The sequence below is a fragment of the Rhodopseudomonas sp. RCAM05734 genome (assembly GCF_052658035.1).
The window spans coordinates 4,189,524-4,302,329 of the sequence record NZ_CP199742.1; the positions used below are offsets into that span (position 1 = coordinate 4,189,524).

General features: G+C 64.9%; 103 protein-coding genes, 1 tRNA gene and 6 pseudogenes (2 of these 110 running past the window's edge). 66 read left to right on the plus strand and 44 right to left on the minus strand.

The genetic code is table 11. From position 1 onward, the window contains the following. A protein-coding gene (locus ACUXVA_RS19760) for a DEAD/DEAH box helicase (RefSeq protein ID WP_265078787.1) crosses the window boundary here: on the plus strand, positions 1-794 show its 3' end. Its footprint begins 1,234 nt before the window's first position; the window shows 794 of its 2,028 coding nt (coding positions 1,235-2,028); its start codon lies beyond the left edge, outside the window; it ends in the stop codon at positions 792-794. A 137-nt stretch (positions 795-931) separates the two neighbouring features. Here the strand turns inward: ACUXVA_RS19760 and fabG are convergent, their stop codons facing one another. Then, a complete protein-coding gene (gene fabG / locus ACUXVA_RS19765; RefSeq protein ID WP_265078786.1) occupies positions 932-1,615 on the minus strand; it encodes a 3-oxoacyl-ACP reductase FabG in 684 nt (227 codons plus the stop codon). A 106-nt stretch (positions 1,616-1,721) separates the two neighbouring features. On the opposite strand from fabG, the gene ACUXVA_RS19770 reads away from it, so the two are divergent. After that, positions 1,722-2,408 (plus strand): SGNH/GDSL hydrolase family protein, encoded by a 687-nt coding sequence (locus ACUXVA_RS19770; RefSeq protein WP_445487649.1) that lies wholly within the window; start codon positions 1,722-1,724, stop codon positions 2,406-2,408. 8 nt (positions 2,409-2,416) lie between these two features. Here ACUXVA_RS19770 and ACUXVA_RS19775 read toward each other — a convergent pair whose 3' ends face one another. The 5 genes from ACUXVA_RS19775 to ACUXVA_RS19795 form a co-directional block, all read right to left on the minus strand. Continuing rightward, positions 2,417-3,589, minus strand: a complete 1,173-nt coding sequence (locus tag ACUXVA_RS19775) for an MFS transporter (protein ID WP_265078784.1) — start codon at positions 3,587-3,589, stop codon at positions 2,417-2,419. Between the two features lie 165 nt (positions 3,590-3,754). Next, entirely contained in the window at positions 3,755-3,973 is a 219-nt protein-coding gene (locus ACUXVA_RS19780) for a hypothetical protein (protein WP_445487651.1), read from the minus strand. Continuing rightward, positions 3,918-4,637 carry an FkbM family methyltransferase gene (locus ACUXVA_RS19785; protein WP_445487653.1) on the minus strand — a complete coding sequence of 240 codons (720 nt, stop codon included), beginning with the start codon at positions 4,635-4,637 and terminating at the stop codon, positions 3,918-3,920. The genes ACUXVA_RS19780 and ACUXVA_RS19785 overlap by 56 nt, the downstream gene beginning before the upstream one ends. A 129-nt stretch (positions 4,638-4,766) precedes the next feature. Next, positions 4,767-6,023 carry a peptidase T gene (gene pepT, locus ACUXVA_RS19790; protein ID WP_265078782.1) on the minus strand — a complete coding sequence of 419 codons (1,257 nt, stop codon included), beginning with the start codon at positions 6,021-6,023 and terminating at the stop codon, positions 4,767-4,769. A gap of 73 nt (positions 6,024-6,096) precedes the next feature. Beyond that, positions 6,097-6,447 (minus strand): HU family DNA-binding protein, encoded by a 351-nt coding sequence (locus ACUXVA_RS19795; RefSeq protein WP_265078781.1) that lies wholly within the window; start codon positions 6,445-6,447, stop codon positions 6,097-6,099. 220 nt (positions 6,448-6,667) lie between these two features. Between ACUXVA_RS19795 and ACUXVA_RS19800 the strand changes: the two genes are divergently transcribed. Beyond that, a tRNA-Asp gene (locus tag ACUXVA_RS19800) sits at positions 6,668-6,744 on the plus strand. Between the two features lie 809 nt (positions 6,745-7,553). On the opposite strand, the gene ACUXVA_RS19805 is transcribed toward ACUXVA_RS19800, so the two are convergent. Beyond that, a complete protein-coding gene (locus tag ACUXVA_RS19805; RefSeq protein WP_445487656.1) occupies positions 7,554-7,682 on the minus strand; it encodes a hypothetical protein in 129 nt (42 codons plus the stop codon). A 289-nt stretch (positions 7,683-7,971) separates the two neighbouring features. Between ACUXVA_RS19805 and ACUXVA_RS19810 the strand changes: the two genes are divergently transcribed. Next, positions 7,972-8,163: a hypothetical protein gene (locus tag ACUXVA_RS19810; RefSeq protein ID WP_445487658.1), complete on the plus strand. Its 192-nt coding sequence runs from the start codon at positions 7,972-7,974 to the stop codon at positions 8,161-8,163. Positions 8,164-8,515: 352 nt separating this feature from the next. Here ACUXVA_RS19810 and ACUXVA_RS19815 read toward each other — a convergent pair whose 3' ends face one another. Continuing rightward, positions 8,516-9,046: a hypothetical protein gene (locus ACUXVA_RS19815; RefSeq protein ID WP_445487659.1), complete on the minus strand. Its 531-nt coding sequence runs from the start codon at positions 9,044-9,046 to the stop codon at positions 8,516-8,518. Positions 9,047-9,339: 293 nt separating this feature from the next. Between ACUXVA_RS19815 and ACUXVA_RS19820 the strand changes: the two genes are divergently transcribed. From ACUXVA_RS19820 to ACUXVA_RS19920, 21 genes and pseudogenes are all read left to right on the plus strand, one after another. Further along, positions 9,340-9,705: an NADH-quinone oxidoreductase subunit A gene (locus ACUXVA_RS19820; RefSeq protein WP_265078778.1), complete on the plus strand. Its 366-nt coding sequence runs from the start codon at positions 9,340-9,342 to the stop codon at positions 9,703-9,705. Positions 9,706-9,725: 20 nt separating this feature from the next. Beyond that, a complete protein-coding gene (locus ACUXVA_RS19825; protein WP_265083740.1) occupies positions 9,726-10,322 on the plus strand; it encodes a NuoB/complex I 20 kDa subunit family protein in 597 nt (198 codons plus the stop codon). A 10-nt stretch (positions 10,323-10,332) separates the two neighbouring features. After that, positions 10,333-10,950, plus strand: a complete 618-nt coding sequence (locus ACUXVA_RS19830; protein WP_445487661.1) for an NADH-quinone oxidoreductase subunit C — start codon at positions 10,333-10,335, stop codon at positions 10,948-10,950. A 2-nt stretch (positions 10,951-10,952) separates the two neighbouring features. After that, positions 10,953-12,143 carry an NADH-quinone oxidoreductase subunit D gene (locus ACUXVA_RS19835; protein ID WP_445487663.1) on the plus strand — a complete coding sequence of 397 codons (1,191 nt, stop codon included), beginning with the start codon at positions 10,953-10,955 and terminating at the stop codon, positions 12,141-12,143. After that, positions 12,143-13,108: an FkbM family methyltransferase gene (locus tag ACUXVA_RS19840; RefSeq protein WP_265083739.1), complete on the plus strand. Its 966-nt coding sequence runs from the start codon at positions 12,143-12,145 to the stop codon at positions 13,106-13,108. Before ACUXVA_RS19835 ends, ACUXVA_RS19840 begins: the two co-directional genes overlap by 1 nt. Positions 13,109-13,119: 11 nt before the next feature. Beyond that, on the plus strand, positions 13,120-13,914 hold the full coding sequence (gene nuoE / locus ACUXVA_RS19845) for an NADH-quinone oxidoreductase subunit NuoE (protein ID WP_265078775.1): 795 nt from the start codon (positions 13,120-13,122) through the stop codon (positions 13,912-13,914). 26 nt (positions 13,915-13,940) lie between these two features. Next, positions 13,941-14,126, plus strand: coding sequence for a hypothetical protein (locus ACUXVA_RS19850; RefSeq protein WP_265083738.1), 186 nt, complete (start codon positions 13,941-13,943; stop codon positions 14,124-14,126). 11 nt (positions 14,127-14,137) lie between these two features. Further along, positions 14,138-15,463 carry an NADH-quinone oxidoreductase subunit NuoF gene (nuoF, locus tag ACUXVA_RS19855; RefSeq protein ID WP_265078774.1) on the plus strand — a complete coding sequence of 442 codons (1,326 nt, stop codon included), beginning with the start codon at positions 14,138-14,140 and terminating at the stop codon, positions 15,461-15,463. Positions 15,464-15,482: 19 nt separating this feature from the next. Further along, complete coding sequence (locus ACUXVA_RS19860; protein WP_265078773.1) at positions 15,483-15,689, plus strand: hypothetical protein; 207 nt, start codon at positions 15,483-15,485, stop codon at positions 15,687-15,689. Positions 15,690-15,702: 13 nt separating this feature from the next. After that, the gene (gene nuoG, locus ACUXVA_RS19865; RefSeq protein ID WP_445487666.1) at positions 15,703-17,778 is read left to right on the plus strand and encodes an NADH-quinone oxidoreductase subunit NuoG; all 2,076 of its coding nucleotides are present in this window, start codon (positions 15,703-15,705) and stop codon (positions 17,776-17,778) included. 4 nt (positions 17,779-17,782) lie between these two features. Further along, positions 17,783-18,838, plus strand: a complete 1,056-nt coding sequence (nuoH, locus tag ACUXVA_RS19870) for an NADH-quinone oxidoreductase subunit NuoH (RefSeq protein ID WP_445487668.1) — start codon at positions 17,783-17,785, stop codon at positions 18,836-18,838. Between the two features lie 7 nt (positions 18,839-18,845). Beyond that, positions 18,846-19,334 (plus strand): NADH-quinone oxidoreductase subunit NuoI, encoded by a 489-nt coding sequence (gene nuoI / locus ACUXVA_RS19875; protein ID WP_092142263.1) that lies wholly within the window; start codon positions 18,846-18,848, stop codon positions 19,332-19,334. A 9-nt stretch (positions 19,335-19,343) separates the two neighbouring features. Continuing rightward, complete coding sequence (locus ACUXVA_RS19880) at positions 19,344-19,982, plus strand: NADH-quinone oxidoreductase subunit J (protein ID WP_265078772.1); 639 nt, start codon at positions 19,344-19,346, stop codon at positions 19,980-19,982. Further along, positions 19,979-20,287 (plus strand): NADH-quinone oxidoreductase subunit NuoK, encoded by a 309-nt coding sequence (gene nuoK, locus ACUXVA_RS19885; protein WP_265078771.1) that lies wholly within the window; start codon positions 19,979-19,981, stop codon positions 20,285-20,287. The genes ACUXVA_RS19880 and nuoK overlap by 4 nt, the downstream gene beginning before the upstream one ends. A 66-nt stretch (positions 20,288-20,353) precedes the next feature. Continuing rightward, entirely contained in the window at positions 20,354-22,432 is a 2,079-nt protein-coding gene (gene nuoL / locus ACUXVA_RS19890) for an NADH-quinone oxidoreductase subunit L (protein WP_445487671.1), read from the plus strand. Between the two features lie 17 nt (positions 22,433-22,449). After that, complete coding sequence (locus tag ACUXVA_RS19895) at positions 22,450-23,955, plus strand: NADH-quinone oxidoreductase subunit M (protein WP_413776371.1); 1,506 nt, start codon at positions 22,450-22,452, stop codon at positions 23,953-23,955. Between the two features lie 25 nt (positions 23,956-23,980). Beyond that, positions 23,981-25,417 carry an NADH-quinone oxidoreductase subunit NuoN gene (gene nuoN, locus ACUXVA_RS19900; protein WP_265078769.1) on the plus strand — a complete coding sequence of 479 codons (1,437 nt, stop codon included), beginning with the start codon at positions 23,981-23,983 and terminating at the stop codon, positions 25,415-25,417. Then, positions 25,418-26,228: pseudogene (locus ACUXVA_RS19905) on the plus strand (biotin--[acetyl-CoA-carboxylase] ligase). A 1-nt stretch (position 26,229) separates the two neighbouring features. After that, positions 26,230-27,900, plus strand: a complete 1,671-nt coding sequence (locus ACUXVA_RS19910; RefSeq protein ID WP_445487673.1) for a ribonuclease J — start codon at positions 26,230-26,232, stop codon at positions 27,898-27,900. An 18-nt stretch (positions 27,901-27,918) separates the two neighbouring features. After that, complete coding sequence (gene mce, locus ACUXVA_RS19915) at positions 27,919-28,323, plus strand: methylmalonyl-CoA epimerase (RefSeq protein WP_265078768.1); 405 nt, start codon at positions 27,919-27,921, stop codon at positions 28,321-28,323. Then, positions 28,323-28,598: a DUF1467 family protein gene (locus ACUXVA_RS19920; protein ID WP_265078767.1), complete on the plus strand. Its 276-nt coding sequence runs from the start codon at positions 28,323-28,325 to the stop codon at positions 28,596-28,598. Before mce ends, ACUXVA_RS19920 begins: the two co-directional genes overlap by 1 nt. 4 nt (positions 28,599-28,602) lie before the next feature. Here the strand turns inward: ACUXVA_RS19920 and ACUXVA_RS19925 are convergent, their stop codons facing one another. Further along, on the minus strand, positions 28,603-29,262 hold the full coding sequence (locus ACUXVA_RS19925; protein WP_445487677.1) for a peptidoglycan recognition protein family protein: 660 nt from the start codon (positions 29,260-29,262) through the stop codon (positions 28,603-28,605). Positions 29,263-29,877: 615 nt separating this feature from the next. Here ACUXVA_RS19925 and proS point away from each other — a divergent pair. The 3 genes from proS (at position 29,878) to ACUXVA_RS19940 (ending at position 33,261) form a co-directional block, all read left to right on the plus strand. Beyond that, the gene (gene proS, locus ACUXVA_RS19930) at positions 29,878-31,194 is read left to right on the plus strand and encodes a proline--tRNA ligase (protein WP_445487679.1); all 1,317 of its coding nucleotides are present in this window, start codon (positions 29,878-29,880) and stop codon (positions 31,192-31,194) included. Positions 31,195-31,282: 88 nt separating this feature from the next. Further along, positions 31,283-32,551 (plus strand): lipoprotein-releasing ABC transporter permease subunit, encoded by a 1,269-nt coding sequence (locus tag ACUXVA_RS19935; RefSeq protein WP_445487681.1) that lies wholly within the window; start codon positions 31,283-31,285, stop codon positions 32,549-32,551. Positions 32,552-32,562: 11 nt separating this feature from the next. Continuing rightward, positions 32,563-33,261, plus strand: coding sequence for an ABC transporter ATP-binding protein (locus tag ACUXVA_RS19940; protein ID WP_265083736.1), 699 nt, complete (start codon positions 32,563-32,565; stop codon positions 33,259-33,261). Between the two features lie 23 nt (positions 33,262-33,284). On the opposite strand, the gene ACUXVA_RS19945 is transcribed toward ACUXVA_RS19940, so the two are convergent. Further along, positions 33,285-33,551 (minus strand): DUF3551 domain-containing protein, encoded by a 267-nt coding sequence (locus tag ACUXVA_RS19945; RefSeq protein ID WP_265078763.1) that lies wholly within the window; start codon positions 33,549-33,551, stop codon positions 33,285-33,287. 483 nt (positions 33,552-34,034) lie between these two features. Between ACUXVA_RS19945 and dnaE the strand changes: the two genes are divergently transcribed. After that, positions 34,035-37,562, plus strand: coding sequence for a DNA polymerase III subunit alpha (gene dnaE, locus ACUXVA_RS19950; RefSeq protein ID WP_445487683.1), 3,528 nt, complete (start codon positions 34,035-34,037; stop codon positions 37,560-37,562). Between the two features lie 165 nt (positions 37,563-37,727). Continuing rightward, complete coding sequence (locus tag ACUXVA_RS19955) at positions 37,728-38,342, plus strand: GNAT family N-acetyltransferase (RefSeq protein WP_445487685.1); 615 nt, start codon at positions 37,728-37,730, stop codon at positions 38,340-38,342. A 47-nt stretch (positions 38,343-38,389) separates the two neighbouring features. Here the strand turns inward: ACUXVA_RS19955 and ACUXVA_RS19960 are convergent, their stop codons facing one another. Further along, positions 38,390-38,593 (minus strand): hypothetical protein, encoded by a 204-nt coding sequence (locus tag ACUXVA_RS19960; RefSeq protein WP_265078761.1) that lies wholly within the window; start codon positions 38,591-38,593, stop codon positions 38,390-38,392. A 316-nt stretch (positions 38,594-38,909) separates the two neighbouring features. Between ACUXVA_RS19960 and ACUXVA_RS19965 the strand changes: the two genes are divergently transcribed. The 11 genes from ACUXVA_RS19965 to fabZ all read left to right on the plus strand — a co-directional run bounded on the left by ACUXVA_RS19965 (position 38,910) and on the right by fabZ (position 50,817). After that, on the plus strand, positions 38,910-39,905 hold the full coding sequence (locus ACUXVA_RS19965) for a 30S ribosomal protein S2 (protein ID WP_265078760.1): 996 nt from the start codon (positions 38,910-38,912) through the stop codon (positions 39,903-39,905). Positions 39,906-40,042: 137 nt separating this feature from the next. Then, a complete protein-coding gene (tsf, locus tag ACUXVA_RS19970) occupies positions 40,043-40,966 on the plus strand; it encodes a translation elongation factor Ts (RefSeq protein ID WP_445487688.1) in 924 nt (307 codons plus the stop codon). Positions 40,967-41,034: 68 nt separating this feature from the next. Beyond that, positions 41,035-41,751, plus strand: coding sequence for a UMP kinase (gene pyrH, locus ACUXVA_RS19975; RefSeq protein ID WP_445487690.1), 717 nt, complete (start codon positions 41,035-41,037; stop codon positions 41,749-41,751). A gap of 66 nt (positions 41,752-41,817) precedes the next feature. After that, entirely contained in the window at positions 41,818-42,384 is a 567-nt protein-coding gene (gene frr, locus ACUXVA_RS19980; protein WP_413776369.1) for a ribosome recycling factor, read from the plus strand. A gap of 208 nt (positions 42,385-42,592) precedes the next feature. Further along, complete coding sequence (locus ACUXVA_RS19985; protein WP_265078757.1) at positions 42,593-43,348, plus strand: isoprenyl transferase; 756 nt, start codon at positions 42,593-42,595, stop codon at positions 43,346-43,348. A 65-nt stretch (positions 43,349-43,413) separates the two neighbouring features. Beyond that, the gene (locus ACUXVA_RS19990; RefSeq protein ID WP_445493316.1) at positions 43,414-44,064 is read left to right on the plus strand and encodes a phosphatidate cytidylyltransferase; all 651 of its coding nucleotides are present in this window, start codon (positions 43,414-43,416) and stop codon (positions 44,062-44,064) included. A 4-nt stretch (positions 44,065-44,068) separates the two neighbouring features. After that, a complete protein-coding gene (gene dxr / locus ACUXVA_RS19995; protein WP_265078756.1) occupies positions 44,069-45,292 on the plus strand; it encodes a 1-deoxy-D-xylulose-5-phosphate reductoisomerase in 1,224 nt (407 codons plus the stop codon). A 44-nt stretch (positions 45,293-45,336) separates the two neighbouring features. Next, on the plus strand, positions 45,337-46,488 hold the full coding sequence (gene rseP, locus ACUXVA_RS20000) for an RIP metalloprotease RseP (protein WP_445487693.1): 1,152 nt from the start codon (positions 45,337-45,339) through the stop codon (positions 46,486-46,488). A gap of 173 nt (positions 46,489-46,661) precedes the next feature. Further along, positions 46,662-49,223, plus strand: a complete 2,562-nt coding sequence (bamA, locus tag ACUXVA_RS20005) for an outer membrane protein assembly factor BamA (protein ID WP_265078755.1) — start codon at positions 46,662-46,664, stop codon at positions 49,221-49,223. Between the two features lie 32 nt (positions 49,224-49,255). Further along, positions 49,256-50,341: a UDP-3-O-(3-hydroxymyristoyl)glucosamine N-acyltransferase gene (lpxD, locus tag ACUXVA_RS20010; protein WP_445487696.1), complete on the plus strand. Its 1,086-nt coding sequence runs from the start codon at positions 49,256-49,258 to the stop codon at positions 50,339-50,341. Continuing rightward, on the plus strand, positions 50,338-50,817 hold the full coding sequence (fabZ, locus tag ACUXVA_RS20015) for a 3-hydroxyacyl-ACP dehydratase FabZ (RefSeq protein WP_265078753.1): 480 nt from the start codon (positions 50,338-50,340) through the stop codon (positions 50,815-50,817). Before lpxD ends, fabZ begins: the two co-directional genes overlap by 4 nt. A gap of 67 nt (positions 50,818-50,884) precedes the next feature. On the opposite strand, the gene ACUXVA_RS20020 is transcribed toward fabZ, so the two are convergent. Further along, the gene (locus tag ACUXVA_RS20020) at positions 50,885-51,133 is read right to left on the minus strand and encodes a hypothetical protein (RefSeq protein ID WP_265078752.1); all 249 of its coding nucleotides are present in this window, start codon (positions 51,131-51,133) and stop codon (positions 50,885-50,887) included. 217 nt (positions 51,134-51,350) lie between these two features. Here ACUXVA_RS20020 and lpxA point away from each other — a divergent pair, with 217 nt between their 5' ends. The 3 genes from lpxA to lpxB are packed head-to-tail and all read left to right on the plus strand — an operon-like array spanning position 51,351 to position 54,183. Further along, positions 51,351-52,154 carry an acyl-ACP--UDP-N-acetylglucosamine O-acyltransferase gene (gene lpxA / locus ACUXVA_RS20025; RefSeq protein WP_265078751.1) on the plus strand — a complete coding sequence of 268 codons (804 nt, stop codon included), beginning with the start codon at positions 51,351-51,353 and terminating at the stop codon, positions 52,152-52,154. A 20-nt stretch (positions 52,155-52,174) separates the two neighbouring features. Then, positions 52,175-53,032, plus strand: a complete 858-nt coding sequence (locus tag ACUXVA_RS20030) for an LpxI family protein (RefSeq protein WP_265078750.1) — start codon at positions 52,175-52,177, stop codon at positions 53,030-53,032. After that, the gene (lpxB, locus tag ACUXVA_RS20035; protein WP_445487699.1) at positions 53,029-54,183 is read left to right on the plus strand and encodes a lipid-A-disaccharide synthase; all 1,155 of its coding nucleotides are present in this window, start codon (positions 53,029-53,031) and stop codon (positions 54,181-54,183) included. Before ACUXVA_RS20030 ends, lpxB begins: the two co-directional genes overlap by 4 nt. Positions 54,184-54,186: 3 nt before the next feature. Here lpxB and ACUXVA_RS20040 read toward each other — a convergent pair whose 3' ends face one another. From ACUXVA_RS20040 to ACUXVA_RS20055, 4 genes are all read right to left on the minus strand, one after another. Further along, positions 54,187-55,161, minus strand: a complete 975-nt coding sequence (locus ACUXVA_RS20040) for a Bug family tripartite tricarboxylate transporter substrate binding protein (protein WP_445487701.1) — start codon at positions 55,159-55,161, stop codon at positions 54,187-54,189. Positions 55,162-55,184: 23 nt separating this feature from the next. Continuing rightward, positions 55,185-55,964 carry an SDR family oxidoreductase gene (locus tag ACUXVA_RS20045; protein ID WP_445487703.1) on the minus strand — a complete coding sequence of 260 codons (780 nt, stop codon included), beginning with the start codon at positions 55,962-55,964 and terminating at the stop codon, positions 55,185-55,187. 3 nt (positions 55,965-55,967) lie between these two features. Beyond that, positions 55,968-56,909 carry a 4-hydroxy-tetrahydrodipicolinate synthase family protein gene (locus ACUXVA_RS20050; RefSeq protein WP_265078747.1) on the minus strand — a complete coding sequence of 314 codons (942 nt, stop codon included), beginning with the start codon at positions 56,907-56,909 and terminating at the stop codon, positions 55,968-55,970. Between the two features lie 96 nt (positions 56,910-57,005). Next, positions 57,006-57,728 (minus strand): aspartate/glutamate racemase family protein, encoded by a 723-nt coding sequence (locus ACUXVA_RS20055; RefSeq protein WP_265078746.1) that lies wholly within the window; start codon positions 57,726-57,728, stop codon positions 57,006-57,008. Between the two features lie 193 nt (positions 57,729-57,921). Between ACUXVA_RS20055 and ACUXVA_RS20060 the strand changes: the two genes are divergently transcribed. Then, complete coding sequence (locus ACUXVA_RS20060; RefSeq protein ID WP_265078745.1) at positions 57,922-58,398, plus strand: Lrp/AsnC family transcriptional regulator; 477 nt, start codon at positions 57,922-57,924, stop codon at positions 58,396-58,398. A gap of 70 nt (positions 58,399-58,468) precedes the next feature. On the opposite strand, the gene gltA is transcribed toward ACUXVA_RS20060, so the two are convergent. Further along, complete coding sequence (gene gltA, locus ACUXVA_RS20065) at positions 58,469-59,770, minus strand: citrate synthase (protein ID WP_445487706.1); 1,302 nt, start codon at positions 59,768-59,770, stop codon at positions 58,469-58,471. Between the two features lie 149 nt (positions 59,771-59,919). Then, positions 59,920-61,344 carry a glutamate--tRNA ligase gene (gene gltX, locus ACUXVA_RS20070; RefSeq protein ID WP_445487708.1) on the minus strand — a complete coding sequence of 475 codons (1,425 nt, stop codon included), beginning with the start codon at positions 61,342-61,344 and terminating at the stop codon, positions 59,920-59,922. Between the two features lie 170 nt (positions 61,345-61,514). Here gltX and ACUXVA_RS20075 point away from each other — a divergent pair, with 170 nt between their 5' ends. Both ACUXVA_RS20075 and ACUXVA_RS20080 read left to right on the plus strand, forming a co-directional pair. Continuing rightward, the gene (locus ACUXVA_RS20075) at positions 61,515-63,182 is read left to right on the plus strand and encodes a glutamine--tRNA ligase/YqeY domain fusion protein (RefSeq protein ID WP_445487710.1); all 1,668 of its coding nucleotides are present in this window, start codon (positions 61,515-61,517) and stop codon (positions 63,180-63,182) included. Between the two features lie 251 nt (positions 63,183-63,433). Next, positions 63,434-65,711, plus strand: a pseudogene (locus tag ACUXVA_RS20080) (ComEC/Rec2 family competence protein). 52 nt (positions 65,712-65,763) lie between these two features. Here the strand turns inward: ACUXVA_RS20080 and lexA are convergent. The 12 genes from lexA to ACUXVA_RS20140 all read right to left on the minus strand — a co-directional run bounded on the left by lexA (position 65,764) and on the right by ACUXVA_RS20140 (position 78,983). Continuing rightward, positions 65,764-66,477 carry a transcriptional repressor LexA gene (gene lexA / locus ACUXVA_RS20085; RefSeq protein WP_265078740.1) on the minus strand — a complete coding sequence of 238 codons (714 nt, stop codon included), beginning with the start codon at positions 66,475-66,477 and terminating at the stop codon, positions 65,764-65,766. A 180-nt stretch (positions 66,478-66,657) separates the two neighbouring features. Next, positions 66,658-67,866 carry a molybdopterin molybdotransferase MoeA gene (locus ACUXVA_RS20090; RefSeq protein ID WP_445487712.1) on the minus strand — a complete coding sequence of 403 codons (1,209 nt, stop codon included), beginning with the start codon at positions 67,864-67,866 and terminating at the stop codon, positions 66,658-66,660. 106 nt (positions 67,867-67,972) lie between these two features. Beyond that, on the minus strand, positions 67,973-68,614 hold the full coding sequence (locus tag ACUXVA_RS20095; protein ID WP_445487714.1) for an HAD-IA family hydrolase: 642 nt from the start codon (positions 68,612-68,614) through the stop codon (positions 67,973-67,975). Positions 68,615-68,769: 155 nt separating this feature from the next. Further along, entirely contained in the window at positions 68,770-69,945 is a 1,176-nt protein-coding gene (locus ACUXVA_RS20100) for a M20 family metallopeptidase (protein ID WP_265078737.1), read from the minus strand. A 126-nt stretch (positions 69,946-70,071) separates the two neighbouring features. Further along, complete coding sequence (locus ACUXVA_RS20105) at positions 70,072-71,091, minus strand: GlxA family transcriptional regulator (protein WP_265078736.1); 1,020 nt, start codon at positions 71,089-71,091, stop codon at positions 70,072-70,074. Further along, a complete protein-coding gene (locus tag ACUXVA_RS20110; protein ID WP_445487717.1) occupies positions 71,088-71,648 on the minus strand; it encodes an isochorismatase family protein in 561 nt (186 codons plus the stop codon). The genes ACUXVA_RS20105 and ACUXVA_RS20110 overlap by 4 nt, the downstream gene beginning before the upstream one ends. A gap of 484 nt (positions 71,649-72,132) precedes the next feature. Next, positions 72,133-73,539 carry a M20 family metallopeptidase gene (locus ACUXVA_RS20115; protein ID WP_265078734.1) on the minus strand — a complete coding sequence of 469 codons (1,407 nt, stop codon included), beginning with the start codon at positions 73,537-73,539 and terminating at the stop codon, positions 72,133-72,135. Beyond that, positions 73,536-74,510, minus strand: a complete 975-nt coding sequence (locus tag ACUXVA_RS20120) for an ABC transporter ATP-binding protein (protein WP_265078733.1) — start codon at positions 74,508-74,510, stop codon at positions 73,536-73,538. The genes ACUXVA_RS20115 and ACUXVA_RS20120 overlap by 4 nt, the downstream gene beginning before the upstream one ends. After that, positions 74,507-75,487, minus strand: coding sequence for an ABC transporter ATP-binding protein (locus ACUXVA_RS20125; protein WP_265078732.1), 981 nt, complete (start codon positions 75,485-75,487; stop codon positions 74,507-74,509). Before ACUXVA_RS20125 ends, ACUXVA_RS20120 begins: the two co-directional genes overlap by 4 nt. Before the next feature lie 3 nt (positions 75,488-75,490). Continuing rightward, a complete protein-coding gene (locus tag ACUXVA_RS20130; RefSeq protein ID WP_413776368.1) occupies positions 75,491-76,402 on the minus strand; it encodes an ABC transporter permease in 912 nt (303 codons plus the stop codon). Further along, the gene (locus ACUXVA_RS20135; protein WP_445487721.1) at positions 76,399-77,316 is read right to left on the minus strand and encodes an ABC transporter permease; all 918 of its coding nucleotides are present in this window, start codon (positions 77,314-77,316) and stop codon (positions 76,399-76,401) included. Before ACUXVA_RS20135 ends, ACUXVA_RS20130 begins: the two co-directional genes overlap by 4 nt. A 137-nt stretch (positions 77,317-77,453) precedes the next feature. Continuing rightward, positions 77,454-78,983, minus strand: coding sequence for an ABC transporter substrate-binding protein (locus ACUXVA_RS20140; RefSeq protein WP_445487723.1), 1,530 nt, complete (start codon positions 78,981-78,983; stop codon positions 77,454-77,456). Positions 78,984-79,259: 276 nt separating this feature from the next. On the opposite strand from ACUXVA_RS20140, the gene ACUXVA_RS20145 reads away from it, so the two are divergent. The 4 genes from ACUXVA_RS20145 to ACUXVA_RS20160 all read left to right on the plus strand — a co-directional run bounded on the left by ACUXVA_RS20145 (position 79,260) and on the right by ACUXVA_RS20160 (position 81,364). Then, positions 79,260-79,532, plus strand: coding sequence for a hypothetical protein (locus ACUXVA_RS20145; protein ID WP_265078730.1), 273 nt, complete (start codon positions 79,260-79,262; stop codon positions 79,530-79,532). A 55-nt stretch (positions 79,533-79,587) separates the two neighbouring features. Next, complete coding sequence (locus ACUXVA_RS20150) at positions 79,588-79,770, plus strand: CbtB-domain containing protein (RefSeq protein WP_265078729.1); 183 nt, start codon at positions 79,588-79,590, stop codon at positions 79,768-79,770. Between the two features lie 5 nt (positions 79,771-79,775). Next, complete coding sequence (locus tag ACUXVA_RS20155) at positions 79,776-80,486, plus strand: CbtA family protein (RefSeq protein ID WP_265078728.1); 711 nt, start codon at positions 79,776-79,778, stop codon at positions 80,484-80,486. Positions 80,487-80,611: 125 nt separating this feature from the next. Next, a complete protein-coding gene (locus ACUXVA_RS20160; protein WP_445487726.1) occupies positions 80,612-81,364 on the plus strand; it encodes a hypothetical protein in 753 nt (250 codons plus the stop codon). A gap of 25 nt (positions 81,365-81,389) precedes the next feature. Here the strand turns inward: ACUXVA_RS20160 and ACUXVA_RS20165 are convergent. After that, positions 81,390-81,521, minus strand: a pseudogene (locus tag ACUXVA_RS20165) (cyclic pyranopterin monophosphate synthase MoaC); the annotation flags it as partial. Between the two features lie 89 nt (positions 81,522-81,610). Here ACUXVA_RS20165 and ACUXVA_RS20170 point away from each other — a divergent pair. Then, on the plus strand, positions 81,611-82,360 hold the full coding sequence (locus ACUXVA_RS20170) for a hypothetical protein (RefSeq protein WP_265078726.1): 750 nt from the start codon (positions 81,611-81,613) through the stop codon (positions 82,358-82,360). A gap of 74 nt (positions 82,361-82,434) precedes the next feature. Here the strand turns inward: ACUXVA_RS20170 and moaC are convergent, their stop codons facing one another. The 4 genes from moaC to ACUXVA_RS20190 form a co-directional block, all read right to left on the minus strand. Further along, positions 82,435-82,965 carry a cyclic pyranopterin monophosphate synthase MoaC gene (gene moaC / locus ACUXVA_RS20175; RefSeq protein WP_265078725.1) on the minus strand — a complete coding sequence of 177 codons (531 nt, stop codon included), beginning with the start codon at positions 82,963-82,965 and terminating at the stop codon, positions 82,435-82,437. A gap of 243 nt (positions 82,966-83,208) precedes the next feature. Next, positions 83,209-84,006, minus strand: coding sequence for an indole-3-glycerol phosphate synthase TrpC (gene trpC, locus ACUXVA_RS20180; RefSeq protein ID WP_445487728.1), 798 nt, complete (start codon positions 84,004-84,006; stop codon positions 83,209-83,211). Between the two features lie 16 nt (positions 84,007-84,022). Further along, complete coding sequence (gene trpD / locus ACUXVA_RS20185) at positions 84,023-85,036, minus strand: anthranilate phosphoribosyltransferase (RefSeq protein WP_265078723.1); 1,014 nt, start codon at positions 85,034-85,036, stop codon at positions 84,023-84,025. A gap of 183 nt (positions 85,037-85,219) precedes the next feature. Continuing rightward, positions 85,220-87,130 carry a SurA N-terminal domain-containing protein gene (locus ACUXVA_RS20190; RefSeq protein WP_445487731.1) on the minus strand — a complete coding sequence of 637 codons (1,911 nt, stop codon included), beginning with the start codon at positions 87,128-87,130 and terminating at the stop codon, positions 85,220-85,222. Between the two features lie 225 nt (positions 87,131-87,355). Between ACUXVA_RS20190 and ACUXVA_RS20195 the strand changes: the two genes are divergently transcribed. The 5 genes and pseudogenes from ACUXVA_RS20195 (at position 87,356) to ACUXVA_RS20215 (ending at position 91,417) form a co-directional block, all read left to right on the plus strand. Next, complete coding sequence (locus tag ACUXVA_RS20195) at positions 87,356-87,643, plus strand: hypothetical protein (protein ID WP_265078722.1); 288 nt, start codon at positions 87,356-87,358, stop codon at positions 87,641-87,643. A 28-nt stretch (positions 87,644-87,671) separates the two neighbouring features. Next, positions 87,672-88,253, plus strand: a complete 582-nt coding sequence (locus ACUXVA_RS20200) for a hypothetical protein (RefSeq protein ID WP_265078721.1) — start codon at positions 87,672-87,674, stop codon at positions 88,251-88,253. Between the two features lie 66 nt (positions 88,254-88,319). Continuing rightward, on the plus strand, positions 88,320-89,075 hold the full coding sequence (gene tpiA / locus ACUXVA_RS20205) for a triose-phosphate isomerase (RefSeq protein ID WP_445487734.1): 756 nt from the start codon (positions 88,320-88,322) through the stop codon (positions 89,073-89,075). A 151-nt stretch (positions 89,076-89,226) separates the two neighbouring features. Beyond that, a pseudogene (gene secG / locus ACUXVA_RS20210) lies at positions 89,227-89,617 on the plus strand (preprotein translocase subunit SecG). A 168-nt stretch (positions 89,618-89,785) separates the two neighbouring features. Beyond that, positions 89,786-91,417, plus strand: coding sequence for a CTP synthase (locus ACUXVA_RS20215; protein ID WP_265078718.1), 1,632 nt, complete (start codon positions 89,786-89,788; stop codon positions 91,415-91,417). Between the two features lie 8 nt (positions 91,418-91,425). Here the strand turns inward: ACUXVA_RS20215 and ACUXVA_RS20220 are convergent, their stop codons facing one another. Both ACUXVA_RS20220 and ACUXVA_RS20225 read right to left on the minus strand, forming a co-directional pair. Further along, positions 91,426-94,119, minus strand: coding sequence for a CHAT domain-containing protein (locus ACUXVA_RS20220; RefSeq protein WP_445487736.1), 2,694 nt, complete (start codon positions 94,117-94,119; stop codon positions 91,426-91,428). A 12-nt stretch (positions 94,120-94,131) separates the two neighbouring features. Beyond that, on the minus strand, positions 94,132-94,452 hold the full coding sequence (locus tag ACUXVA_RS20225; protein WP_265078716.1) for a PAAR domain-containing protein: 321 nt from the start codon (positions 94,450-94,452) through the stop codon (positions 94,132-94,134). Positions 94,453-94,583: 131 nt separating this feature from the next. Here ACUXVA_RS20225 and ACUXVA_RS20230 point away from each other — a divergent pair. The 3 genes and pseudogenes from ACUXVA_RS20230 (at position 94,584) to ACUXVA_RS20240 (ending at position 97,143) form a co-directional block, all read left to right on the plus strand. Further along, positions 94,584-94,911, plus strand: a pseudogene (locus ACUXVA_RS20230) (NIPSNAP family protein). A gap of 122 nt (positions 94,912-95,033) precedes the next feature. After that, positions 95,034-95,924 carry a 3-deoxy-8-phosphooctulonate synthase gene (gene kdsA / locus ACUXVA_RS20235; RefSeq protein ID WP_445487739.1) on the plus strand — a complete coding sequence of 297 codons (891 nt, stop codon included), beginning with the start codon at positions 95,034-95,036 and terminating at the stop codon, positions 95,922-95,924. A gap of 34 nt (positions 95,925-95,958) precedes the next feature. Then, positions 95,959-97,143, plus strand: a complete 1,185-nt coding sequence (locus ACUXVA_RS20240; protein WP_445487741.1) for an MFS transporter — start codon at positions 95,959-95,961, stop codon at positions 97,141-97,143. Between the two features lie 30 nt (positions 97,144-97,173). Here the strand turns inward: ACUXVA_RS20240 and ACUXVA_RS20245 are convergent, their stop codons facing one another. Together ACUXVA_RS20245 and queF are read right to left on the minus strand one after the other, a co-directional pair. Continuing rightward, on the minus strand, positions 97,174-97,632 hold the full coding sequence (locus tag ACUXVA_RS20245; protein ID WP_265078712.1) for an NUDIX hydrolase: 459 nt from the start codon (positions 97,630-97,632) through the stop codon (positions 97,174-97,176). A gap of 131 nt (positions 97,633-97,763) precedes the next feature. Then, positions 97,764-98,261 (minus strand): preQ(1) synthase, encoded by a 498-nt coding sequence (queF, locus tag ACUXVA_RS20250; RefSeq protein WP_265078711.1) that lies wholly within the window; start codon positions 98,259-98,261, stop codon positions 97,764-97,766. Positions 98,262-98,391: 130 nt separating this feature from the next. Between queF and eno the strand changes: the two are divergent. Next, positions 98,392-99,676: pseudogene (gene eno, locus ACUXVA_RS20255) on the plus strand (phosphopyruvate hydratase). A 27-nt stretch (positions 99,677-99,703) separates the two neighbouring features. Here eno and ACUXVA_RS20260 read toward each other — a convergent pair. Beyond that, positions 99,704-99,934: a hypothetical protein gene (locus ACUXVA_RS20260; RefSeq protein WP_265078709.1), complete on the minus strand. Its 231-nt coding sequence runs from the start codon at positions 99,932-99,934 to the stop codon at positions 99,704-99,706. Between ACUXVA_RS20260 and ACUXVA_RS20265 the strand changes: the two genes are divergently transcribed. Next, on the plus strand, positions 99,933-102,767 hold the full coding sequence (locus ACUXVA_RS20265) for a glycoside hydrolase family 113 (RefSeq protein WP_445487744.1): 2,835 nt from the start codon (positions 99,933-99,935) through the stop codon (positions 102,765-102,767). The genes ACUXVA_RS20260 and ACUXVA_RS20265 overlap by 2 nt on opposite strands. 42 nt (positions 102,768-102,809) lie before the next feature. On the opposite strand, the gene ACUXVA_RS20270 is transcribed toward ACUXVA_RS20265, so the two are convergent. After that, entirely contained in the window at positions 102,810-103,487 is a 678-nt protein-coding gene (locus tag ACUXVA_RS20270) for a thioesterase domain-containing protein (protein ID WP_445487746.1), read from the minus strand. Between the two features lie 404 nt (positions 103,488-103,891). Here ACUXVA_RS20270 and ACUXVA_RS20275 point away from each other — a divergent pair, with 404 nt between their 5' ends. From ACUXVA_RS20275 to ACUXVA_RS20290, 4 genes are read left to right on the plus strand one after another with little or no spacing between them, the layout of a single operon-like run. Next, a complete protein-coding gene (locus ACUXVA_RS20275; protein WP_445487748.1) occupies positions 103,892-104,989 on the plus strand; it encodes a hypothetical protein in 1,098 nt (365 codons plus the stop codon). Between the two features lie 18 nt (positions 104,990-105,007). Continuing rightward, positions 105,008-105,595, plus strand: a complete 588-nt coding sequence (locus tag ACUXVA_RS20280; protein ID WP_445487750.1) for a protein-S-isoprenylcysteine O-methyltransferase — start codon at positions 105,008-105,010, stop codon at positions 105,593-105,595. A 54-nt stretch (positions 105,596-105,649) separates the two neighbouring features. Continuing rightward, on the plus strand, positions 105,650-106,792 hold the full coding sequence (locus tag ACUXVA_RS20285; RefSeq protein ID WP_445487752.1) for a zinc-binding dehydrogenase: 1,143 nt from the start codon (positions 105,650-105,652) through the stop codon (positions 106,790-106,792). Beyond that, positions 106,789-108,033 carry an MFS transporter gene (locus ACUXVA_RS20290; protein WP_445487754.1) on the plus strand — a complete coding sequence of 415 codons (1,245 nt, stop codon included), beginning with the start codon at positions 106,789-106,791 and terminating at the stop codon, positions 108,031-108,033. Before ACUXVA_RS20285 ends, ACUXVA_RS20290 begins: the two co-directional genes overlap by 4 nt. Before the next feature lie 51 nt (positions 108,034-108,084). On the opposite strand, the gene ACUXVA_RS20295 is transcribed toward ACUXVA_RS20290, so the two are convergent. The 3 genes from ACUXVA_RS20295 to ACUXVA_RS20305 all read right to left on the minus strand — a co-directional run. After that, on the minus strand, positions 108,085-109,494 hold the full coding sequence (locus ACUXVA_RS20295) for a PepSY-associated TM helix domain-containing protein (protein WP_445487756.1): 1,410 nt from the start codon (positions 109,492-109,494) through the stop codon (positions 108,085-108,087). Then, positions 109,424-111,475 (minus strand): TonB-dependent receptor, encoded by a 2,052-nt coding sequence (locus tag ACUXVA_RS20300; protein WP_445487758.1) that lies wholly within the window; start codon positions 111,473-111,475, stop codon positions 109,424-109,426. The genes ACUXVA_RS20295 and ACUXVA_RS20300 overlap by 71 nt, the downstream gene beginning before the upstream one ends. 746 nt (positions 111,476-112,221) lie before the next feature. Next, positions 112,222-112,806: the 3' portion of an aromatic ring-hydroxylating dioxygenase subunit alpha gene (locus ACUXVA_RS20305; RefSeq protein ID WP_265078701.1), read on the minus strand. The gene runs 441 nt beyond the window's last position; only the last 585 of its 1,026 coding nucleotides appear in the window; the start codon falls outside the window, past its right edge; it ends in the stop codon at positions 112,222-112,224.

Here is a 112,806-nt window from a genome sequence, read left to right on the forward strand (position 1 = left end):
CCGAGGACATCGCCGCGGCGCTGGCGCGTCTCTATCGCGCGCGTCTGCCGGCGCCGGAAGAGGTGCAGGATCCCGGCACGTTCCGCGGCCGCGACGATCGCGCGCCGGTGCGTGGCCGCGATGCGCGCAACACCGACGGTCATGACGGTCCGCGCCAGGTGCGGCCGAAGTCGAAGCCGCGCGAGAGCATGGGCGAAGGCTCCATGTGGTTCCGCGCCGCCATCGGCCGGCAGAAGAACGCCGAAGCCCGCTGGCTGCTGCCGATGATCTGCCGTCGCGGCGGCATCGAGAAGAACGACATCGGCGCCATTAAGATCTACGACGCCAACTCGGAATTCGAGATCGCCGCGGGCGCGGTCGAAAAATTCCTGGTCATGGTCAAGCGTCCGGACAAGGAAGACAACATCCGCATCGAGCCGCTGCCGAACGGCCCGGAAGGCGCCATCGCCTCGTCGCGTCCGAAGCCGGAAGATCGCGACTACTCCAATGCCAAGCGCAAGCCGAGCTACAGCAAGAGCTCCGACGGCGACCGGCCGGACTTCAAGGACAAGTCGTCCTACAAGGAGAAGTCCTGGAACGACAAGGGCGACCGCAAGCCCTATGCCGGTGACAAGCCGCGCTACGAGGGCAAGCCTACTTACGAAGGCAAGCCGAGCTACGACAAGCCGCAGGGCGAGCGTGTGCCCTATGTGAAGAAGCCGCGCGCCGACAAGCCGCCTTATGTCGCCAAGGCCAAGCGCGAAGGCGCCGCCGGATTCGAGAAGCCGGCCTTCGGCAAGAAGAACAAGGGCTAAGAGCCAAGGCGCAGACTGTCGTCGTACGGCTTGACCGGGCGACCCAGTATTCGGCGACGTTGATGACACGACGCATCGACAACGTTTACTGGGTCACCCGCCTTCGCGGGTGACGACAGCGATAGCGAACTGCAAATTTACACCCGACCGCTGACCGGCAGCAGCGCGCCGGTGACGGCGCTGGCGGCGTCGCTGGCGAGAAACAGAATGACCTCGGCGAGTTCGTCGGCGCGCACCCACTTCGAGAAATCGGCACTGGGCATGTCGCGGCGGTTGGCCGCCGTGTCGATGGTCGAGGGCAATACGGCGTTGACCGTAACCTTGCCCTTCAACTCGGCGGCCAGAGTCTCGGTGAGGCGATGCACGCCGGACTTCGATGCTGCGTAGGGGCCCATGCCGGCGCCGGCCTGCAGCGCGCCGATGGCGCCGATATTGACGATGCGTCCGGCTTTCGATGCCACCAGATGCGGGATCGCGGTGCGCGAGGCGTTCAGCGCGGTGAGCAGGTTGAGCCGGTGCATCTTCTCCCAGGTCGCGGTGTCGCCGTCGCCGACGGTCTGGTAGGAAAAGGCGCCAGCGATGTTGATCAGCACGTCGATGCCGCCGAAATGCGCGACCGTGGCGGCGATGGCCTGGCCCGCCTGCGCCGCATCCGCGAGATCGACGCCGCCGACCTGCAGGCGATCCGCGGTCTTGCCGTCTGCGGCCTGGATGGCGTGATCGATCTCGGCCACGCGCGCGCCGCGACCGCGCGCCATTTTCACCACGACCTGGCCGAGTGCGCCGGAGGCGCCGGTGACGACGACGATTTTTCCGTTCATGCGGGTTTCTCTCTAGCCGGTACACGATATTTCATGAGAAAAAGAACAGCTTGCACGCGGCGACGCAAGGGCTGCCGCGCGCGGACCTTGATGAACGGATGTGCGCATGGCGAGTCCGAAGACCCCGGCCGACGTCGTGCGTTTTCCGCACGCATTTCCAAATCTGAAGAACGCCATCAAGCATGATGACGTGGTCAGGATCATTGCCGTGGGGTCGTCATCGACCGCGGGCAGGGGCGACATCCTTCCATATCCTTACTCGCTCGAGCGCGCGCTGCGCGAAAAATTCAAGCCCTGCATGATCGATGTGGTCAAGCGCGGCGTCGGCGGCGAAGACGCGCCGGAGGAACTGGACCGCTTACGCAAGGCTGCCGGCGAGAAGCCCGCCATGATTATCTGGCAGGTGGGGACCAATGCGATTTTTCACGAGGAGAACTATGCCGGCGGTCAGGTCGTGGCGGCGATCGAACAAGGGCTCGATGCGATCTGCAAGGCGAGCATCGACGTACTGGTGATGGACCTGCAATACGCGCCGGCGCTGCTACGGCCCGAACGGCGCAAACAGACGCTGGAGATGGTGCAGCGGATAGACGAGATCGTAGCGGCCCGGCCCGGCAGGGATCTGCAACTGTTTCGACGTTTTGCCCTGATGCGGCACTGGCACGAAATCGACGGCATTTCGTTCGACTGGATGACCGATCCGACCGACGGTGAACGGTTGCACCAGAGCGAGTGGAGCACGCGCATGGTGTCCCAGGCGCTCTGCAATGCGCTGGCAGAGTCGGCCAGCTAGCGTCGCAACTACTCCGCCGGCCGCATCTGCACCGGCCGCGTCCGCGGATGCACGAAGGCCGTGAGCGTCAGTCCGAGCGCCGCGGCGGCGACCAGCGCGGCCAGCAGCGGCAACTGCCCATAGTGGGCGCCCGCGGTCAGGGCCACGCCGCCGAGCCAGGCGCCGACGGCATTGCCGAGATTGAAGGCGCCCTGGTTCAGGGTCGATGCGAGGTTCGGCGCGTCGGTGGCGGCATCGACCACCCAGATCTGCAGCGGCGACACCAGCGCGAAGGCAAGCCCGCCCCACAGCACCAGCAGTGCCAGCGTCGGGACCATGGCGTGGCTGACGAAGGCCAGCGCGGTCAGGACGGCCATCAACCCGCAGAAGCCGCCGACCACCGTGCGCAGCAGGTTGCGGTCGGCGAAGCGGCCGCCGAAGAAATTGCCGACGGTGAGGCCGACGCCGATCGCCAGCAGCGCGCCGGTGACGCCGTGCGGCGTGAGGCCGGTGACGTCTTCCAAGAGCGGCGTGATGTAGGTGAACAGGCTGAACATACTCACCGAGGCCAGCGTCGAGATCAGCATCGGCAGCAGCACCGGCCAGCGGCCCAGGGTGCGGAACTCGCGGGCGAGGCCGCCGCGCGTGCCGGGCAGGCCGGAGGGCACGTAGCGGGTGATCGCCAGCCCGGCCACGAGCCCGATCGCGACCACCGCCCAGAACGCCGCGCGCCAGCCGGCGAACTGGCCGAGCGCGGTGCCGAACGGCACGCCGAGCACATTGGCGAGCGTCAGGCCGGCGAACATCAGCGAGACCGCCTGCGCGCGCTGCTCGCTGGCGACGAGGTTGCTGGCGACCACCGCGCCGATACCGAAGAACGCGCCGTGGGCGAAAGCGGTGACCACGCGCGCGGTCATCAGCAGGCCGTAGGTCGGCGCCAGCGCGCAGCCGAGATTGCCGATGATGAACACCGCCATCAGCGCCAGCAATGCGGTCTTGCGCGGCAGGCCGGCAGTGGCAATGGCCACGATGGGGGCGCCGACCACCACGCCCATGGCATAGCCGGACACCAGATAGCCCGCCTGCGGAATGCTGACGCCGAAGTCGCCGGCAACATCGGGCAGCAGCCCCATGATGACGAATTCGGTGGTGCCGATGCCGAACGAGGCGGCGGCCAGCGCGAGAATGGGACGGGATATCATCGAATCGTGGCTCCGGGGCTGTCCATGGTGCGGCGCAGCATCCGAGTCAGAAATGGCATGGGCGGGGTGCTTTGGCGAGGCGCGTGAGGGGGATGCAGCCCTGCATCATGCGGCCATCAAAATCGCGGGAGCGGCGATGCCAGCGTTGCCGCCGCGTCGTGGGCGTCAGGCGGTGGCGCGCACGGGCGCCGGGCGGGCCGCCGCCAGCCGCTGGACGTAGCGATTGCCGGCGTCGGCGGGCACCGCCTTGCGGCGAACCAGGTGATGCAGGCAGTTAGCCGCGAGGTCGAACGAGCCGTAGCAATGGTGCGCGACGAGCGCGAGATGCTTAAGCTGCTCGGCGTCCATCGCCTCGGCCTCGATGAAATTGCGCACATAGACCACGTCGGCCTCGACCAGACTGGTTGAGGGCTGCGGCCGGATTGGGCCCCATCATCGGCGCGATCATCTTCTTGTTGATGGCCGCGAACATGTGCGGGATGAAGCCGAGGCTGCGCAGTTCCAGATCGACGTCGCCGAACACCGGCTGATCCTTGTACAGCGGCACGAAGGAAACCTCGGTGTGAACGGCGACGGCCCGGGTCAGCCGTGCGCGGCCGTGGCGGAACACCGACAGTTCCGATCCCTGAATGTCGATCTTCAGCAGGTCGAAGGGCGTCAGTTCGGCGATGTCGTCCAGCCGCTGTGTGGCGAGCGTCGATTCGCCGATCACGCGGCCGAGTTCCGTGAAGCGCGGGAAATGCATCAGCGTCTTGTCGTCGGGCTGCAGCAGGCTGGCGAAGCCGATGCCACGGCAGATTTTCAGCGTATGAGTCTCACCATCGCCGATCGCATAGGGCAGATAGGTTTCGAGATCGCCCTTGGCGGCGTTGAGCCGGGCCAGCGCCTGGGGATGCGGATCGAATCCGGTGACGCGGCAGAGGCGGCGTTCCAGCATCGCCTTGTAGGGCGCGTCGCCGTCGATCGGATTGGCGCCGATGTCGACAATATGAGTCAGGCGCGCGGGCGCGAGCAGGGCCACCAGGGAGTCGTCAGTTGAATCGATCACTGGCTGTTTCCGTTCGTCATGAACGGACCAGTGCATCAAACCGCGAGGGATTCAGCCGGGCGAGATCGTCGCGTGCCGCCATTCTGGCAGCGCAGATTGTCGCAGGTATTCGGCTGGGCGCTGGCAGCCTTAGGCGCGTTCTTCCCAGATCATCGCCAGATGCACGATGGTCTGCACGGCCTTTTCCATGTCCTGGCGGCTGACCCATTCGGTGCGGCCGTGGAAGGCATGTTCGCCCGCAAAAATGTTGGGGCAGGGCAGGCCCATGAACGACAGCCGCGAGCCGTCGGTGCCGCCGCGGATGCTGGTGCGCTTCGGCTCAAGGCCAGCGCGGCGGATCGCCTCCATTGCGTAGTCGACGATATGAGGATGCAGGTCGATCACCTGCTTCATGTTGCGGTACTGGTGCTTGATCTCCAGCGACGCGGTGGAATGCGGATAGTCGCGCATCACATCGTCGACGATGGCATGCAGCAGCGCTTCCTTTTCGGCGAGCCCGGCATCGGTGAAATCGCGCACGATGAAACTCACCGTGGCTTTTTCCAGCGCGCCGGAAATGCTGATCGGATGCAGGAAACCTTCCTTGCCCTCGGTGGTCTCGGGCGAGCAGGAGTCCTTGGGCAGCCGGTCGACGATCGCCGCCGCGATCTTGATGGCGTGCTCCATCTTGCCCTTGGCGAAGCCGGGATGGGTGCTGACCCCCTCGATGGTGATCACCGTGCCATCAGCCGAAAAGGTCTCGTCCTCGATGTGGCCGGCGGTCTCGCCGTCCATGGTGTAGGCGAAATCGGCGCCGAGTTTTTGCAGGTCGACCTTGTCGACGCCGCGGCCGATCTCCTCGTCCGGCGTGAACAGGATTTTGATGACGCCGTGCTTGATGGCGGGGTTGGCGACCAGGAAGCGCGCCGCGTCCATGATCTCGGCGAGGCCGGCCTTGTTGTCGGCGCCGAGCAGCGTGGTGCCGTCGGAGGTGATGATGTCGTGGCCGATCTGGTCGGCCAAAGCCGGGTTGTCGGCGGCGCGGATCACCTGCGTTGGGTCGCCGGGCAGCACGATGTCGCCGCCCTGATAATTGCTGACGATCTGCGGCTTGACGTCCTTTCCGGTGCAATCCGGCGAGGTGTCCATGTGCGAGCAGAAGCAGATCACCGGCACTTTTTTGTCGGATGTCGCGGGGATCGTTGCGTAGACGTAGCCGTGCTCGTCCAGATGCGCGTCGGCGAGCCCGATCTCGCGCAGCTCGGCGGCGAGCAGGCGGCCGAGATCCTTCTGCTTTTCGGTGGACGGGCAGGTGGGGGAGGAGGGATCGGACTGGGTGTCGATCACCACATAGCGCAGGAAGCGCTCGGTGACGGTGTGCGTGAACGCGATGGAGGTCACTGGCATCACCGTATGGCTGGAGGGCGCACCGTCCCGGACCGCCGCGCGGCGGCCCGGAGTGTCGAATCGCTGATAAAGCCTAGACGGCTTCCTTCAGTTCCTTGGCGGCGCGGAACGCGACCTTCTTGCTGGCCTTGATCTGGATCGCTTCGCCGGTGGCGGGGTTGCGGCCCATGCGGGCGGCGCGCTTGCGCACCTGCAGGATGCCGAGACCGACGATGCGAATCCGCTCGCCCTTCTTGAGGTGCTTGGTGATGCGGCCGACCATGTCGCCGAGAATCTCTTCTGCCTTCTTCTTCGACAACTCATGCTCTTCCGCCAGGGCGGCGGCGAGGTGCTTGAGGGTGACGGTGGCGGGGGCGGCGGCCTTTTTGGCTGCAGCGGCGGTCTTCGCTGCGGCCGGGGTCGCGGTAACTGCTTTTTTCGCCATGAATTCTGGCCCTCCTCGTTGGTGTGATCCTGGAAACCTAAGGCCCGCAGGGCTTAAACGATTCGGGGGCCGGCTGACTACGCTGTTTGCCCTGCAAATAGCCGGTTATTCGCATCGGCGATCATCGAAGGCCGAATGAAAAAGGGCTTTCGCAACGTCCTTGACTTCAATTGGTCACCCCTTTATGTCCACCCTCACTGCGGGATTGCAAACGATCCACGCGGGAGTAGCTCAGTTGGTTAGAGCGCTGCCCTGTCACGGCAGAGGTCGCGGGTTCGAGTCCCGTCTCTCGCGCCAGTTTTATAAACTGGTTCAGCACCTTAGCAGATCCCCCGAATTCCAGTTTCGACTCCATCCCAAGGCACTTTCGACTCCGTGCGCCTGTTTCGTTCTCGTTCGCCATCACGCGGCGCCTTCCTTGGTGCCTGCAGAGCGCAGCAGAGACCGCCACGCGCCCGCGCTTCGGCTGCGAGCCGAACCAGCGCCGCGCTGTGAGGCCGGTAGGTGGCCTGCAGATCGCGATTGGTGTCGATCGAATTGGCCATCTTGCCGGCGAGCGCCGCGGGATCGACTCTGCCAGTCGTGGCTTCGACGGCACCTGAGCGGCGCATGTCTGAAAACTTGCGATATGGCGTTGCTGGATCTCGCCGGCACCATTGGCCACGGCAGGTTCATTCGCCACCCTGAGATCAATCAGGCGAGCATCGCCCCTTAAGCTACCCATCGGACAGACAAACTCCAAGCCTTCCATCTAAGATTGCACGAATCATTCGCTGGAGTTTCTGTTGCCCCACTTCGGATCTCACCATCGTCTTGAGTGCGTATGCGGAGCGTACATGGGCTTGACGCGGCGGAGCCCTCACCCGGTCCTCGGCGTGCACTTTGAGATTCAGACGTTTCAATGCAGGAAGTGCTGCGCCGAAGTTGAGCGAAGCGCTGGCGGCAATGGGGAACGGCCGCCAGAGGACGCAAAAACTGATATCGTCCCTCACTAGTGCAGGGGTGAAGCAGTCGGTTTCAAAATTGCATCATCCAGGTCGTTGCTATGAGGCGGGCGGCTGCTGGACCGCCTAGTCAGCAAGCTCGGTCAAACCTGGAGCCGCGACCTATTTTGGCGGGCGAAGCTCGCCCCTGATCCAGTTTACCGCTTCGCTCTTGATCGGATCGGGGCCGTCGCACTCGAAGCAGCGCAGCATGCGCGGGCCGCGCCCGCCCGGCGGCAGCGCCAGCGCCATTTGCGATCCGCAGTGAGGGCACCGCTTTGCCTGGTCGATCTGTCCCATGGTGCTTTAGAGAACTGCGCCACCGGCCGCTGTCAATCCGGAAGTCGTGCAAGGAAGCGAAGCCGTCCAGCTGAGCATCTACCGACGAATGTACCGACGCGTCTTGCCCGTTGGGCGCATCGGGAGGACCTGTTCGCACGGGCTTTCGCCGGCTGCTCGTGATGGAGGCCATCGGGGCGCTGGATGGAACGTAGTGCGATTCCTCCTGTTGGGTCCGGTATGTGACACAGGAGCGACGCAGATGATCGACGATCTCAAGCGCCTCGATCCAATCCGAAAGGCCCGCCTCATCATCGCTGCCCACCGCCTCCGGCGAAGATCCCTTGAAAGCTGGAATGTTGAGGGCTGGCGGATCTCGCGGCTGTTGAACGATGCCGATACCACGGAACTCGCCGACGACGCTGAGCAGCAGTACCGTCTCCATGAGAATTAGATCGGCCTTATAGTCGTGCCGGGCCGGGCCGAGATGATCCGCCGCCTGAATGAGAACATGCATCGCGTTCTGCCAAGCCGGCTTGTTCTGCTCGGCCTTCGGCAGGCCGACGATGTGGAGGCCGGCATCCCGCAGAGTGAAGACCGGCATCCCGCAGAGTGAAGAGAAGCTTGCCCGACGGCAATTCGATCGGGTTGGCGAAGTGGATATCCCAGGACATCATGCAGACCGTAGCCTAGACGGCCGCTAAGTGCGGCTGCGGCGTTGTGCGGGCTTTGTTGTTTAGCTGATCGCGTGATGGTGCTGGCTTCGGCGGGAGGCCGCCGCATGTGTTTCGGCGGTGCAGATACCACTACCTGACCTCAAGCTCGTCGCCGGATGCATGACGACATGACCAGTGTTCGCCCAGAGGAGCCGGCCGACCAGAATAACGTGAAAGCGCGGGGCCGTTGTCGCAGGTGCAATAGCCGTTCGATAAAACGAATATCTCGGCACCGCCGACGAGACTGCCGCTCGCGATTTCCCGAAAGCCGTTCGGGAGCTTTTTAAAGACAGCGTAGTGCGCGCAGCTAAGCTCGGCGGCGACGACAGCGGGGGATCCGATCAGACCTTTTATGGCCAAACCGAGAAGTATCGACCTGAGGGTGCGGCGGCAAAAGGCCATCTGTGAGGACGTCCGCCCTATCGAGCGGCTCGGTGGGTGACGAGTTAAAACGAGCTCGGGAGCGCGCCTCGCAACGACGTTTGGCCATATGGCCATATGCCCGTCGTCGAGGCCGAGTTGCGGCCGTTCGGCCTGGAGGTCGCGCTTGTCGTAATAGAACTTTGCCGAGGCGACGGCTGCCTGGATGGCTTCGTCGGAAAAGGATGGGGCTTCTGCCATGACGTTTCTCCCAAACGTGCACAAACAATTTCATGCACTCTTAGATTTATGGCAAGATATATACAACCTTTGGAAGTGGACAGAGGCGAACTGCACGCGATGCTGCAGCGAGCCGTGTGGCGGCGTTCCGGAGCGTCGCTGTTCCCAGGTCATCGCCGGGCGCAGTCCAGCCGTGCAGGGGAGTGCGTAGCTGGCGTTGCGCGTCTTGCGCCCCTTGTTGCGCTGCGCTAAGCCTCGAACAATTCCAATGTCTTCGAATCTGCGGGCGGGCGCCGCGGGGTAAGGGATCGCCGATGAACGGCATCTTGCAGAACTATCTTCCACTCGTGGTCTTTATCGGCATTGCGACGGTGATCGGCGCGGCGCTGCTGATCGCCCCCTTCCTGGTCGCTTATCAGAGCCCGGATCCGGAAAAGCTGTCCGCCTATGAATGCGGATTCAACGCTTTTGATGACGCCCGCATGAAGTTCGACGTGCGGTTCTATCTGGTGGCGATCCTGTTCATCATCTTCGATCTCGAAGTGGCGTTCCTGTTTCCCTGGGCGGTGGCCTTCGGGAAGCTCGGCGCCACCGGCTTCTGGTCGATGATTGTATTCCTCGGCGTGCTCACCGTCGGCTTCGCCTACGAATGGAAGAAAGGCGCGCTCGAATGGGATTGAGCCCCGTGTCCTCGTCCTCAATGCAGCCGACGCCGTCGGCCCGGCCGGTCGGCGCGCAGCCGCTGGTGGCGCGTGCGCCCTCCGGCATCATCGATCCCAACACCGGCAAGCCGGTGGGGGCGAACGATCCGTATTTCCTCGAGGTCAATGCCGAGCTGTCCGACAAGGGCTTCTTCATCGCCGCCGCCGACGACCTGATCACCTGGGCCCGCACCGGCTCGCTGATGTGGATGACCTTCGGTCTGGCCTGCTGCGCCGTCGAGATGATGCAGGTGTCGATGCCGCGCTACGACGTCGAGCGTTTCGGCTTCGCGCCGCGCGCCTCGCCGCGGCAGTCCGACGTGATGATCGTGGCCGGCACGCTGACCAACAAGATGGCCCCGGCGCTGCGCAAGGTCTACGACCAGATGCCGGAGCCGCGCTACGTCATCTCGATGGGCTCCTGCGCCAATGGCGGCGGCTACTACCACTATTCCTATTCGGTGGTGCGCGGCTGCGATCGCATCGTGCCCGTCGACATCTACGTGCCCGGCTGCCCGCCGACCGCCGAGGCGTTGCTCTACGGCGTGCTGCTGCTGCAGAAGAAGATCCGACGCACCGGAACCATCGAACGTTAAGGCTGAAGTTATGGACGACGGCACACTCAACACGCTGGGCCAGACGATCGTCAGCGCGCTGCCCGGCGCTGTCACCGGCGCCTCGGTCGCTTTCGGCGATCTGACCCTTGCGGTCGAGGCCGCCAGGATCGTCGATGTCGTGCGCTTCCTGCGTGACGACCCCGGCTGCCGCTTCGTCAACTTCATCGACGTCACCGCGGTGGACTATCCCGGCCGCGAGCAGCGCTTCGAGGTGGTCTACCACCTGATGTCGCCGACGCTGAACGCCCGCATCCGGCTCAAGGCCGCGGCCTCCGAGACCACCCAGGTGCCATCGATCATCACGGTGTTTCCCGGTGCCGACTGGTTCGAGCGCGAGACCTACGATCTCTATGGCGTGATCTTCACCGGCCATCCCGACATGCGCCGGCTGTTGACCGATTATGGTTTTGATGGCCACCCGCTGCGCAAGGACTTCCCGCTCTCCGGCTTCGTCGAAGTGCGCTACGACGATCAGGAAAAGCGCGTGGTTTATGAGCCGGTCCGGCTCAATCAGGAATTCCGCAAGTTCGATTTCCTCTCGCCATGGGAAGGTGCCGACTACACCATCCCGGGCGATGAGAAGGCCACCGACAAGGCTGGGAGCTAGCCATGGGTGAACCCGCCCTCCGTAATTTCACCATCAACTTCGGCCCGCAGCATCCGGCGGCGCACGGCGTGCTGCGCCTGGTGCTGGAGCTCGACGGCGAAGTGGTCGAGCGCGTCGATCCGCATATCGGCCTGCTGCATCGCGGCACCGAAAAGCTGATCGAGCAGAAGACCTATCTGCAGGCGATTCCCTATTTCGACCGCCTCGATTACGTCGCGCCGATGAACCAGGAGCACGCCTTCTGCCTCGCTGCGGAAAAGCTGCTGGGGATCACCGTGCCGCGCCGCGGCCAGTTGATCCGCGTGCTGTATTGCGAGATCGGCCGCATCCTGTCGCATCTGCTGAACGTCACCACCCAGGCCATGGACGTCGGCGCGCTGACCCCGCCGCTGTGGGGCTTCGAGCAGCGCGAGAAGCTGATGGTGTTTTACGAGCGCGCCTCCGGCTCGCGCATGCATGCGGCGTATTTCCGCATCGGCGGCGTGCATCAGGATCTGCCGCCCAAGCTGGTCGACGATATCGAGGCGTGGTGCGATCCGTTCCTCGAAGTGGTGCAGGATCTCGAGACGCTGCTCACCGGCAACCGCATCTTCAAGCAGCGCAACGTCGACATCGGCGTGGTCTCGCTCGCGCAGGCCTGGGAATGGGGCTTCTCCGGCGTGATGGTGCGCGGCTCGGGCGCAGCCTGGGATCTTCGCAAGGCCCAGCCCTACGAATGCTACGACGAGATGGAATTCGACATTCCGATCGGCAAGAACGGCGACTGCTACGATCGTTACTGCATCCGCATGGAAGAGATGCGCCAGTCGGTGCGCATCATGAAGCAGTGCATCGCCAAGCTGCGCGCGCCGGACGGGCAGGGCCCGGTGGTCGTCGACGATCACAAGGTGTCGCCGCCGCGCCGTGGCGAGATGAAGCGCTCGATGGAAGCGCTGATCCACCACTTCAAGCTCTACACCGAAGGTTTCCGGGTGCCGGAAGGCGAGGTCTATGCCGCCGTCGAAGCGCCGAAGGGCGAGTTCGGCGTCTATCTGGTCTCCGACGGCACCAACAAGCCCTACAAGTGCAAGATCCGCGCGCCGGGTTTCGCGCATCTGCAGGCGATGGACTTCATCTGCAAGGGCCATCTGCTGGCCGACGTCTCCGCCATCCTCGGCTCCCTCGACATCGTGTTTGGAGAGGTCGATCGGTGATCTCCTCCGCGCAGCCTCCCATCCAGTTTGACCGGGCGTCAGGCGCTCTCGTGGGTGCAAGCCCATGGGAACGCACGGCTGCGCTGGCGCTGGTGGCGGGCTCCAAGGTGTCATCGCTGTTCTACCATCGCGGCTACAACATGTGCGCCAACCTGCTGCGCAGGACGCTGCCGGCGCGCGACATCGTTGTGAAGCTCAATCCCGACGCCCAGTTCGCCTTTCCCTATGGCGACGGCTACTGGAGCAAGCTGCTCAACCGCACGTTCTCTTATGAAGACGAGCTGGAGCTGCTGTTCCGCGACTCCGTGGACGTCGATTACACATTGCTCGATTGCGGCGCCAACTACGGCTACTGGTCGGTGCTGGTGTCGAGCAAGCCGTTTGGCGCGCACCGGGCGCTCGCCATCGAGCCGTCGTCGCAGAATTTCGCGATTCTTGCCGGCAACGCCGTGCTTAATGACGGCCGGTTCGAGCCGCTGAAGTGCGCGGTCGGCGACCGCCGCGGCACCGCACGGCTGTCGGGCACCAAGCATGAGGCGCTGAGCATCGTCGGCGACGCTGCCGGCGGCGAGGACGTGCCCGTGCTGGCACTCGACAACCTGCTCGACGACGGCAAGGTATCGGCGACCGACAAGTTCGTGATCAAGCTCGACGTCGAAGGCGTCGAGATCGACGCGATCAAGGGTGCCACGCGATTGCTGCAATGCGACTCGGTGATCATATGCGAAGAGCATGGCAACGATCCCCAGCACACGGTATCGCGCTTTATCCTGGATCAATCGCCGTTGCAGCTGATCGTGTACGATCCGCGCAGCAATCGCTACGAGACCATCACCGAGCTGTCGATCCTCGATCGCATCAAGGTGTCCAGCCATGTCGGCTACAACGTGTTCGGCACTTCGAGCCCGTTCTGGCAGGACCGTTTCCACCGCCTGAATGCGAGCGCTGCGCGCCGCGCTCAATGAGAGTCTAGACAATGTCCGTCCGCCGCCTGGCACCGAAAGAACTGCAACCCGCGAGTTTCGCCTTCACCGCGGAAAACCTCGCGTTCGCGCAGAAGCAGATCGAGCAATATCCGCCGGGCCGTCAGGCATCGGCGGTGATTGCGATCCTGTGGCGGGCGCAGGAGCAGAACGCCGGCTGGGTGTCGGAAGCGGCGATCCGCGTGGTCGCCGACATGCTGGCGATGCCCTATATCCGCGTGCTCGAAGTGGCGACGTTCTACACCCAGTTCCAGCTGCAGCCGGTGGGAAAGAAGGCCCACGTCCAGGTCTGCGGCACCACGCCCTGCATGCTGCGCGGCGCCGGCGAGCTGATCGACGTCTGCCAGCACCGCATCCACCACGATCCATTCCATCTCTCGGCTGACGGCGATTTTAGCTGGGAGGAGGTCGAGTGCCTCGGCGCCTGCGTCAACGCCCCGATGGCGATGATCTGGAGTGACACCTACGAGGATCTCACCAGGGACAGTCTCAACAAGCTGCTCGACGGTTTCGCCGCCGGCACGCCGCCGAAGCCGGGCTCGCAGATCGGCCGCCAGTTCGCGGCGCCCGAGGGCGGCGCGCGCACGCTGAAGGACGGCGGCGCGTTCACGCGTCCGCCGCTCGATACGCCGCCGAATGACGGTCCGGCGCTGAGCGATGCCGACGCCAAGAAGCCGACCAAGGGCGCCAGCGAACGCGAGAGCCCGGCGCCGAAGCCGCCGGCGGCCGACGCCACCAAGACCAACCCGCCGACCGGTTCGGGACCCAAGAAGGCACCAGCGAAATGACGTCGTCTCGCCCGGTGGCCATCGCAATGCCGACAGGTGCAATGCCCATGAACAAGTGGCTCTACGTGCTGCTGCATACGGCTGCGGCTGTGGCCTTCATCTTTCTGCTGCAGCGCTATTTCATGAGCGCGACGCTTGAATCAAGCCTGCTGTGGGCCGTGGTGTTTGGCGGCTTTGCCGCCATGCTCGCCTACAAGCAAGCCAATCGCTGATCGAGGACGCCATGCTCGACGACAAGGATCGCATCTTCCGCAACCTCTACGGCCTCGAGGACTGGGGCCTCAAGGGCGCGCGCTCGCGCGGCGGATGGGATGGCACCAAGGCCATTCTCGACCGGGGCCGCGACTGGATCGTCACCGAGATGAAGGCGTCGGGCCTGCGCGGCCGCGGCGGCGCCGGCTTCCCGACCGGCATGAAATGGTCGTTCATGCCGAAGGACAATGCCGACGGCCGGCCGAGCTATCTGGTGGTCAACGCGGACGAGTCCGAGCCCGGCACCTGCAAGGATCGCGAGATCATGCGCCACGACCCGCATCTGCTGGTCGAGGGCTGCCTGATCGCCGGCTGCGCCATGGGCGCCCATGTCGGCTATATCTATGTGCGCGGCGAGTTCATCCGCGAGCGCGAGCATCTGCAGGCGGCGATCGACCAGGCCTATGAGGCCAAGCTGATCGGCAAGGACAACATCCACGGCTTCCCGTTCGATCTCTATGTCGCCCACGGCGCCGGCGCCTATATCTGCGGCGAGGAAACCGCGCTGCTGGAGAGCCTCGAGGGCAAGAAGGGCCAGCCGCGGCTGAAGCCGCCATTCCCGGCCAACGTCGGTCTCTATGGCTGCCCGACCACTGTCAACAACGTCGAGTCGATCGCGGTGGCGCCGGACATCCTGCGCCGCGGCGCATCGTGGTTCGCCGGCATCGGCCGCGCCAACAACGTGGGGACAAAACTTTACGGCATCTCCGGCCACGTCAACACGCCCTGCGTCGTTGAGGATGCCATGAGCATCCCGTTCCGCGAGCTGATCGACAAGCACGGCGGCGGCATCCGCGGCGGCTGGGACAATCTCCTGGCGATCATTCCCGGCGGCGCCTCGTGCCCGCTGATCCCTGCGGCCGACTGCGAAGAGCTGATCATGGACTTCGACGGCACCCGCGCCGTCAAATCCTCGTTCGGCACCGCCGGCGTCATCGTCATGGACAAGTCCACCGACGTGGTCGCGGCGATCGCCCGCATCAGCTACTTCTTCAAGCATGAGAGCTGCGGCCAGTGCACGCCGTGCCGCGAGGGCACCGGCTGGATGTGGCGGGTGCTCAACCGCATGGTCGAGGGCCGCGCCCACAAGCGCGAGATCGACATGCTGCTGGAAGTGACCAAACAGGTCGAAGGCCACACCATCTGCGCGCTCGGCGATGCCGCCGCGTGGCCGGTGCAGGGCCTGATCCGCGCCTTCCGCCCGGAGATCGAACGCCGTATCGACGATTTCAGCCGCAAGGCGAGCCTCGACGACCAGGGCATTCTCGATCCCGCGCATATGGTCGCGGCGGAGTAGGGGTAAGCAGGAGGCGGAGATGGCAGAAGAACCAGACAATCTCGTTCTTGTGTATCTGCGGCGGCTCGATGAGAAGATGGATCGAGTACTGGACGACATGCGCGATTTGAAAATTCGCGTAACGGGATTGGAAGAGGGGCTTGCGGGCGTTAATCGCCGGCTGGACCGAATGGAAATACGTATCGATCGCATCGAGCGGCGTCTTGAAATAGCTGACGCCCACTGAGTTAGAGACAGGCATGACCAAACTCATCATCGACGGCAAAGAGATCGATGTCCCCGCCGAGTTCACGCTGTTGCAGGCGTGCGAGGCGGCGGGCGCCGAGATCCCGCGCTTCTGCTATCACGAGCGGCTGTCGATCGCCGGCAACTGCCGGATGTGTCTGGTCGAGGTGAAGGGCGGCCCGAAGCCGGTGGCCTCCTGTGCCTGGGGCGTGCGCGACTGCCGGCCCGGTCCCAAGGGCGAGCCGCCGGAGATTTCGACCAAGTCGCCGATGGTCAAGAAGGCCCGCGAGGGCGTGATGGAATTCCTGCTGATCAACCATCCGCTGGACTGCCCGATCTGCGACCAGGGCGGCGAGTGCGACCTGCAGGACCAAGCCATGGGCTACGGCGTCGATACCAGCCGCTTTGCCGAGAACAAGCGCGCCGTCGAGGACAAGTATCTCGGCGTGCTGGTCAAGACCTCGATGAACCGCTGCATCCAGTGCACGCGCTGCGTCCGCTTCGCCGCCGAAGTCTGCGGCGTGCCGGAGATGGGAGCGCTCGGTCGCGGCGAGGACATGGAGATCTCCACCTATCTGGAGACCGCGCTGACAAGCGAATTGCAGGGCAACCTGGTCGACATCTGCCCAGTGGGCGCGCTGACCTCCAAGCCCTATGCCTTTGCCGCACGCCCGTGGGAGCTCGGCAAGACCCAGTCCATCGACGTGATGGATGCGGTCGGCTCGGCGATCCGCGTCGATACCCGCGGCCGCGAGGTGATGCGCATCCTGCCGCGCGTCAACGAGGCGATCAACGAGGAATGGATTTCCGACAAGACCCGCCACATCGTCGACGGCCTGCGCTCGCAGCGCCTCGACCGCCCGTTCGTGCGCGAGAACGGCAAGCTGCGCGCTGCCACCTGGCCTGAAGCCTTCGCCGCCATCGCCGCCAAGGTGAAGGGCGCTGCGCCGAAGAAGATCGGCGCCATCGCCGGCGATCTCGCCGCGGTGGAAGAGATGTTCGCGCTGAAGGAATTGCTGACCAAGATGGGCTCGGCGAATGTCGCCACCCAGGACGGCGCCGCCTTCGATCCCAAGGCCGGCCGCGCCTCCTACATCTTCAACCCGACCATCGCCGGCATCGAACAGGCCGACGCGCTCTTGATCGTCGGATCCAATCCGCGCAAGGAAGCCGCCGTTCTCAACGCGCGCATCCGCAAGCGCTGGCGCAGCGGCCAGATGAAGGTCGGCGTGATCGGCGACAAGGCCGATCTCACCTATGGCTACGACTATCTCGGCGCCGGCACCGATTCGCTGGGCGAACTCGCCGCCGGCAAGAACGCGTTTGCCGATGTGCTGAAGGGCGCCAAGACCCCGATCGTGCTGGTTGGCGCGGGCGCGGTGTCGCGTTCCGACGGCGCCGCCGTGCTGGCGCTCGCCGCCAAGCTCGCGGTGGATGTCGGCGCGATCACCGACGGCTGGAACGGGTTTGCCGTGCTGCAGGCGACGGCATCGAAGGTCGGCGCGCTCGATATCGGCTTTGCGCCGGGCGACGGCAGCCTGCCCCTGGCTGACATGACCAAAGCGGGCGGGCTCGATGTGCTGTTCTCGCTCGGCGCCGACGACGTCAACGTCGCCGACGGCACCTTCGTGGTCTATATCGGCACCCATGGCGACCGCGGCGCGCATCGCGCCGACGTGATCCTGCCGGGCGCCGCCTATACCGAGAAGTCCGGCATCTACGTCAATACCGAGGGCCGCGCCCAGATTGCCAACCGTGCCGCGTTCCCGCCGGGCGATGCCCGCGAGGACTGGGCGGTGCTGCGCGCGCTGTCCGACGTGCTCGGCCACAAACTGCCCTGGGATTCGCTGACGGCGCTGCGCCAGGCGATCTTCAAGGCGGTGCCGCATCTGATGCGGCTCGACCAGATCGAGGCCGGCGACGGCGCTGCGATCAAGGCTCTTGCCAGCAAGGGCGGCAGCGTCGACAAGGCGGCCTTCAAGTCGCCGGTTGCGGATTTTTACCTGACCAACCCGATCGCGCGTGCGTCGGCCGTGATGGCGGAGTGCTCCCGCCTGGCGTCTGGCCAGTTGCTGACGGCGGCGGAGTAGGACGATGGCTGAATTCTGGACAAGCACCCTGTGGCCGCTGATCATCATGATCGCACAGAGCCTGCTGGTGCTCGTGGTGCTGCTGATCGCGATCGCCTACATCCTGCTCGCCGACCGCAAGATCTGGGCGGCGGTGCAGATCCGTCGCGGACCCAACGTGGTCGGCCCGTTCGGCCTGCTGCAATCCTTCGCCGATCTCCTCAAGTTCGTGCTGAAGGAGCCGGTGATTCCCTCCAGCGCCAACAAGGGCGTGTTCCTGCTGGCGCCGCTGGTCTCCTGCGTGCTGGCTTTGGCCGCCTGGGCGGTGATCCCCGTCAACCTCGGCTGGGTGGTCTCCGACATTAATGTCGGCGTGCTCTACATCTTCGCGATCTCATCGCTGTCGGTGTACGGCATCATCATGGCCGGCTGGTCGTCGAACTCGAAATACCCGTTCCTGGCCGCGCTGCGTTCGGCGGCGCAGATGGTGTCCTACGAGGTCTCGATCGGCTTTGTCATCATCACCGTGCTGCTGTGCGCCGGTTCGCTGAACCTGTCGGCGGTGGTCGAGGCGCAGCACACCAAGGGGCTCGCCAGCCTGATCGGTCTGCCCTGGCTGACCATCCTGAACTGGTACTGGCTGCCGCTGTTCCCGATGTTCGTGATTTTCTACGTCTCGGCGCTGGCCGAGACCAACCGTCCTCCGTTCGATCTGGTGGAAGCCGAATCGGAACTGGTGGCCGGCTTCATGACCGAATACGGCTCCACGCCGTACCTGCTGTTCATGCTCGGCGAATACGTCGCCATCACCACCATGTGCGCGATGGGGGCGATCCTGTTCATGGGCGGCTGGCTGCCGCCGATCGACGTCGCGCCGTTCACCTGGGTGCCCGGAATCATCTGGTTCACGCTCAAGGTATTTTTCATGTTCTTCATGTTTGCGATGGCGAAGGCGATCGTGCCGCGCTACCGCTACGACCAGCCGATGCGTCTGGGCTGGAAGGTGTTTCTGCCGCTGTCGCTGGCGATGGTCGTGATCGTCGCCGCCGTGCTGCAATTCGGGGGGCTCGCTCCGAAATGAGGTCGCTATGAATATCAGGGCAACTGCTCACTCGCTGCTGCTGGCGGAGTTCGCTTCGGCGTTCGTCCTCGCCATGCGCTATTTCTTCAAGCCGAAGCCGACGCTGAACTACCCCTTCGAGAAGGGGCCGATCTCGCCGCGCTTCCGCGGCGAGCATGCGCTGCGCCGCTATCCGAACGGCGAGGAACGCTGCATCGCCTGCAAGCTGTGCGAGGCGGTGTGTCCGGCGCAGGCCATCACCATCGAGGCCGGCCCGCGCCGCAACGACGGCACGCGGCGCACGGTGCGCTACGACATCGACATGGTGAAATGCATCTATTGCGGGCTGTGCCAGGAGGCATGCCCGGTGGATGCGATCGTCGAGGGGCCGAATTTCGAATTCGCCACCGAGACGCGTGAGGAACTGTATTATGACAAGGCGAAACTTCTCGCCAATGGCGACCGTTGGGAGCGAGAGATTGCAAAATCCATCGAACTCGACGCGCCGTACCGGTGAGGTGAGGTCATGATCCTTCCCGCATTGTTCTTCTATCTGTTCGCCGGCATCTGCGTCGCCTCGGCGGTGATGGTGATCGCGTCGCGCAATCCCGTGCACTCGGTGCTGTTCCTGATCCTGGCCTTCGTCAACGCATCCGGCCTGTTCGTGCTCATGGGCGCCGAATTCCTCGCCATGATCCTGGTCGTGGTCTATGTCGGCGCGGTCGCCGTCCTGTTCCTGTTCGTGATCATGATGCTCGACGTCGATTTCGTCGAACTGCGCCAGGGCTTCCTCGAATACCTGCCGGTCGGCCTGCTGATCGGCTTCATCTTCCTCGCCGAGCTGCTGCTGGTGGCCGGCGGCTGGGTCATCAACCCGACGGTCGGCAAGTCGATCACCGCGGCGATCCCCGGCAATGTCAGCAACACCGAGGCGCTCGGCCTGGTGCTCTATACGAAGTACATCCATTACTTCCAGCTGTCCGGCATGGTGCTGCTGGTGGCGATGATCGGCGCCATCGTGCTGACCTTGCGCCACAAGGTGAAGGTCAAGCGCCAGGACATCAACGTGCAGAACGCCCGCACGCCGGCGCTGGCCATGGATGTGCGCAAGGTCGCCTCGGGGCAGGGGCTCAAGGACGCGGACGCGGCGGAGTGGGTGCAATGACCATCGGTCTCGGACATTACCTGTCGGTCGGCGCGATCCTGTTCACGCTCGGCATCCTCGGCATCTTCCTCAACCGCAAGAACATCATCGTCATCCTGATGTCGATCGAGCTGATCCTGCTCGCGGTCAACATCAACTTCGTGGCGTTCTCGACCCATCTCGGCGACATCGTCGGCCAGGTGTTCGCGTTGCTGGTGCTGACGGTGGCAGCGGCGGAGGCGGCCATCGGGCTTGCCATCCTCGTGGTGTATTTCCGCAACCGCGGCTCGATCGCGGTTGAAGACGTCAATCTGATGAAGGGCTGAGGGCATGATCCGGAAAAGTGGATCCCGGTTTTCCGATCAGATCATGCCACTTAACAAGGCACTACTATGATCCAGGCTCTCGTTTTCCTGCCGCTGATCGGTGCGCTTATTGCGGGCCTGATCGCCATTTCGGGCGCGCATGCGCGCAACCCGAGCGGCGACGAAATGGACCACCACGACGACCACGGTCATGGTCATGGCGACGCCCATGCGGCACACGCCCAGGACGATCACGGGGCCGATGCCCATGGCCACGACGACCATCACGCCATCGAGCCGGCGGCTGCGGGCTCACGCGCTGCCGAGCTGGTCACCACCGCGCTGCTGCTGATCTCGGCCGGCCTGTCCTGGATGACCTTTGTCGATGTCGGCTTCCTGCATCACGATGCCCGCATCGTGCTGATGCCGTGGATCAATTCCGGCGACCTGCAGATTGCCTGGACGCTGCGCGTCGATACGCTGACGGCCGTGATGCTCGTCGTCGTCACCACGGTGTCGTCGCTCGTGCACCTGTATTCCATCGGCTACATGGAAGACGATCCGAACCGGCCGCGCTTTATGGCCTATCTGTCGCTGTTCACATTCGCCATGCTGATGCTGGTGACCGCCGACAACCTGGTGCGGCTGTTCTTCGGCTGGGAAGGCGTCGGTCTCGCCAGCTACCTGCTGATCGGCTTCTGGTACCAGAAACCCACGGCCAACGCCGCCGCCATCAAGGCCTTCGTGGTCAACCGGGTCGGCGACTTCGGCTTCTCGCTCGGCATCTTCGCCATCTTCATGCTGGTCGGCTCGACCGATTTTGACACCATCTTCGCCGCGGCCCCCGGGCTGACCGGCAAGACCATCGACTTCTTCGGCTGGCATGCCGACGCCCTGACCCTGACCTGCCTGCTGCTGTTCATGGGCGCCATGGGCAAGTCGGCCCAGTTCCTGCTGCACACCTGGCTGCCGGACGCCATGGAAGGCCCGACCCCGGTGTCGGCGCTGATCCACGCCGCGACCATGGTCACCGCCGGCGTGTTCATGGTGGCACGCCTGTCGCCGCTGTTCGAACTGGCGCCCAATGCCCAGGCCGTCGTCATGCTGGTCGGCGCCACCACCGCGTTCTTCGCCGCCACCGTCGGCCTGGTGCAGAACGACATCAAGCGCATCGTCGCCTATTCGACCTGTTCGCAGCTCGGCTACATGTTCGTGGCGCTGGGGGCAGGGGCCTATTCGGTCGCCATGTTCCATCTGTTCACGCACGCCTTCTTCAAGGCGCTGCTGTTCCTGGGCTCGGGCTCGGTGATCTACGCGATGCATCACGAGCAGGACATCCGCAACATGGGCGGGCTGAAGGACAAGATCCCCTTCACCTATGCCATGATGGTGGTGGGCACGCTGGCGCTGACCGGCTTCCCGCTGACCGCCGGCTATTTCTCCAAGGACGCCATCATCGAGGCCGCCTTCGTCTCGCACAATCCGTTCGCCTTCTACGGCTTCCTGATGACGATGGTCGCCGCCGGCCTGACGTCGTTCTATTCATGGCGGCTGATCTTCAAGACCTTCCACGGCGAGCCGCACGACAAGAAGCACTACGATCTCGCCCACGAGGCGCCCTATGTGATGCTGGTGCCGCTCGGCGTGCTGGCGGCCGGTTCGATCCTCGCGGGTTTCCCGTTCAAGGAACTGTTCGCCGGCCACGGCATCGAGGAGTTCTTCAGGGAGTCGCTGAAGATGCATCCGCATATCATCGAAGAGATGCACCACATCCCGGCGGGGATCGCCTATCTGCCGACGGTGATGATGGCGGGCGGCTTCCTGGTGTCCTGGATGTTCTACATCCGCAGGCCCTATCTGCCGGTCGAACTCGCCAAGCAGCACGGGATGCTCTACCAGTTCCTGCTCAACAAGTGGTACTTCGACGAACTCTATGACGTCATCTTCGTCCGTCCTGCCAAGTGGCTCGGCCGCTTCCTGTGGAAGAAGGGTGACGGCATGATCATCGACGGGCTCGGTCCCGACGGCGTCTCATCGCGCGTCATCGACATCACCCGCGGTGTCGTCAAGCTGCAGACCGGCTACCTCTATCACTACGCCTTCGCGATGCTGATCGGCGTCGCCGGGCTGATCACCTGGTTCATATTCGGCTTGGGAGGCCATTGATGTCGTCGGCTTCCGTCATGACCTGGCCCATCCTGTCCGTCGTCACCTTCCTGCCGACCGTCGGCGCGATCCTGATCTATCTCAGCCGCGGCGACGACGAGGCGGCGCAGGGCAATGCGCGCTGGATCTCGCTGTGGACCACGCTGATCACCTTCGCGGTGTCGCTGATCCTGGTGCTGCGCTTCGATGCCGCTAACGGCGACTTCCAGTTCGTCGAGAAGGCGCCGTGGCTCGCCAACACGATCACCTACCACATGGGCGTGGACGGCATCTCGCTGCCGTTCGTGATCCTGACCACTGCGCTGATGCCGTTCTGCATCCTGGCGTCGTGGAAATCGATCACCAAGCGCGTGCGCGAATACATGATGGCGTTCCTGATCCTGGAAACGCTGATGATCGGCACCTTCTCGTCGCTGGATCTGGTGCTGTTCTATCTGTTCTTCGAAGGCGGCCTGATCCCGATGTTCCTGATCATCGGCGTGTGGGGCGGCCCGCGCCGGGTCTACGCATCGTTCAAGTTCTTCCTCTACACGTTCCTGGGCTCCGTCCTGATGCTGCTGGCGATCATGGCGCTGTACTGGAATGCGGGGACCACCGACATCCCGACGCTGATGCACACGGCGGTGCCGCGTAGCCTGCAGACCTGGGCCTGGCTGGCGTTCTTCGCCTCGTTCGCGGTCAAGATGCCGATGTGGCCGGTGCACACCTGGCTGCCGGACGCCCACGTCGAGGCGCCCACCGCGGGCTCGGTGGTGCTGGCGGCGATCATGCTGAAGATGGGCGGCTACGGCTTCCTGCGCTTCTCGCTGCCGATGTTCCCGGAAGCCTCCGTCTACTTCACGCCGCTGATCTTCACGCTGTCGGCCGTCGCCATCGTCTACACCTCGCTGGTGGCGCTGATGCAGGAAGACATCAAGAAGCTGATTGCCTATTCGTCGGTCGCCCATATGGGCTTCGTGACCATGGGCATCTTCGCCGGCACCACCCAGGGCGTCGCCGGTGCGGTGTTCCAGATGGTCTCGCACGGCATCGTGTCTGGCGCGCTGTTCCTCTCGGTCGGCATCGTCTACGATCGGCTGCACACCCGCGAGATCGCCGCCTATGGCGGCCTGGTCAACCGGATGCCGCTCTACTCGCTGATCTTCATGGTGTTCACCATGGCCAATGTCGGTCTGCCCGGCACTTCCGGCTTTGTCGGTGAGTTCCTGACCCTGATCGGCACCTTCAAGACCAGCGTCCCCACCGCCACCGTGGCCACGCTCGGCGTCATCCTGTCGGCGGCCTACGCTCTGTGGCTGTACCGCAAGGTGGTGTTCGGCGCGCTGACCAAGCCGGCGCTGCAGGGGATCAAGGACATCACCTTCCGCGAAGGCCTGATCATGGTCCCGCTGGTCATTCTCACCATTCTGTTCGGGGTCTATCCGAAGCCGGTTCTCGACATGTCGGCGGCCTCGGTGCAACTCCTCGTCAACAACTACGCCGCTGCAACCACTGCCGTGAAGGCAGCCGCGCTGCTGCCATGAACGCAGCAGGTCAGGACAACGCGCAATGACTTTTGAGACCGCCGGATATTCGTTGCTGCCCGTATTGCCCGAGCTTGTGCTGGCGGTCGGCAGCATGGTGCTGCTGATGATCGGCGCCTACCGCGGCCCGGCCATGACCGGCCTCATCACCGGACTGGCCGTGTGCCTGCTGGCCATCGTCGGCGCGCTGGAGCTGTTGCTGCCGGCCGGCAAGCTGGTGACCTTCGGCGGCAGCTTCATCGTCGACGATTTCGCGCGCTTCCTGAAGATCCTGTCGCTGGTCGGATCGGCGGTGACGCTGATCCTGTCGCGCGAATTCCTCGCGGACCCGTCGCGCCGGATCTTCGAATATTCGATCCTGGTGCTGCTCTCGACCGTCGGCATGATGGTGCTGATCTCGGCCGGCGACCTGATCATGCTGTATCTCGGCCTCGAACTGATGAGCCTCGCGCTCTATGTCGTCGCCGCCTCGAACCGTGACAATGCCAAGTCCACCGAAGCCGGCCTGAAGTATTTCGTGCTCGGCGCGCTGTCGTCGGGCATGCTGCTCTACGGCGCCTCGCTAATCTACGGTTTCACGGGCACCGTGACCTTCACCGGCATCGCCGCTGCGGCGACCACCGGCAGCACCGGCCTGGTGTTCGGCCTCGTGTTCCTGCTCGCCGGCCTGTGCTTCAAGGTCTCGGCGGTGCCGTTCCACATGTGGACGCCGGACGTCTATGAGGGCGCGCCGACCCCGGTCACCGCGTTCTTCGCCTCGGCGCCGAAGGTGGCCGCGCTGGCGGTATTCACCCGCGTGGCGCTGACCGCATTCCCGGGCATCATGACCCAGTGGCAGCAGATCGTGGTGTTCGTCTCGATCGCCTCCATGGTGCTCGGCTCGTTCGCCGCCATCGGCCAGACCAACATCAAGCGCCTGATGGCCTATTCGTCGATCGGCCACATGGGCTTTGCGCTTGTCGGCCTTGCCGCCGGAACGGTCGAGGGTGCGCAGGGCGTGCTGGTCTATATCGCCATCTACGTGGCGATGACGCTCGGCACCTTCGCCATCATCCTGGCCATCAAGCGCGACGGCAAGCCGATCGAGACCATCAAGGACTTCGCCGGCCTGTCGCGCACCAATCCGGCGCTCGCGTTCCTGTTCGCCATGTTCCTGTTTTCGCTGGCCGGCGTGCCGCCGCTGGCCGGGTTCTTCGGCAAGTTCTATGTCTTCGTCGCCGCCATCGAGGCCGGCCTGTTCACGCTGGCCGTGGTCGGCGTGCTGGCCAGCGTGGTCGGGTGCTATTACTACCTGATGATCGTCAAGATCATGTATTTCGACGAGCCGGGCACCAAGCTCGACCCCATGCGGTTCGAACTGCGCACCGTGCTGGCGGTCGCCGGCATCTTTAATGTGCTCTTCTTCGTCTATCCCGCCCCACTGGTCAGCGCCGCCAGCTTCGCAGCGAAGTCGCTGTTCTAGATGGCGTTCGTGCTAGGGCCGCGGGCCGCCGCGGCGGGCTACAAGGTTGCCGTCTTCGATGAGGTCGGCTCCACCAATACGGAAGCGATGGAGCGCGCGCGCCAGGGCGAACGCACTCCGACCTGGTTTGTCGCCCGCACGCAGACGTCGGGGCGGGGGCGCCGCCAGCGCGCCTGGAGCGCGCCGCCGGGGAACCTGTACAATTCGGTCCTCGAACTGCTCGACGTGGTCCCGCCGGTCGCCGCCACCCTGGGCTTCGCGGCCAGTCTCGCGATAGGCGCTGCGCTCGACCATGTCAGCCTCGAGACGCGGCTGCGCGGCGGCGCCGAAGGCCTCGCATTCAAGCTGAAATGGCCGAACGACGTCCTGGCGGGAGGAGCCAAGATTGTCGGTATCCTGCTAGAGGCGGAAGCCGTTGCGGATGGCCGGCTCGCCGTTGTGGTGGGCATCGGCACCAATGTTGTTGCTTATCCCGAGGGAACGCCGTATCCCGCGACTTCGCTTGCAGCTCTGGGTGTCCATATCGGGGCGGAGGAGCTGTTCGGCGCGCTGTCGGATTCCTGGGCTGAATTCCGCGGGATCTGGGACAACGGCCGCGGCTTCGGCGAGATCTCGCAGGAAGTGGCTGGAGCGTGCGGCGGGGCTCGGTGAGCCCGTGTCGATCCAGTCCGGCGGCTCCACGGTCACCGGCACGTTCGACACGATTGATGAAGCAGGCTGCCTGATTGTCAGGACGGCCGAAGGCAAGCGCCTGCCGATCGCGGCGGGCGATGTCTTTTTTGGACCGACAGCGTCGGTTGGAGCGGCGTGAGATGACGCGACCCGACGAATTGACTTTTGCATCGCTTGGCGGTGTTGGCGAGATCGGCATGAACCTGTCGATCTACGGGCTCGGCAAGGGCAACCAGCGCAGCCGGCTGGCGGTCGATCTCGGCGTCTACTTTGGCGACGAGGAGCACCTGCCAGGCATCGACCTGGTGATGCCCGACATCAAGTTCCTGGAAAAGGAAAAGAAGAACCTCGTCGGCCTGGTGCTGACCCACGCCCATGAAGATCATTTCGGCGCCATCATCGACCTGTGGCCGAAGCTGAAATGCCCGATCTACGCGACCCAGTTCAGTGCCTCTCTGTTCGCGGCCAAATGCGCCAGCGAGCGCAACCCGCCGAAGATCCCGGTCACCGTGGTGCCGTCGGGCGGCACCATCCAGCTCGGTCCGTTCAGCGTCGAATTCATCCCCGTCGCGCATTCGATTCCGGAATCCCACGCGCTCGCCATCCACACCTCGGTCGGCACCGTGCTGCACACCGGCGACTGGAAGATCGATCCGACCCCGATCATCGGCAAGCCCACCGACGAACGCCGCCTGCGCGAGCTCGGCGACCAGGGCGTGCTGGCGCTGATCGGCGATTCCACCAATGCCGTCAGGGAAGGGCGCTCGCCCTCCGAGATGGAAGTCGCCAAGACCATCACCGAGCTGATGAAGGCCGCCAAGGGCCGCGTCGCCGTCACCACCTTCGCCTCCAACGTCGCCCGGCTGCGCGCCGTGGCCGATGCCGCCGAGGCGTCCGGCCGCGAGGTCGTCGTGGTCGGCCGTGCCATGGAACGTGTGGTCCAGGTGGCGCGCGAGACCGGCTATCTCGAGGGCGTCCGCGCCTTCCGCAGCGCCGACTACTACGGCCATTTCCCCGCCGACAAGGTTGTCGCGCTGTGCACCGGCAGCCAAGGCGAACCGCGCGCCGCATTGTCGCGCATCGCCAACTCGGATCATCCGCAGGTCACCCTCAACAAGGGCGACACGGTGATCTTCTCGTCGCGCACCATTCCGGGCAACGAGAAGTCGGTCGGCACCATCATCAACGGCCTGGTCACCCAGGGCGTCGAGGTCATCACCGACCGCACCCATCTGGTGCACGTCTCCGGCCATCCGCGCCGCGACGAGCTGCGCGACATGATCTCGTGGGTCCGTCCGCAGCTCTTGATCCCGGTCCACGGCGAAGCGCTGCATCTGCATGAGCACGCCAAGCTGGCGCGTGCCTGCGGCGTGCCGAAGACCATGATCGTCAAGGCCGGCGACCTGGTGCGGCTCGGACCCGGCGACTCCGCGGTGATCGACCAGTTGCCGTCGGGCCGGCTCTACAAGGACGGCGCCATCCTCGAGGATTCCAAGTCGCGCGCGGTGACCGAGCGCAAGCGGCTGTCGTTCGCCGGCTGCGCCTTCATCGCTATTGCCGTGAGCGAGAAGGGCGACCTCGTCAACGATCCCGAACTGGATCTGGTCGGCATCCCCGAGAAGAACGTCAAGGGCGAGCTGATCGACGACATCGTGTTCGACGTCGTGGTGAACACCGTCGAGAACCTGCCCAAGGCGCGCAAGCGCGACCCCGATGCCATGGCGGAATCGATCCGCCGCGCGGTGCGCTCCTGCGTGTCCGAGCACTGGGGCAAGAAGACGCTGTGCTACGTTCACATCCTGACGGTCTAGAGTAACGGCGGAGGGACGATGCTGGGTCGACTCAATCACGTGGCCATCGCGGTCGCCGACGCCGAGAAGGCCGCGAAAATCTATGGCACCGCCTTCGGCGCCGAGATTTCCGCAGCGGTGCCGCTGCCCGAGCACGGCGTCATCACGGTGTTCGCCACCTTGCCGAATACCAAGATCGAGTTCATCCAGCCGCTTGGCGACGCCTCGCCGATCGCGAAGTTCATCGAGCGCAATCCCGACGGCGGCATCCACCACATCTGCTACGAGGTGCCTGATATCCTCAAGGCGCGCGACACGCTGGTCGCCGAGGGCGCGCGCGTGCTCGGCAATGGCGAGCCCAAGATCGGTGCCCACGGCAAGCCAGTGCTGTTCCTGCATCCGAAGGATTTCTCCGGCGCGCTGGTCGAGATCGAGCAATCCTGATGGCCTATGCGATCTCAACCGGTCTTGCGATCTACTTCGTCATCTGGTGGATCGTGCTGTTCCTGACGCTGCCGTTCGGCGTGCGCAGCCAGCACGAGGACGGCGAGGGCACCGACGGCACCGATCCCGGCGCGCCGGTGATCACCCGGATGGGCAGGAAGCTGCTGTGGACCACGGTCATCTCGGCGGTGTTGTTCGGCGCCGGCATGTATTGCTATCGCATGGACTATTTCAACATCGAGCGGCTGTCGAAGCTGATGGGCATCCCGCTGTAGGGGATCACTGGTCGCTTTTGACGCGCGTCGCGGTCTGGATGTCCTGGGTGCGCGCCAGCCGGGCCAGCTCGCAGCCCTCGCAATAGCGCGAATCCTTGAAGTCGATCCAGTTGTGGGCGAACACCCGCTCAGAAGGGATGTCGTAGCGGGTCTGCAGCACGCGGACCAGCATGCGCCATGCCGCGGTCTGCGCCTCGGTGACCGGTCGACGCACGTTTGGATAGTTGCCGACGAATTCGACGCCGATCGAACTGTCGTTGTCGATCTGCTGGAAGGTCGATGAGTTGTCGATGAACTTGTTGTCGTTGCGATTGCCGTCGCGCAGGTGGTTCGGCACGGCGAATTCCGCCACCGCCCAGTACACGGTGCCGTCGGTCTCGACCCAGATGGTGGTGCCGCGGCGATTGGGGCGCTGCATCTGCGCAACCGCGCTGCGGAAGGCCGAGCCGGCCGCGCCTTCGCTCTGATGCACCACGATGTTGCGCCACTCGCGGGCGTTGGCGAGATCGCCCCACGGCGTCAGCCAGACCATATTCAATCCGGGAATATCGGGGGTGCCGCGCGACCGTACCGCGGTCTCGAAACTGGATGGCGATGTCTGTGCCGAAAGCGGCGGACAGACCGCCATGAACCAAGCCAGCACCAAGACAATGCGAAAGGTCATGCCCCATCCCGAAGCGCGGCATCGCGTCTTCGCAGCGTAACGCAGCCTCTATTCGAGTCAAATCCGATCGCGGCGCGGGGGGGGCCGGCTTGTCAACTCGCAGGCGCGCTGATGAAAAGCAGGGCGCGGAGCTTCTCAAAAAATCTCGAAAAAAAAGAGCAGGGCCACAGCCCTGCTCGGAAAATTGTGTCGACCCTATTCCCCCAGAATTTTTGGATTTATCCTTGATTTATGGGGCGACGCTGCTTGTGCGCGTCAGGGCTCCTCCCGAGACTTGGACCACCAGACTTTGTCCTTGCAGACCGCCTGAGCTTCGAGTCGTAGCCGATCTTTTTTTGTTTGTCATCTATTTCGGCAGCGTTTGTTCAAAATTGAGGCAATGCTAGGATGGCCCTGCCGCATGCCATTAACGGTTGCATTTCGTGCGCAGACCCGGAGGGATTGGATGCTCATGGTTGCACCGGGCGCCGCAGCGGCGACGGTACCAATTAAGCCCAGTTTGTCGGCTCAAAGCGATGTTCGTCTCTTCTCGCCGCGGCGGCCGCCCTTGTGTTTTGACAGCCGATCCGGTTTCACTCCCGCATCATCCCGTCCCTCCGATTCTTGAGCGTACCCATGCGATTGTCGCGCTATTTTCTGCCCATTCTCAAGGAAACGCCCAAGGAAGCCGAGATCGTCTCGCACCGGCTGATGCTGCGCGCGGGCATGATGCGGCAGGAGGCGGCGGGCATCTATGCCTGGCTGCCGCTGGGCCTGCGGGTGCTCAGGAAGATCGAGCAGATCGTGCGCGAGGAGCAGAACCGCGCCGGCGCCATCGAGCTCCTGATGCCGACGCTGCAGCTCGCCGACCTCTGGCGCGAGAGCGGCCGGTACGACGCCTACGGCCCGGAGATGCTGCGCATCACCGACCGCCATAAGCGCGAACTGCTGTACGGGCCGACCAACGAGGAAATGATCACCGAGATCTTCCGCGGCTATGTGAAGTCGTACAAGAGCCTGCCGCTCAACCTCTATCACATCCAGTGGAAATTCCGCGACGAGCAGCGTCCGCGCTTCGGCGTGATGCGCGGCCGGGAATTCTTCATGAAGGACGGCTATTCCTTCGACATCGACGAGGCCGCCGCCAAGCACAGCTACAACCAGATGTTCGTGGCCTACCTGCGCAGCTTCGCGCGGATGGGGCTGAAGGCGATCCCGATGCGCGCCGAGACCGGGCCGATCGGCGGCGACCATTCCCACGAATTCATCGTGCTGGCCGAGACCGGCGAATCCGCCGTCTATTGCAACAGCGACGTGCTCGAGCTGCCGGTGCCATCAGATGACGTCGACTACAATGCGGATCTCAGCCCGATCATCGAGCAGTGGACGTCACTCTACGCGGCCACCGAGGACGTCCATGATGCGGCGCGCTTTGCCGAAGTGCCGGACGCCAAGAAGGTGCACACCCGCGGCATCGAAGTCGGCCAGATCTTCTACTTCGGCACCAAGTATTCCGACGCCATGAAGGCGCTGGTGGCCGGTCCCGACGGCGCCGAGACGGCGATCCACGGCGGCTCCTACGGCGTCGGCGTGTCGCGGCTTGTGGGCGCGATCATCGAGGCCTGTCATGACGAGAACGGTATCAAGTGGCCGGAGGCGGTGGCGCCGTTCAAGGTGTCGATCCTGAACCTAAAGCAGGGCGCCCCGGAGACCGATGCCGCCTGCGAACAGCTGTACCGCGAGCTTGAGGCGAAGGGCGTCGAGGTCCTGTACGACGACACCGACCAGCGCGCCGGCGGCAAGTTCGCCACCGCCGACCTGATCGGCGTGCCCTGGCAGATCCTGGTCGGCCCCAAGGGCCTGGCCGAAGGCAAGATCGAGCTGAAGCGGCGCAGCGACGGATCGCGCGAGAACATCAGCCTGTCCGAGGCGGTCGCCAGGCTGGCGTCCTGATCACTTATCCACCGACCGGCCGCCGTGGTGCGATCGCGCGACCCGAATTAGCCCGAATCGTGGTGAAGTTCGACCAATGGATGATGTCATGACCGACCCAGTGCGAACTCCACCCTTTGCGGCCTTCGAATGGCTGCTGTCGGGGCGCTATCTGCGCGCCCGGCGCAAGGAGGGATTCATCTCGGTGATCGCCGGGTTTTCGTTTCTCGGCATCCTGCTCGGCGTCGCCACGCTGATCATCGTGATGGCGGTCATGAACGGCTTTCGCAAGGAGCTGCTGGACAAGATCCTCGGCCTCAACGGCCATCTTCTGGTGCAGCCGCTGGAAAGCCCGCTGACCGACTGGAAGGACGTCGCCGACCGCATCAGCGGCGTCAGCGGCGTGCGGCTGGCGGTGCCGGTGGTGGACGGCCAAGCGCTGGCGTCGTCGCCCTTCAATGCCTCCGGCGTGTTCGTGCGCGGCATCCGCTCCGCCGACCTCACCAACCTGACCTCGATTGCCAAGAACATCAAACAGGGCACGCTGGAAAATTTCGACGAGGGGCAGGGTGTGGCCATCGGCCGTCGGCTGGCGGATCAGCTGCCGCTGCACGCCGGTGACAGCATCACGCTGGTGGCGCCGAAGGGGGCGATCACCCCGATGGGCACCACGCCGCGGATCAAGCCGTACCGGATCGCGGCGGTGTTCGAGATCGGCATGTCGGAATATGACGGCACCTTCGTGTTCATGCCGCTGACCGAGGCGCAGGCCTATTTCAACCGCGCCTCCGATGTCACCTCGATCGAGGTCTTCACCACCAATCCCGACAAGATCGACGAGTACCGCAAGAGCGTCACCGAGGCGGCCGGACGCCCGATCTATTTGGTCGACTGGCGGCAGCGCAACTCGACCTTCTTCAATGCTCTGCAGGTCGAGCGCAACGTCATGTTCCTGATCCTGACCATGATCGTGCTGGTGGCGGCGCTCAATATCGTCTCCGGTCTGATCATGCTGGTGAAGGACAAGGGCAGCGACATCGCCATCCTGCGCACCATGGGCGCCTCGCAGGGCTCGATCATGCGGATCTTCCTGATCACCGGCGCGGCGATCGGCGTGGTCGGCACGCTGTCCGGCCTCGTGGTCGGCCTGCTGGTTTGCACCAACATCGAATCGATCCGGCAGTTCATCTCCTGGATGACGTCCACCGAACTGTTTTCGCCGGAGCTGTATTTCCTGTCCAAGCTGCCGGCCGAGATCGACGTCGGCGAGACCAGCGCGGTGGTCGTCATGGCGCTGACGCTGTCGTTCCTCGCCACGCTGTACCCGTCCTGGCGGGCCGCACGGCTCGATCCGGTCGACGCGCTGAGGTACGAGTAGAGATGGCTGACATGGCGCAGGGCGCAGAAGACGTGCCGGTGGTTTATCTTCACGATATCCGCCGCACCTACACCCAGGGCGAGGCCCACCTGACCATCCTCGATGGCGCCAAGCTGGCGCTGTGGGCCGGGCAGTCGGTGGCGCTGGTGGCGCCGTCCGGCTCGGGCAAGTCGACCCTGCTGCATATCGCCGGTCTGCTGGAGAGCCCGGACGAGGGCGAGGTCTATGTGGGCGGCACCGCCACGTCGGGGCTGTCGGACGCCGAGCGCACCCAGATCCGGCGCACCGACATCGGCTTCGTCTACCAGTCGCACCGCCTGCTGCCGGAATTCAGCGCGCTGGAAAACGTCATGCTGCCGCAGATGATCCGGGGGCTGAAGCGCGCGGAGACAGTGAAGCGGGCGACCGAAATCCTGGCCTATCTCGGGCTTGCAGACCGCATCACCCACCGGCCCTCGGAATTGTCAGGCGGCGAGCAGCAGCGCGTCGCCATCGCCCGCGCGGTCGCCAATGCGCCGAAGGTGCTGTTCGCGGACGAGCCCACCGGCAATCTCGATCCGCACACCGCAGATCATGTGTTTCAGGCGCTGATGCAGCTGGTCAAGGCAACCCGGGTGGCGATGCTGATCGTCACCCACAACATGGCGCTGGCCGGACGGATGGATCGCCGGGTGACGCTGGAAAACGGCCACGTGGTCGAGCTGGACTGAGTCTCCCGCCCGACCGCCGCGTCTCAATAGGCGCGGTGCTGGCGGTGACGGCGGCGCGGAGCCGGCTGCTCATCGTCATATTGCCGATTGTAGGCCAGCGCCGGATTCTGGAAGCAGGTCAGGCCAAGGCCGCTCGCGGTTGCCTGGCACTGGGCAAAATTGCTGAAGGTGCACTGGTCCGTATCGAAGCGCGTGCGCATGCAGAACGGATAGTCGCGCGCTTCCGCGGGGGCGATATCGACGGCCGAAAGCGTTCCGATGGCCATCAAGGCAAAGAGGGCTGCGCGCATCATATTCTCCTGCCGACTCGACCGCCGGCCTGTGTGGCTACTAGACATACCAAGCCGGGGGAACCGGCATTCGTCAACTCACATCCCCGCGTTTCGTTGCCGCGCTTTTGTGGACGGAAACGAACCGGAAACGTTTCGTTAAGCTTCGCCGCGGAGCGCGTCTGGCGATCGTTGACTCCGGGAACGAAATGAGAACAATGTTCTTCATATGTTCCTTATGATTCCGGAGGCTGACATGTTGAAGACATTCGTTGAGGAAGCTGCGGCATTGGCGTCGATCGTGCTGTTCATCGGCATGATTGCAGTCTGGGCGCAGGTCATTCCGCAGCTCTGACACGGGCCGGCACGACCGCCGACGGGATAACGGGGACGCTTCGCCCACGGCTCCGGTTTCGCGTGGACAGCCCGGCGCCCAGCCATCACCATGGCTCAGCGAGTCGGCCCTGCGGCCGCCGCTATCCCTCGAGTCGATGATCGCCAGACATGAGCCAAAAGCCCGCAGCCGCGTCCAATGCCGGTTTCGTCCATCTCCACGTGCATTCGGCCTATTCGCTGCTGAAGGGCTCGATCAAGATCCAGAAGCTGGCGGATCTGGCCAAGGCCGACCACCAGCCGGCGCTGGCGCTGACCGACACCGACAACATGTTCGGGGCGCTGGAATTCTCCGAGAAGCTGGTGAGCTACGGCATCCAGCCGATCGTCGGCTGCGAAATGGCGGTGGATTTCGGCGATCAGGATCCGAACGCGCGCCATGCCATGGCGCCGTCGCGGGTCGTGCTACTGGCGACGCGGGAGCGCGGTTACCGCAGCTTGATGAAGCTGAATTCCCGGGCCTTCATGGAGACCCCGACCCACGAGGCGCCGCATATCAAGTTCGACTGGTTCGACGGCGAGACCGAGGACCTGATCCTGCTGACCGGCGGCCCGGAAGGGCCGCTGGCGCTGGCGTTCAATGCCGACCAGGCGGCGCTCGCCGCCGCGCGCTGCGACCGGCTAGCCGCTAAATTCGGCGACCGGCTGTATATCGAATTGCAGCGCCACGGGGTCGACAAGGAACGCCGCGCCGAGGCCGGCCTGATCGATCTGGCCTATTCCCGGGGCTTGCCGCTCGTGGCCACCAACGAGCCGTATTTCGCCGCCGCCGACGATTACGAGGCCCATGATGCCCTGCTGTGCATCGCCGGCGGCAAGCTGATCGCCGATACCGAACGCGAGCAGCCGACCGCCGACCACCGCTTCAAGACCCGCGCCGAGATGGCAGTTCTGTTCGCCGACCTGCCGGAGGCGCTGGCCTCCACGGTGGAGATCGCCGAGCGCTGCGCGTTCCGGCCGCGCACGCGAAAACCGATTCTGCCGCGCTTCACCGTGGGAGCGGGCTCCAATGCCGCCGACGCCGAAAGCGAGGAAGCCGCCGAGCTGAAGCGCCAGGCCGAGGAGGGGCTGCGGCAGCGCCTCAAGGTGCATGGCGTCTCGCAGGGCAAGACGGAAGAGGATTACCGGGCGCGGCTCGATTTCGAGCTCAACGTCATCACCCGCATGAACTATGCCGGCTACTTCCTGATCGTGGCCGACTTCATCAAGTGGGCGAAGTCGCAGGGCATTCCGGTCGGGCCGGGCCGCGGTTCGGGCGCGGGCTCGATGGTCGCCTATGTCATGACCATCACCGACCTCGATCCGCTCCGCTTCGGACTGCTGTTCGAGCGCTTCCTCAATCCCGAGCGCGTGTCGATGCCCGACTTCGACATCGACTTCTGCCAGGACCGCCGCGGCGAGGTCATCACTTATGTGCAGCAGCGCTACGGGCGCGACCAGGTGGCGCAGATCATCACCTTCGGTACGCTGCAGGCGCGCGGCGTGCTGCGCGACGTCGGCCGCGTGCTGCAGATGCCCTACGGGCAGGTCGACAAGCTGACCAAACTGGTACCGCAGAATCCGGCGGCGCCGGTGACGCTGGAGGCGGCGATCGAGTCCGAGCCGAAGCTGCAGGCGTTTCGCGACGAGGACCCGATCGTCAAGCGTGCCTTCGATATCGCGCTGCGCCTCGAGGGCCTGACGCGGCACGCCTCGACCCACGCCGCCGGCATCGTCATCGGCGACCGCCCGCTGTCCGAGCTGGTGCCGATGTATCGCGATCCTAAATCCGACATGCCGGTGACCCAGTTCAACATGAAATGGGTCGAGCCTGCGGGGCTGGTGAAGTTCGACTTCCTCGGCCTGAAGACGCTGACCGTGCTCGACGTCGCGGTGAAGCTGTTGAAGCAGCGCAACCTCGATGTCGATCTGGCGACGCTGCCGCTCGACGACGCAGCCACCTATGCGATGCTGGCCAAGGGCGAAGTGGTCGGTGTGTTCCAGCTGGAAAGCCAGGGCATGCGGCGGGCGCTGGTCGACATGCGGCCGGACAGGTTCGAGGACATCATCGCGCTGGTGGCGCTGTATCGGCCGGGTCCGATGGCCAACATCCCGACCTATTGCGCGCGCAAGCACGGGGACGAGGAGTCCGAGTACCTGCATCCGATGCTGGAGCCGATCCTCAAGGAAACCTACGGCGTCATCATCTACCAGGAACAGGTGATGCAGATCGCCCAGGTGATGGCCGGCTACTCGCTCGGCGACGCCGACCTGTTGCGCCGCGCCATGGGCAAGAAGATCCGCGCCGAGATGGAAAAGCAGCGCGAGATCTTTGTCGCGGGCTCGGTCAAAAACGGTGTCGGCAAGGACCAGGCGAATACGATCTTCGACTTGCTCGCCAAGTTCGCCGACTACGGTTTCAACAAATCGCACGCGGCCGCCTACGCGCTGGTGTCGTATCACACCGCCTACATGAAGGCGCATTATCCGGTGGAGTTCATCGCCGCGTCGATGACGCTGGACATGAGCAACACCGACAAGCTGTCGGAATTTCGCGCCGAGGCGCAGCGGCTCGACATCCGGCTCGAGGCGCCCAACATCAACCGCTCCGGCGCCACTTTCGAAGTGGCGGAGAACACCATCTTCTACGCGCTGGCCGGCCTCAAGGGCGTCGGCGGCAGCGCCGTCGAGCTGATCGTCGGGTCCCGCAAGGATGGGCTGTTCACGTCGCTGGCGGATTTTGCCGCGCGGGCCAATCCGAAAGCGATCAACAAGCGGGTCATCGAGAGTCTCGCGGCGGCCGGCGCCTTCGACACGCTGGACCCCAACCGGGCGCGGGTGTTCGGCGGCGCCGATGCCATCCTGTCGGCCTGCCAGCGCAGCCATGAGGCGAGCACCGTGGGGCAGAACGACATGTTCGGCGGTGCTGCGGACGCGCCGACCATCATGCTGCCGCAGATCGACAACTGGCTGCCGTCCGAAAAGCTGCGCCGCGAATACGACGCCATCGGCTTCTTCCTGTCCGGGCATCCGCTCGACGATTACGCCGTCGTGCTGAAGCGGCTGCGGGTGCAGACCTGGGCGGAGTTTTCGCGCGCCGTGAAGAGCGGCGCGACCGCCGGCAAGGTCGCCGCCACCGTGGTGTCGCGCCAGGAGCGGCGCACCAAGACCGGCAACAAGATGGGCATCTTCGGCCTGTCCGATCCGACCGGGCATTTCGAGGCGGTGATGTTCTCCGAAGGCCTCGCCACCTTCCGCGACGTGCTGGAGCCGGGCGCGGCCGTGCTGATGCAGCTCGGCGCCGAGCTGCAGGGCGAGGACGTCCGCGCCCGCGTGCTGCACGCCGAACCGCTCGACGCCGCCGCCGCCAAGACCCAGAAGGGCCTGCGCATCTTCCTGCGCGATACCAAGCCGCTGGATTCCATCGTCAAGCGGCTGCAGGGCGACGCGCCGGCGGCAGCGCCGACCGGCCGTGGCGTGCTGGCGCCGAAGCCGACGGCGCCGTCGGGCGGCGCCGGGGAGGGCGAGGTCTCGCTGGTGATGATGCTGAACCTCGAGACCGAGGTGGAAATGAAGCTGCCCGGACGTTTCCGCGTCTCGCCGCAGATCGCCGGCGCGCTCAAGGCGGTCACCGGCGTGGTGCAGGTGGAGATGCTGTAGGGGTGATGGAGCTCGTTCGTTCCCCGGACGCGGTGCACTGCGCCGCCAATTGGCGGCGTGGTGCTCCGCAGATCCGGGGGCCCGCATGGACGAAACCGGGATCCCGGATCTGCGGCGCGGCACTTCGCGCCGCACCGCGCCCGGGAAACTAAATCGTTCAGGTCCATGACGAATTTCCGCCCGTTCCAGTCCGCCGATCTCGACGCGCTCTACGCGATCTCTCTGGCGACAGGATTCGAAGGAGGCGACGCGTCGCACCTCTATTACGACCCCAGGCTGATGGGGCTGATCTATTCGGCGCCCTATGCGCTGCTGGAGCCCGAACTTGCGCTCGTGGTCGAGGACCGGGAGGGCGTGGCCGGCTTCGTCGTCGGCGCCGTCGACACGCTCGCCTGGGAACGGAAGCTCGAGCGGGACTGGTGGCCGTCGCTGCGACGGCAGTATCCCGCTCCAGCAGAGGACCAGATGGCGTTATGGACCCCCGACCAGCGCCGAGCATTCATGATCCATCGTCCTACGCTCACGCCGCCCGCCGTGGCCGAGAATTATCCCGCGCACCTTCACATGAACCTGCTGCCGCGCCTGCAGCGGCAAGGCGTTGGAGCCAAGCTGCTGCAGGACTGGCTCGCGATCGCAGCGGCGCATGGCGGCCAAGCCGTCCACGTCGGGGTCAACCGGGCCAACGCTGGCGGGATGCAGTTCTGGAAAAAGCTGGGTTTTGCCGAATTGAGCCATGACGGACTCGCGGATGGACGGACCGTCTGGATGGGGCTGGGATAGATCCGATGCGGATATCTCCGCTGTTCAAGTCGCCAGCACTACCTTTTTCAGGGGGCCGGCAGGGCAATCGAACCGAACGAAGCCTTCGGATAGAGGTAATCCTCGCCGGATTCATCGATGATCCGCAGCAAGCCGCTCTTGTCGGCTTCCAGGTCGGGGAGGGCGATATAAATCTTTCGCCCTTCCAACGAGGCGGCGTGGCCTTCGTTGTCGAGGCACACGACAAGCTGTTCTGACGATGTTTTTGCCATGGTCACTGCCCTCAAAGGAGCTGCTTGATCTTGATCGCGGTGGCTAATCGGCCCAATTCTACGCTCAGAGGCCTCGGACGGTAATTTTGAAGCGCCTGTCCAGTGCGGCATCCTATCCGCAAGAAAGGTGCCCGAGGAGACGGCAAGTGGCCGGATTTCCTTGCTTATCCCGGGAATCCGGCTATATACCGCGCCATCTCACACGGAAGCATGGCTTAGCGGCCGTCCGGTGGCATTCCGGCCTCACAGCAGATTTCCTGCCTAAACGCTTGATTGCTCACACGCTTCCGGAGGAACCAACCGGAGAATTAGAACTATGGCGATCCCTGAATTTTCTATGCGTCAGCTTCTCGAAGCCGGCGTGCATTTCGGCCACCAGTCGCACCGCTGGAACCCGAAGATGGCTGATTACATCTTCGGCGCGCGCAACAACATCCACATCATCGATCTCGCCCAGACCGTGCCGCTGCTTCACCGCGCGCTGCAGGCTGTGTCGGACACCGTCGCCAAGGGCGGCCGCATCCTGTTCGTCGGCACCAAGCGCCAGGCCCAGGACGTCGTCGCGGAAGCTGCCAAGCGTTCGGCGATGTACTTCGTCAATTCTCGCTGGCTCGGCGGCACGCTGACCAACTGGAAGACCATTTCCGGTTCGATCAAGCGCCTGCGCCACCTCGACGAAGTGCTGAATTCCGGCGATGCCTCGGCCTACACCAAGAAGGAGCGTCTGACGCTGCAGCGCGAGCGCGACAAGCTCGACCGTTCGCTCGGTGGCATCAAGGACATGGGCGGTCTGCCCGACCTGATCTTCGTGATCGACACCAACAAGGAAGACATCGCGATCCAGGAAGCCCAGCGTCTGGGCATCCCGGTGGCGGCGATCGTCGACACCAACTGCGACCCCAAGGGCATCACCTATGTGGTTCCCGGCAATGACGACGCCGGCCGTGCGCTGACGCTGTATTGCGACCTGATCGCCCGCGCCGTCATCGATGGTATCGGTCGCGCCCAGGGCGATTCCGGCTTCGACATCGGCGCCTCCGCCGCCCCGATCCCGGAAGCCATTGCGGCGCCGGAAGCGGTCGGCTTCCAGGGCCTGGCTGGTCCGCGCGGCACCGCCGACGACCTCAAGAAGCTCACCGGCGTGTCCGGTGCGATCGAGAAGAAGTTCAACGACCTCGGCATCTTCCACTTCTGGCAGCTGGCCGAGCTCGATCACGATACCGCGCACAAGATCGGCGAAGAGGTCGGCCTGCCGACCCGTGCCGATGGCTGGGTTGCCCAGGCCAAGGCGATGACCGCGGAAGCGGAATAAACAACACGCGTCTTGTGGCCGGACACCCGTCCGGCCACAATTCCATGTTCACACACTCACGATAGTTTCCTGATGGCAAAGCGGGGCGTGCAGCATTAGCTGCGCCACGCGCGCACTGACAGGCAAAGGGTTTAACGATGGCAACGATTACTGCAGCGATGGTCAAGGACCTCCGCGAGACCACCGGCGTCGGCATGATGGATTGCAAGAATGCACTGGCCGCCAATGACGGCGACATGCAGGCGTCGATCGACTGGCTGCGCGCCAAGGGTCTTTCCAAGGCCGCCAAGAAGGCTGACCGCGTCGCTGCGGAAGGTCTGATCGGCGTCGTCACCGCCGGCGCCAAGGGCGTCGTCGTTGAAGTCAATTCCGAGACCGATTTCGTCGCCCGCAACGAGCAGTTCCAGGGCCTGGTCAAGATGATCGCCCAGGTCGCGCTGAAGGTCGGCGGCGATGTCGATGCGATCAAGGCGCACAAGGTCGGCGACGTCACCGTCGAAACCGCGATCACCGAAGCGATTGCGACCATCGGCGAGAACATGTCGCTGCGCCGCGCCGCCGTGCTCGAAGTCTCGGCCGGCGTTGTTTCCAGCTACGTGCACAACGCCGTGACCGAAGGTCTCGGCAAGATGGGCATCATCGTCGCGCTGGAATCCACCGGCAAGACCGACGAGCTCGCTGTGCTCGGCAAGCAGATCGCCATGCATGTCGCCGCCGCCAACCCGCAGGCGCTGGATTCGGCGTCGCTCGATCCCGCCATCGTGGCGCGCGAGAAGGACGTGATGGCCGACAAGTACCGCCAGCAGGGCAAGCCCGAGGCGATGATCGAGAAGATCGTCGAGAACGGCCTGAAGACCTACTACAAGGAAGTGTGCCTGCTCGATCAGGCATTCATCCACGACACGTCGAAGTCGGTCGCACAGGCCGTCAAGGAAGCCGAAGGCAAGGTCGGCGCGCCGATCAAGGTTGCCGGCTTCGTGCGCTATGCGCTCGGCGAAGGCATCGAGAAGCAGACCTCCGACTTCGCCGCCGAAGTCGCCGCCGCCAGCGGCCAGAAGTAACCATCGGACAAGACCTCCCGGCATGTCATGCCGGGAGTGGCCGCGCGCGGAAGGAAAGCGATCGCATCATGGGTGAGCCGCTGTATCGTCGCGTCGTGATCAAGCTGTCCGGCGAGTATTTCGCCGGCGACCAATCGTTCGGTATCGACCAGCCCACGATCGACCGCATCGCCGGCGACCTCATTGCAGCGCAGCAGCTCGGCGTCGAGGTTGCGGTGGTGGTCGGCGGCGGCAACATCTTCCGCGGCGTGGAAGTGTCGGCGCGCGGGGTGTCGCGGCCGACCGGCGACACCATGGGCATGCTGGCCACTGTAATGAATTGCCTGGCGCTGGAGGCCGCGATCGAGCGGCGCGCAGTGCCGGCGCGGACCCTGTCGGCGATGGTGATGCCGCAGGTCTGCGAGCTCTTTACCCGCAGCGCGGCGCATAAATGCCTGTCCGAAGGCCGCATCGTTCTGCTGGCCGGCGGCACCGGCAATCCGTACTTCACGACCGATACCACGGCAGTGCTGCGGGCCGCCGAAATCGGCGCCCAAGCGGTGCTGAAAGCCACCAATGTTGATGGCGTCTACAGCGCCGATCCGAAGAAGGATCCGGCCGCGACGCGTTTCGAGCGCCTCAGCCATTCGCAGGCGGTCGAGGGCAATTACAAGGTGATGGATGCGACCGCTTTCGCGCTTGCCCGCGAGACATCGCTGCCTATCATCGTATTTTCCATCGCCGAGCCCGGTTCGATCGGCGCCATTTTGAGCGGTACGGGTCGCGGCACCATCGTCGCGGGCTAAACGTCAGTACAGGTCGGATCCGCGGTCGTTCGTGGACCCAGCCGAAGAATTCAGGAGGAGAGCTTTATGGCCCCCATGGCCCCATTCGATATCAACGACCTGAAGCGTCGCATGCAGGGTGCCACCGCCGCGCTCAAGCACGAGTTGGGCGGTCTGCGCACCGGCCGTGCCGCGGCCTCGATGCTCGAGCCGGTGCAGGTTGAAGCCTATGGCAGCCACATGCCGCTGAACCAGGTGGCCACCGTCAGCGTGCCGGAGCCGCGCCTGCTGTCGGTTCAGGTGTGGGACAAGTCGATGGTCAAGGCCGTCGAAAAGGCGATCGTCGACTCCAATCTCGGCCTCAGCCCCGCCACCGAAGGCCAGGTCCTGCGTCTGCGCATTCCCGAGCTGAACGAAGAGCGCCGCAAGGAACTGGTCAAGGTCGGCAACAAGTATGCCGAGGCCGCCAAGGTCGCCGTGCGCCATGTCCGCCGCGACGGCATCGACCACATCAAGAAGCTCGAAAAGGCCCACGAGATCACCGAGGACGACCAGAAGCGCCTGGATAACGAGGTCCAGAAGGCGACCGACGCGTCGATCGCCGAGATCGATCAGTTGCTGGCGGCCAAGGAAAAGGAAATCATGACGGTCTAGGTGCGGACCGCCTGCACCGGCCGAACGCTTTCATTTGGGCACGGGGCAGGCGAAAAGACGTTCTCCTTTACCCGTTCATGCTCTAGCGTGAATGATCCCCGGGCGGCCATCGGTGATGCCGCCCGCGACGTGCAACCTGTTGATTTGGAGTATTCTTTTGCGGCGGACGGAATTGTGCGTCGCCGCAGGGTGCTTCAGGGATTGATCGATGTCGAACGCCGCCGCGCCCGCAACCGATGGATCTGACCGATCCATGCCGTTGCACGTCGCGATTATCATGGATGGCAACGGACGCTGGGCTGCGGCACGCGGCCTGCCGCGCGTGGAAGGCCATCGCCGCGGCGTCGAGGCGCTGCGCCGCGTGGTGCGGGCCGCCAACGAACTCGGCATTCTCTACCTGACGATTTTCTCCTTCAGCTCCGAGAACTGGTCGCGTCCGGCCACCGAGATCGGCGACCTGTTCGGCCTGCTGCGCCGCTTCATCCGCAACGATCTGGCGACCTTGCATCGTGACGGCGTGCGCGTGCGGGTGATCGGCGAACGCACCGGACTCGATCCCGACATTTGCGCGTTGCTGAAGGAAGCCGAGGATCTCACGCGCGACAATACCAAGCTGACGCTCGTCGTCGCTTTCAACTACGGCGCTCGTCAGGAGATCGCCAATGCCGCGCAGCGCTTGGCGCAAGAAGTTGCCGAGGGTAAGCGCGATCCCGCCTCGATCAATGCCGACGTGCTTGGTCAGTATCTGGACGCACCGGATATCCCGGATCCCGACCTGATCATCCGCACCTCCGGCGAGCAGCGGCTGTCCAACTTCCTGATGTGGCAGGCCGCCTATAGCGAACTGGTGTTCGTGCCGATCCACTGGCCGGATTTCGACAAGGCGGCGCTGGAAGGCGCGATCGCCGAATATGCCCGCCGCGAGCGCCGCTTCGGCGGCCTCGTCGCAAAGACCGGTTCGTGACGGGCGTGAATCACGACGACGCGACACCGAAGCAGGTGGACGATCGCGGTTTGCGAAATCTTCTGATGCGCGTGCTTGCGGCACTGGTGATGGTCCCCATTGCCGTTGCCATTGCCTATGCCGGTGGCTGGCTGTGGTTCAGCCTTGTGGCGCTGGTGTCCGTCGGACTGTTCGTCGAATGGGTCATGATCGTCGGCCGCAATGCAGGCTGGATTGTCGTCGGCGTCATCTATGCCTTCGCCGCGTTGCTGGCTTCGGTCGTGGTGCGGCTCGATCCGCTCTGGGGATTCGCCGCGTTGATGTTCGTTCTGCTGGTGGTCTGGGTCACCGATATCGGCGGCTATTTCGCGGGCAGGGGCATCGGCGGTCCGAAGCTGTGGCCGCGCATCAGCCCCAAGAAGACATGGGCCGGCGCCATCGGCGGCCTGGTGCTCAGCCTGGCTGTGGCGGCGGGCTTCGCCTGGTTCGGCGTCGGCCGTCTGCTGCCGCTGCTTGCGCTTGCCGCGGTGCTGACGGTGGTCTCGCAACTCGGCGACCTGTTCGAATCCGCGGTGAAGCGCAACTTCGGCGTCAAGGATTCCAGCCACATCATTCCCGGTCACGGCGGCTTGCTGGATCGGTTCGACGGTTACGTGTTCGCAGTTGTTGTAGCTGCGTTGATCGGTTTTTTGCGGGGCGGCGCCGATGGCGTCGGCCGCGGTCTTATGGTTTGGTAAAAAAATGAGCGCAGTCCCATTGCGAAACAACAAGGCCGCGGCGTCCGCCGTGCGCAGCGTCAGCGTGCTCGGTGCCACCGGCTCGATCGGCGACAGCACCATGGACCTGCTGCGGGCGTCGCCCGAGCGGTATCAGGTGGAGGCCCTGACCGCGAACACCAATGTTACCGGGCTGGTCAAGCTGGCGAAAGAGTTCGGCGCACGCTACGTGGCGCTGGCCGATGCCTCGTTGCTCGGCGAACTGCGTGCGGCTCTGGCGGGGACCGGGATCGCCAGCGGTGCCGGTGACAGCGCGATCGTCGAGGCGGCCGAGCGGCCAGCGGATTGGGTCATGGCGGCCGTGTCAGGGGCTGCCGGACTGAAACCGGCGCTGGCCGCCGTCGATCGCGGCGCCACCATCGCGCTGGCCAACAAGGAATGCCTGGTTTGCGCCGGCGATTTTTTCATGGAGCGGGCCGCAAAGGCCGGCGCCTGTATCCTGCCTGCGGATTCCGAGCACAACGCGCTGTTCCAGGCGCTGGGATCTGGCAACCGCGAAGAACTCATCCGTGTCATCATCACCGCCTCCGGCGGACCGTTCCGCACTTGGGCTGCCGCCGACATCGAGCAGGCCACCCTGGCGCAGGCGCTCAAGCATCCGAACTGGAGCATGGGGCAGAAGATCACCATCGATTCCGCATCGATGATGAACAAGGGCCTCGAGGTGATCGAGGCGTCCTATCTGTTCGCGCTGTCGCCCGACGAAATCGAAGTGCTGGTGCATCCGCAGTCGATCATCCACGGCATGGTCGAGTTTTCCGACTGCTCGGTGATGGCGCAGATGGGGGCGCCGGACATGCGCACGCCGATCGCCCATTGCCTGGGCTGGCCGGACCGTATCGTCGGCCGCGCCGCGACCCTCGATCTCGCCAAGATCGGATCGCTGACGTTTGAAGCGCCGGATTATGCCCGGTTCCCCGGCCTGAAGCTGGCCTATGACGCGCTGCGCACGGGCCATGGCGCGACCACGGTCTACAACGCCGCCAATGAAATCGCGGTGGCGGCCTTCATTGCCCAGAAAATCCGCTTCGGCGCCATCGCGCGCCTGGTCGAGGCCACCATGGATGGCTGGGTGCGGGCAGGGAACCTGGCGCCGCTGAGCTCGGCGGACGACGCCATCGCCGTTGACCATAACGCGCGAAAAATGGCTGCCACCCTCTTGCCTCAAATTGCCGCAAAGGCATCCTAGATCATTGGGGACGGGGCCTTTGGCCCCGCGGTAGGGGAATTGGGATGTTCGACTTTTTTCTAAATAGTTTCAATACGTTGAGCCACGGTGTGGTGGGCTACATCATTCCCTTCCTGTTCGTCCTGACGATCGTCGTTTTCTTCCACGAACTCGGCCACTTTCTGGTCGCCCGCTGGAACGGTGTGAAGGTCCTGACCTTCTCGCTCGGCTTCGGGCCAGAGCTGATCGGTTTCAACGACCGGCACAACACCCGCTGGAAGATCTCGGCGATTCCGCTCGGCGGCTACGTGAAATTCTTCGGCGACGAGAGTGAGGCCAGCACGCCATCGAGCGCCGCGCTGGCCACCATGACCGCGGAAGAGCGCGAGGGCAGCTTCCATCACAAGTCGGTCGGTGCGCGCGCCGCCGTGGTCGCCGCCGGCCCGATCGCCAATTTCATTCTGGCCATCGTGATTTTCACCTGCCTTTTCACGTTTTTCGGCAAGCCCAGCACCACGGCGCAGGTCGATACCGTGCAGGTCGGCAGCGCCGCGGCGGCCGCGGGGTTCCAGTCCGGCGACGTCATCAAGTCGATCGACGGAAACGCCATCGGCAGCTTCTCCGATATGCAGCGCATCGTCGGCATCAAGGCCGGCGAGCAGCTCACCTTCAGCATCAAGCGGGGCGATTCGACCGTCGAGCTGAAGGCAACCCCGGAACTCAAGGAAGTCAAAGACAGCTTCGGCAACGTCCACCGCCTCGGCGTGCTGGGCATTACCCGCTCGGCGGCGGCCGGCGAGGCGACCACCGAGAAGGTTAACCCGGCCGCGGCCTTTGTGCTCGGCGTCAAGGAGACCTGGTTCGTGGTCGATCGCACGCTGGCCTATATCGGCGGCGTCTTTACCGGCCGCGAGGCGGCCGACCAAGTCGGCGGCCCGCTGCGAATCGCCCAGATCTCCGGCCAGGTGGCGACCATCGGGGTGACCGCGCTGATTCACCTCGCGGCGGTCCTTTCGATCTCCATCGGCCTGCTTAACCTTTTCCCGGTACCCCTGCTGGATGGCGGACACCTGCTGTTCTACGCCTTTGAGGCGGCGCGCGGCCGTCCGTTGTCGGAGCGGGCGCAGGAGATGGGGTTCCGGATTGGATTGGGTTTGGTGCTGATGCTGATGGTATTTGCGACCTACAACGACATTCTGCATCTGGCGGCGTCATGAGTCGCGACCTTGATTGCGTGGCCGATGGGCAACGTCTTGGAATGAAATTGGAATTGCAGTGCGAAAGGCCGTTTGCCAGTCCGGTAAAATTGGCTACAAGCATGGCAACAAATGGGATTCTGTCAGTCCGTAGGGGTGCGGGCTGGCGATGGAATGATAAGGGCGCGTTGCGCATGAAGTTTGGAATGCGAGTGTTGCGGGGAAGCGTTCTGGCTGCCCTCATGTTGGTCGCCATGCCGGTTGCAGCCACGGTGACCGCAGCGCTTCTGGCGTCGCCGGCCGTTGCCCAGACCTCGGCGTCGATTGCCGTTGAAGGCAATCGTCGAGTCGATGTGGAAACGATCCGTTCCTATTTCAAGCCCGGCCCGGGTGGTCGCCTCGACCAGGGCAACATCGATGACGGTCTCAAGGCCCTGATCGAGACCGGCCTGTTCCAGGATGTCAGAATCAACCAGGGCGGCGGCCGGCTGACGGTCGTCGTTGTCGAGAATCCGGTGATCGGGCGCGTTGCCTTCGAGGGCAACAAGAAGGTCAAGGATGACCAGCTCAGCGCCGAAGTGCAGTCCAAGCCGCGTGGCACGCTGTCGCGTCCGATGGTGCAGGCCGACGCCTCGCGTATCGCCGAAATCTATCGCCGCTCGGGCCGCTATGACGTCAGCGTCACGCCCGAGATCATCGAACAGCCGAACAATCGCGTCGACCTGATCTTCACCGTCAACGAAGGCCAGAAGACCGGCGTCAAGACGATCAACTTCATCGGCAACAACTTCTATTCGTCCTATCGCCTCAAGGACGTCATCAAGACCCGTGAATCCAACCTGCTGAGCTTCCTGGCTTCGGGCGATATCTACGATCCGGACCGTGTCGAGGCCGATCGCGACCTGATCCGTCGCTATTATCTGAAGAACGGCTTTGCCGATGTGCAGGTCGTGGCCGCGCTCACGGAATACGATACCGAGCGCAAGGGCTTCCTGGTGACCTTCAAGATCGAGGAGGGCGCCCAGTACCGCGTTTCTTCCGTCGACTTCCAGTCCACTATTCCGACGCTCGATGGCAATTCGCTGCGCGGCTTCTCCCGCGTCAATGTCGGCTCGCTCTACAACGCCGAGGCGCTGGAGAAGTCCGTCGAAGAAATGCAGATCGAGACCTCGCGTCGCGGCTACGCCTTTGCCGTGGTCCGTCCGCGCGGCGATCGTAACTTCGAGCAGCACACCGTTTCGATCTCCTTTTCCATCGAGGAAGGTCCGCGCACCTACATCGAGCGCATCAATGTGCGCGGCAACACCCGTACCCGCGACTATGTGATCCGCCGCGAATTCGATATTGCCGAAGGCGACGCGTATAACCGCGCGCTGGTCGATCGTGCCGAGCGCCGCCTGAAGAACCTCGACTTCTTCAAGAGCGTCAAGGTGACGACCGAGCCGGGATCGAGCAGCGATCGCGTGATCCTGGTGGTCGATCTTGAAGAAAAATCCACGGGCGACTTCTCGGTCTCCGGCGGCTATTCCACTACCGATGGCGCCCTGGGCGAGGTCAGCGTTTCCGAGCGTAACTTCCTCGGCCGCGGCCTGTTCGCCAAGGCGTCGGTGCAGTACGGCCAGTACGCACGTGGTTACTCGCTGTCGTTCGTCGAGCCGTACCTGCTCGACTACCGTGTTGCGCTTGGTCTCGATTTCTACCAGAAGCAGCAGCTGTCCAACCAGTACATCTCGTACAACACGAAGACGCTCGGCTTCAGCCCGCGGCTCGGCTTCCAGCTCCGGGAAGATCTGTCGCTGCAGCTGCGCTACTCGATCTATCAGCAGGAAATCTCGCTTCCGGCTGCATACTCGAATTGCAACAACTTCAACCCTACGACGCTGACGCCTGGCGCAATCAACGCTGCGGCTGGAACTCTTTCGGCTGTTGACCCCGGCAATTCGGCCACATGGGGCTGCTACGCCGACGGCGAGTCCTCGCTGCCGGTCCGACGGGAGCTGGCAAGCGGCAAGTCGCTGACCTCGCTGGTCGGCTATACGCTGAACTACAACACCCTCGACAATAACAAGAACCCCACCGACGGCCTGTTCCTCGAGTGGAAGCAGGACTACGCCGGTGTCGGTGGCGACGTCAGCTACATCAAGAGCTCGTTCGACGCCAAGTACTACACTCCGCTGGTGGCCGATATCGTCGGTATCATCCACGGGCAGGGCGGTATCCTGAACAAGGCCGGCAGCAGCGACATCCGCATGCTCGACCACTTCCAGATGGGTTCCAACCTGGTTCGCGGCTTCGCGCCGAACGGTATTGGTCCGCGCGACATCAGCTATGTTGCGCTGGGTGCGACCGGCGATGCGCTGGGCGGCACCAAGTATTGGGGCGCGTCGGCGGAATTGCAGATGCCGTTCTGGTTCCTGCCGAAGGAAGTCGGGATCAAGGGCGCGCTCTATGCCGATGCCGGTTCGCTTTGGGACTACCAGGGGCCGACCACATGGTCTGCGACGGGCGAGACCACGGCGGCAAGGAACGGTGTGGCTCTGAACGGCGCCAACTGCACGCCTTCCAGCAAGACGACCGTCGGCAACTGTACCGGCCTGCAATATGACGACACCAATCTCGTTCGTACCTCGGTCGGTGTCGGCTTGATCTGGCAGTCCCCGTTCGGCCCGTTGCGCTTCGACTATGCTATTCCGCTCACGAAGGGCCAGTTCGATCGCGTCCAGCAGTTCAAGTTTGGCGGCGGAACTTCGTTCTGAGTTTGATCAACGGCCGGACCGCGACGGGTGGAATGGCACAACCGACATTCTTCAGGAAATTCACTTCGTTGACGCTGGCTGAGATCGCCATGTCAACGAAGTCGGATCTGGCCGACGCCGCGTGCGCCGACCAGATGGTGACCGGTCTTGCCTCGCTGGACGAGGCCGGCCCTGGGCATCTGGCCTTCTTCGACAATGTCCGTTACGTCGACCAGCTCGCCAAGACGCGCGCAGGCGCGGTTCTGGTGAACGAACGCCACGCGGCGAGCGTTCCTCCACATGTCTCGGTTCTCCGCGCCAAAAAGCCGTTTGCTGCCTTTGTGCGGCTGCACCGCGAACTGCAGCAGGATGCGTTGCGTCCTCAATCGGGCTTCGCGCTGACCGGTATCGCGGTATCAGCGGTCATCCATGCCACCGCACGGCTGGAAGACGACGTGACCGTCGATCCGCTGGCTGTGATCGGTCCCGATGTCGAGATTGGTTCGGGCTCGGTGATCGGCTCAGGCGCGGTGATCGCGGCCGGCGTGAAGATCGGCCGCGACTGCAACGTCGGCGCCGGCTCGACGATCCAGTTCGCTCTGATCGGCAACAACGTCCTGATTCACCCGGGCTGCCGTATCGGCCAGGACGGATTCGGCTTCATCTATGGCGCCGAGGGCCACCTCAAGGTGCCGCAGGCCGGCAGGGTGCTGATCCAGAACAACGTGGAGATCGGTGCCGGCACCAGCATCGACCGCGGAAGCCTGCGCGACACCATCGTCGGCGAGGGCACCAAGATCGATAACCAGGTCCAGATCGGCCACAACGTGACCATCGGGCGGCATTGTCTCATCGCCGCCAAATGCGGCCTTGCCGGCAGCCTGACCCTCGGCGACAACGTCGTTCTGGGCGCCATGGTCGGTCTTAACAACCATATTACCATCGGCGACGGCGCGCAGGTCACTGCCATGAGCGGCGTCAAGGACAGTATCCCTGCCAGAGGGCGCTGGGGTGGCTTCTTTGCCAAGCCGACCAAACAATGGTTTCGCGAAATTCTCGCGGTGGAAAAGCTCGGACGCGACAGCGCCCCGGGCGCGGATGCGGGGTCGCAGGATGCGACAGACGAGGGGCGGCAATGACCGACAAAGCACCAATCGATCTTGTGTCGCCGATTGCCTATGAGCTGGTCGACATCAACACGATCCTCAAGACCCTGCCGCATCGCTACCCGTTCCTGCTGATCGACCGGGTCGTCAACATCCGCAAGGATTACAGCGGTATCGGCATCAAGAACGTCACCATCAACGAGCCGGCCTTTCTCGGCCATTTCCCGGATCGGCCGGTGTATCCGGGCGTGCTGATGATCGAGGGCATGGCGCAGACCGCCGGCGTCATCGGTATCATGTCTGTGGAGGGGACCGAGAAGCCGCGCGCGGTCTACTTCCTGACCATCGACAAGTGCAAGTTCCGCAAGCCCGTGATGCCCGGCGACACCGTCGAATATCACATGACCAGCATCGGCCGAAAAAAGACCATGTGGTGGTTTCACGGCGATGCCAAGGTCAATGGCGTCACCGTGGCCGAAGCCAACGTCGGTGCGATGCTGACGGACTGATATGGTGTCCCGGACGCGCGCCTCCTGACGGAGGCGCACTGCACCGCGTCCGGGACACAATTCCAGCCTACTGCTTCGTCGCCTTGACGATCTTCTTGTTGAGATGGCCGGTCTCGTGGTCGCGGCGCAGCTGGCTGAGCGAGGTCTCGTTGAGTTTGGACAGCACCTCGCCGAGCGTGGCGTTGTCCTGGAAGCCCGCTGCGAAACTCTTGCCGTAGATCGCGCGCAGCGTGCTCAGCTGCGTGTTGCCGTGCTTCTGGCCGATCGCGCCATCGGACGTGCGATGGCGGCTGTCGAGCGTCGTATGCTCTTTCATCGTTTCTCTCCCCGTGTTTGCGACGTTGCGCGGTCATGAGACTGCGCCCCGGAAAACGACTTGGCAACTCCGCGACCGGGCTACCCGCAGGCCGTGCGGGCGCGGGCAGCCTGAAACAGTGCATCATCAAACGTCACTGGACAGCCTCCAACGCGCGCGCTAACCAACGGAAAACCCACCATATTCACGCGACACCCGGCTGAAACTGGACCTTTCGATGAGCATGATCGATCCCACGGCGCGAATTGAAGATGGCGCCGTCATTGGTGAGGGCACCACCGTCGGCCCGTATTGCGTCATCGGCCCCAACGTCGTGATCGGCGCCAACTGCAAGCTGATCGCCCATGTGCACATCACCGCCCAGACCTCCATCGGCGACGGCTGCACGATCTATCCGTTTGCGTCGCTGGGCACGCCGCCGCAGTCGCTGAGCTACAAGGGCGAGCTGACGAAGCTGGTGATCGGCAACGGCTGCACCATCCGTGAATCCGTCACCATGAATGCCGGCACCGTGGCCGGCGGCGGCATCACCACGGTCGGCGATCGCGGCTACTTCATGAACTGCAGCCATGTCGGCCATGACTGCCATGTCGGCAACGATGTGATCTTCGCGACCTCGGCGACGCTCGGCGGTCATTGCGAGATCGGCGATTTCGTCTTCATGGGCGGACTGTCGGCGGTGCACCAGTTCACCCGCATCGGTCCGCAGGTGATGGTCGGCGGCATCTGCGGCGTGCGCGGCGACATCATTCCGTTCGGCCTCGCCAACGGCCAGTATGCCAGCCTCGAAGGCCTCAATATCATCGGCATGAAGCGCCGCAAGTTCACCAAGGAACGGCTGGCGCTGGTGCGCTCGTTCTATCAGAAACTGTTTCACGGCGACGGCATGTTTGCCGAGCGGTTGGCGCGCGTGCTGCCGATGGCGTCGGAAGATCCCGCCATCGCCGAGATCCTGGCCTTCATCGGCGCCGGCAAGCATCGCGCGCTGTGCCTGCCCGAAGGCAATAAAACCAGCGCTTGAGGATCGGACAGCGGCGAGCCATGACCGATCGGGATCCTTCCAACTCATCGCCGGTCGGGTTGATCGCAGGCGGCGGCGCGCTGCCGTTCGCGGTCGCGGACTCGCTGCTGGCGCGCGGCATCACGCCGGTGCTGTTCGCGCTGCAGGGGATCTGCGATCCCGCAGCCGCAGCGCGCTATCGCCATCACTGGATCCCGATCGGCCAGCTCGGCCGCCTGGCCCGGCTGATGCGCGGCGACGGATGCCGTGACCTCGTTTTCATCGGCACTCTGGTGCGGCCGGCGCTCTCGGAGATCCGCCTCGACTGGGGCACGCTGCGCGCCATGCGCCACATCCTGTCGGCGTTTCGCGGCGGCGACGACCATCTGCTGACCGGCATCGGCCGCATCTTCGAGCGGCAGGGCTTTCGCCTGCTCGGGATCAAGGACGTGGCGCCGGATCTCCTGATGCCGGCGGGCTCGCTGACCCGCGCGGTGCCCGATGCGGATGCCGAGGCCGACATCGCCAAGGGCCGCGCCGTGCTGCGCGCGCTGAGCCCGTTCGACATCGGCCAGGCCACCGTGGTGATCGACGGTCACGTCGTGGGGGTCGAGGACATTGAGGGCACCGACGGGCTGCTGGCGCGGGTGGCGCGGCTGCGCGGCGAAAACCGCATTCGCGCCAAGGCCGGGCGCGGCGTGCTGGTGAAGGCGCCGAAGAGCGGTCAGGACCTGCGCTTCGATCTCCCGACCCTTGGGCCGCAAACCATTGCGCGTGCGATCGCGGCTGAGCTTGCCGGCATCGCCATCGTCGCCGGCAACACCATCGTCGCCGAACCGCAGGCCATGATCGCGGCCGCGGATGGCGCCGGCCTGTTCGTCACCGGACTGCCGGCATGACACCCCCGCGAAAGATCTTTCTCGTCGCCACCGAGGAGTCCGGCGACCGGCTCGGCGCGGCGCTGATGAAAGTGCTGCGGCAGCGGCTCGGCGAGAATGTGGTGTTCGAAGGTGTCGGCGGCACGTCGATGGCGCGCGAAGGCCTGGTCTCGCTGTTTCCCATCGCAGAGCTGTCCATCATGGGATTCTCGGCGATCCCAAAGAAGCTGCCGATGATCCTGCGGCGGCTGCGCGAGACCACCGGCGCGGTGCTAAAGGCGGCGCCGGATATTCTCGTCATCATCGACAGTCCCGATTTCACCCACCGCGTGGCGCGCCGGGTGCGACGGCGCGCGCCCTCGATTCCCATCGTCGATTACGTCTCGCCATCGGTATGGGCCTGGCGGCCCGGCCGCGCAGCGGCGATGCGCGGCTATATCGATCACGTGCTGGCATTGCTGCCGTTCGAGCCGGATGCCCATCGGCGGCTCGGCGGGCCGCCTTGCACCTATGTCGGCCACCCCTTGATCGAGCAGACCGCCGAGTTGCGGCCGAATGCCGAAGAGCAGGCGCGGCGCGATGCGCAGCCGCCGCTGTTGCTGGTGCTGCCGGGCAGCCGGCGCAGCGAGATCCGCCACCACATGGCGATCTTCGGCGCGACGCTCGGGCTGTTGCAGCAGCAGGGCGTGGCGTTCGAACTGGTGCTGCCGACCATGCCGCATCTGGTGGACGCCATCTCCGCCGCCCTGAAGCAATGGCCGGTGCAGCCGCGCGTGGTGGTCGGCGAGCACGACAAGCGCGCTGCATTCCGGACCGCCTATGCCGCGCTGTGCAAGTCGGGGACGTCGACGCTGGAACTGGCCGTGGCGGGCGTGCCGATGGTCGGGGCCTACAAAGGCGGCGCAACCGAAGCCTGGATCGTGCGGCGGCGGATCACGTCGGCATCGGTGATCCTCGCTAATCTCGTGGTCGGCGAGAACGTCGTGCCGGAATTCATCCAGCAGGACTGCAGCCCCGAAAAACTCGCGCCGGCCTTGCGCGATGTGCTCGGGGCCACACCACTGCGGCAGCGCCAGATCGAGGCCTTTGCACGGCTCGACACCATCATGGCCACCGGCAAGGCCTCGCCAAGCGTTGGCGCGGCCGAGATCGTGTTGTCGCTGCTGACCTGAGGGCTACTCGGCCTTGATGTTGGCGTCCTTGATGATCTTGTCGTAGCGCGACATTTCATCCGAGATATATTTTGCAAAGTATTCCGGCGTAGAGCCGATCGCTTCGAAGCCGAGCGTTTCGAAGCGCGCCTTGACGTCCGGCTGCTGCGCCATCTTGGTGATCTCGGCCTGCAGCCTGGTGACGATTTCCGGCGGCAGGTTCTTCGGACCCCACAACCCGTACCAGGACGAGAATTCGAAGCCGGTCATGCCGGATTCCGCCACCGTCGGAATCTCTGGCGCGATGGCAACGCGCTTCAGGCTGGTGACCGCCAGCGCCTTGATGTTGCCGGCCTTGGCGAGCGGCAGCGATGACAGCATCGGGTCGGCCATCGGCTGGATGTCGCCACCCATCAGGTCGGTGAGCGCGGGGTTGGCGCCCTTATAGGGAATGACGAGCGTGTTGACGCCGGCGTCGCGCTTCAGAAGTTCGATCGCCAGATGGCCGGCGGAGCCGAAGCTCGACGTGGCGAAAGTGTACTTGTCCGGATTCTTGCGCACCAGATCGAAGAATTCCTTCAGCGTGTTGGCCGGCACTTTCGGGGTGGTGCTGACCAGCAGCGGCCCTGAGGCCACCAGCGAGATCGGCGTGAAGTCCTTGACCACGTCGTAGGGGACGGCCTTCTGCAGGAACGGCGTCACCACGTGGATCGATGCGGTGAGCATGATGGTGTAGCCATCCGGCGCCGCCTTGGCGACGTAGTTGGCGCCGACGATGCCACCGAAGCCACCGGCGCGGTTCTCGACGATGAAGCTGTGCCCCATGGTATCGGTGAGTCGCTGCGCCAGGATGCGCGCGACGCCGTCGACCGATCCGCCGGCTGGGTAGGGCACGATGACGGTGACGTTCTTCGTGGGGTAGGTCTGGGCCGCGGCGGGCGCCGCATTCAATCCCAGCAGTGCGGCGCCGACGAGGGCGAAGGACAAACGATATTTCACAGAAAATCCTCTCAAATGCTGCATCAAAAGGTTCCTGGGTAGCTTCCCCCGTCGACCAGTATGTTCTGGCCTGTAACGAATCCTGCGTGCTCTGAACATAGAAAGGCGCAGTAGGCGCCGAGTTCTTCCGGCCGGCCGTAGCGCTTGGCGGGATTGGCGGCGGCGCGCTCGCGCCAGATTTCATCGTAGCTCTTGCCGCCCGGTACCAGCATGCCCTCGATATGGCGGCGTTGCGCATCGCTGTCGAAGATACCCGGCAGCAGGTTGTTGATGGTGACGTTATGCGCCACGGTCTGGCGGGCGAGCCCGCCGACAAAGCCGACCAGGCCGGAGCGGGCGCCGTTGGACAGGCCAAGTTCGAGCTGCGGAATCTTCACGCTGCGCGACACGATGTTGATGATCCGCCCGAAGCCGCGCGCCATCATGCCGTCGACGCTCCGCCGCATCATCTCGATCGGGCTCAGCATCATCGCGTCGAGCGCTGCCGACCAGTCGGCGTGGGTCCAGTCGCGGAAGTCGCCGGGCACCGGACCATCGGCATTGTTGAGCAGAATGTCCGGATCGGGGCAGGCCGCCAGCGCATCGTCGCGGCCCTTGGCGGTGGTGATGTCGCCAACCACCGCCGTCACCGCGACGCCGGTGGCGTCGCGGATCTCGGCGCAGGTAGCTTCAAGGGTTTCGGGCGTGCGGGCCAGGATGGTGATATCGACACCCTCCTTGGCCAGCGCCATGGCGCAGGCCTTGCCCATACCGCGGCTCGCTCCGCTGAGAAGTGCCTTGCGACCGCGGATTCCAAGATCCATCGATCAGGCCGCGACGGCCGAGAGCGACGAGATCTTGTAGCCGTACTTCTTGTCGAGCTCGAGCTCCTGGATGATGCGGATGCCCTTGGCCAGCGCTTCGCCTTCCAGCATGGTCAGCGGCTTGCGCAGATCGCCGGCCGGCATGCCGATCGCCTTCATCAGCGACTTCACGGCAACCGGATTGATCGCCGAATAGGTGTAGTGCAGCAGCGGCAGCAGGCCGAGATAGGCATTCTTGAAGCCGACGGCTTCGGTGTAGCTGGTCCACGGCGTGGAGATGATAGCCATCTCGGCCGGCGCGAGATTGCCGGTCATGTTGGCGGTGCCGTGACCGCCGAGGCTCATGGTCGGCACCACCAGGCCGAGGTTCGGGCTGTCGCAGCACATCACCGACACGCCGCAATCGGCGGCCAGCACCTGCGCCACCTGGCCGACGCGGCCAGTGGACTCCTTGTGCACCACGTAGTTCGGGTGCTTGAAGATGCGGATCAGGTTGTCCCAATGAAGGTCGCTCTTCACGCGCGGCGGATTGTTGTAGATGCCAAGCGGCAGGTCGGTGGCGTCGGCGACGTCGAGGAAGAAGCGTTCGATGTCGGCTTCCGGCGCGCAGATATAGGCGGGCGCCGCGAGGATCGCGCCGTCGGCACCATTGTCCTTGGCGAAGCGGACGTTGGCGATAGTCGTGTCGGTGTTGTTGCCGGTGCAGCCGAAGAAGATCGGCATGTCCGGCGTCTTCATCTTCGCGCACTCGACGATGATCTGCTGTTTTTCCTGCTGCGACAGCATCGAGGACTCGCCGGTGGAGCCCATGATCAGGATCGCCGAGGTACCGTTGTCCTGGTGGAATTTCAGCAGCGTGCGGAATGCGGCGAAGTCCACCGAGCCGTCCTTGTTGAACGGTGTAATCAGCGCAACGAAGGACCCCGTCAGCTTCTTGATCGACATCTCACATCTCCTGTTGTTCGAATTTTTCTGAACCTATCATGGTTGGCACGGTTGGCCACAGCAGCGTGGCGAACCGTGCCATGCAGGCGCGGGGATTTACGCGGCGTTGCGTTTCCGCGTGTCCAGTTGGTCGAGGGCGAAGGCTACCGCCGCATCGGCATGAATCAACGTGGAATCGAACGCCGGCAGGTCGAAGTCCTTGGCGCCGATCAGCAGGCCGATTTCGGTGCAGCCGAGAATGACGCTGTCGGCGCCCGCCGCCTTGGCCGTGGCGATCACGTCGAGATAGCGCTGACGCGATGCTTGGCTGACGATGCCGCAGCATAATTCACCAAAAATGACGTCGTGAACAGCGGTCCTGTCCTCGTCGTTCGGTACCAGCGGCGCAAGGCCGTGGTCGTCGCGCAACTTGGAGAGGTAAAAATCCTGCTCCATCGTGTAGCGGGTGGCGAGCAGCAGGGGCCGGCGACAGCCCGCGGCCTTGACCGCCTCACCGGTCACGTCGGTGATGTGCAGCAGCGGGATCGAGATCGCGTCCTGAACTGTGTCGGCCAGCTTGTGCATGGTGTTGGTGCAGATCAGGACGCAGTCGGCGCCGGCGCCTTCCAGATTGCGCGCGATCTGTGCCAGCACCGCACCGGCCTGATCCCAGTCGCCGGCCTTCTGAAGCGCCACGATGGCTTCGAAATTGACCGAGTGCAGGATCACCTCGGCCGAGTGCAGGCCGCCCAGCCTGTTGCGGACGGTCTCGTTGATCCGTCGGTAGTAAACCGCGGTGCTTTCCCAGCTCATCCCGCCCAATAATCCGATGGTTCGCATTCCGGTCCGTCCTTGCCAGCTTCAGATGTGGCCGGAAGGATAACAAATAGACCGCGCAACAATGCGATCGAAGATCGCCGAAATCGATCCAGGGCGGCGAGGATATTGCTTAAATTTCAAGATTAGAGCAATATTTTATCGGTGATGACGAGAGATTAGCATTCTAGGTTCAATATTCGGGAGGAATCAGCGCGTGGATGCCATTGATCGCCGGATTCTCGATATCCTGCAGAACGACGCCTCGGTCGCGATCGCCACCATCGCGGAAAAGGTCGGCCTCAGCACGGCGCCGTGCTGGCGCAGGATCAAGCGGCTGGATGAGGACGGCGTCATCACCCGGCGGGTGGCCCTGTTGAACCGGCGCAAGGTCAACGTGCCGATGACTGTGTTCGCCTCGGTGAAGGCGCCGCGTCACGAGGCGGACTGGCTGCAGGCGTTCCGGCGGGTAATCGGCGACATCCCTGAGATCGTCGAGGCCTGGCGGCTGACCGGCGATACCGACTATCTGCTGCGCATCGTGGTGCCCGACGTCGAGACCTACGACGCGGTCTACCAGCGCATGATCAAGCGGCTGGAGTTTTCCGACATCAACTCGTCCATCGCCATGGAAGAGATGAAGTTCACGACCGCGATTCCGACCAGCTACATGCAGTTGAAGTCGCCGGCCTGACGCCGGTACCGCGCAAACGAAAACGGCGGACCGTGGGGTCCGCCGTTTGTGTTTGATCTAGTCGAGGCAATCAGCGCTTGCTGATGTCCACGTAATCGCGGCGGGCGGCGCCGGTGTAGAGCTGGCGCGGACGGCCGATCTTCTGCTGCGGATCCTCGATCATCTCGCTCCACTGGCTGATCCAGCCGACGGTGCGGGCGACTGCGAACAGCACGGTGAACATCGAGGTCGGGAAGCCCATCGCCTTCAGCGTGATGCCCGAATAGAAGTCGACGTTCGGGTACAGCTTGCGGTCGATGAAGTAGGGGTCCGACAGCGCGATCTTCTCGAGCTCCATGGCAACGGCGAGCATCTCGTCGCCGCCGTGGCCGGTTTCCTTGAGCACTTCATGGCAGGTCTGCTGCATGATCTTGGCGCGCGGATCGTAGTTCTTGTAGACGCGGTGACCGAAGCCCATCAGGCGGACGCTGGAGTTCTTGTCCTTCACCTTGGCGATGAAGTCCGGAATCTTGTCGACCGTTCCGATTTCGGACAGCATCGCCAGCGCGGCTTCGTTGGCGCCGCCATGGGCCGGTCCCCACAGGCAGGCGATGCCGGCGGCGATACAGGCGAATGGGTTGGCGCCGGACGAGCCGGCAATGCGCACGGTCGAGGTCGAGGCGTTCTGCTCGTGGTCGGCGTGCAGGGTGAAGATCTTGTCCAGCGCCTTGGCCAGCACCGGATTGACGACGTATTCCTCGCAAGGCACCGCGAAGCACATCTTCAGGAAGTTCGACGCGAAATCCAGCGAGTTGGTCGGATACACGAACGGCTGTCCGACGGTGTACTTGAAAGCCATTGCCGCCAGCGTCGGGATCTTGGCGATCATCCGGATCGACGCGATCTCGCGCTGCTTGGCATCGTTGATGTCGGTGGAGTCGTGATAGAAGGCGGCGAGTGCGCCGACCGAAGCCACCATCACCGCCATCGGATGCGCGTCGCGGCGGAAGCCCTGGAAGAACCGGGCCATCTGCTCGTGCACCATGGTGTGGTGCGTGACCATCTGATCGAAGTCTTTCTTCTGCGCGGCATTCGGCAGTTCGCCGTTGAGCAGAAGGTAGCAGGTCTCAAGAAAGTCACCGTTGTCGGCCAGCTGCTCGATCGGGTAGCCGCGGTATTCAAGAATGCCGGCGTCGCCGTCGATATAGGTGATCTTCGACTGGCGGCTGCCTGTCGAGGTAAATCCGGGATCGTAGGTGAAAAGGCCGGACTGGGCGTAGAGCTTACCGATATCGACCACATCGGGTCCGACGGTTCCGCTTAAAATCGGGAAGTCATAGCTCTTGTTACCGACCGTGAGCGTTGCGGTGTTGGTCTTGGTTGTTGCGTCCATCGTGTCGTCCCCGATGCGATCGTTGAGAGGCCGGCAGGCCGGTTCGCAATGTCAGGAAACATTGCGCGGCAGGCCGGAGCAGGCTTCGCCAGAATGCGTATCGCATTGCTGTGTGCGCTGCAAGATGGGCAAAATCGGCCGTCAGGCCCCTAAACGGATGCCTGATCCGCCAGCCGGGACAGGCATTCCGACCGCCCGAGTACCGCCAGAACGTCGAAGATCCCCGGCGACGTCGTCTTTCCGGTCAGCGCCACCCGCAGCGGTTGGGCGATGGCGCCGAGCTTCAGCCCGTTGGCCTCGGCGAAGGTGCGCATCGCCGCCTCGGTGGTCGTGGCGCTCCAGTCGGTCACCTCGGCCAGCGCGATCTGAAGCTTGCCGATCAGTGCCCGGGTCTCCGGCGTCAATACCGCGGCGGCCTTGGGCTCCATCGCCAGCGGCCGGTCGGCGAAGATGAAACCGGCATTGTCGATCAGCTCGATCAGGGTCTTGGCACGCTCTTTCAGGCCGGGCATCGCCTGCAGCGGCTGGGCGCGGGTGGTATCGTTGACCTTGGCTTTCAGCGTCGCGCCGTTCGGGACGTAGCTCAGCACATCCTCGAACATGGTTGCGAGAGACTGATCGTCGGAGTGGCGGATGTAATGGCCGTTGAGGTTTTCCAGCTTGGCGAAATCGAACCGGGCCGCCGAGCGGCCGATGGCCGACAGGTCGAAGGCCGCGATCATCTCCTCGGTCGAGAAGATCTCCTGGTCGCCATGGCTCCAGCCGAGCCGGACCAGGTAGTTGCGTAGCGCGGCCGGCACATAGCCCAGCGCGCGGTAGGCATCGACGCCGAGCGCGCCATGGCGCTTCGACAGTTTGGAACCGTCGGGGCCGTGGATCAGCGGGATATGCGACATGCTCGGCAGCTCCCAGCCGAGCGCATCGTAGATCTGCTTCTGGCGCGCAGCATTGATCAAATGGTCGTCACCGCGGATCACATGGGTGACGCCCATGTCGTGATCGTCGACCACCACCGCGAGCATGTAGGTCGGGTTGCCGTCGCCGCGCAGCAGAACGAGGTCGTCGAGGTTCTCGTTCTGCCAGACCACGCGGCCCTGCACCTGGTCGTCGATCACGGTCTCGCCGGTCAGCGGCGCCTTCAGCCGGATCGTCGGCTTCATGCCGGCTTCGGCCGCGGTGGCGGCCCGGTCGCGCCAGCGGCCGTCGTACAGCTTGGACTTGCCCTCGGCGCGGGCCTTTTCGCGCATCTCCTTGAGTTCGTCGGCGGTGGCGTAACAGTGGTAGGCCTTGCCTGCGGCGAGCGGCTGCTCGGCCACCTCACGGTGCCGGCCGGCCCGGGCAAACTGAAACACGGTGTCGCCATCCCACTCGATGCCAAGCCATTTCAGCCCGTCGAGGATCGCCGCAATGGCCGGCTCGGTGGAGCGCTCGCGGTCGGTGTCCTCGATCCGCAGCAGCATCTTGCCGCCGAATTTGCGCGCATAGAGCCAGTTGAACAAAGCGGTGCGGGCGCCGCCGATATGGAGAAATCCGGTCGGGGAGGGCGCAAAGCGGGTGACAACAGGTGCGGTCATTAATGGCTTCGATCGATGCTGAGGGGACTGTTGGCGGGCGTTTATCACACCGCCCGCACGCTGTCCCCGCGAATTGCGGGCGGCACGGCGGACCGGTTCCAATCCGCCGCTCCGGCCCTTGGCGCGGGGCCGCGGATTTGGCACATAGGGCGCAGCTTGAAAGGCACCCCATGACAGACGAATCGGTAACCGAAGCAGGCCGTGACTTTATCCGCGACATCGTTGCGGCGGATCTGGCCTCCGGCGCCCACAAGAGCGTGGTGACGCGCTTTCCGCCGGAGCCCAACGGCTACCTGCATCTCGGCCACGCCAAGTCGATCTGCCTGAACTTCGGCATTGCCGAGGAATTCGGCGGTATCTGCAACCTGCGCTTCGACGACACCAACCCGACCCGGGAAGAGCAGGAATATATCGACGCCATCCAGCGCGACGTGCGCTGGCTCGGCTTCGACTGGGGCAGCAACCTGCATTATGCGTCGGACTATTTCGAGCAGCTCTATGGCTGGGCACAGCACCTGATCCGCGCCGGCAAGGCCTATGTGGACGACCAGACCCAGGAAGAGATCCGCCTGACCCGTGGCACCCTGACCGAACCCGGCCAGAACAGCCCGTTCCGGGATCGCTCGGTGGAGGAGAATCTCGACCTGTTCGCGCGGATGCGCGCCGGCGAGTTTCCGAACGGCACCCGGGTGCTGCGCGCCAAGATCGATATGGGCTCGGGCAACATCAACCTGCGCGATCCCGTGATCTACCGCATCCTGCATGCGCATCATCCGCGCACCGGCACGGCGTGGAGCATCTATCCCAGCTACGACTTCGCCCACGGCCAGTCGGATGCGATCGAACATGTCACGCATTCGATCTGCACGCTGGAGTTCGAGGATCACCGGCCGCTGTACGACTGGTGCCTGGACAACCTTCCGGTGCCATCGCGGCCGCACCAGTACGAGTTCGCCCGCCTGAACATGACCTACACGCTGCTGTCCAAGCGCGTGCTTACCGAACTGGTGCGCGGCGGCCATGTCAGCGGCTGGGACGATCCGCGGATGCCGACCTTGGCCGGGCTGCAGCGTCGCGGCGTGCCGGCCGCAGCCTTGCGCGAATTCGTCAAGCGCATCGGCGTGGCCAAGGCCAACAGCACGGTGGGCATCGACATGTTCGATTTTGCCATCCGCGAGACTCTCAACCGCACCGCGCAGCGCCGCATGGCGGTGCTCAAGCCGCTCAAGGTGGTGATCGAGAATTATCCGGAAGGCCAGGTCGAACAGCTCGACGCGGTCAACCACCCCGAGGACGAGAGCTTGGGTTCGCGCAAAATTCCGTTCGGCCGCGAGCTTTACATCGAGCACGACGACTTCATGGAAGAGCCGCCGAAGAAATTCTTCCGCATGGCGCCGGGCAGGGAAGTGCGGTTGCGCTACGGCTACTTCATCACCTGCCGCGACGTGATCAAGAACGCGGCCGGCGAAGTGGTCGAACTACGCTGCACCTACGATCCGGAAACCCGCGGCGGCAATGCGCCGGACGGGCGCAAGGTCAAGGCGACCATCCATTGGGTCAGCGCGGCGGAAGCGGTGCCGGCGGAAGTGCGGATCTACAATCTGCTGTTCACCGCGCCGCAGCCCGACGCCGCCAACTTCGCCGCGCAGATCAATCCGGAGTCGCTGGAAACGCTGACCGGCGCCATGGTCGAGCCGGCGCTGGCCGGCGACAATGCCGACGCCGCCGTGCAGTTCGAGCGCCAGGGCTACTTCTGCCGCGACAAGGATTCCGCGCCGGGCAAACTGGTGTTCAACCGCACGGTTGGATTGAGGGATAGTTACGCCAAGGCGACCTGAGCAGAATTGTAGGATGGGTAGAGCGCAGGCGCCCTGCGCCGAAGCGAAACCCATCAGCCTGATGCTTGGCAATGATGGGTTTCGCGAAGACGCTCTACCCATCCTATGGCTTGCTCTCCATGTCGTCCCCGCGAAGGCGGGGACGACATGGAGAGTGCGGAGCGCCTACACATTCCCCATCCGTTCTCGTAGCCGCCCGGTTATTCCTTCCGCTAGCATCGCGCTGAATATGCCGGGCGATGAGACGCGCGATGGCCAACGGGGGACGCAACACCAGACCGCGCGCGCAGGCCGGCACATGGCCGCCGCAGGCCGCAACGGCGAGCGGTGCGCTGCGGCCAGGTGCAGACTTCTGGCCTTCGCTCATCGCCACACTGCAGGCGTGGGCGCGCGCAGAAGCCGGCCCCGGCCGGTTGCTGCCCTGGGTGCCGATCGCTTTCGGCGCCGGCATTGCGCTGTATTTCGTCGCCGACCATGAGCCGGTCGCGTGGATCGCCGCCGCGGCTGCCGGCGCACTGTGTATCGCGGCCTTTCTGTCGCGCCGGCACGGCTGGTTTCCGCTTGTTGTGATGGTCGCCGCGCTGGCGGTTGGCTTCGCGGTGGCGACGTTGAAGACCGCGCGGATCGCCCACGCGGTGCTGGCGCAGCCTTTGTACTCGGTCACGCTGAAAGGCTTTGTCGAGACCCGCGAGGTGCGCGAGCGCACCGACCGCTTCGTGCTGCGGGTCGCCGAGATGGACGGCCCGCGCGTAACCACGAAGCTCGAACGCGTGCGGCTGTCGGTGAGGAAGGGCACCGCGCCGGCGGTCGGCAGCTTCGTTGACGTGAAGGCGCGGCTGCAGCCGCCGCTGGCGCCGCTGCGGCCCGGCTCCTACGACTTCGGCCGCGACCTTTATTTCCAGGGAATCGGCGCCTCCGGCTTTGTCATGGGCGCGATCAAGACAGTCGATCCGCCGGCGCCGGGTGGCCTACGGCTGCGCTATGCCGCGACCATGCAGGGTCTGCGCGATGCCATCGATGCGCGCATTGCCAACGTCCTCTCCGGCGATAGCCGCGCCATCGCCACTGCGCTGCTGACTGGGCGGCGCGACGCCATCTCGCCCGATGTCAACGACGCCATGTTCATCTCCGGCCTCGGTCATGTGCTGTCGATCTCCGGCTATCACATGGCGGTGGTCGCCGGCGTGGTGTTCTTCGCGGTGCGCGCGCTGCTGGCGCTGATCCCGGTGCTGACGGTGACGTTTCCGATAAAGAAGTGGTCGGCCGCCGCAGCACTCGCCGCCGCGCTGTTCTATCTGCTGCTGTCCGGCGCCGAAGTCGCGACGCAACGTTCGTTTTTCATGACGGCGGTGGTGCTGATCGCTGTGATGGTGGATCGCCGTGCGATCACCTTTCGCACCCTGGCGGTGGCGGCGATGATCGTGCTCACTTTGGCGCCGGAGGCGCTGGTGCATCCGAGTTTCCAGATGTCGTTCGCGGCGACCCTCGGACTGGTGGCCCTGGTGCAGGTCGGCATGCCCATGCTGTTCGCGACGGCGGAGCATTCGCGCACCGCGCGCGCGGCGCTGTGGGGCGGCCGCGAGATCGTCATGCTGGCGCTGGCCTCGCTGGTCGCCGGGCTCGCGACCACGCCCTATGCGGCGTTTCACTTTCACCGCATCACGCCTTACGGCGTCGTCGCAAACCTGCTGGCGATGCCAGTGGTCTCTGCGCTGGTGATGCCGGCGGGGCTGTTAGGACTTGCGGCCGCGCCGTTCGGGCTCGACAGCGTGTTCTGGCGGCTGATGGATGTCGGCATCCAGTGGATGATCGTGGTGACGCAATGGGTCGCGGCATTGCCCGGTGCCATCGGCCGCGTGCCGGCGTTCGGGACCGGGCCATTGCTCGCGGCAACCATCGGCATCGTGCTGCTCGGACTGCTGCGCACGCCGCTGCGCTGGATCGGCGCGGGCTTTGTCGCGGCGTCGATGGTATGGGCCGCGATGGTGACGCAGCCGGATGTGTTGATATCAGGCGACGGCCACAGCGTCGCGGTGCGCGGCAAGGACGGGCGGCTGCATGTGATGCGCAGCGCCAGAGATCTCGTTTCTGCTCAAGGAATGGCTGGCGGCGGATGCGGATTCGCGATTGCCGAACGATCCGACGCTGGGCAACGGCATCGCCTGCGATGGCGCCGGCTGCGTGGCGACGTTGGCCGACGGCGCGTTGGTCGCGCTGGCGCTGCAGCCGGATGCCTTTGTCGATGATTGCCTGCGCGCGACGCTCATTGTCACAACAAGACAGCCGCCGGGGGATTGCGGAGCGACGGTGATCGATCGTGATAGTCTGCAGAAAACCGGTGCGACGGCGTTGCGGCAAACCAGCGGCGGTTTTGTGATCGATGCGATCAGGCCGAAAGGGCGGGACCGGCCATGGGCACCAGCCGCAGCGGACACGCTCGAGGTTGCCAGCGGCGCGATCTTGCCGGGGCGGCAGCGCGCGCCCGATGCGACGCCGGCCGAGACCGACGTGCAGGCTGATGAACCGTGAGCGAACGGCTCTGCGTCACGAACAACGGCGCAGCAAGTCGCTGCGCGTTCACTCAGTACTTGCGGTACAGTCCGACCAGCCGGCCCTGGATGCGCACCCGGTTGGGCGGCAGGATGCGGACCTCGTAGGCGGCGTTGGCGGGCTCCAGCGCGATCGAGGCGCCGCGGCGGCGGAAGCGCTTCAGGGTGGCTTCCTCCTCGTCGATCAGGGCGACCACGATGTCGCCGGTCTCTGCGGCGTCCTTGCGCTGGATCAGCGCCATGTCGCCATCGAGAATGCCGGCCTCGACCATGGAGTCGCCGCGCACTTCCAGCGCGTAGTGTTCGCCGGAGCCGAGCATGTCGGTCGGCACGCTGATGTTGTGGCTGCGGGTCTGCAGCGCCTCGATGGGCGTGCCCGCGGCGATGCGGCCCATCACCGGCACCAGCACCGAACGCGCGCCGTCATCCTCGGCATTGCCAGAGGACGGTCGCACCTTGCCGAGGGTGCCCTCGATGACGCTGGGCGTGAAGCCGCGGCGACCGTTGCCAGCAACGCTGCTGCTGCCGCCGAGTTCGGGCAGCTTCAACACCTCGATGGCGCGGGCCCGGTTGGGCAGGCGGCGGATGAAGCCGCGCTCTTCCAGCGCGGTGATGAGTCGGTGGATGCCGGACTTGGAGCGCAAATCGAGCGCGTCCTTCATCTCGTCGAAGGAGGGCGGCACGCCGGCTTCCTTCAGGCGCTGATCGATGAATCGCAGAAGTTCGTACTGTTTGCGGGTCAGCATCTCGATCGATCCTCAATAGGACGGCGTTGACCACCGTCGCGTTTCCGGCCTTGCGCTGATCAGCCGATCGAAGTTGAGCGGTCGCGGCGCCGGAAGGTCAGAAACAAATCATGAACGAACACTATCTGTTCCATATGTGTTCCGCAACGATTAATTTCCCGTCAACGCAATCGGACCGCCTTAAAGCGGCAAACGCAGCACGCTGCAGGGCGTGCCGGCGGGCGCGGCGGGGGCGTGGGGGGCGCGAACCACCAGGCCGTGGGCGGCGGACAGATTGCCGAGCAGCGAGGAATCCTGGCGGGTCACGGGCGTCGCCACCAGCGCGCCGTCCTCGCGCACCGCCAGCACGGCGCGCAGATAGTCCTCGCGCAGGTCGTTGGCGCCGACGTCGCAGCCGAGCAGCGCCGGCTCGCGTTCGAGATGGATGTCGCGGCGGCCCGACAGCGTGCGGATCAGCGGCACCATGAACAGCAGCGCGCAGACATAGGACGACACCGGATTGCCGGGCAGGCCGATCACCCGCATCGGCCCGATCCTTCCATGCATCATCGGCTTGCCCGGGCGCATCGCGATCTTCCAGAACGCCATGGTGACGCCTTCGGCGGTGAGCGCCTGCTGCACCAGGTCGTGGTCGCCGACCGAGGCACCGCCGGTGGTGATCAGGATGTCGGCGTCGCTGTCGCGGGCGCGGCGAATGCCGGCCACGGTGGCATCCAGCGTATCGGCGGCGATGCCGAGATCGGTCACCTCGGCGCCCTCGTTGCGGGCTAGCGCGCGCAGCGCGTAGCCGTTGGAATAGACGATCTGGCCGGGGCCGAGCGGCTGGCCGGGCATCACCAGCTCGTCGCCGGTGGCCAGCAAGGCGACCTTCGGGCGGCGGTGCACCGGAAGCTCGGGATGATTCATGCTGGCGGCCAGCGACAGGTCGCGGTCGGTGAGGCGGGCGCCGGCGCGCAGCAGCACGTCGCCGGTGGTGAAGTCGACGCCGGCCGGGCGGATGTGGCGGCCAGCGCGGGCGGCCTCGTGGATGAATACGGTGGTGCCCTCTCGCGCCGTGTCTTCCTGGATCACCACGGCATCGGCGCCTGCGGGGATCACGCCGCCGGTGAAGATGCGGACCGCCTCATGGGCTCCCAATGTCCTCTCGAACGGCCGGCCGGCGGCGACTTCGCCGATCACGGTGAGCGCCGCATGCTGCGTGGCGTCTTCGGCGCGCACCGCATAGCCGTCCATCGCCGACATCGGCTGCGGCGGCTGGGTGCGCAGCGATGCGACGTCGCAGGCCAGCACGCGGTGGAAACAGTCGTCGAGCGCGACCATCTGCCGGGACAGCGGTTCGGCATCGGCGAGCACCGCGGCCAGCGCGTCGGCAACCGGCATCAAGGCCATCGGCAAAGTCTCCATCACCAGCGCTGGCCGGCCGGGGAGGCCGCGACCGCACCCGGGCTTCATAACCGAGCGCTGGTGCGGACGCAAAACCGCGATCGCGGCAGGTTCAGGATTTTTCCGCCACGCCCAGCGCCGCCAGCGCCTCGGCCACCGAGGTGGGCGAGGTGACGTGAACCGCCTGAAGCCCGCCGGCGCGGGCCGCCGCGACGTTCTCGGCGAGGTCGTCGAAGAACACGATGCGCTGCGCCGGCACGCCGATCGCCTTCACCACATAGTCGTAGGCGGCAGCGTCCGGCTTGCGCAGCCCGATCGACGACGACAGGAACAGCTCGCGGAAATGGTCGAGCACCTCGGTATGTGCCTGCGAGAAATGTGCGGCGTGGGCGGCGTTGGTGTTGGAGAGGGCATAGAGCGGCAACTGCTCGGCGGCGCGCGCCAGCAGCGGCGCGATGCCGGGCATTTCGCCGATGAAGATCGCGTTCCAGCCCTCGAGGAACTGGGCGTCGGAAATGTCGATGCCGAGCGTCGTGCGCAGGCTGGCGAAGAAGGCTTCATCGCTGATCTGGCCGCGCTCATGGCGCATGTAGTCGTCGCCGCGCACGAACCGCGTCACCAGGTCGGAGCGAGTGCAACCGGCGTGGCCGGCCCAGCATGCGATGGTGCGCTCGAAATCGATGTCTATGACGACGCGGCCAAGATCGAACAGCAGCGCGTCAGCGGAGTCGGGGGAGAGGGAAGATTGAGTCATGGACGAGTTTTACCGAGGCGGGGCGACGGTGCAATGACGGGCGTAGGGTGGGCAAAGGCGCGCTAGCGCCGTGCCCATCATTTCTGTGCGTCGTGTATTGTGGTGGGCACGCCTCGCCGCGCTTTGCGCGGACGAGGCTTTGCCCACCCTACACCTCACACCAGCGCGCAGATCGTCGCCGCCAGCGCCTGGGTGCGCGGCAGCAGGGTGTCGAGGCGGCAGAATTCGTCGTCGGTATGGGCCTTGCCGCCGACCGGGCCGAGGCCGCACAGGGTCGGGATGCCCATGGCTGCGGTGAAGCCGGAATCGGCGCAGCCGCCGGTGAACTCACCGCCGACGGCGAAGCCGACCCGCGTCGCCGCGTCCCGGTACAGCGCGAACAAACTGCCGGAGTATTTTTCCTCGAGCGGCAGGAACATGGAGATCTGTTCGATCTCGGCCGAGGTGCCCGGCACGTCTTCATCGTGCACGATGCGTTCGATCTCGCGCACGATGCTCGCGCGCTGCTCGAGCGTCATGAACCGAAGGTCGAGTTCGGCCTCGGCCCACGGAGCCACGGTGTTGTGGGTGTTGCCGCCCTTGATGACGCCGACATTGGTGGTGATCCCGGCGTCGTAGTCGGTGAGCGCGTGCAGCCGGGTGATTTTGCGTGCCAGCGCCTCGATCGCGCTGGCGCCGTCGGCGTGGTTGACGCCGGAATGCGCGGCGCGGCCGGTGACCTTGATGTGGAACGAGCCGCCGCCCTTGCGGCCGGTGACCACATTGCCGCTGACGCGGCCGGGCTCGGTGTTGAGCACGGCGCGGGCGCCCTGCGCGGCAGTTTCGATGTCGGCGCGGCCCTGCAGCGAGCCGATTTCCTCGTCCGCTGTGAACAGCGCCACCACCGGGAAGGGCAGGCCGCCGACGGCGTTCAGCGCGCGCAGCGCAAAGATGTTAGCGACCAAGCCGCCCTTCATGTCGGCGACGCCCGGACCAAAAGCGAGATCGCCGTCGCGCGAATAGGGACGCGTCAAAACCGTGCCCTTCTTGAACACGGTGTCGCGATGGCCGAGCAGCAGCACGTGGCCGTTCTGGCGTCCCGGCAATTCGGCGCGGACGATGTCGCCGAAGCCGACCTTGGGCGTGACGCTGACCGCAATGCCTTCGCCGGCCAGCAGGTCGGCAATGGCCACGCCGACCGCGTCGGTGCCGGCCTTGTCGAAACTGTTGGAGTCGATGTCGACCAGCCTGTGCAGCAGCGCTTCCATCTCGGCGGCGCGCGGCGCCAGCCAGGCGACGACCTTGTCGGCGAGGTCGGTGTGGCTGTGCTGTGCCGTATGTTGGTCGTTCATGGGGCTTGGTTCCTGATGCGCGCGATGTATTGCCCACACCCTATAACAGCTTGGCGGTGATCTGCAGGGGGGCCCACGCAATGCAGTCAAGCAGATGTCAGGTGGACGAAGCCATCGCCGACGCCGTCAGGCTTGTTCAGAGATGTCGTCGACGCTCCGCATGCGGCTCGGCGGCATCTTGTGCCAGCGGCTCCAGGCGCGCCGCAACTGCCGGGCGGAGGCGAAGCCCGAGCGCTCGGCGACGGTTTCGATGTCGAGCCGCGAGCCGGACAGCATCTGCCCGGCAAGCGCCACCCGCATGCGGTTGACGTAGTCGATGACGCTCATGCCGGTATGCTCGTTGAACAGACGGGAGAGGTTGCGGGGACTGGCGGCAGCGATCTCCGCGAGACGATCCACCGACCAGTCGGCTGTCGGGTCTGCCGTGACCGCGTCCTGCGTGCGATGAATCGCCGGATGGATGTGATTGCGCCCTTCCAGCCAAGGCGACAGCTGCGGATCGGCGCCGCCGCGACGGAGGTAGACGACGAGGTAACGGGCGACGGACAGCGCCACCGCATGGCCGACGGTCTGCGCCACGATGTGCAGCATCAGATCGACGCCGGCGGTGATGCCGGCGCTGGTCAGGCGCTCGCCGTCCTCCACATAGAGCCGGTTCTCATGCACGCGCGCCGAGGGTGCGAGCTTCGCAAGCTCGTCGGTGCAGGCATGATGCGTGGTGCAGTCATAGCCATCGAGCAGCCCGGCACGCGCTGCAACGAGCGCGCCGGCACAGATCGAGGCGAGCCGGATGCCGGGCCGGATGGTCTTTCTCAACCAGTCGACGATGGCTTTCTCCTGCAGCGCATCCTTCTTGCGGTCGGTGGCAGTCGCTCCGAGCGCGACGTCGGCGCTGCCGGGCATCACCACCAGCGCGTCGGCGGGGAGATGCTCAGGTAACTGTTCGATGCCGGTGATGCCAAGTCCGATCGAACTGATGGCGTCGCATGCCGGCCCGACATAGGTGACGGTGAAACGCACCTCGTTCTGTTCGAGATTGGTTTTTCGCAACACCTCGATCGGACCGGCGATGTCGAGCAGCAGCACGCGCGCCGGCACCACCACGAACACCGGGATGACGCGCGCGTGCGGTGCTCTTGCGGTCATGCGGCGATCTTTTCTGCCTGTTCGGCAAGAGCCTGTTCCACCGTCGCGATCCTGGCAAAGCGGCCCGCCAGCACCAGCTCGGTGCGGGCGCGGATTTCCGCGGCGCTCCATGTGCGCCCGGCGGCATCGGTCATCGGGAACGTCAGCGTCGCTTCGCCCACGAAGTCGACGGCGTAGCCGAGATCGGACGCATGCCGCGTGGTGGTTTCGCAGCATTGCTCGGTGCGGATGCCGGAGACGATGATCTTGCGGATGCCTTGGGCGATGAGCCAGACGTCGAGGCCTGTGCCGACGAGCGCGCTGTGGCGGCGCTTCTTGAAAACTGCATCCGGCGTGATCTGCAGCGGCGCCAGTGTCGTCACGTGGCCGGAGGACGCCGAAAAGGCGCCGTTATCGGCGAGGTGAAAGACTTGAAGCACGGGAATGCCAGCCGCCTTCGCGCCATCGATCAGCGCCTGCTGGCGCTCGAGAAAGGCGGGCAGGGCGTCTTCGGTCCAGTAGTCGCGGTGGCGGAACGATTCCTGGACGTCGATGACGATGAGCGCGGTATCGGACATGGTTGTCTCCGTTGGCTGCGAGTGTGCTGCCACTTTATCCGTGCCGTCAAAGGCCGAAATGCTGGTTGCGGACGAAGAGGGGACAATTCACGCCAACCGGTCATTTCGGGCCAGCGCATGCGCTGGGCGAATTCTTGTAAGGGAAGCCATCCAGAAAACCACAATGCAGGGGGCAGTCGTCAGGCCGGTGACGAACGAGCAAGGATGGCTGCGGCGGCGCTCGCTCTTCACTCTCCCCCAGCAAAGCGAAGCTTTGCGCAGCGGGAGGGGGTGCCTTCGCGTAGCGAAGGCGGGCGAGGGCGCTTGCTGCACCACCCCCTCTCCCGGCCCGGACTTCGTCCGGGCCACCCTCTCCCGCCTGCGCAGCTTCGCTGCTTGGGGGAGAGGGGAAGAAAGTGCGGTATCGAACGGCGCCCATGATCCGGAGGTCCCGCGTCAAACCACGGCTTTTCGTCCCTCCCGCTTCGAACAGGGTTTCACCCCGTCACTTCCGCTCCGCGATGATCCGCTTGCCGTCCTCGCCGACATCGTAAAACAGTCCCGCCATGATCTGCAGTGCCTCGCGCGCGACGGAGCCGAGCAGATGCTCGTCGGGGGCGTGCTGCGAGCAGGACGGATAGGAATGCGGCACCCAGATGGTGGGCAGGCCGAGAACATCCGCGAAGACGTCGTTGGGCAGCGAGCCGCCGAGGTTCGGCAGCAGCGCCGGCTTCTTGCCTGTGGTCTCCTTGATCGAGGCCAGCGCCCAGTGCACCCAGGGATCGGTGGGGTCGAGCCGGGTGGCGGAGAAGGCTTCCTGGCGCGCCGGTTTTACGGAGACGCGCGTGAGGCCGTTGGCATCGAGCTGCGCGCGCACCGCCGGCAGAATGCCGTTCGGGTCGGTGCCGACCACGAAGCGCAACTGCATGGTCGCCTTGGCGGTGGGCGGGATGGCGTTGAGCGGCGCTTCCGGCGTGCCGGTCTTGAACGCCAGCACTTCCAGCGTATTCCAGCCGAAGATCTTTTCTTCGGAGGTGAGGCCGGGCTCGCCCCAGTTGGGATCGATGACGGGATCGCCGGGACCCTGGCCCACGGTGACGTCGGACAGAGCCGCACGTACCGCATCGGGCAAATCGGGCTTCAGGGCATCGACCAGGATTTGGCCCTTGCTGTCGACAAGGCAGGCGACGGCGTGGGCCAGCAGGGTGCCGGCATTGGCGAGCACGCCGCCCCAGTTGCCGGAGTGGTGGCCGCCGTCGCGCAGGTCGACTTCGAGTTCGAAATTCAACGCGCCGCGCGAGCCGAGAAACACCGTGGGACGCTCCGCGGTGAGGCGGGGGCCGTCTGAGCCGATCAGCACGTCGGCCTTCAAAGCCTGGCCCTCGGCCTGGGCGATGGCGCGCAATCCCGGCGAGCCGGCTTCCTCGCCCATTTCCAGGATCAGCTTGCAGTTGAAGCCGAGGCTGCCGCCGCGCGCGGCCATCACCTGTTCGAGGGCGGCGAGGTTGATGGTGTGCTGGCCCTTGTTGTCCGCGGTGCCGCGGCCGTACCAGCGGTCGCCTTCGACAGTGACCTGCCAGGGGTCGAGGCCGTCGCGCCACTGAAAGGCGTGGCCCATCACCACGTCGCCATGGCCATAGGTCAGCACCGTCGGCATGCCGTCGGCCTCGTGACGCTCGGCGATCAGGAACGGGCCGTGGCCGGCGCGAGGGTTGTCGACCACGCGGCAGACAAAACCCATGCGCTCGGCATCGGGAATGATCTGCTCGTTGAGATAGGCATGCAGCATGTCGAGGCGCGGCGTGGCGCCCTGGCTCTCGGTGGGGACGGCGACGCGGCGCGCCAGGTCGGCGCGAAACGCGCCATTGTCAAAATAGGTTGTCGCGCGGGCGACGGCATCAGAGCGGCTCATGAGAGTTGCAGTTCCTTGGGTTGAACGAGGTGGCAGGCGGCCCAGCCATCCGGCAGGGCGCGCGTGGGCGGGAAGGCGGTCTGGCAGATCTCCATAGCGGCCGGACAGCGCGGCGTGAACGGACAGCCGGGATTGCCCGCCAGCGGATTGGGCGCGATCGCGCCGATTCCGGTGTCGGGCACGCCGAGATCGGGATCGGGTGTCAGCACCGACTCCAGCAGCGCGCTTGTATAGGGATGGCGTGGTGCGGCAAACAGGCCGGCGCGGCTGCGCTGCTCGACGAGGCGGCCGAGATACATCACCGCAACGCGGTCGGCGAGATGCTCGACCACTGCGAGGTTGTGGCTGATGAAGAAGTAGGTGAGGCCCAACTCGCGCTTGAGATCCAGCAGCAGGTTGAGGATCTGCGCCTGCACGGAGACGTCGAGCGCCGAGGTCGGCTCGTCGCAGATCACCACTTCCGGCCGCATCACCAGTGCGCGTGCGATGGCGACGCGCTGGCGCTGGCCGCCGGACAATTGGCCCGGCGTGGCGTCGAGCATGCGTTTTGGAAGTCCGACCATGTCGAGCATTTCGATGACTTTTGCCCGGCGCGAGGCGCGGTCGCCGATGCCGTGCACAACCAGTGGCAGGGCGATCAACTGACCGATCGATTTTCGCGGGTTGAGCGAGGAATAGGGATCCTGAAAGATCGGCTGGATGCGCCGCGCCACCGCGACGCGGTTGCCTGCCGAGATCGGTACGCCGTCGATGAGGATCTCGCCTGATGTCGGCGGCAGCAGGCCGAGCAGCAGCTTGGCCAGCGTCGACTTGCCGGAGCCGCTCTCGCCGACGAGGGCGTAGACCTCGCCGCGCTTCACCTGCAGCGACACGTCGGCCACGGCGGTCAGCGTCGCCGCCGGGCGAAATACGCCCTGCGAGATTTCGAAGGTGCGCGTGACGTTGCGCAGTTCAAGGGCGATGTCGCTCATGCCATGGCCTCCAGCGCGGGCAGGCGAATGCAGCGCACGTCATGCTGCGGCTCCGGATGCATCAGCGGAATGTCGGCTTCGCATTCAGGCGCGGCAAATTCGCAGCGCGCGCGAAAGGCGCAGCCGTGCTGCGGGCCGATCAGGTTCGGCAGTTGCCCGGGGATGGCGCCGAGCGGGGCGCCCGGCGCGGTGCGGCCGGGGATCGGAATGCAGCTCAACAAGCCGCGCGTATAGGGATGCAACGGCGTCTTGAAGACAGGCCGCGCCGCGCCGCTCTCGACCACGTCGCCGGCATAGAGCACGGCGACCTTGTCGGCGACGCGCGCGACGACGCCGAGATCGTGGCTGATCAGGATCATAGCCATGCCGAACTCGGTCTTGAGATCGGCCAGCAGCCGAAGGATCTGCGCCTGGATGGTGACATCGAGCGCGGTGGTCGGCTCGTCGGCGATGATCAGGTCGGGGCTGCACATCAGCGCCATGGCGATCATCACGCGTTGCCGCAGCCCGCCGGAGAGCTGGTGCGGATACTGCCGCAGACGATTGGCGGCATTGGCGATACCGACCTTGTCGAGCAGTTGCAGCGCGCGGTCGCGGGCGGCTGCCTCGCTGACAGACTCATGGCAGCGCAGCGCCTCGATCAGCTGGTTGCCGATGGTGTAGGCCGGGTTCAGCGAGGTCATCGGCTCCTGAAAGATCATCGCCATGCGGTTGCCGCGCAGTTTTCGCATTTGCGGCTCCTTGATCCCCAGCAGATCGACGCCGTCGAAGCGCAGGCGTGCCGCCGTTCGCCATGCACGGCGCGGCAGCAGGTCCATCAGCGCCAGCGAGGTCAGCGATTTGCCCGAGCCGCTCTCGCCGACAATGGCCAGCGTCTCGCCGCGCTCCACCGAGAACGAGATTTTCCTGACAGCGTGCAGCGTGCCGTTGGGCGTGGCAATGTCGACTATGAGGTCATCGACTTCGAGCAGGGCCATCGGTCAGTTCCTGTTCTCGGGCGCGGTGACGTCGCGCAGCCCGTCGCCGACCAGATTGATGGCCAGCACCAGCAGCACCAGTGCGGCAGCGGGAACGCCGATCACCCAGGCGCTGAAGAACATGTATTGCTTGCCCTCGGCGATCATCAGTCCCCACGACGGTAGCGGCGGCTGCACGCCGAGGCCGAGGAATGACAGCGCCGCCTCGAGCAGGATGGCGTGGGCCATCTCCAGCGTGGCGACGACGATCAGTGCGTTGAGGATGTTGGGCAGGATTTCCGAGAACAGGATGCGCGGCGTCGAGCAGCCGATGGCGCGCGCGGCGGCGACGTAATCGGATTGCGCGATCTGCTGGGTGGCGGAGCGGGTGACCACGGCAAAGCGATCCCACAGCAGCAGGCCGAGCACGACGATGACGCCGTTCAGCGACGAGCCGACGATGGCGGCGGAGGCCAGCGCCACCAGCACCACCGGCAGCGCCAGCCGCGTGGTGACCACATAGCTCAGCACCGCATCGACCTTGCCGCCGAAATAGCCGGCGCAGACGCCGAGCAGGGTGCCGATGGTGCCGGAGATCAGCACGGTGAGCGTGCCGATCATCAGCGAAATGCGGGCGCCGTAAAGCAGGCGGCTGAGATAGTCGCGGCCGAGCTTGTCGGTGCCGAGGATGTTGTCCCAGGTGCCTTTCGCGTTCCAGATCGGGGGTCGCATGCGGCGCGCCAGATCCTGGGCATAGGGATCGTGCGGCGCGATCAGCGGCGCCGCCAGCGCCAGCACCACGATGACCAGCAGGATGACGCCGCCGATCATCAAGCCGCTGTGGCGGAAACTGCGGCGCATGAAAGCGGCTGTGGACGAGCGCTGCGGCGATGTTTCGGCCGGCAGGGATTTCGCGATGGCAGATACGTCGGTCATGCCAGCCGGATCCTTGGGTCGAGAAAGGCGTTGGCGAGATCCGCCAGGAAGGTGAGCATCACGTAGAGCAGGGCCAGGATCAGCACCACCGCCTGCACCACCGGGAAATCGTTGCGCGCAATGGCTTCCCAGGCGAGGTGGCCGAGGCCCTGCATGGAGAACACCGCCTCGACCACGATGGAGCCGCCGAGCATGAAGCCGAACTGCACGGCGGCCAGCGCCACCACGGGGATGATGGCATTGCGCAGCGCATGCTTGAAGATCACCATGCCGGGCGCCAGGCCCTTGGCGCGGGCGGTGCGGATGTAGTCGGCGGACAGCACTTCCAGCATGCCGTTGCGCGACAGCCGCATCACCGCCGGAATCGCGTACCAGCCGAGCGCCACCGAGGGCAGGATATAGCTTTGCCGGCTGGCATTGCCGGACACCGGCAGCCAGCGCAGGTTGACCGAGAACACGATGATCAGGCCGAGGCCGAGGCAGAACGTTGGCACCGCCTGGCCGATCACCGAGAAGCTTAGCGCCAGCCGGTCGATCCAGGTGCCGCTATAGACTGCGGCGAGCACGCCGAGCGGCACCGCCACAATGAGCGAGATCAGCAGCGAAATGGCGCCGAGGGTCAGCGTCACCGGGATGCGCGCGGCGACCAGCGAGACGACGCTGTCACGGAAGTAAAACGACGTGCCGAAATCGAAATGCAGGGCGCGCCACAGCCAGTCGAAATACTGCACCGGCATCGGGCGATCGAGCCCGAACTGGTGGCGGATCACCTCGACCTGCGCCGCCGAGGCTTCCGGGCCGGCGATGGTCATCGCGAGATCGCCGGACATATGGAGCAGGAGGAAGGCAACGACAGAGACCGTCACCGCCACGGAAATGGCGACGACGAACCGTTGCAAGGCAAAGCTGAGCATGGGCTCCTCGAATTTGTAGGGTGGGCAAAGGCGCTCTTGCGCCGTGCCCACCGTTCGGAGCGCTACACCGGCGTGGTGGGCACGCCCGCGTGCGCTGCGCGCTCGCGGTCTTTGCCCACCCTACGACTGCGGCTGCGCTATTTCCATTTCGCCATATAGAACCGCGGCAGCTCGTCGGGCTGGCCGGTGAATACGAGGTCGCTGGTGAAGGCGTAGTTGGCGGGATAGGAGAACATCGGCATCAGGTATTCCTTGTCGGCGATCAGCTTGAGCGCGTCGGCATAGAGTTTGACGCGCTTGTCGGTGTCCACCGTGGTGTCCGCCGTTTTCGTCAGTTTCTGCACGTCCGCGTCGCGCGACATGTCATCGGCGTCGCCCTTGAACCAGACGCCGGTGAAGGCGGAGACGTCCATCACCGAGAACGAGCCCCAGGTCTGGAAGTTGATGGCCACCTTGCCGGAGCGGTTCATCTCGCGGATCGCGGCGTATTTCATGAAGTTGAGGTTGGCCTGGATGCCGACCGCGCGCAGATAGCCGATCATGGCTTCGGCCAGTTCGCGGTCGCGATAGGCGTAGAGTTCGGTCTTGAAGCCCTGGGCGTAACCGGCTTCGGCCAGCAACGCCTTGGCCTTGGCGGGATTGTAGTCGTAGACCGGCACGCCCTTGTCGCTGCAGCCGAACTGGTCGATGAAGCAGGCCGAGTTCATCACCCGTCCGCCGCTGCCGACCAGATTGTCGAGCATGCTCTTGCGGTCGATGGCGTAGGCAATGGCCTGGCGCACGCGCACGTCCTTCAGCGGTTCGGACGCCGGCGTGCGGCCGACCGCGTCGAACTGCAGGAAGCCGACGCGCATGGTCTCCGCGGAGAGAACGGTGATGTTGGGCACCGCCGAGAGCTGCTGCGCCTGGTCCTTAGGCACCCGCCAGATCCAGTCGACGCCGCCGGTCATCAGTTCGGCGAGCCGTGTCTCTGCGTCGGGCATCACGCGGAAGATGAGCTTGCCGATCGACGGTTTGCCCAGCGGGCTGCCGTCCCAGTATTTGGTGTTCTTCTCCATGGTCACCGTCTTGCCGGCTTCCGCCGAGGTGATGCGATAGGGCCCCGAGCCGACCGGCGCCTTGGCGAAGCCGTCAATGCCAACCTTCTCGAAATAGGCCTTCGGATAGATCACCACCGGGCCGGCGAGATATTCGATGGCCGCCGGAAACGGGCCGACCAGATGGATGCGGACGCGATCGTCGCCGGTCTTCTCGGCGCTCTTGATCCAGTCGACGTTCTGCTTGGTGATGACCTTCGAATCCGGGCTGACCACATAGTTCAGCGTCCACACCACGTCGTCGGCGGTCAGCGGATCGCCGTTGTGAAACACCACGCCCTTGCGGATGGTGAGGTCGAGGGTGGTGTCGTCGACCCAGCTCCATTCCGTCGCCAGCTGCGGGCCATATTTGCCGGTCGCCGGATCGCGGTAGATGAGGTTGTCAAATACGTGCCTGCCGATGATCACGCCTTCGCGCAGGTTATTGTGATAGGGGCTGATGTTTTCCGGCTCGGAATCCGAAACGTAGGTCAGCGTGTCGTTCTTCTTGCCGGCCCAGGCGGCCGCGGGAACAGCGACGACAGCAGCCGCCGTCAGCAAAACCGCCAACCTGGAATAAAACAACTTCATCGTCACGCTCCTGATGGATCTGTCCCGGATTCTTGAACCGTCAATGACGGGTGGAAACAACTGCGCCGAGGAAAGGATGCGCCTTGGTTCCTGAGGCTGCCCGCTTCGCTGCGTCAAAGCAACGGCCACGGGCGGCGCGTCAAACGAAAGCAAGGATCGTGCCCAGTCCATGGTTTCCGGCACGGTGCAGGCGGGGACGACGTGGAGAAGCCGTCGATTTGACGCATGCCGCACTCTCGCGTTAGTCGCGGTATCATGGACCCGGACTCCTCGATCATGCGTGACCGCAGCCCGCCCGCCTGGCGCGATGACATCGATTCACTGGCGTTCCGGCCGGACGGCCATGACGGCGTCTGCATGGTGCATCGGCGCGCCTTTCGCACGCTGCTGAAGCGTGTGGCGACGGCGGACGACTGCGCGGATTTCTTCCGCCGGCATGAGGCCGCGTTCCAGGCCGCGGCGCGCGCAAAGATTGAGCGCGCCATGCTCGGGCAGGGGGCAAACCTGCACCTCACCAGCCGGGACGTGGCGCGGCAGATGACAAATTAGGGTCGCGCCCGGTTCCGAACTCGGCTAAACTGTTGGTCTATTTTGCGAGGATTCCATGCAGCAGACCCAGACAGCCTCATTTCCCACCGCGACCACCGACGCCAGTGCCGTTGTCCAGGCTGTGCTCGCCATGGTGCTCGGCCTGTTCATCGTCGGCGTGGTCGGCTTCTCGCACATCAGTGCCATCCACAACGCTGCGCATGATGTGCGCCACGCCAACGCGTTTCCCTGCCACTGATTGAGATGTCGGTTTTCCGGTCGATCGTATTTTCTGCCGCTCTGGCGGGGCTGGTGGTCGGCACTGCCATCACCGCAGCGCAAATGATCGGCACCGCGCCGCTGATACAGCAAAGCGAAGTCTACGAACGCAAGGCCGAGGCGACGCCTGCGCCGGCGCCCGCCGCGACGGGCCATCAGCATGCTGCCGGGCATGACCATGGCGCGGCCGCATGGGAACCCGCCGACGGCTTGCAGCGCAACGCCTTCACCTTCGGCGCCAACATCCTCACCGCCATCGGCTTCGGCATGCTGCTGACCGGGATCTTCGCGTTGCGCGGACGTCCGGTGGACTGGCGCGAGGGGCTGCTGTGGGGCCTCGGCGGCTTCGTGGTGTTCACCGTGGCGCCAGGCCTCGGCCTGCCGCCGGAATTGCCGGGCATGCCGGTGGCCGACCTGACGCTGCGGCAGACCTGGTGGATCGGCACCGCCTGCGCCACCGCCGCCGGCCTCGGCCTGCTGACGTTTCGCCGTGAAGCATGGGCGGCCGCGCTGGGCCTCGGCCTGATTGCGCTGCCGCATCTGATCGGCGCGCCGCAGGCCGCAGAGGCCCACAGCGACGTGCCGCATGCGCTGCTGCATAACTTCGTGGTCGCTGCGACCCTGACCAGCCTGCTGTTCTGGGCGCTGCTCGGCGTCGCCACCAGCCTCGCCTTCCGGCGGATCTCGCGCATCTAGCCACCACACCGCCGCAAGCTCGGACATTTCGCCATGCGGTTGAACTGCGGGCGTGGGTCCGCCGACTGATGTCCACGATGCCTTCAATGCCGAGGGCGCGTTTCCCCTCCATCGTGGACAGCATCATGACTCGCACGTTGAGAACGTTTGCCCTGTTTGCCGTGCTGGCGCTGGCGACGCCGGCAGTGGCGCACGACGGCCAGGTCGCGGCAATCAGGGCCACCCAGGCCGCCGCCGCCCTGCAGACCTATAACGACAACCTGCGCGACGCCGGCCGACGGCCGGACTACACATCGGTGCCCGCCGCCGATCTGCTGCGCGCCGTGTTCGACACCGACCGGCTGGCCGCACTGCCGGAGCCGACCGCGAAAGATATCGGCTGGCTGATGGACTGGGGCAACGCGGCGAGCCGCGGTTACAAGCAGATCCTGTTGTTCGGCCTGCCGCCGGGACAGAAGCCCGACGAAGCGACGATGACGCGCAATCTGGAAGCCTACGAAGGTGAGGTCGCGACCGCCATGAACTTCATGGTTCGCGTGCTGGCGCGCCAGATGGATGCAGCGGCGCTGTTCATCTCCGAACTGCCGAAGACGGAACTGACGCCGGCCCGCATCGAGGGATTCCGGATGGTGCGTTCCGGCTCCGGCGAAGTTCTCGAGGGCGCGCTGCTGACGGTGGCGCAGGGCATGAAGCCCCGCAATGCGCAACTGGTGATGGCCGCCGCCGGCGATACCCGGTCGACCTGGATCCATGGCCTGTATCCCGAGGACCGGACCAAGGTGATGCGGCTGCTGAAGGAAATCGTGAAGCGTGTCGGTGACAAGGAAGTCACAGACAGCGCCGCGGTTCTGCTCACGGCGTTCGCGACGGAAAAGTGAGCGCGCCGGTTCGAGCGACGCAGGCTCAGTCGGCGATTGTGTCGCCCTTCTTCTCGATGAGGTGGATTATAGCCTCGATGCGCACGCCGCGCCCCACCGCCTTGATCATGTCGTAGATGGTCAGGCACGCCACCGACGCCGCGGTAAGCGCTTTCATAAGGAGGCGCGCCCCCCGATGCCGGAGACAGACTGACAACGTCGCCGAAGTCGGAGGATGTGATGATACGTTTGATCGTGATGGCAGCATTGCTGCTGGGCGGCGCAGCCGTCGCCGAGGCCCGACCCGTCGCCGCCGCGCGCCCTGACAGCACGCAGCAAGGCCCGGCCGTTGCCGCTGCTGCGAAAAAGTCCGCGGAGGCCCTTCAGGCCTATCTTGAGCGCGTGGAGAAAGCGGGAAGGCGGCCGGACTACACGTCGCCGCCCGCATCCGACCTTTGGCAGGCGCTGTTCGATGTCGACCGGCTGGCGGCCCTGCCGCCGTTTGCGGCTGGGGACGTTGAATGGCTCTCGACATGGGGCGAAGCCGCCAACTACACCATCATTCGGGTGATGTGGTTCGGTGTGCAGAGCAAGTCGTCCGTCGATGAAGCGGCGTTCCGGCGCAACGTGATGGACTACGAGGATCAGTACGCGGCGGCGACCAATTTCCTGATCCGCATCGCGGCGCGGCAGAGCGCGGCGCTGATGCAGCAGATGGAGCAACTCGCGCCGGAGCAGCGCACGGCGACCTGGATGGAGGGGTTTGAACTGAGCCGCATCGGCGCCGGCGAGATGGTCCGCGGCCTGCTGATCTCGGTCGCCCAGGGCATGAAACCGGCCAATGCGCGGATGATGACGGCGGCACTGAAGGACACGCGCGAGATCTGGTCCGGCTATCTGTCGGCGGAGCAGCGGGCCGAGGCGTTGAGCATCATCGAACAGGCGGCGTATTTCCGCGACGAGCAGGTGAAGGGCAACATCGCCAGCTTCGCGACCGCCATCCGCACAGCGATCTAGTGCGAGATGAAGCAGGCTGAGACGTTGCGCAAGTTAAAGTCGCGACGGACGTCACCGAACTCGCGACGGCGCGTTTAGTCCGTATCGGCGATGGTGTCGCCGACGAGATAATGTCCGGACTTGCCGCCCTTCTTCTCGACGAGGTGGATGGCCTCGATGCGCACGCCGCGCTCCACCGCCTTGATCATGTCGTAGATGGTCAGGCACGCCACCGACACCGCGGTGAGCGCTTCCATCTCGACACCGGTCGGGCCGGTGGTCTTCACCGACGCGCGAACGCGACAGCCCGGCAGCTTCCTGTCCGGCGTAATGTCGACGGTCACCTTGGACAGCGCCAGCGGATGGCACAGCGGAATGAGATCGGCGGTGCGCTTCGCCGCCATGATGCCGGCGATCCGCGCGGTGCCCAGCACGTCGCCCTTCTTGGCGTTGCCGGAGACGATCAGCTCCAGCGTCGCCTTGGTCATGACGACGAGGCCTTCGGCCACCGCAATGCGTTCGGTGGCCGGTTTCGCCGACACGTCGACCATGCGCGCCTCGCCGGCGGAATCGATGTGGGTGAGGGCGGGGGTATTCTTCGCGGTCTTGGGTTTCTTGCCGGCCATGATCAGAGTCCTGCTGTGGTGCACGAAAACCGCGGCGCTCGCGGTTCACCCTCCCCTGGAGGGGGAGGGTCGGAGCGAACGATGCGCAGCATCGTTGGCTCCGGGGTGGGGTGAAATCGTCGCGTGTGGCGCTGTCGTCGATCGCTCGCCGGCCCTGTCACCCCACCCCGATCGCTGCGCAATCGACCCTCCCCCTCAAGGGGAGGGTAAGCAAGCAGCGCGCTGCCCGTTGGGCCCACGACCTTACGCCGCGCGCTTCAACAGCGCCCTGGTCGCTGCTGCGACGTCGCTCTGGCGCATCAGGCTTTCGCCGACCAGGAAGGTGGAGATGCCGACGCGCGCGAGGCGGGCGCAATCCTCGGGCGTGAACACGCCGCTTTCGCCGACCATCAGCCGGTCCTTCGGAATCATCGGCGCCAGCAGCTCGCTGGTGGCGAGCGAGGTCTCGAAGGTGCGCAGGTTGCGGTTGTTGACGCCGATCATCGGCGACCGCAGGTTCAGCGCGCGCTCAAGCTCCTTCTGGTCGTGCACTTCCAGCAGCACGTCCATGCCGTGGTCGATGGCGGCGTCCTCGATGTCGCGTGCCGTGGCATCGTCGAGCGCAGCCATGATGATCAGGATGCAGTCGGCGCCGTGGGCGCGGGCTTCCACCACCTGATAGGTGTCGAACATGAAATCCTTGCGCAGCACCGGCAGCTTCACGGCATCGCGGGCGGCGACCATGAAATCCAGGTGGCCCTGGAACGACGGCGTATCGGTCAGCACCGAGAGGCAGGCGGCGCCACCGAGCTCGTAGGCTTTTGCCAGAGCCGGTGGATCGAAGTCGGCGCGGATCAGACCCTTGGACGGCGAGGCCTTCTTGATCTCGGCGATCAGCGCGTAGTTGCCCTTGTCGAGCTGCGCATAGAGCGCGGTCATGAAGCCGCGCGGCGGCGAAGCGGCTTTGGCCCGTGCGTCGATCTCGGCGAGCGGATGCGCGCGCTTCGCTGCCGCGATCTCCTCGCGCTTATAGGCCTCGATCTTGGTCAGGATGTCGGACACGAATATTCCTTCACGCTCAGGCGTTGGAGACGGTGACCAGGTGCTTCATCTTCTGCAGCGCCGCGCCGCTGTCGAGCGACTTCTGCCCGAGCGCGACGCCTTCCTTGAGGTCCTTGGCCTTGCCGGCGACGATCAGCGCCGCCGCGGCGTTCAGCAATGCGACATCGCGGAACGCGCCCGGCTTGCCGTCGAGCACGCTTTGCAGCGCCACCGCATTGGCCTGGGCATCGCCGCCCTTCAGCGCGTCGCCATGGGCGCGGGGCAGGCCGGCTTCTTCGGGGGTCACCTCGAAGGTGCGGATGTTGCCGTTTTCCAGCGCCGCCACGAAGGTCGGGCCGGTCAGCGTGATCTCGTCGAGGCCGTCGGAGCCGTGCACCACCCAGGCGCTTTCGGAGCCGAGGTTCTTCAGCACCTGCGCCAAAGGCTGCACCCATTGCCGCGAGAACACGCCAACCATCTGCCGGGTGACGCCGGCGGGATTGGACAGCGGCCCGAGCAGGTTGAAGATGGTGCGGGTGGCCAGTTCGACCCGGGTCGGGCCGACGTTCTTCATGGCCGGATGATGGGTCGGCGCAAACATGAAGCCGATGCCGGTTTGCTGGATGCAGCGGCCGACCTGCTCAGGCGTGATGTCGATCTTGATGCCCAGCGCGGCCAGCACGTCGGCGGCGCCGGATTTCGACGACAGCGCGCGGTTGCCATGCTTGGCCACCGGCACGCCGGCCCCCGCGACGATGAACGACGCGCAGGTGGAGACATTGACCGAGCCGGAGCCGTCGCCGCCGGTGCCGACCACGTCGACCGCGCCGGCGGGGGCGGTCACGGTCAGCATCTTGCTGCGCATCGCCGACACCGCGCCGGTGATCTCGTCGACAGTCTCGCCGCGTACCCGCAGCGCCATCAGCAGCCCGCCCATCTGGGACGGGGTGGCCTCGCCCGACATCATGCTGTCGAACGCAGCGGATGATTCATCGCGCGACAGCGTGGCGCCGGTGGCGACCTTGCCGATGATTGCCCTGAGATTATCCATCACATGCTTTCAGAATGGTGCGGGACCCTCATGGTGAGGAGCGCGCCAACGGCGCGCGTCTCGAACCATGAGCTGGAACGCCATCCTTCGAGACGCGGCCTTGGGTGGAGCAATTGCTTCATCCAAGGCCGCTCCTCAGGATGAGGCAGTGTATGTCTCGCGATCCGAGACTTATTTCAAGCTTCAGTTCGTGTTGGTGCCCGCACCCGTGGCAAGCGCGAAGGCTTCCTGGTTGATGCGGGTGCCGATCTCGGATTCGATCTTGCCGACATACTGCGCCACCTGCTCGTCGGTGAGGCCGCGCTGCAGGGTCTCCTTCAGCTTCTTGGCTTCGTCCGAGGCCATGTCGAGCGCCGGCGCCGTTATGTCGGTGACCCGGTAGACGATCCATTCGGCGGAGCTGGCGCCCTGGGCGCTGCCGGCGGCATCCTTGGCGCTGCGGAACGCGGCCTCGACCACGCCGCCCGACAGGCCGGGCACGGTGGCGTCGCGCTTGAACGGCGCCGAGGTCTCCAGTTTGACGCCGGCTGCCGCCGCCACGTCGGCGAATTTTGCGGCAGGACCGAGCTTCTCGACCAGCTCCGCGGCCTTGCTGCGCAGCCGGCCGGCGATCTGGTCGTCGCGCCAGCGCGCCACCACCTGGTCCTTGACCTCGTCGAGAGTGCGATCGTGCGACGGGGTTACGCCGAGCACATCGAACCAGACATAGCCGCCGCCGACCTGCAGCGCGTCGTTGTCGACGCCGACATTGCTGGCAAAGGCCTGCGATACGAGGTCGGTGCCGACCGGGAGGCCGGCCACCGGCTGGCCGTCCGGGGTGCGGCCGGATCGGTCGACCGCTTCGACGGTCACCGCGGTCAGGCCGAGTTTCTTGGCGGCTTCGATCACGCTTGAACCGCCGCCGCGCTCGTCTTCCATCTTGTTGTGCATGTCGGCGACCGCGGCGCGGGCCCGCTCGATGGCGAGGTCGCGCTTCACGGTGGCGGCGACGCTGTCATAGCTCGGCTCCGTGCCGGGCTGGATCTTGCCGACCTTCACCAGCACAGTGCCGAAGCGGCCCTGCACGGGCTCGCTGATGCTGTCCGGCGCCAGCGCGAACGCCGCATCGGCCACGGTGGGATCGATGATGCCGGCCTTGGCCACCATGCCGAGATCGAGATCGGCCGGCGTCATGCCGCGTTCCTTGGCAAGGTCCTCGAAGGTGAAGGTCGGGCTCAATTTGGCGCGGGCGGCCTGCGCCTCGGCGAGCGACGGAAACACCATCTGCGAGAGCTGGCGCTGCTCGGGCGTCGACATCCGGGCCTTGCTGGACTCGAACGCCTTTTTGGCGTCGTCGTCGGAGACCACCGACCACTTGGCCATTTCCTCGGGGGTCATCACCACGAAGGCGATCTTGCGGTATTCGGGCGCACGGAACTGGGTCTTGCGATCCTCGAAATAGGCCGCCAGCGCCTCGGGCGAGGGCGCCTCGACGGTACCAGCCTGGGCGGTGTCGAGCTTGACGTATTCGATGGTGCGCTGCTCGTTCTGGAACCGGGACAGCGCCTCCAGCATCGTTTTCGGCGGTTCGGCGCCGCCTGTTACGGTGCCGGCGATCTGCCGGCGCAACGAGACCTTGCGCTGCTCGGCGATGTAGCGCTGCTCGGTGTAGCCGAGCGAGCGGATCAACTGCTGGAAGCGGGCGCCGTCGAAGGCCCCGGTGGAGCCCTTGAAGTTCGGGTCGGCAGTGATCTGGCGCATCACCTCGGCATCGGACACGCCAAGCCCCTTGCGGCGGGCGTCCTCGTCGAGCGCAGCTTCGGCGATCACCTGCTGCAGTACCTGGCGGTCGAGGCCGAAGGCGCGGGCCTGCTCCGAGGTCAGGGGGCGGCCGAACTGCCGGCCGATCTGCTGCAGCTTGTCGGTATAAAGCTGGCGGAACTGTTCGGTGGAGATTTCGGTGCTGCCGATCTTGGCCAGCGAGGACTGGCCATAGCCCTTGAAGATGTCGGCGATTCCCCACACCGCGAAGCTGAGGATCAGCACGCCCATCACGACGCTCATAATGGTCTTGCCGAGCCAGTTGGTTGAGGCTTTGCGTATTCCTCGAAGCATGGGGTCATCTTATTTGTCAGGAGGGGACCGGCTCGCACCTGCAGCGGAATCCGCAAAAGGGCGTCGCCAAGTTGGAGATGCACCATAAAGTGGCCGTCGCCCGCTCGCAACCGCGCCGCGGTGGACGGATTGAAGCGGACTGGCTGCCCGAATGGCGGCAAATGGAACTTTTTGACCGCCGCGGCCTTCTTCCGGCGCAGGCCTGTCGGTCGCCGGGGAGCTTAGATGCAGACGATATTGCGATCGGGATTGCTGTTTCTGGGCCTAGCGCTGGCCGGCCCGGCCCTGGCGCAGGCGCCAGCCCCCGCCAACAATGCGACCGCGCCGCTGCCGGGCGCCAACAGCTTTGCCGAGCCGCAGGCCCGCAAGCTCATCGAATCGCGCGGCTTTTCCGACGTATCGCCGCTGGTGAACGACAGTCAGGGTGTCTGGCGCGGTACTGCCAGGAACGGCACGGTGAAGGTGCGCATCAGCGTCGATTACAAGGGCAACGTCTCGGCCAATCCGGAATGACACAAGCCCCGATCCAAGGATTGATCCGATGAGCAAGGTCACAATTTCACGGCTGTTCGACGACTTCGCGGCGGCCCAGCAGGCGGCCGCCAATCTGCGCGATGCCGGGGTCGATGAGGCCGACATCAGCCTGATCGCCAACAATGCCGACAAATGGTACGCGCCGGACTACGCCGCGGGGGCCGGCAAGGGCGCGGCCATCGGCGCCGGCTTTGGCGGCTTTGGCGGTTTGCTCGCCGGCCTCGGCCTGCTGGCGATCCCCGGCCTCGGCCCGGTGGTGGCGGTGGGCTGGCTGGCGGCAGCCGCGGCCGGCGCTGCGGCGGTCGGCGCCGCCGGCGGCGTGATCGGCATGATCGCGGAAGCCGGCGTGGCCGTGAACGATGCCGAGGTCTACGCCGAGAGCATCCGTCGTGGCGGCAGCCTGGTCAGTGCCCGGGTTGCCGCGGCCGACAAGGAAAGGCTGGAGGCCATCCTGCATCCGTCCTCGGTGGACATCGTCAAGCGCCGGGAAGCCCTGACCTCCGCCGGCTGGACCCGGTTCGATCCCGCTGCGCCGGATTTCACCGCCGACGAGATCAGGCATGAGCGCGGCCTGCGCGGTGCCACCTGACGTCCCTTGAGCGCCATCCGCTGCTCTGCTAGCGCAAGCCAGTTCCATCGTTTTCGGGGTAGTTCCATGACTGACGCCATTCGGCCGCTGATTGCCGGCAACTGGAAGATGAACGGGTTGAAGGATTCCGCTGCCGAGTTCGGTCAGATGACCGCCGGCGTCGGCGATCTCTGGCGCACGGTCGATCTGCTGATCTGCCCGCCGGCAACCCTGGTCTACACCTTCGCCGCGGTGGCGATCGGATCGCGCATCAGGGTCGGCGCCCAGGACTGCCATCCCAAGATCTCGGGCGCCCATACCGGCGACCTCTCGGCGGAAATGCTGGCCGACGCCGGCGCGACCGCTGTCATCGTCGGGCACTCCGAACGCCGCGCCGACCATGGCGAAATCGATGCCGTGGTGCGCAGCAAGGCGGAAGCCGCCTGGCGCGCCGGGCTCACGGCGATCATCTGCATCGGCGAGACCCGGGCACAGCGCGACGCCGGCCAGGCCCTGTCGATCTGCGGCAGTCAACTGGCCGGTTCCTTGCCTGCCGGTGCCACCGCGGCCAACACCGTCATCGCTTACGAACCGGTCTGGGCGATCGGCACCGGGCTCACCCCGACGGTTGAGGATGTTGAGCAAGTTCATAAGTTTATCCGCTATCAGCTCACAGATCACGTAAAGGATGAAGGAGTCCGGATGCGGATCCTTTATGGCGGTTCGGTGAAGCCGTCCAACGCTGTGGAACTGATGGCGGTGGCCAATGTGAACGGCGCACTGATCGGCGGCGCCAGCCTGAAGGCAGCCGATTTCCTGGCGATTGCGGCGGGGTGTCCTTAAGTAACTGAACGTACATGATCGGCGACGAGCCGGCGGTCGTGCGGGGGGTGACAATACCCCGTGCAATCGTGTAGACACCGCGCGACTTCAAACCCCGCAAGCTCCCGCCGCAGCCGGCTTCCCGGCGCAGCGAGCTTGATGGAAGGACCCGATGCAAAGCGTAATTATCGTCATCCACCTCATGATCGTCGCGACGCTGATCGCCGCGGTGCTGTTGCAGAAGTCCGAGGGCGGTGGCCTGGGCGTCGGCGGCGGTGGCGGCGGCGGCTTCATGTCGAGCCGTGGCACTGCCAACCTGCTGACCCGCACCACCGGTATCCTGGCGGCCGGGTTCTTCATCACCAGCATGTTCCTGTCGTGGCTTGCCGCCTATGAGCGCAAGCCGAGTTCCGTGATCATTCCGGATTCGGCGCCGATCTCGCAGCCGGGCGCACCGTTGGCGCCGCCGACCTCCGGTGGGCTGCTTGATCTCGCTGCGCAAGAGCGATCAGCAGCAGGCGCCGGCAGCTCCCGCGGGCCCGCAGGCTCCGCGATCGCAGTAAAGCAGGGCGGCCATGCAGGACGGGGGGCTACCGTCCTGCATCAATAACCGCCATCAAGAGCTTCCATTCACTTCGATTTTCAAGTCACCCACAGCCATGCCGAATTCCGGTCTCTGGCTGCGATTTCGTTTTTGCGAATCGGGTGCTGAGCCTTAAAGGTTGAACCCCATGGCGCGGTACATATTCATCACCGGCGGCGTGGTCTCCTCGCTCGGCAAAGGTCTGGCTTCAGCGGCGCTCGGCGCCCTGTTGCAGGCGCGGGGCTACAAGGTCCGTCTTCGCAAGCTCGATCCCTATCTCAACCTCGATCCCGGGACGATGTCGCCGTACCAGCACGGCGAGGTGTTCGTCACCGACGACGGCGCCGAGACCGATCTCGATCTCGGCCATTACGAGCGCTTCACCGGGCGGCCGGCCACCAAGGCCGACAACATCACCACCGGCCGGATCTACCAGGACATCCTGACCAAGGAGCGGCGCGGCGACTATCTCGGCGCCACCATCCAGGTGATCCCGCACGTCACCAACGCCATCAAGGACTTCATCCTCGACAGCAACGATGACTACGACTTCGTGCTGGTCGAGATCGGCGGCACCGTGGGCGACATCGAGGGCCTGCCGTTCTTCGAGGCGATCCGCCAGATCAAGAACGATCTGCCGCGCGGCCAGTGCATCTATGTGCACCTGACCCTGCTGCCGTTCATCCCCAGCGCCGGCGAGCTGAAGACCAAGCCGACCCAGCATTCGGTCAAGGAACTGCGCTCGATCGGCATCCAGCCCGACATCCTGCTGTGCCGCTGCGACCGCGAGATCCCCAAGGAAGAGCGCCGCAAGCTCGGCCTGTTCTGCAACGTCCGCGAAAGCGCCGTGATCGAGGCCCGCGACGTCGACAACATCTACGCCGTGCCCGAGGCCTACCACCAGGCCGGCCTCGACGACGAAGTGCTGGCCGCATTCGGCCTGACGCCGAAGGCGCCGCTGGCGCTGCAGAGCTGGCACGACATCAACGAGCGGGTGCGCAACCCCGAGGGGGCGGTGACCATCGCCATCGTCGGCAAGTACACCGGCATGAAGGACGCCTACAAGTCGCTGACCGAGGCGCTGTCTCACGGCGGCATCGCCAACAAGGTGAAGGTCAACCTCGACTGGATCGAGAGCGAGGTATTCGAGAACGAGGACCCGGCGCCGTTCCTCGAACACGTCAACGGCATCATGGTGCCCGGCGGTTTCGGCCAGCGCGGCGCCGAGGGCAAGATCCGCGCGGCGCAGTTCGCCAGGGAGCGCAAGGTGCCGTATTTCGGCATCTGTTTCGGCATGCAGATGGCGGTGATCGAGGCGGCGCGCAATCTGGCCGGGATCAAGGACGCCAACTCCACCGAGTTCGGCCCCACCGATGAGCCTGCGGTCGGCCTGATGACCGAATGGCTGCGCGGCAACGAACTCGAGAAGCGGCACAATGCCGGCGACCTCGGCGGCACCATGCGGCTCGGCGCCTATCCGGCCGCTTTGCGGGCCGGCAGCAAGGTCTCAGAAGTGTATGGCGGCGCTCTGGAGATTTCCGAACGGCATCGCCATCGCTACGAGGTCAACACCGCCTACAAGGATCGCCTCGAGCAGCACGGCCTGAAGTTCTCCGGCATGTCGCCGGACGGCGTGCTGCCGGAGATCGTCGAATATGAGAACCATCCGTGGTTCATCGGTGTGCAGTACCATCCGGAACTGAAGTCGCGGCCGTTCGAGCCGCACCCGCTGTTCGCATCCTTCATCAAGGCGGCGGCTGCGCAAAGCCGGCTGGTCTGATCGACGGCTCAGCTCTCGAAAAACACGAACGCGGCCCATACCGCGGGATCCTCGGCGGCCTTGATCTGGCCGTGGATGGCTTCGATCCGCACTTTGCGCAACGCGCTGGCGTAATCCAGGCCGTCGTCGGCCAGCACCTGGTAGAACCGTGCCATCAGGTTGGCGACGCCCTCGTCGCTGACTTCCCACAGCGTCAGCAGCGAGCGCCGGGCGCCGGCAATGGCCAGCGCGGTGGGCATGCCGCGCACGCTGCCGATCCGGGAGGGATCGCCCAGCGCCGTCTGGCAGGCCGACAGCACTACCAGATCGGCGGCCGACAAGTCCCAGTCCATCAGCTCGCGGGCATAGAGCACGCCGTCATTTTCGTCGCGCTGCGGCGGCCGGCCGAGATTGGGACGCGAGGCCAGCAGTCCGCTGCGCCACATCGCATCGGTGCGGTCGGACGCGGCCTTGTAGAAGCCGTGGGTGGCGAGATGCACCACCGCTGCGCCCTGTGCCTTCTGTCTTATCTCGGCTTCGCCGCTGTTGCTGCCGGTCATCATCACGCTGTCGAGCCCCCGCCGCCTGACATCGGCATCGACATGGTCGATCTCGGTACGGGTCGAGGGCAGCGCATTGGCGGCGCCGGCATAATCCAGCCCGCCGACCAGCAACGCCTTGCTGCCCCGGGTGAGCCGGGTGTCCTGGTCGGTAAAGAAGATGGCGTCGGCGCGGGTCAGGATGTGGGTGTCATAGATCTCGTCGAGATAGCGGCCCGAGGCATCGCGCAACATGGCGAAGGGCAGGCTGTAGAGGTCGGCGTCAGGCACCAGGAACAGCCGCTTGACGTCGGCGAGATGCGGCTTCAGCGGCCCCAGCAAGGTGTCGTGCAGCCGGCAGAAGATCCTGTCGCGATCGGGCGCGGCCGCATCGCTCGCCAGCAAGTCATCGAGCGGGCCGAGATCGACCAGCGCCGGGGCTGTGGCGGGGCGGCGGATGACGGCCTGCAGCCGCATTGCGGGCTTTGGCTGAGCCGGATTGAGACGGTTGCGGCGACCGCTGACAAAGAAATCGACCAGCGCGTCGTCGCGCTGCAGCCTGTCCTCGATCGATGGCAGTTGCAGTCCCGCCGGCGGCTTGTCGCCCATGCGCGCCGCCAGCGCTTGCCGCGCGTCCTGCAATCGCCGGAGCACGTCACTGGCGTCGGTGTCGAGCTTGCCCGATGACAGCAGTTCCTGCTGCTGGCCGGACAGCCGCAGCACCGTGTGCGCCAGTGCCCGGGTGCCGTCGTCGGGCAGGCGGTCGGCGGTCAGCCGCAGCAGCGTGCGCTCGCCGTCCTCCATGGTCTTCCAGCGCGTCACGGCGTCCGCATAGGCGACGGCAGCGGCCGGCTCCACCAGGGCATAGCGGCCGAATTCGTAGAGGATGTCGTCGGCGAGCTTGCGCATGGTCTCGGCGACGTAGCGATTGCCGGCGGTGCCGACCTCGCGCAGCATCCAGCGAAATGCCTGCTGCTCGACGTCGCGGAAGGTCGCGAGGGTCTCGCTGTCGCCGCGCGCCATTCGCGTCATGGCGACGCCGAGCAGGGCATCGAAGGTGATCGGATGCTGGCGCGCGATGGTGGTCTGCGCGCGCTGGTAGGCGTTGATGCGCAACGCCAGCGCGCGCCCGGTGTCGCCGCGCCGCTCATACTGGTCGGCGGCCAGTTGTGCGGCCTTGATGCGCAACAGATCGGGCGCGCCGTTCCAGTCCTTGACCTCTGCCATGGCCTCCAGATCGCCGGGGCTCATCGGGCGTTCCGGATGGAAATAGGCCTTGGCATAGGCGATCCAGACGTCGGCCTGCCTGACGTGTTCCGAGCGGGGATCGGCGAGCTCTGTGGCGCAGCGCTTCTGCAGCAGCAGCGCCTGCATCGTCTCGGCCTCGTTGCCCATGGCGAGCTGGTCGAGCGCGAGATTGCTGGCGCTCACCAGCGCCTGGATGCTGCCATGGCCGTAATGCGCGATGCGCTTGCGCAGCAACGGCGCGTCGATGGTGCTGGCAATGTCGGGATGCCCGACCATGCGCAACGCCTCGGCATAATTGTTCTCGGTACGCCAGGTCAGCGGTTCGCGATCTCCGAGCGCCTTGCGCGCGCTGAGATAGGTCTGTTCGGAGAGATTGAGTCCCGATGCGACCGCGCCGTTGTCGGTCAGCAGCGTGGCGAGGATGTCGCTGCCGGCGATGTCCTGGGCCGAATTGGGGCCGTATTCGGCGCGCATCCGGTTATGCGCCTCGATCGCAACGGGGATGCCGGCTTCGTACTGGTTGGATCGTTCGAGGAACCGAGCATATTCGAACCAGAAGGTCACGGCATCGCGGCCGCCATCGCGTGCGGCGCGGGTCTTCGCCGCTTCCGCAAGCAGGTCGGAGGCGGTGGCGGTATCGCGCCGCCGCTCGTACGCGCTGGCGGCGTTGAGATAGGCCCTGATCGTCAGGCCGTGGTAGCTGCTCTGGGTCACCTCGCGCAGCGCGTTCTTCAAGCGCTCGCGGCCGCTGTCGAAGTTTCCGGCTTGCAGCGCGTCGAATGCACTCTGGATTTTCACCGCGAGCTCGCGCTCGCTCGGCGCCATGCGGTTCTGCGCGTCGGCAAGCTGCGGCAGCGCGGACAGCGCGACGACCGACGTGGTGAGGGCAAGGAGACAAGCGCGCGTGAGCCGGAAAGTCCGGAGGGAAAATGGCATCGCGGGCGGCCCTTACTTGCCGGCGCAGCCGGACGTGCTGTCGCCCAGGCGGGCCATTGGCTTGCCATTGACGAACACGCCATGGCTGCCGGTGATCGACTTGCCGCCGCAATCGGTGCTGCCTCCGACCACCGCCACCGGCTTGCCGTTGATATAGACGCCCTTGGCGCCCTCGATGATCTTGCCGTCGGTGGTGGTGTCGCCGACCCGCGCCGCCGGCTTGCCGTCGACGAGGACGCTGTCAGCGCCGGAGGTGATCTTGCCGGGCTGCTGTGCCGCAACCGGTCCAGTGAGAATCGTCAACAGCAGCAAGGGAAGGCTAGGCATGCGCATGGTCGGTTCCGGCTCGGTTTGCGTCGGGACGGCCATGATGTAAGCCTCAATGGTCTCGGGCAAGGGCAGATGTCGCATGGCGCCATGATTGCACGGTGACCAAACCAACGCTTCAAGAGAGGAACGATTTGATGATCTATGAAATGCGCGTTTATCGCTGTCTGCCTGGCCGCTTGCCGGCGCTGCTGAACCGCTTCCAGAACACCACGCTGAAGCTGTGGGACAAGCACGGCATCAAGCAGACCGGATTCTTCACCACGCTGATCGGCGAGATCCAACCAGGAACTGACCTATATTCTGGCGTGGGACTCGATGGCCGACCGCGAGACGAAATGGAACGCATTCCAGTCCGATCCCGACTGGATCTCGGCGCGCGCCAAGACCGAGGAAAGCGGCCAGATCGTCGGCAATATCGTCAGCCGGCTGCTGGCGCCCACGGCGTTCTCGGCGCTGAAGTAGCGCCGCCGAGAGCCGATTGAACGCGGCTCGAATGGTCTGGGTGGTCGGCTTTGCTGCAACCCAGATATTCAGACGGGCGGGAAGGGGTCGAACCGGCTTGCATCCCGCCCGGTCCTGCGGTCATGGTCGCGCGCGAAAAGGAGACCGTTTTGACCGCACCGTCCGCAGCCGCATCCGTCGTTACCCTCGGCCAGGTCCGCTTTGGCAATTCCCTGCCATTGTCGGTGATTGCCGGCCCTTGCCAGCTCGAGAGCCGGGCGCATGCGCTGGAAGTCGCACAGGCGCTGAAGGAGATCGCGGACCGCCTCGGCATCGGCCTTGTCTACAAGACCTCGTTCGACAAGGCCAACCGCACCAGCGTGTCCAGCGCCCGCGGCATCGGCCTCGATGAGGCGCTGCCGATTTTCGCCGAGGTCCGCGAGAGCTTCGGCCTGCCGGTGCTGACCGACGTGCACGAGATCGACCAGTGCGCGCGCGCAGCCGAGGCAGTGGACGTGCTGCAGATCCCGGCCTTCCTGTGCCGCCAGACCGATCTGCTGCTGGCGGCGGCGGCCACCGGCAAGGCGGTCAACGTCAAGAAGGGCCAGTTCCTGGCGCCGTGGGACATGGCCAATGTGGTGACCAAGCTGACCTCGTCTGGCAATGACCGGGTGCTGGTCACCGAGCGCGGCGCCTCGTTCGGCTACAACACGCTGGTGTCGGACATGCGGGCGCTGCCGATCCTGGCGCGCACCACCGGCGCGCCGGTGATCTTCGACGCCACCCATTCGGTGCAGCAGCCCGGCGGCAAGGGCACCACCTCGGGCGGCGAGCGCGAATTCGTGCCGGTGCTGGCGCGCGCCGCGGTGGCGGTCGGCGTGGCCGGTGTGTTCATCGAGACCCATCCCGATCCCGACCATGCGCCCTCCGACGGCCCCAACATGGTGCCGCTGCGCGATTTCGAAGCGCTGGTCCGCAACCTGATGGCGTTCGACGCGCTGGCCAAGGAAACCCTCAAGGCCGGATCGCACTGATGCCGCCAAGCCCGCTGCCACCGGTGGCGCGCTGATGCCGCCGGTGCTCAACATCATCGCGCTGGCGTCGTTCGCCGCGGCGCTGTCGACGCGGGCGCTCGATCCGGTGCTGCCGCATGTGGCCGACGAACTCGGCGTCAGCATCGCTACCGCCGCCGGCCTGTCGTCGGCCCTGGCCTTCACCTTCGCCATCGTGCAGCCGGCGCTGGGCGCCGCCGCCGACCTGTTCGGCAAGGCGAGGCTGATGGTGGTGTGTCTGGTGCTGCTCGGCATCGCCAACATCCTGGGCGCGCTGACCTCGTCCTATGAATTGCTGCTCGCCACCCGCGTGCTCGGCGGCATCGGCGCCGGCGGCGTGTTCCCGGTGACGCTCAGCCTGACCAGCGACCTCGTGGCGCCTGGCCAGCGCCAGATCGCCATCAGCCGGGTGCTGGCCGGCGCCATGACCGGCAACCTGCTGGGCGCCACCGCGTCCGGTGTGATCGGCGATCTCCTGGGCTGGCGCGGCGTGCTGGCCGTGCTCGGCGTGCTGGCCATCGTCGCCTCGTTCGCCGTCTCGTTCGGCTTCAAGGGCGCCGCGCTGGCGAAGCCACCGGGCAAGGTGGACCTGCGCGTGCTGCGCACCGGCTATCGCACCATCTTTGCCAATCCCAATACCAGGTTCGTCTACGGCGCCGTCTTCATCGAAGGCTGCTGCGTGCTCGGGCTGTTTCCCTATATCGCCTCGTTCCTGTTCGAACGCGGCGTCACCAGCCTGTCGATCGCCGGTCTGGTGCTGGCCTGCTTCGCCTTCGGCGGACTTTTCTATACCGCCAGCATCTCGCGGCTGCTGCCACGGCTCGGCGTCAACGGCATGATGATCGGAGGCGGCGCGGTGATCGCGCTGCAACTGGCCATCGTCGCCTTCGGCCCGCCGTGGCAGGCGCAGGCCCTTAGCCTCCTGTTCATGGGCTGGGGCTTCTACATGATCCATGGTTCGCTTCAGATCTTCTCCAGCGAGCTGTCGGAGGAAGCCCGCGCCAGCGCCATGTCGCTGCATGCCTTCTGCTTCTTCATGGGCCAGACGGTGGGGCCGATCGCCTATGGCTTCGGCCTTCTTCACCTCGGCAAATTACCGACCCTGTTGGCTGCCGCTGCCGTCATGCTGGCACTCGGCTTTGCCTGCGCGCGATGGCTGAAGCCGACCCGACCGGCGGATCGAGAGAGCGCGGCGGTGTAGCGCTTGGACGTCGCAGGAGGTTCGAGATTACTATTGCCGGGCGCCGTCCAGCATCTCCAGCAGGTTTTCGGGCCAGACCGTCGAGGTCGTGTGCCGCAGTTCGTCTTTTGACCACCAGCGGTGGTCGGCGATGACGTCGGCCTCTTGGTTGGTCCATCCGTCGCGGGACGATACCGCGATGTCGGAAGGCACCAGAAAATACTGCTCCTGCGCCTCGACGTATTCGCCATCGGGCATTTGCATGACAAACGCACGCTCGGCCACGGGTTCGCCGACGGACTCGCGGGTCAGTCCGGTTTCTTCTTTCAACTCGCGGATAGCCGCCTGCTGGAACGTCTCGCCGTCCTCAACGCCGCCGCCGGGCGTCGACCAGAAATCCTGGCCGGCAAGCGGTCCCTTTTTGTGCAGGTAGCGGAACAGCAACACGCGCCCGCCGCGGTCGACGATGAGCAGCCGGGAAGAGGGGCGTTGTCTCATCTCGCGCTCCATCGATGTCACCGGACCGAGGGCGTCCAGATTGCGGTCGTTCGGTACGGTCCCGGATCTGCGCAGCAGCGTGAAGCCAAGCGATGCTTCGCATCGCAGGGCTGCAGCGCGTCCGGGACACAAGATCCAGAAATTTAGCCCCGCCCGCGATACGGGGCGACGCCTTGTTCGGGGATCCACATGCCCTTGGGCAGCTTGCCGGTCTGCCAGAATACGTCGATGGGGATGCCGCCACGCGGATACCAGTAGCCGCCGATGCGCAGCCATTTCGGCTTGACCGCGGCACTGATGCGCTTGCCGATGGCCACGGTGCAGTCCTCGTGGAACGCGCCATGGTTGCGGAACGAGGCGATGTAGAGTTTTAGCGATTTCGACTCCAGCAGCCAGTCGCCCGGCACATAGTCGATCATCAGATGGGCGAAATCCGGCTGGCCGGTGACCGGGCACAGCGAGGTGAATTCCGGCGCAGTGAAGCGCACCACGTAGTTGGTGTCGGCCTGCGGATTGGGCACTCGGTCGAGCTTGGCGTCCTCGGGGGTGGTCGGCCATGCCACATCATGGCCGAGCTGCAGGCCGGACGGGTCGAGCTTGGACGCGGCCTTGGCGGGCGCCTTTTGGGGTGTTTTGGACATCAGGGGGGTCTCCGTTGGCGCGGTTCTTAGCCAATCCCGGCGCCGCCGTCACCTTGCGCGGCCTTTTCCCGCCGGATCGCTTGCTGTAGAACCCCGCGAACTGTCCATCCCATACCGCCAAGAGGCTCCCATGACCGCCATCGTCGACATCATCGGCCGCGAAATTCTCGACAGCCGCGGCAATCCGACCGTTGAAGTCGACGTCATCCTGGAAGACGGCTCGCTGGGCCGCGCCGCGGTGCCGTCGGGCGCTTCCACCGGCGCCCACGAAGCGGTGGAACTGCGCGACGGCGACAAGAGCCGCTATCTCGGCAAGGGCGTTCTCAAGGCCGTCGATGCCGTCAATGGTGAGATCTACGACGCGCTGGGCGGCATGGATGCCGAGCAGCAGGTGCAGATCGACGAGATCATGATCGGTCTCGACGGCACCGCCAACAAGAGCCGGCTCGGCGCCAACGCCATTCTCGGCGTCTCGCTGGCCGTCGCCCGCGCCGCCGCCGAGTCCTACGGCATGCCGCTGTACCGCTATGTCGGTGGAACCTCGGCGCGCACCCTGCCGGTGCCGATGATGAACATCATCAATGGCGGCGTGCATGCGGACAACCCGATCGACTTCCAGGAATTCATGATCATGCCGGTCGGCGCGTCCTCGTTCGCTGAGGGCCTGCGCTGCGGCGCCGAGATCTTCCACACGCTGAAGAGCGAGCTGAAGAAGGCCGGCCACAACACCAATGTGGGCGACGAGGGCGGCTTCGCACCGAACCTGAAGTCGGCCGACGAGGCACTGGAATTCGTGATGGCCGCCATCAACAAGGCCGGCTACAGCGCCGGCAAGGACGTGATGCTGGCGCTCGACTGCGCCGCCACCGAATTCTTCAAGGACGGCGCCTATGTCTATGGCGGCGAGAACAAGACCCGCAGCGGTTCGGAACAGGCGAAGTATCTGGCCGATCTGGCGTCGCGTTATCCGATCGTCTCCATCGAGGACGGCATGTCCGAGGACGACATGGACGGCTGGAAGGAACTCACCGACCTGATCGGCAAGAAGTGCCAGCCTGGTCGGCGACGACCTGTTCGTCACCAACGTCACGCGCCTCGCCGACGGCATCAAGAACGGCCGCGCCAATTCGATCCTGATCAAGGTCAACCAGATCGGCACCCTGACCGAGACGCAGTCGGCCATCGAGATGGCCTACAAGGCCGGCTACACCGCGGTGATGTCGCATCGCTCCGGCGAGACCGAGGATTCCACAATCGCCGACCTCGCCGTTGCCAGCAACTGCGGACAGATCAAGACCGGCTCGCTGTCGCGCTCCGACCGCATCGCCAAGTACAACCGGCTGCTGCGCATCGAGCAGGAACTCGGCACCCAGGCCAAGTATGCCGGCCGCGCCGCGCTGAAGGCGCTGGCGTAACAGAAGCGTCATTCCGGGGCAGGCGCATCAGCGCAAGCGAACCGGGAACGGCAAACGATAAAAACTCGTCGCCCGCTTACCCAAGCGGGCGACGATTGCGTTTTGCACACTCTCATCCGTGGCATCGCGCGCATCGCTGCAATCGTGCCGTGCGATGAACGGCACTAATATGCGCCGTTCATCGTGATACCGCGATGCGGTCGCGCGATGAACACGTTCAGGCTTCACGCTTCCACCAGGCATGGTGGAGAGCAACATGGCGGGCATTTTTCAGGTTCAGGGTTTTGGCGCGCTGTCCGAGTACAATGGACAGTTCGCGACCACGGGCGCCGCGCAGTCGTTTCAGAACATGGCATCGCTCGGTTCCAATTCGGTGGCATTGACGGTCCGGATCTGGACCGACAGCAAGACCGGCAGCACGGTCATCGCCCATCCCGACAAGACCGAAAGCGACGCCAGCCTGCTTGCCGGATTCCAGGCAGCCCATGCGGCGGGACTGTCGGTCGCGTTCAAGCCCGGGATCACCGGCCTCGACAGCACGATTTCTAGCAGCCTGCAGCCCGCGGACGTCGATGCCTTCTTTGCCTCCTACAGAGCGGAGATCGTGCATTTGGCCGGCATTGCGGAGCAGGGCGGGGTCAAGACGTTCGCCATCGGCAACGAGATGAGCAAGCTGTCGGGATCCGCCTATCTCGGCCAGTGGACCGACCTGATATCGGCGGTGCGCCAAGTCTATCACGGTGAGCTGACTTACGCGGCCGCGACCGACGAGGCCTCCAAGGTGAGTTTCTGGAGCCAGCTCGATACGATCAGCGTCAACACCTATCCGCCGCTGACCTCGAGCACCACGCCGACGGTGGCCGACCTCGTCCATGCCTGGACCGAAGTGCCGTACAATCCGTATTACGCCGCCGCCTTCAACTACAAATCCCCGGTGGATTTCCTGCATTCGCTGTCGCTGGACTATGGCAAGCCGGTGATGATGAGCGAGGTGGGCTATCGCAGCATCGACGGCACGGCCATCAATCCCGGCGGCGGTTCGTCCAAGGCGCCGGCGGATGCCGCCGAGCAGGCCGACGCCTACAACGCCTTCTTCCAGGTCTGGAGCACGCAGGGCGGCAGCTGGCTCAAGGGCGCCGAGTTCTGGCAGTGGGATCTCAACGGCAACGTTTCACCGACCGGCTATTCGGTGCAGGGCAAGCCTGCGCAGGATGTGGTCTCGCAGTATTTCCACGGCAACGGCGCGATACCCGGACGGACGGTCGAAGGTTCTGTGGTCGCTGACATCATCGACTCCGGAAGCGGCAACGACACCATCCATGGCGGGCCGGGTAGCGATTTGATCCGCGGCGGCGCGGGCAACGACACCATTGTCGGGGGCCCGGACACCATCGCCAGGCTCACCACAACGACGGTGACGATCACGGGATACGGCTCGGTGGTCGCCGGCGTCGGCGCGCAAGCGCGGATCCTGGTCAACGGCACCGCCGTGTCGGGACTGCTGGAATTCACCCCGGCTACCGATCCCCAGGGATACCAGACCTATACGGTCACCTTCGACAATCCCGCGCAGATATCGAACATCGCCATCGAGCTGGCGAATTCGGCGCCCGGCCGAGCGCTGCACGTCAAGGATTTTGCGGTCAACGGAGTCGCGCTCGTTCCGAGCCAGGGCACCAATGCCAGCTCGCCGGGCACGTTCGATCTCTATGTACGCACCATCAACTTCGATACCTCGGCGCATCAGGACTGGTTCGTCGGCGCTGCCAGCGACAATGACGTGATCACCGGCGGCGGCGGCAACGACACCATCGATGGCGGTGCCGGGACCGATACGGCCGTCTATTCGGGCGTCGCCAGCGATTACAGCATCAGCTTGGACGGTCGCACCACGGTGGTCACCGACCGGGTCTCCGGCCGTGATGGCACCGATCGCCTCAGCAACATCGAAGTCCTGAAATTCGCGGACATGGCGATCGACACCAGCACCATCGCGCGGGCGTCGGCGACCACCGACGCTGCCAGTACCTACCAGATCCAGGCCGCCGACAGCGCGGGGCATGTCACCGGCGAAACCGTCCGCCATGCGGACGGCACGCGCGACGTCTATAACGACGCGATCGTCGGGCAGAGCTACGCCTCCGAACACATCGCCATCGACGGCACCGGCCATACCAGGCTGGTGGAACGCTTCTTCGGCGACGGCGATCTCGCCTTCCGGCAGGTGGTCAACAGCGACGGTTCGGTCAGCGCGTCCGACTATGACGCTGGCGGTCATCTGATCAAATTCGCGACCAGCCACGGCGACGGTGCTTGGCAGCAGTTCACATTCGATGCCACCGGATTTGAAACCGGCGAGATCACCCGGCATGCCGATGGCTCGCGCGACATTCATAGCTTTGGGATCACCGGCAAGGATTACACGTCGGAGCACGCGGTGCGCGATGCGGCGGGGCACAGTTCGCTGATCGAGCAGTTCCACGACAACGGCACGCTGGCGCTGAAACAGACCGTGAGTGCCGATGGCGTCCGCACGCTGGATCAATATGACAGCCGGGGGCAGATGACCCAGCAGACGGTGATGCAGAAGGACGGCTCGTTTGTGCAGTCGAAATATGCGCTGGATGGCGCGCTTGCCATTGAGACCACCCGTCATGCCGACGGCAGCCGTGATGTCGATACGTTCGGGATCGAGGGGAAAGCCTATTCGGCGCGGCATGACGGGTTCGATGCCGCCGGGCACCGGCTCTCGACGGTCTTCGACAACCATGACGGCAGTCACACCATGACGGCCTATGCGCCGGACGTGACGTTGACGTCGACTGCGGCCAGCGACGTCATGAATAGCGCCGGCGGCGACAGGTTCGTGTTCCGGGAGGCATCGGGGCACGACGTCATCAACAACTTCAAGGCCGGCGAGGGGCCGGGCCGCGATGTGCTCGAAATCGCGTCGAGCATTGCCGCCGATCTCGAGCACCTGTCGGTTCACGTGGTGGGGACGGATACCATCATCGATCTCGGCCACGATGCATCGATCAGGCTCACCGGCGTCGTTATGCCGCTGACGTCGCACGACGTGCTGATCGTCTGAGTGCGCTCGCGCGCCGTAGCGCGCGAGCAGCGGCAACCCTGCTTACTGCGCCGGCGCGGCCGAGACCTGGGCGTTGGCGGGCTTTTTCGGGGCGCGGCGCGCGCCGCCGGTGACCTGCAGCACCTTCGCGATGGTCTTGCGATGCAGGTTTTCCGACTTGTCGATGGAGAAGTGGTTGTCGGTCGCATCCTCGTTGACGTTGGCGAGGTTGCCCTTGAAGCGCTTGTCGGCTGCGACCGCCTGGCCCCAGCCGGCGGGAACGTAGTAGTTCACGATCTGGCGGACATTGGGTGGCACCGGGGCCGGGCTCACCGGGTCGAAGTTGACGATCAGCGCCACCGGCACGCCGCTGCCCTGCAGCTTGCGGGCAATATCGATGGTGGCGTCGGCGCCGAGCGAATGGCCCATCAGGATGATTGGTTCGCGATTGCCGCTGCGGTATGCCGCGATGATGTCGTCAGCCAGCCCTCGCCAGCCGAGGTAGTTCTGCACGGAGCTGGATACGCCGGCAGCCTGCAGCTTGTAGGCGAGTTGGTCCATACCCAGCGAGAAAACGTTGAGGACGCCGCGCAACAGATAGACGTGGCCCGGACGTTTGGCGGCAGCCTGGGCGTCGCTGGAACTCGCAAGCGATGTCACGAATACCGAGCAGAAGATCATGAAAAAGCCGACCACGACATGCAGTGGCGGTCGTTTCGTGCCCATCAGATTCGTCGACATCACAGCACTCTTTCCCCGGAAATCATTTGAAACGGATTTCTATCTCCCGCCATTGGCAACTGTCGTCAATCGCCACAGCGCGTCAATCTCGACTTTTTGAACGCAAAAGGGGGCAAAAAACCCCAGTGTGACTTGCTGGTGACAAAAACCTGAATGATGACGCATGAATCGGCTCGTGCGGTTTGTGGCAGACAGCAAATTTGCTAAGCTTGCCACGGTCTGGCGCGTGACGCCCAAGAGGAGAATCGGGGCAATGGTCGCGCGGCGACATGTCTTTCATATCGGCGGTTACGATCCAATCTTGCCGGGCACCCAGCTGAAGTCGGTTCCATCGTTCGCTCAGCAGTTTCCAGAAGACGTGGGGCGTCACCGCGCGCGCCTCGTCGGAACCGCAGTGTTCGCAGGTGAGCGCGACCTGGCAGGCCGAGTCGTCGGGACCGAACTGGAACACCGTCATCAGCTACGAGATGTTGCGCTGGGACGATCTGATCCTGATGGATCATCAGCGCAGCATGCCGTCGCGGCTGGCAGCAGGGATGGTGACGCTGATCGACTGGATCGTGACCGGCACCTTGTTCCGCTTCGTGCTGTCGAGCTGGAAATATGCCGGCTTCTTCCTGTTCCCCTATCTCTGGGTCACCGTATTCCTGCTCGCCGGCACCGGCGTGGGCTTCGCTTCTGCGTGGCTGCTCGGTCTGCATGGCGCAGTTGCCTGGGGACTAGGCATCGTCGCGGCGGGCGCGGTGTTCGGTGGCCTTCTGCACCGCTACGGCTGGAAGAAGCCGATCAACCACGTGTTCGACGACTGGATTTTCTCGCGGCAGTTCGTCTACGGCCAGAGACCGTTGATGGACCGCCGCGTCGACGAATTCGCCGCAGCGATCGTGGCGCGGGCGCAGAAGGCTGATGTCGAGGAAATCGTCATCGTCGGCCATTGTCTCGGCGCCGCGCTGGTGATGGAATCGGTGTCGCGCGCGCTCAAGCTCGATCCGGATCTGCCGCGCCGCGGCCCGGCCATTTGCGTGCTCACGGTCGGCGCGACGATCCCGAAATTCGCGCTGCATCCGGCCGGGACCCGCGTCCGCGCCGCCACGCAGGCGGTGGCCAATGAACCGTTGATCCGCTGGGCCGAATATCACGCCCGCGATGACGCCATCAGCTTCTACCGCTTCGATCCCGTGACACTGAAGCGCGTCAGCCGCGAGCGCGGCGATGGCCGCCCGAACATCCGGCGGGTGCAGATGCACAACATGATGAGCCCGGACGCCTTCAAGCGGCATCGCTTCAATTTCATGCGGCTGCATTACCAGATGGTGATGGGCAACGACCAGCGGGCGCTCTATGATTACTGCATGATCATCTGCGGTCCGCTGCCCTTCGACGAAATCACCGCGCCCGCGGGCGGCCTCGACCGCTTCGGCGCCGACGGCGCGCTGCTGCCGTTCGCGCCTGTTACCGCGGAAACCGCGCCGCTACCCCGGGTATCCGTCAATGCCGCGTAGTCGTTGTGGCGGCCGACGATGACCGCCTCGCTCCTCGGAGAAATCGTCTGGGCGGTCGGGACCGTCGCGTGGTTCGTGATCCGCTATCCCTATGCTCGGCGGGCCCGGCGGGCCGCGACGGTGCGCGTCGATGGCTTGAGCCGCGAACGGATTCTGCTCGGCGTCGCCACGGTCGGCCTGTTCGTCGTGCCCGTGGTCTATCTCGCCACCGGCTGGCCGCGCGCTTTGAATTATGACCTGAACTATGCCGCCGTGGCCATCGGCGTGCTGGTGTATGTCGCATCGCTGTGGCTGTTCCGGCGTTCGCACAAGGACCTCGGCCGGCAATGGTCGGCGAGCCTCGAGATTCGCGAAAAGCACCAGATCGTGCGCGCCGGCGTCTATCGCCTGATCCGCCATCCCATGTATGCCTCGTTCTGGCTGTGGGCGCTGGCGCAGGCGTTCCTGCTGCCGAACGCGGTAGCGGCCTTGAGCGGCCTGGTGGCCGTCGCAATCCTGTTCTTCGCCCGCATCGGCTTCGAGGAGCGGATGTTGACGGAAGCCTTCGGCGAGGACTATCGCGTCTACATGCGCGAGACCAAGCGCATCATCCCCGGCATCTACTGACGCCGGGCAGAACTCATTTTTTCTTCCAAATATCCAGCAAGCGGGCAGGGCTACATGAGCATTGATCACACCACCGGACTTGAGCTGCGCTCCCTGATCACCAGGACCGGCGACTATGAATTGTCGCTGAAGCGGGTCGATATCGCCGAGCCCGGCGCGGACGAGGTGCTGGTGCGCGTCGAGGCGGCGCCGATCAATCCGTCGGATATCGGGCTCCTGGTCGGCCCCGCCGACATCGCCAACGCCACGGCGTCGGGCAGCGGCGACGAGGCCGTCGTGAAGGCCAAGGTGCCGGTGCAGTTCATGAAGGCCATGGCCGGGCGCTTCGATGAATCCATGGCGGTGGGCAACGAAGGCGCCGGCGTGGTGGTCAAGGCCGGCGCGTCCGAGGCGGCGCAGGCGCTGCTCGGCAAGACCGTGGCGATGATCGGCGGCGCCATGTATGCGCAGTACCGCACCATGAAGGCCGCCGATTGCCTCCCGCTGCCGGAGGGCACCACACCTGCCGAGGGCGCATCGTGCTTCGTCAATCCGCTGACCTCGCTCGGCATGGTCGAGACCATGCGCCGCGAGGGCCACACGGCGCTGGTGCACACCGCTGCCGCGTCGAACCTTGGCCAGATGCTCAACCGGATCTGCCTCAAGGACGGTATCGACCTCGTCAACATCGTGCGCAGCGTCGAGCAGGAGAAGCTGCTGCGCGACATCGGCGCGAAATACGTCTGCGATTCCACCGCGCCGAGCTTCATGGACGACCTGACCGAAGCGCTGGTCGCCACCGGCGCGACGCTGGCCTTCGATGCCACCGGCGGCGGCAAGCTGCAGGGCCAGATCCTCACCGCCATGGAAGCCATGGCCGTCAAGGCCATGAAGGTCTACAGCCGCTACGGCTCGACCACCCACAAGCAGGTCTACGTCTACGGCCGGCTGGAGTCGAAGCCGATCGAGTTTTCGCCGACCTTCGGCATGGCCTGGAGCATGGGCGGCTGGCTGCTGTTTCCGTTCCTGCAGAAGATCGGCCCTGCCGACGCGCAGCGGCTGCGCGAACGCGTCGCCGCCGAGTTGAAGACGACCTTCGCCAGCCACTACACGCAGGTGATCTCGCTGCAGGAGGCGCTGCAGCTCGATATCCTCAAGGCTTACAATAAGCGTGCGACCGGTGCGAAGTACCTGATCAATCCGAACAAGGCGGGATGACCATTCTCGATCAACCAGCGGATGCGGCCGAACCGGTTGGCTCCGTCGTATTGCTGCGCCATGCGCCGTATCTGTTCTACGTCTGGTCACGCTGCTTCTCGCGGTTTTCCTCGCAGATAGCCGCGGTCGCAGTGGGCTGGCAGGTCTATGACATGACCGGCAGCGCGTTCCAGCTCGGCATGGTCGGGCTGGTCCAGTTCCTGCCGATGCTGCTGCTGGTGTTCGCCGGCGGCCACGCCGCCGACCGCTACGATCGCCGCATGGTGGTGCAGGTCTGCCAGATCGTGCAGGGGCTGGTGGCGCTGTATCTGGCGTGGGGCAGCTATGGCGGCTGGATCACGGTGCCGGAGATCTTCGTTGCTGTCGGCCTGTTCGGCGCGGCGACGGCGTTCGAAAGTCCGGCGAGTTCGGCGCTGCTGCCCGGCGTGGTGCCGGCGGGCACGCTGCAGAAGGCCACGGCGCTGACCTCAGGCACCGGCCAACTGGCGATGATCTGCGGCCCGGCGCTGGGCGGCATCGCCTATGCCCTGTCGACGGGGCTGCCATATGCGCTGATGGCTGGGTTCTGGGTGATCGGCGGGCTGCTGAACAATGCCATCAAGCTCGATCGGCCCATCGTCGCAAAAGAACCGCCGAGCTTTCGGGCGCTGTTTGCCGGCGTCGGCTTTGTCCGCCGCAATCCGGCGATCCTCGGCACCATCTCGCTCGACCTGTTCGCGGTGCTGCTCGGCGGCGCTGTTGTGCTGCTGCCGATCTATGCTCGCGACATCCTGCAGACCGGCCCCTGGGGCCTCGGCATTTTGCGCGCCGCGCCCGCCGTGGGGGCGTTGCTGATGACCGTGGTTCTGACGCGCTGGACCATCAACCGCCGGGTGGGCATGCGCATGTTCCAGGCGGTGATCGTGTTCGGCCTGGCCACCGCGGTGTTCGCGGTGTCGCAACTGGTCTGGCTGTCGCTGATCGCGCTGCTGATCATGGGCGCTGCCGATACGGTCAGCGTGGTGATCCGCATCTCGTTGGTGCAGCTCGCCACGCCGGACGACATGCGCGGCCGGGTCGGCGCGGTCAACTTCCTGTTCATCAATGCGTCGAACCAGCTCGGCCAGTTCGAAAGTGGCGTCACTGCGGCATTGTTCGGCACCATGCCGGCAGCACTGCTCGGCGGCATCGGGACCGTGGCGGTGGCGCTGCTGTGGATGAAGCTGTTTCCGACGCTCCGCGACGTGGAGCGGCTGGAGTAGGGCAAGCCCGGCGACGGGATGGGAGAGGCAGCTCCCATCATCGGGACCAGTTCATGCGCTGCGTTGTGCGGCTGCGTTTTCCCCTTCGCCCGACATCTTGGCGCCTGCACCCGGCGACGACCTCTTCGCTTCCCTTGCTCGTCGGATGCAGCGTTTCTTCCACCAAATATAGAGCCCGGTATAGGCACTGATCGCCAGCGCGAGGCCGATGACCGCGACGAAGATCCGGTAGGGCAGGCCCCACACCTTTGCCATGTGCAGCGATTGCAGCCAGCGGCTGACCGTGTCGCCGGAATACTCGCCTGTCGGAATGCGCGTCGCCAGCAAGGCGCCGCTGCGTGCGTCGATGAACACGCCGGTCTGCCCGCGTTCCCGCGTCACGTCGCGCGATGTGTTGGCGTAATAGATGAACGCGTCGAACTGACGATTATAAAACAGGTGGCTCGGAAAGTTGACGGTGAAGCCCTGTGTGCGGGCCACCTCGTCCATTGTCGCGACCGCGATGCCATAAGCATCGCGCCAGGCGAGTATCGGTCTGTCGGGCGTTTTCGGCGGACGTTGCGGCTGCTTCTTGAAGTCGAGAAAGCTGGACATCACGGGCGTGTAGACTTCAGAGCGCAGGTTGAGCATCACGCTCGACCAGGCGAACAGGAACATCACCCCCCACAGCCACAGGCCCGTCGCGCGATGAATGTTGAAGTGCAGGCGATAGGTGCTGGCGTTGCGCTTGATCATCCAGGCCGGCAGCCAGCGCCGCAGGAACGGCGCGGTGCGCGGACACGTGGCGACGATGCCGACCATGCAGTTCAAGGTCCAGAGCAGCGCGACGACGCCGAAGAAGGTCTTGCCCCACGGCTCCGGCAGCGCCAGCGCGTAATGCAGGCGATAGACAAAGCCGATGACGGTGGTGCTGTCGAATGGGCTCGCGCCCCATTTTCGGATGCCCAGCAGGCGGCCGTCATAGGGATCGAAGAACGCCTGATCGGCCTCGGTCAAAGCGGGGTCGCGTCGATCCAGATTGACTTTCACGGAGCGATCCGGCTGCCGCAGCAGCGGCAAGCCAATGAGCCGATAGCCGGGTAGTGCCCGTTCTGCCCGCGCAACCAGTTCGAACGGATCCAGCATCGCGGCAGGCCGGCCACGTTCGTCGAGGGGCGCGCGGACGACGTATTGCGCGGGATCGACCAGAGCCTCGAGCTCGTCCTCGAAGGCGAGCAGGCTGCCGGTGATGCCCGCGACGATCAGGAAGATGGCCGAGAGCAGGCCCGTCCATTTATGGATGAACGTCGAAAACCGGATCACGTGCGGCGATGCTCCGGCGGGACGAGCCCCATTCCAGTCCCGGTCCCGTCGGCGTGCGTCATCATGTTCACCGTCAAGACATTTCGGGTCAGAAGCGGAATGTCGTGGAGGCGAGATAGGTGCGCGGCGCGCCGAGATAGATCTGCCTTTCGGCCCCACTGGTCATCCAATAGTTGTTATCGGCGACATTCTCGACGGCGAAGCGGATCGTGATCGGCTTGCCATTCCACGGCGAGGCGAAACTGTAGCGTGCGCCAAGGTCAAAGCGCGTCCACGCCGGAATGACGAACTTGTTCGCAGCGTCCGGATACGCATCGCCAAAATGGATGGCGCGGCCGGTCAAGGTCAGGCCGGTCACGAAGGGTGTATCCCATTCGGTGCCGAGGCTGACCTGCACGTCGGGAATGCCGATCGAGCGTTTGCCGTCGTTGATGCCGTTCTGCGTCTTGCTCTGGCGCGCATCCATGAACGAGGCGCCGCCCAGCAGGCGCCAGCCCGCCGTGAGTTCGCCGAACGTGTTGATCTCGACGCCGCGGTTGCGGTTCTCGCCGTCGATCGAGAAAGTCGGCAGCGGCGTCCCCGGCAGCGAGATCTGCGCCGGTTGGGCGATATCATAGGCTGCGAGTGTGGTGGTGAAGCGGCCCCAATCCACCTTGACGCCCACCTCGCGCTGCAGCGACTTGTAGGAGGGGAAGATCTGGCCTTGGTTCTGGAACGTGTTGTCGACGATGGTGCCCTGTTGGAGGCCTTCGATCTGATTGGCGTAGACGGATACGTTTTCCAGCGGCTTGACGACCAGCGCGTAGGCCGGACTCCAGGTGCCCGCCGCGTAGCTGCCGGTCGAGGCGCCCGTCACCTGGTCGAAGGTCGCGGCCTCGACTTCCTGTCGGCGCACGCCGACCGTGAACTGAACGCGATTGTTCCACACCGAGATGGTGTCGGCGACGCCGTAACTGTTGAGCGAGTTGAGATTGGACTTGGTCGCGGCCGGCAGCGACTGCGCCTGGTAGGTGGCGGGGCGTGGAGTGTAGATGTTTGACGTGACCGGCGTACCGGTCGTGCGCGAGTTGGCGATCTCGCCGGTCCACAGCGAAGTGTTGAAGTTGATGTCGTGATGAATTGGTCCTGTATCGACCGCGATGCGGAAGCCTGCCTGTTCGGTGTGGTTTTTCCGCTCCTGCAGGCTGGAGAACGGCGTTGCCGTGGTATCGCCGAACGCATTGGCGATGGTCGGATTGGAGATGCGGCTGGTGATCGAGTTCTCGAAATATCCGCCACCGCCATAGACGGTGAGCCAGTCGGTGACGTCCACCTCGGCCTGCAACAGGGCCGTGCCATTCCAGCCCGAGATGCCGGTCCAGATTGGATTCCAGAAATTGGTGCCATTCGGGGCACCGGGCACGCGCATGAGCGAGTTGTTGAGCGTATTGCGCGCACTCAGTCCGTCGGCGCGTGAATCATCGTAGAGTATATCTGCCGAGACGCGTACGCGCTCGCCGCGATAGTCGAGGGCGAGAGCATGCGAATTCAGTTGCAGGCTTTGATTGTCGACCTCGGTGGCACCGTCGCGATAGGTGCCGTTGTAACGGATGCCGAATTCCTTGTGCTCGCCATAGCGCTGGCCGACATCGAGGTGGGCGCCGCCCTGACCGCGCGAGGCGAACGACGTGGTCAACTCGGCGGTCGGCTCGTTGCGGGCCCGCTTCAGGATCAGATTGATCGCGCCGCCTATGGAATCGTCCGGCGACTGGCCGTTGAGCAGGCCGTTGAGCCCCTTGATCACTTCGACCCGCTCGACGGCATCAAGCACGTTGAAGTTATGATTGCCGATCAGGCCGAAATAGCCGTTGAAGCCGACGCTGGTATTGCCGAGCAGGAAGCCGCGGATCATCGGCTGTTCGCGGCCGATGTTGCGCGGTAGCGCAGAGCCGACCGATGGATCGCTGACCAGTACGTCCGGAAGCGTACGTGCTTGATTGTTCTCGACCAGCTCGCGGGTATAGCTGGTGAGGTTGAAGGGCGTATTCATGACGCCGCGATTGCCGAGCAGGCCCACCTGGCCGCCGGTCGCCACCTGACCGCCGGCGTAGGATGGCGGGATGGCGCCGAGGTTGCCCGTTGCCGGTATGACGTAAGGCACAGGCGCGACCTGGCGCAGGGGCGAAGGTGCACGGCGTGCGGCGGCGCGAACGGCCGCTGTGCGCCGTGCCGGCGGGGCGATACGACGTGCGCTTGGGCGCGTGGGAGAATCAACAGTCACCGCCGGGAGGACAGATTGGGCGCGCACCGGACTCGCCAGATCAACGGACAGTGCAAGACAGCTTGCAGCTCCCAGGCATGTTGCCCGCATCAGATTCAACGTCATCCAGCCCCTCGCATATTCACGGGCAGAGAATCCGCCGCAGCGGTCCTCTAACCGAGGGGCTCGAAAAGCGCTCCTAGAATACCTCCAGTCTTTCCGTCTCACGTGAGATCCGGGTTGCTGCAGTTTGTCGCATGGCAGTGCGTCCTGGCGCTTTGGCTTCGCGCATCGTTTGTCGGGCGCTCGCGTAAATCGCCCTGACGATGCGATCTCGATGCGGGCCCGTTGCCGCGTTTCAACACGGCCCGAGACGATCACAGCCGTTCAAGCGCCGTCGCCGTGGCGTTGCTGTGGATAAAACTGTTTCCAACGCTCCGCGATGGCGATCGGCTGGAGTAAGGCACGTGTCCCGGACGCGGTGCGGCATTCCAAGGCGATGCTCTTGCATCGCCGACATGCCGCTCCGCAGATACGGGACCGTATTCCGCGCAGGCGTTCGTGATGGTCCCGGATCTGCAGTGCACTACGCCTCCTGCGGAGGCGCATCTCAGCGCGTCCGGGACACGTAACTCACGCGCTTTGCCTTACGCATTCTCGAACTTCGGCCGCTCCACCTCGCCGTGGGCCTTCAACAATTCCAGCAGCCGCTTGCGCATGATCATGCCCGGGCGGTCCGACGGCATGTGCTTCTCGATCTTGCGGCCCATGTCGACAATGGCGTCGGGGTCGGTGGACTCCAGGATGTCCTGATCTTCGGCGATGATCGCGGCGTCCCAGTCGATCAGCTCCTGCGCCGGACAGTCTGCTTCGGTGTCGTTGCGGAACAGGATCTGCACCACCTGGATCTCGCCGTCGGAAATCGGCGTGGCGCAGTTGAAGATCAGATGGCGCACGCCGGAGGGATATTCCATGTCGAGGCGGCGGCAGAACGGCATGAACCATTTGTTGCGCATGTGACGCTTGGTCGTCGGCTCGGTCGAGCCGGTGATGCGCGCGGCGTTGGGCGGGTTGCGCACGGTGACGATGGTCTCGGCCTCGAAGCCGTAATCGGTCTCGACGATCTCGTACTTTTCGGGGCGCGGCTGGTCGATATCGCCGAAGGTGTTCTTGTGCACGAAGGCGAAATGCGCGTTGTCGAACGAGTTCTCCATCAGCCGCAGCGCCGAGGT

Bases quoted from the DNA above. Each gene is read 5' to 3' on its own strand.
- fabG (WP_265078786.1), bottom strand. From the start codon at position 1,615: ATGAACGGAAAAATCGTCGTCGTCACCGGCGCCTCCGGCGCACTCGGC.
- ACUXVA_RS19770 (WP_445487649.1), top strand. From the start codon at position 1,722: ATGGCGAGTCCGAAGACCCCGGCCGACGTCGTGCGTTTTCCGCACGCA.
- ACUXVA_RS19775 (WP_265078784.1), bottom strand. From the start codon at position 3,589: ATGATATCCCGTCCCATTCTCGCGCTGGCCGCCGCCTCGTTCGGCATC.
- pepT (WP_265078782.1), bottom strand. From the start codon at position 6,023: ATGCCAGTGACCTCCATCGCGTTCACGCACACCGTCACCGAGCGCTTC.
- ACUXVA_RS19795 (WP_265078781.1), bottom strand. From the start codon at position 6,447: ATGGCGAAAAAAGCAGTTACCGCGACCCCGGCCGCAGCGAAGACCGCC.
- ACUXVA_RS19805 (WP_445487656.1), bottom strand. From the start codon at position 7,682: ATGGCGCTGGCGCTGCCGCCGGGCGGGCGCGGCCCGCGCATGCTGCGC.
- ACUXVA_RS19810 (WP_445487658.1), top strand. From the start codon at position 7,972: ATGATCGACGATCTCAAGCGCCTCGATCCAATCCGAAAGGCCCGCCTC.
- ACUXVA_RS19815 (WP_445487659.1), bottom strand. From the start codon at position 9,046: ATGGCAGAAGCCCCATCCTTTTCCGACGAAGCCATCCAGGCAGCCGTC.
- ACUXVA_RS19820 (WP_265078778.1), top strand. From the start codon at position 9,340: ATGAACGGCATCTTGCAGAACTATCTTCCACTCGTGGTCTTTATCGGC.
- ACUXVA_RS19825 (WP_265083740.1), top strand. From the start codon at position 9,726: ATGCAGCCGACGCCGTCGGCCCGGCCGGTCGGCGCGCAGCCGCTGGTG.
- ACUXVA_RS19830 (WP_445487661.1), top strand. From the start codon at position 10,333: ATGGACGACGGCACACTCAACACGCTGGGCCAGACGATCGTCAGCGCG.
- ACUXVA_RS19835 (WP_445487663.1), top strand. From the start codon at position 10,953: ATGGGTGAACCCGCCCTCCGTAATTTCACCATCAACTTCGGCCCGCAG.
- nuoE (WP_265078775.1), top strand. From the start codon at position 13,120: ATGTCCGTCCGCCGCCTGGCACCGAAAGAACTGCAACCCGCGAGTTTC.
- ACUXVA_RS19850 (WP_265083738.1), top strand. From the start codon at position 13,941: ATGCCGACAGGTGCAATGCCCATGAACAAGTGGCTCTACGTGCTGCTG.
- nuoF (WP_265078774.1), top strand. From the start codon at position 14,138: ATGCTCGACGACAAGGATCGCATCTTCCGCAACCTCTACGGCCTCGAG.
- ACUXVA_RS19860 (WP_265078773.1), top strand. From the start codon at position 15,483: ATGGCAGAAGAACCAGACAATCTCGTTCTTGTGTATCTGCGGCGGCTC.
- nuoG (WP_445487666.1), top strand. From the start codon at position 15,703: ATGACCAAACTCATCATCGACGGCAAAGAGATCGATGTCCCCGCCGAG.
- nuoH (WP_445487668.1), top strand. From the start codon at position 17,783: ATGGCTGAATTCTGGACAAGCACCCTGTGGCCGCTGATCATCATGATC.
- nuoI (WP_092142263.1), top strand. From the start codon at position 18,846: ATGAATATCAGGGCAACTGCTCACTCGCTGCTGCTGGCGGAGTTCGCT.
- ACUXVA_RS19880 (WP_265078772.1), top strand. From the start codon at position 19,344: ATGATCCTTCCCGCATTGTTCTTCTATCTGTTCGCCGGCATCTGCGTC.
- nuoK (WP_265078771.1), top strand. From the start codon at position 19,979: ATGACCATCGGTCTCGGACATTACCTGTCGGTCGGCGCGATCCTGTTC.
- nuoL (WP_445487671.1), top strand. From the start codon at position 20,354: ATGATCCAGGCTCTCGTTTTCCTGCCGCTGATCGGTGCGCTTATTGCG.
- ACUXVA_RS19895 (WP_413776371.1), top strand. From the start codon at position 22,450: ATGACCTGGCCCATCCTGTCCGTCGTCACCTTCCTGCCGACCGTCGGC.
- nuoN (WP_265078769.1), top strand. From the start codon at position 23,981: ATGACTTTTGAGACCGCCGGATATTCGTTGCTGCCCGTATTGCCCGAG.
- ACUXVA_RS19910 (WP_445487673.1), top strand. From the start codon at position 26,230: ATGACGCGACCCGACGAATTGACTTTTGCATCGCTTGGCGGTGTTGGC.
- mce (WP_265078768.1), top strand. From the start codon at position 27,919: ATGCTGGGTCGACTCAATCACGTGGCCATCGCGGTCGCCGACGCCGAG.
- ACUXVA_RS19920 (WP_265078767.1), top strand. From the start codon at position 28,323: ATGGCCTATGCGATCTCAACCGGTCTTGCGATCTACTTCGTCATCTGG.
- ACUXVA_RS19925 (WP_445487677.1), bottom strand. From the start codon at position 29,262: ATGACCTTTCGCATTGTCTTGGTGCTGGCTTGGTTCATGGCGGTCTGT.
- proS (WP_445487679.1), top strand. From the start codon at position 29,878: ATGCGATTGTCGCGCTATTTTCTGCCCATTCTCAAGGAAACGCCCAAG.
- ACUXVA_RS19935 (WP_445487681.1), top strand. From the start codon at position 31,283: ATGACCGACCCAGTGCGAACTCCACCCTTTGCGGCCTTCGAATGGCTG.
- ACUXVA_RS19940 (WP_265083736.1), top strand. From the start codon at position 32,563: ATGGCGCAGGGCGCAGAAGACGTGCCGGTGGTTTATCTTCACGATATC.
- ACUXVA_RS19945 (WP_265078763.1), bottom strand. From the start codon at position 33,551: ATGCGCGCAGCCCTCTTTGCCTTGATGGCCATCGGAACGCTTTCGGCC.
- dnaE (WP_445487683.1), top strand. From the start codon at position 34,035: ATGAGCCAAAAGCCCGCAGCCGCGTCCAATGCCGGTTTCGTCCATCTC.
- ACUXVA_RS19955 (WP_445487685.1), top strand. From the start codon at position 37,728: ATGACGAATTTCCGCCCGTTCCAGTCCGCCGATCTCGACGCGCTCTAC.
- ACUXVA_RS19960 (WP_265078761.1), bottom strand. From the start codon at position 38,593: ATGGCAAAAACATCGTCAGAACAGCTTGTCGTGTGCCTCGACAACGAA.
- ACUXVA_RS19965 (WP_265078760.1), top strand. From the start codon at position 38,910: ATGGCGATCCCTGAATTTTCTATGCGTCAGCTTCTCGAAGCCGGCGTG.
- tsf (WP_445487688.1), top strand. From the start codon at position 40,043: ATGGCAACGATTACTGCAGCGATGGTCAAGGACCTCCGCGAGACCACC.
- pyrH (WP_445487690.1), top strand. From the start codon at position 41,035: ATGGGTGAGCCGCTGTATCGTCGCGTCGTGATCAAGCTGTCCGGCGAG.
- frr (WP_413776369.1), top strand. From the start codon at position 41,818: ATGGCCCCCATGGCCCCATTCGATATCAACGACCTGAAGCGTCGCATG.
- ACUXVA_RS19985 (WP_265078757.1), top strand. From the start codon at position 42,593: ATGTCGAACGCCGCCGCGCCCGCAACCGATGGATCTGACCGATCCATG.
- ACUXVA_RS19990 (WP_445493316.1), top strand. From the start codon at position 43,414: ATGCGCGTGCTTGCGGCACTGGTGATGGTCCCCATTGCCGTTGCCATT.
- dxr (WP_265078756.1), top strand. From the start codon at position 44,069: ATGAGCGCAGTCCCATTGCGAAACAACAAGGCCGCGGCGTCCGCCGTG.
- rseP (WP_445487693.1), top strand. From the start codon at position 45,337: ATGTTCGACTTTTTTCTAAATAGTTTCAATACGTTGAGCCACGGTGTG.
- bamA (WP_265078755.1), top strand. From the start codon at position 46,662: ATGAAGTTTGGAATGCGAGTGTTGCGGGGAAGCGTTCTGGCTGCCCTC.
- lpxD (WP_445487696.1), top strand. From the start codon at position 49,256: ATGGCACAACCGACATTCTTCAGGAAATTCACTTCGTTGACGCTGGCT.
- fabZ (WP_265078753.1), top strand. From the start codon at position 50,338: ATGACCGACAAAGCACCAATCGATCTTGTGTCGCCGATTGCCTATGAG.
- ACUXVA_RS20020 (WP_265078752.1), bottom strand. From the start codon at position 51,133: ATGAAAGAGCATACGACGCTCGACAGCCGCCATCGCACGTCCGATGGC.
- lpxA (WP_265078751.1), top strand. From the start codon at position 51,351: ATGAGCATGATCGATCCCACGGCGCGAATTGAAGATGGCGCCGTCATT.
- ACUXVA_RS20030 (WP_265078750.1), top strand. From the start codon at position 52,175: ATGACCGATCGGGATCCTTCCAACTCATCGCCGGTCGGGTTGATCGCA.
- lpxB (WP_445487699.1), top strand. From the start codon at position 53,029: ATGACACCCCCGCGAAAGATCTTTCTCGTCGCCACCGAGGAGTCCGGC.
- ACUXVA_RS20045 (WP_445487703.1), bottom strand. From the start codon at position 55,964: ATGGATCTTGGAATCCGCGGTCGCAAGGCACTTCTCAGCGGAGCGAGC.
- ACUXVA_RS20050 (WP_265078747.1), bottom strand. From the start codon at position 56,909: ATGTCGATCAAGAAGCTGACGGGGTCCTTCGTTGCGCTGATTACACCG.
- ACUXVA_RS20055 (WP_265078746.1), bottom strand. From the start codon at position 57,728: ATGCGAACCATCGGATTATTGGGCGGGATGAGCTGGGAAAGCACCGCG.
- gltA (WP_445487706.1), bottom strand. From the start codon at position 59,770: ATGGACGCAACAACCAAGACCAACACCGCAACGCTCACGGTCGGTAAC.
- gltX (WP_445487708.1), bottom strand. From the start codon at position 61,344: ATGACCGCACCTGTTGTCACCCGCTTTGCGCCCTCCCCGACCGGATTT.
- ACUXVA_RS20075 (WP_445487710.1), top strand. From the start codon at position 61,515: ATGACAGACGAATCGGTAACCGAAGCAGGCCGTGACTTTATCCGCGAC.
- lexA (WP_265078740.1), bottom strand. From the start codon at position 66,477: ATGCTGACCCGCAAACAGTACGAACTTCTGCGATTCATCGATCAGCGC.
- ACUXVA_RS20090 (WP_445487712.1), bottom strand. From the start codon at position 67,866: ATGGCCTTGATGCCGGTTGCCGACGCGCTGGCCGCGGTGCTCGCCGAT.
- ACUXVA_RS20095 (WP_445487714.1), bottom strand. From the start codon at position 68,614: ATGACTCAATCTTCCCTCTCCCCCGACTCCGCTGACGCGCTGCTGTTC.
- ACUXVA_RS20100 (WP_265078737.1), bottom strand. From the start codon at position 69,945: ATGAACGACCAACATACGGCACAGCACAGCCACACCGACCTCGCCGAC.
- ACUXVA_RS20105 (WP_265078736.1), bottom strand. From the start codon at position 71,091: ATGACCGCAAGAGCACCGCACGCGCGCGTCATCCCGGTGTTCGTGGTG.
- ACUXVA_RS20110 (WP_445487717.1), bottom strand. From the start codon at position 71,648: ATGTCCGATACCGCGCTCATCGTCATCGACGTCCAGGAATCGTTCCGC.
- ACUXVA_RS20115 (WP_265078734.1), bottom strand. From the start codon at position 73,539: ATGAGCCGCTCTGATGCCGTCGCCCGCGCGACAACCTATTTTGACAAT.
- ACUXVA_RS20120 (WP_265078733.1), bottom strand. From the start codon at position 74,510: ATGAGCGACATCGCCCTTGAACTGCGCAACGTCACGCGCACCTTCGAA.
- ACUXVA_RS20125 (WP_265078732.1), bottom strand. From the start codon at position 75,487: ATGGCCCTGCTCGAAGTCGATGACCTCATAGTCGACATTGCCACGCCC.
- ACUXVA_RS20130 (WP_413776368.1), bottom strand. From the start codon at position 76,402: ATGACCGACGTATCTGCCATCGCGAAATCCCTGCCGGCCGAAACATCG.
- ACUXVA_RS20135 (WP_445487721.1), bottom strand. From the start codon at position 77,316: ATGCTCAGCTTTGCCTTGCAACGGTTCGTCGTCGCCATTTCCGTGGCG.
- ACUXVA_RS20140 (WP_445487723.1), bottom strand. From the start codon at position 78,983: ATGAAGTTGTTTTATTCCAGGTTGGCGGTTTTGCTGACGGCGGCTGCT.
- ACUXVA_RS20145 (WP_265078730.1), top strand. From the start codon at position 79,260: ATGCGTGACCGCAGCCCGCCCGCCTGGCGCGATGACATCGATTCACTG.
- ACUXVA_RS20150 (WP_265078729.1), top strand. From the start codon at position 79,588: ATGCAGCAGACCCAGACAGCCTCATTTCCCACCGCGACCACCGACGCC.
- ACUXVA_RS20155 (WP_265078728.1), top strand. From the start codon at position 79,776: ATGTCGGTTTTCCGGTCGATCGTATTTTCTGCCGCTCTGGCGGGGCTG.
- ACUXVA_RS20160 (WP_445487726.1), top strand. From the start codon at position 80,612: ATGACTCGCACGTTGAGAACGTTTGCCCTGTTTGCCGTGCTGGCGCTG.
- moaC (WP_265078725.1), bottom strand. From the start codon at position 82,965: ATGGCCGGCAAGAAACCCAAGACCGCGAAGAATACCCCCGCCCTCACC.
- trpD (WP_265078723.1), bottom strand. From the start codon at position 85,036: ATGGATAATCTCAGGGCAATCATCGGCAAGGTCGCCACCGGCGCCACG.
- ACUXVA_RS20190 (WP_445487731.1), bottom strand. From the start codon at position 87,130: ATGCTTCGAGGAATACGCAAAGCCTCAACCAACTGGCTCGGCAAGACC.
- ACUXVA_RS20195 (WP_265078722.1), top strand. From the start codon at position 87,356: ATGCAGACGATATTGCGATCGGGATTGCTGTTTCTGGGCCTAGCGCTG.
- ACUXVA_RS20200 (WP_265078721.1), top strand. From the start codon at position 87,672: ATGAGCAAGGTCACAATTTCACGGCTGTTCGACGACTTCGCGGCGGCC.
- tpiA (WP_445487734.1), top strand. From the start codon at position 88,320: ATGACTGACGCCATTCGGCCGCTGATTGCCGGCAACTGGAAGATGAAC.
- ACUXVA_RS20215 (WP_265078718.1), top strand. From the start codon at position 89,786: ATGGCGCGGTACATATTCATCACCGGCGGCGTGGTCTCCTCGCTCGGC.
- ACUXVA_RS20220 (WP_445487736.1), bottom strand. From the start codon at position 94,119: ATGCCATTTTCCCTCCGGACTTTCCGGCTCACGCGCGCTTGTCTCCTT.
- ACUXVA_RS20225 (WP_265078716.1), bottom strand. From the start codon at position 94,452: ATGCGCATGCCTAGCCTTCCCTTGCTGCTGTTGACGATTCTCACTGGA.
- kdsA (WP_445487739.1), top strand. From the start codon at position 95,034: ATGGTCGCGCGCGAAAAGGAGACCGTTTTGACCGCACCGTCCGCAGCC.
- ACUXVA_RS20240 (WP_445487741.1), top strand. From the start codon at position 95,959: ATGCCGCCGGTGCTCAACATCATCGCGCTGGCGTCGTTCGCCGCGGCG.
- ACUXVA_RS20245 (WP_265078712.1), bottom strand. From the start codon at position 97,632: ATGGAGCGCGAGATGAGACAACGCCCCTCTTCCCGGCTGCTCATCGTC.
- queF (WP_265078711.1), bottom strand. From the start codon at position 98,261: ATGTCCAAAACACCCCAAAAGGCGCCCGCCAAGGCCGCGTCCAAGCTC.
- ACUXVA_RS20265 (WP_445487744.1), top strand. From the start codon at position 99,933: ATGGCGGGCATTTTTCAGGTTCAGGGTTTTGGCGCGCTGTCCGAGTAC.
- ACUXVA_RS20260 (WP_265078709.1), bottom strand. From the start codon at position 99,934: ATGTTGCTCTCCACCATGCCTGGTGGAAGCGTGAAGCCTGAACGTGTT.
- ACUXVA_RS20270 (WP_445487746.1), bottom strand. From the start codon at position 103,487: ATGTCGACGAATCTGATGGGCACGAAACGACCGCCACTGCATGTCGTG.
- ACUXVA_RS20280 (WP_445487750.1), top strand. From the start codon at position 105,008: ATGACCGCCTCGCTCCTCGGAGAAATCGTCTGGGCGGTCGGGACCGTC.
- ACUXVA_RS20285 (WP_445487752.1), top strand. From the start codon at position 105,650: ATGAGCATTGATCACACCACCGGACTTGAGCTGCGCTCCCTGATCACC.
- ACUXVA_RS20290 (WP_445487754.1), top strand. From the start codon at position 106,789: ATGACCATTCTCGATCAACCAGCGGATGCGGCCGAACCGGTTGGCTCC.